Here is a 115,343-nt window from a genome sequence, read left to right as displayed (position 1 = left end):
TATTCAAATTTAGTTACTTTTCCTGTTATATCTAATTCTTTTATTTTATTGCCATTTTTATCATATTCATATGATATTAAAGTTCTTCCACTAGCTGTTTTATTTTCTATTCTACCCATTATATCATATGTATAATTATATTGCATTCCGTTAGATATAGCATTTTCTAAATATCCTTCTTTAGAATATTTATAAATTTCTTGTACGCTATTATCTTTTGTTTTTCTATACAGTAAGTTTGAATACATATTATATCCATACTGTATTACATTTCCATTTCTATCAATTTTTTCATTCAACCTATCTTCAAGGTCATAAAAATATTGTTCTTTCTCTCCATTTGGGTCAATTATAGCTTTTATTTTCCCTGAAATATTATATATATATTGTGTTATTTTATTTTCTCCATCTGTAGAGCTTGTTATATTTCCTATATAATCATATGTATATTTTTCATTACTTCCATCTGGTTTTTCTATTTGAGTTATTTTTCCCCATTTATCCAACACATACTTGGTATGATTTTTTTCTCCATCTAATATTCCTATAATATTTCCTCTTGCGTCATATTCAAACCTCTGTCTTAATTCACCTTTTGACCTTATTATAGTTTTATTACCTATCAAATCATACTCAAAGCTTATAGTATTTTCTTCTCCGTCTATTTGATTTAATAATCTTCCTTCTGTATCGTAACTATTTGTTTGTACTACTTGTCCATTTGGTGCAATTATAGTTATTAATTGTCCTTGTGGATTATAATTATATTGATACCCTAAACCATTATCATCTTCTTTATTATATTGTTCAGGCTTTATCTCTTTTGATAATAATCCATTAACATTATAATATTTTCTTGATATACTTCCATCTTTTTCTATTCTTCGTATTTCTCTATTTAATAAATCATACTCAATAATAGTCTCTCTACCATTATTGTCTATAATTCCAATAAGATTGCTAGCTTTATCATATTTAAATTTAGTAATATTATTTATGCCACCTTTTTCAATATGTCTTTCACTTATTAATCTATCTATATTGTCATATTCTCTTATTATTTCATATCCATTAGGTGTTTTTATTCTTGTTATATTGCCATTTTTGTCATATTCATATTTTGTTATAGAATCATCAACTTCTTTATCTCCAAGCCTTTTTACTTCTATAAGTCTACCAGATTTATCATAATTATATACTATTTCTTGCCACATAGTATTATTTATTTTTCTTCTTTCTGTGGCTATTTTGTTAAATGCATTATAGCTATATTCTTGTACTGCTCCTGTACAATCACTTACTTTTATTCTTCTATTATCTTTATCATAATCAAAACTTATTGTATGAATTTCTCCAACATAACTATCTTTAGTTTGATATTCTACATATCTATTTTCTTTTACAATATTTCCAGATAAATCATAATCATATGTTGTTAATCTATATTCATATTTTGTTACTGGTTCTCTTTTTTCTATTAGCCAATTTGTATTGTTGTATTTATATAAAATACCTACTTTTTCTTCATCTGTACTTCCTGTTTTATACCCATACGAATTTATTTCTTTTATAATATTTCCAGATAAATCATATACATATCTTTTTAATATATTATGTCTTGGGTCGCTAATTTGTATTAACCTATTCATACAATCATATTCATATGTATATCCTACACCATCATCTATCTCTTTGTCATATTGCTCTGGTGATATTCTTTTTATAATATTTCCATTAGCATCATATTTTATCCTTTCTATTGCTTCATCTGGATATATTACTTTTACCTTGTTGTTATATTCATCATATTCATATGATATTCCTAAACCATCATTTATTTCTTTATCATACGTATTAGGGTTTATTTCTTTTAATATATTACCCTCATAATCTCTAGGTGTTACATATATATTACCCTCTTCATCTTCTATTTTTAACACTTTATGAAATGGGTCATATTCATATTTTTTCCCTATTCCTTTTTCTATGTTATTAGGTAATATTATTTTTTTTAGGTTAAACATTTGGTCATATTCATATTTTCTTATATTATTAAGTTGGTCTATTTCTTTTGTCATTATATTCATTGAGTCATACTCAAATGTTATTATCCCATATTTATTCTCTGCTGTTTGGCGTCTTCCACCTTTATCATAAGTATATTTATATACATTTTCTTCACTTGTTATATATTTTGTAGGTTTATTAAACTGACCTTCATTAAAGTTATATTCAAATGTTTTTTCTCTTCCTTCAGAGTCTATTTCTTTTATAATTCTTCCATATTTATCATATTTATATAAAACTATTTGTTCTCTTTCATCATCTATTTTAGCTATACTTTTTATTAAATTACCTTTTTCATCATATTCATATTTACTTTCTTTTCCAGCATTATCAAATTCTTTAATTAAATTATTTTTTTCATCATATTCATAATATATACTTAATCCATTAGCTAAATGTCCTTCTAGCCTTAAACAATTTTTATTATATACATATCTTGTTTCATTTCCTAATCTATCTTTTACATATATAAGATTTTCCCATATGTCATATTTTTTTTCTTCATATGTTTCATCTTGATATAATATTTTTGTTACTACATTATCTTTATTATATATGTATTTTGTTTCTCTATTCATTTTTGGTAATAAATATGTATTTACCCTATTTTCATCATCATATATTACTTGATATTCCTGCTCTGTTGATAATCTTTGATATATTATCCTATTTTTATTATCGTATTTATTATTTACAAAAGCTATACCTTCAGCGTTTATTACACTTTCTATTACCCCTTGTTTATTATATATATATCTTTCTATACCACCATTTGGTATTTCCACACTTATTAAATAATCCCCGTCATATTCATATTTTATTTGACGATTCATATTATCTATTATCTTTATTATTTTTCCATCTTTTATTTTAAACTCCAAATATTGCCCACTTGGAAAATTTATTTTTTTTAATATATTTTCTTCATATTCATACTCTCTTTTATTACCATTTTTATCTATAACATATAATAATAATCCATTTTCTTTATAAATTAAAGTTTGTTTTGTTATATTATTATATAATGAATATCTATTTTCTATTTTCTTTAAACTTAATGTTTTATCATCATTTCTAATATTTTTTATCTCTTCTTCAATTATATCAAATATTTCTATTTTATTATCAAATGTTTTTATTTTTATTTTAGTTTGATTTTCATTTATTAATAAACTACTAAAAATACTTAAATGCCAACCTTTTCCTACTTGAGACACTTCATCATCTATAGATTCATAAAATCTTTCTATAGCAACTTCTTCTAATATATCATTTATAACTAAATCACATTGCTCTATTAAAAAACTACCTGTTACTATATTAAATGGGTCACCTATTTTTTCTGTATTTTTACAACTAATTTTATTATTTATTTCAACCTTAGTAAAATTTTGATTAAAATCTTTATTAATTTCTTTTTTCTCATCTTTAATTTCAACTATTTTATCTACTTTTTTAGGTATTAAAATATTTATATTTTCTTCTTGTTTTTCTTTTTTTATTTTATGTTTATTTAAATTACTATTGTAATTTTTAATATATTCTTCATCTAATTTTTTAATGTTATCTTCATCAAAAGCAACCCAAGTTAGCTTGTCAAGTTTTTGTTTTAAAACTAATTTAAATTTATTTTCTCTTAAATCAGTTTTATACTCTTTTACTTCCATAAAATAAAATTTATTTCGCCTTATTAAATTTCCTTTATGTACAACATCTATTACTATATTTCTATAATAACTAAATATATTTTCTTCTTTTTCTATAGACCATTTTAAAAGATTTTGTTCTCTTTCAAAATTATCTTCACTAGTCATTTCAGTAAGTCGTCCAGTAATTTCAATTATATTACTTTCATTTTTTTGATTTATACTATTTATTTTAGGAATACTAAGTTTATATTTTACTTTCTCTATATATTTATTTGATATATTTAATTCTTCATTATCTCCATTATATTTTAAGGTAATTATACAATCCATTTTTATCCCTCCTATCTTTAGTTTATTAATTTAATAATAAACTATTAGTTTGCTAAATTTTCTAAAATATTAAAAAATGTAGGAAATGAAATGTCAACACATTTATAGTTATTTAAAAAAATTGGTTCGCTACATATTAAAGATGCTATTGCTAAACACATAGCTATTCTATGGTCATTATAACTTTCACATTCATTTGCATAAAATATTTTATTTCCCTCTATAACCATACCGTCATCTGTTTCTAATATATTAGCACCTATTTTATTAAGCTCTGTAGATATAGTTTTTATCCTATTACTTTCTTTAAACTTTAATTCTTGTGCATCTTTAACTATACTAACACCATCTGCTAAAGATGCTACTAATGCAAATAAAGGTATTTCATCTATCATTTTAGGTATAATATCTCCATAAATATTACACCCTTTTAATTTTGATGATTTTACTTCTATATCACAAACTTTTTCTCCATTTACATATCTAATATTTAAAAACTTAATATTAGCTCCCATTTTTAATAAAATTTCTAAAAAACCTGTTCTAGTTGGATTTATTCCTACATTTTCTATTATAATATGTGAATTTTTTGTAATTAATGCCCCTACAATAATAAAACACGCTGAAGATATATCTCCACATATATTTATATTTTGGGGATTTAATTTATTAATAGGATTAATAATAATATTATTTTTATTAATCGTAATATCTGCCCCAAAATTTTTTAACATTATTTCACTATGATTTCTTGATTTACCTTTTTCTTTAATAATTGTTTTATTACTACTGTAAAGACTAGCAAGCAATATTGCTGATTTAACTTGAGCACTATCTATTGGCATACTATATATGATACCTTTTAATCTTGTTCCTTTTATATTTAAAGGAGCAAATCCATTATCACTGTCTATATTAGCCCCCATTAAAGAAAGTGGCTCTATTATTCTTTGCATAGGTCTTTTTAAAATAGAGTTATCCCCTGTTATACTACAAGAAAAATTTTGGGCAGATAATATACCAGATATAAGGCGTATAGTTGTCCCACTGTTACCAACATAAAGAGTATTTTTAGGTTTTTTTAAACCATGTAAACCATTTCCATAAACACTTATTATGTCATTATTTTCTATAATTTTTATTCCTAACTCTTTAAAACAATTTATTGTAGATATACAATCTTCACCTTTTAAAAATCCTTTAATATTTGTAATACCTTCTGCTAATGCACCAATCATAATAGCACGATGAGATATGGACTTGTCTCCTAAAACTTTTACTTTACCCTTTAAATTTTTATTATATAGTAATTTTTTTTTCATTTTTATTCCTTTAAATTAAAAACTTTTTACTCTATTATATATTATAGGTTTTTCACAACCAAATGTTATTTTATCATCTTTTTTAAATATTTCACTTACATATAAAATATCTTTTTCTATTCTTTCTTTTAAAATAAATGTAGTTGTTGATGTAAATTTACTTATGCTTTCTCCCTCAAATCCATCATTTATAAATTTATATGTCATAGGTTCAAATTTTTCAGATATTTTAAATTCATTATAATCCATAACTAAATTTTGATTATCATTTCTAAAATCCTCTTTAGATATATCTTTTGGTAACTCATAAGAAGTTAAAACAATATTACCATATTCATCTTCTGTAAACAAAAACAAATGTGGTAAAATATTTTTAAAATTATTTTGCTCATAATAACTTTCTTCTATAATAAAGTATCCTTTAAAATTTTCTGGTAAATTTTTAATTTTATTGTTACAAATATTATTTATATGTTTAGCCTTTGGATGAATAAACTTTCCTTCCTTTTCTTCTCGTTGTATTTGTATATCATTATTAAACTCACCACATAAATAATTTATAAATAAATCTAAGTTGTTCATAATATAAACCTCATTTCATAAAATATTAATTTAATTTGAATTTACTTTAGTAAATTATAACATATACTTAGATGCTTGGTCTAGATTTTTTCTTGTTTCAAAATTTTGTTGACTTTTTGAAACTAATTTTTTTATTTTAGATAATATTTATATTAAAAATTATAAAAAAAGAAAAGAGCTTTTTAGGCTCTTTATAAATAAAAGTAATAAATTTATGTTTTTATATTAATACTAATAGTTGTTTAAAACATACTCTCTTTTGGTATAATAAAAATACAAATAACATATATTAATGATATAGGAGGTATATACCCACATAAAATAAGAAAAATTACTCTAATAAAATTAGAATCTATATTATATAATTTTCCCAATCCTCCACATACACCAGCTAATTTTCTATCATACATACTTCTTGTAATTTTCTTCATCTTTTCTTTATCCTTTCTAATTTTCAATATCTATAATATTACTATCTATAGGAATTATAGACGACATTATAAAATATGCTAACGTAGGATAAAAAAATCCATCAGTTATTAAAAATATAATAAATATTATTCTTATTATTACTGGGTCTATTCCTAAATATATTCCTAATCCACTACAAACCCCATTTAATACTCTTTCATTACTTCTATATAGCTTTTTCATGTAATCACTCCCATATATATTTATATTAATATATACGGTAAAACATAATTTTTGTTTATTGATATCTTAAATTACATAAGCCTTTTTTAGCAAAACTAAAACTATCATCTCCACAAATAATAATATGATCTAAAACTTTTATATCTATATGTAATAAAGCATTAGTTATTTTCATAGTAACTTCAACATCTGCGCTAGAAGGTTTTTTATTACCATTTGGGTGATTATGTCCTATTATTACAAAAGATGAATTATGTAAAAGTGCATCTCCTACAACTTTTTCCATATAAATAGGAGAATTAGTTGTTACTCCTTCACTTATTTTTACAATCTTTTTAAGCCTTTTATTTAAATCTAAACATAACATATAAAAACTCTCAAAAGGTTTACCTATTAATATTGATTCAAAATAACTATGTGCTATATTAAAAGAATTAATACAAGGTCTTTCATTGTCTAAAGCACTACTTAAAAATTTTCTACATACATATGGTATCATAGATATTAAAACAGCTGTTGTTTCAGATACTTTGCATCTTTTTATAATATCTTCTGGTTTAGCATTCATCAAAGTATATAAACTTCCATATTCATTTAATAATTTATGTGCAAGTTCATTAGTATCTCTTCTTGGTACAGAATAAAATAATAAAAGCTCTAATACTTGATGTTGTTCAAAACTATCTAAGTTTCCATCTTTAATAAATCTAGCTCTAACTCTTTTTCTATGGTTTGCATGTAAATTTTTTGTCATAAAAATACTCCTAATTTTATTAGTTTTTAAATTTACTTAATTCTTGTAAAAGATATTCATTTAAAACTTTTATATAAGTACCTTTAACTCCTAAAGAACGAGTCTCTATAATTCTTGCACTTTCAAACTTTCTAAGTGCATTAACTATCACTGACCTTGTTATACCTTTTCTATCTGCTATTTTACTTGCAACTACTAAACCTTCATTACCTTCTATTTCATCAAATATACTTAAGGTCGCTTCTAATTCAGAATAAGATAAAGTCGCAATACAAGTTTTTATATTTTGTTTTTTAGCTTGTTTTTCATTTGTTTCAATACTTTTATAGTTCCAAACTAATATGCTTAAAACAGATACTATATATTCACACAAAATATCTATATCTTTAGAAAAACAATTATTTTTTCTATATATAATTATAGTAGCCAATCTTTCCTTATACATATACATAGGTAAAAATATTCCATATATATTATTTAATTCATTTCTATCAAATTTTGTTGTATAAAGATTATCTAATGTTACATTTATTTTAGGATTATTTATACTTTCTAATTGTTTTATTACCTGATTTTCTAAAATCTTTTCTCCAGATAATTCATTTTTAAATGCAAAAGATTCAAATTTAGTATTTATTTCATATAATATATTACCTTCTATATCTAACAATAATATGTCTGAATCTAATATCTTAGAAATTTCATTAATAAAATTAACTAAAACTTTTTCTTTTTTGGATACATTCTGTAATATAAAACTTAAACTTTTTATACTTTCTTTTAAATCTATCCTCAATTTAATAACTCCTTTACTCTTCTTTAGTTATATAATAACCGCACTCATTATTGCTACAACAAATAATTTTATTTTTTGTTCCTTTTTCAATTAAAAAACTATTACATTTAGGGCATTTTTCACCAGTTGGTTTGTTCCACGATATAAATTCACATTCTGGGTTATTTTCACAACCATAAAATTTTCTACCTTTTTTTGTTTTCTTTATTAAAACTGCTCCTCCACAGCTAGGGCAATTAACACCTGCTTCTTCAAAAAATGGTTTTGTATTGCTACATTCTGGAAAATTTGGGCAAGCCAAAAATTTACCATATTTACCATATTTTATAACCATATTAGAACCACATTTTTCACATAAAATATCTGTTTTTTCATCTTCTATTTCTATATTTTCTATTTTTTCATAAGCCTCTTCTATCATTTTTTCAAATGGAGGATAAAAGTCTCTTAATACCTGTTTCCATTCTATATTACCTTCTTCTATTTCATCTAGCTTACTTTCCATCTTTGCTGTAAAATCTACGTTTATAATATTATCAAAATTATTTTTTATAATATTATTTACTATCTCGCCTAACTCTGTAGTATAAAAAACTTTTTGTTCTTTTGTAACATAGTTTCTAGCGGTTATTGTAGATATTGTAGGAGCATAAGTACTAGGTCTTCCTACACCTATTTCTTCTAATGTTTTTATTAAGGTTGCCTCTGTGTATCTTGCTGGTGGTTGAGTAAAATGTTGTAAAGGTATTATATCTTGTTTTTCTAGCTCTTGGTTTAGGTTAATTTCTGGTATTAAAACTTCTTCTTCTTTTTCGTTTGTTTTTTCTTCATTTTTTCTATATACTTTCAAATAACCTTCAAACTCTAATGTAGAACCAGTTATTCTAAATTCATAATCATTAGCTTTTATTTTTATATTTTTTGTTATATAAACTGCCGATGACATTTGACTAGATAAAAATCTTTCCCATATAAGCTTATATATTTTATATTGCTCTGTTGTTAAAGATTCTTTTATACTTTCAGGCGTTCTATTAACATATGTTGGTCTTATTGCTTCGTGTGCATCTTGAGCCTTTCCTCTAGACTTATATATTCTACGTTCACTTGCAAAAAACTCTTTTCCATAGCTATCTTCAACAAATTCTTTAGCTTGTAAATAAGCTTCGTCCGATATTCTTACAGAATCTGTACGAATATATGATACTAAACCAACTGTTCCTTCATTTTTAATACTAATACCTTCATATAACTGTTGTGCTATAAGCATTGTTTTAGATGATGCATATCCAAAAATTTTAGAAGCTTCTTGTTGTAATGTACTTGTTGTAAAAGGTGGTAAAGGATTTTTATTTCTCTTTCCTTCTTTTATTTCACTAATAATAAATTTACTATCTCCTATATTGTTTAATATTTCATCTGTTTGCTCTTTAGATGTAATTTCTATTTTTTTACCATTTTTACCATAAAATTTAGCTTTTAATACCTTATTTTTGCTAAATTTTAAATTTGCATCTATTGTCCAATATTCATCTGGTATAAAATTTTCTATTTCCTCATCTCTATCACATATTAGTTTAAGTGCAACAGACTGTACTCTACCAGCACTAAGCCCTTTTTTTATTTTTTTCCATAATAAAGGGCTTATTTTATATCCTACTATTCTATCTAATGCACGTCTTGCCTGTTGTGCATCAACTAGATTCATATCTATTTCTCTAGCTTCTTTTATAGATTTTTGAACAGCATTTTTTGTTATTTCATTAAAAGTTATTCTATAAACTTTTTTATCACTATTTTCATTTAATTTTAATGCATATAAAAGGTGCCAACTTATTGCTTCACCTTCTCTATCTGGGTCAGTTGCTAAATATATTTTATTAGCAGATTTTACTTCTTTTCTAAGCTTAGCTAAAAGCTCTCCTTTACCTCTTATTGTAATATATTTAGGTTCAAAGTCACTTTCTATATTTATACCCATTTCACTTTTAGGCAAATCTCTAACGTGTCCCATAGATGCTTCTATTTTATAATTACTTCCTAAAAATTTCTTTAATGTCTTGGCCTTTGCAGGTGATTCTACAATAACCAAATTTTTTTTAACCGCCATATAATACAAATCCTCCTAAATTAGTTTATAAAGCTTTAATATATTTTTGTCCAGCAAGTTTCTGTATATATCCTTTAAGCTCTAGCATTGTTAAAATGTATTGAACAGTTTTAATGTCTGTATTAGAATTTAAAATTATTTCGTCTATTGTAATAGGACTATCTTTTATACAAGCATATACTATTTTTTCCTCTGGTGCAAGTAAATTTTTTATATTTTCAGATTTTTCTGTATTATTATTTTTATTTTCTATTTTTTCATCATAAAAATCAATTTCTTTTGAATATTTATATATTATTCCTAAATTAGACAATATATCATCTATATTAGTAACTGGAAAAGCACACTCTTTAATAAGGTTATTTGTACCTTCACTCATAGGATTATTTATATTTCCTGGTATAGCAAAAATATCTCTACCCTGTTCTAATGCTTGACCTACTGTTATTAATGTACCACTTTTTTTAGCAGATTCCACAACTAATACACCATCACTAATTCCACTTATTATTCTATTTCTCATAGGAAAATTAGCTGGATATGGTGGTGTTTTAATAGGAAATTCACTTATAATACAACCATTGTTTATAATCTCTTCTCTAAGTGATATATTTGATGGTGGATAAACTATATCTAAGCCACAGCCAAGCACTGCTACTGTTTTTCCTTTTCCATCTATTGCTCCTTTATGTGCCATAGAATCTATCCCCATAGCCATACCACTAACAACTACTACATTATTTTCGCCTAATTCTTTGCCAAATTTATATGCATTCATAGCTCCATATTGAGTGCATTTTCTAGCGCCTATAACACCAACTTTGTTATATAAATCTTTAGGCATATTACCTATTATATATAAACCTAAAGGAGCATCTATTATGTTTTTTAAAAGTTGTGGATATTCTTTGCTTTCTTGAGTTATAAATCTTATATTATGTTTGTATAATTCATCAACGTATTGCTCTATTAATATTTCATTTTTAACCTCTAATATATTATTTATATTTATTCTATGTTTATTACAAAATATTTTTATTTCAGAAATGTCTGCATAAAAAAAATCTCTTGCTGTTTTAAAATATTTTAGTATATCCCATTTTTTTCTTATACTTATACCTTCTATTCTAGCAAGCCACATTATAAAATTTTCTTCTAACATAGTAAACCTCATTAAAACATAAATTTTCTATCTAAATTTCTAAGTTGAACAGCTTCTGCTATATGTGATACAGCAATATTTTCACTTTCTTCTAAATCTGCAATAGTTCTTGATATTTTTAATATTTTATGATAAGCTCTAGCGCTTAATTGTAATTTATCAAATATACCTTTTAATATTTCTTTCTCATCACTACCTAGCTTACAATATTTTTCTATTAAACTTGCAGTTAATTGTGAATTAAAATATATATTATCATTTTTATATCTTTTAATTTGTATTTTTTGTGCATTAGCAACTCTTTCTTTAATATCTTTTGAAGACTCATTATTGTTATTTAAACTTAGCTCTTTATAGTCAACAGATGATGCTTCTACTTGTATATCTATCCTATCTAAAAGAGGTCCACTTATTTTATTTAAATATTTTGATATAGTATTTTGTGAACAAGTACATTTGTCTGAATATCCATAAAACCCACAAGGACAAGGATTCATAGCTGCCACTAGCATTATATTAGCTGGAAATGTCATTGTACCATTTACTCTAGATATAGTAACTTGTCTATCTTCTAATGGTTGTCTTAATTCTTCTAATACATTTCTGCTAAACTCAGGCAATTCATCTAAAAATAATACTCCATTATGAGATAGACTTACCTCACCTGGTTTTGGTACACGCCCTCCACCTACCATAGCCGAATTAGATATTGTATGATGAGGTGCCCTAAATGGTCTTTTAGTAACAAGTGAGTTTTTATTTTGTAAAATTCCTGATACACTATATATTTTAGTTATTTCAATACTTTCTTCAAAAGATATATCTGGTAGTATACTAGGTATCCTTTTTGCCATCATAGTCTTTCCAGAGCCTGGTGGACCTATCATAATAATATTATGCATACCAGATGCTGCTATCTCTAAAGCTCTTTTTACATTTTCTTGACCTTTTACATCTAAAAAATCAAAATCACTATTAAGTGTATCATTTTTTAATAAATTGTCAATATTAATATTTATAGGATTTATTTTATTATTACCATTTAAATGTTGTATTAGTTCAGTTAAATTTTTTATGCCTATTATTTCGACACCAGATACAAGCCCTGCCTCCTCTATGTTGTCATAAGGTACTATATATTTTTTTATTCCAGATTGTTTTCCTGTATATACCATAGGTAATATACCATTTACATGGTTTACGGTTCCATCTAAAGATAGTTCACCTATAATCATAGTATCTTTAAATGTTTCTTCTTTAATTACACCTATGCAAGACAATATACCAACTGCTATTGGCAAGTCAAAAGAAGGTCCCTCTTTTCTTATATTAGCTGGAGCTAAATTTACAGTTATTCTTTTTACAGGCATAATTATATTAGAATTTTTTATAGCTGTTCTAACTCTATCTTTAGATTCTTTAACAGCTGAATCTGGTAGCCCCACTATATCAAATGCTGGTAAGCCTTGGCTTATATCTACTTCTACAACTATTTTAAATCCATCTATACCTATTAATGTAGAAGATATAACTTTTGAAAGCATATTATTCCCCCTTTATTTCATTTGTATATATATTAACAATATTTTTAATTTTTTTCAAATATTTTTTTATTTTTGCTTGATTATTTTTATAATAAAGTATATAATTTTTTTTATCGAAATTAATTATTAAGGAGGCTTTTATTTTGATTTACATTCAATATTTAGTCCTTGCAACTCTTGTTGTAGTTTTATCTATCTTTTTATCAAAATATGTAGATGCACTAGATAAAAAAACAAATCTTTCTGGGGCATTTATAGGTGGTGTTTTACTAGCTGCTGTTACATCATTACCCGAATTTATAACAAGCTTAACTGCCATATTTGCTTTAAATCAACCTAGCCTTGTTCAAGGGAATGTATTTGGAAGTAATATATTTAATCTTACAATACTAGGTGCTTGTATATTATTATTTTCCAAAAAGTTTAAAGATGCATATTTATCAAAAAGTCATATGTTAACAAGTATATTTACTATAATTATCTTTATTATTTGTTTTATAGGTATGAAATATAATTATAGCTTAAATATAGGTTTTTTAAATGTTAGTTATGCTTCTATTCTTATACTTATTTTATATATAATAAACATAACTAAAATGAATGATTCATCATCTGAAAATAGTGAAGATAATGAAGATAATCTAGATTTAAGTATAAAACAAATAATTTTTAGATTTATAATTTGTTCTATATTATTAGTAATATTTAGTATGATGCTAACAGAAGTTACAGATAAATTAAATACAAAACTTGGACTCGGAGTAACAGTTGGTGGAGCTATATTTTTAGGTATTGCTACATCTTTACCAGAGCTTACATCTTCTTTTAATCTTGTAAGACTTGGTAATTTTAATGCTTCATTTGGAAATGTAATAGGTAGTAATCTATTTAACTTTACAATATTAGCTATTGGAGATATATTCTATTCTAAAGGTAATATTTTTTCTCCAGACAAGCAAGCAGACAACCTTATTATATGGGGAATAATAGCCACATTTATAGTTATTGGTACATTATATACAAAGAAAAGTCAAAAGTCTTCTATGTTCTTAGGTATATTAATTATTTCTTGTTATATAGCTAGTATCCTTTTTTCTTTATAAAATTAAAGTAATATATATTTAAAAGTTTTAATACTCTTTATTGATAATTATTGTTTTATAATTTTTAATAAAGGGTATTTTTTATTTTTAATATTTAAAAATAAATTTTTTTAATACTAAAAATAAACACCTAGTTATATAATAACTAAGTGCTTATTTTTAATAATTCTAAACAATATAATCTATCGTTGTACCACTTGGAGCTGGAGCCATTTCCATAATTTTCATAATATTAGCTTCACTTTGTTCCATAGCATCTTTTAACAAAGATAAGGAAACCCCTTCTTTAGCATTATTCATACTTATTGCCGTAGAAGCCGAGGCAATACTTTCTATCATACTCATATAAAAATCCCCCTAATATTAATTTACCTTAGTATTTATATCCTCTGGATATTTTTCTCCTAAATATGTAACAGAATTTATGATATAATTTTTAGAATCATAATTAATACTTACGTCTTTTAAAATTGTTTCTGCATTACCTTGTAATAAGTTTGCTGTTTTTATAGCATTTTTTATATCAGATTCTGTAGACAATGGTGTATTTTTCATAACAGCATCTGCTACAACCTGCATACTAGCTATATATACTGCTCTAGCTGTAGCTTTGTTAGATGTTTTTCTAGCGGAATTAACATAACCAATTGTATTAGGGGCTACTATAGCAATAAGTGTAACTATTATAGTCATAACTACTATAATTTCAACTAAAGTAAAGCCTTTTTTTTCTTTAAGTTTATTTTTAATTGTAGCAAACATTTTTTTCCTCCAAAAAATCTTTTACATATACATAATATTATAAAATCTTTTTATAATTGTCAAGTATTATTATTTTTAAATGCTATTTCTTCAAATTCTTCTAATGGTATAGGTTTACAAAAATAATATCCTTGTATATTATTACAACCTATTTCTTTTAAATATTCTACTTCTTCTTTATTTTCTACACCTTCTGCCACTATATCTAAATTAAGTTCTTTAGCTAACATAACAATAGATTTTATTATAGCAGCACCTTTTTTAGATTTTTCAAATTTTTTAAAAAATCCACAATCTATTTTTAAGACATCAACTGGAAGTTTTTGTAACATATTTAAACATGAATAACCTGTACCAAAATCATCCATAGATATAGTAAGATTTTCATTTTTTAAATCTTGAATAGTTTTAATAATTTGTTCTGGTTCTTCAGCTATTAAACTTTCTGTTATTTCTAATTCTATAAGCTTTGGATTTATATTATATTGATTTATTATTTTCATTATATCTTCTTTAAGGTTTTTTCTTCTAAAGTTTAATTTAGATATATTTACAGATATAGGTATATTTTCTCTTCCTATTTTTTCATTGATTTTTAAAAATTTACATACTTCCTCTAAAATATACATATCTAGTTTCATAATAAATCCATTTTTTTCAAAAATATTTATAAATTTATATGGTAACATTAATCCTTTTTGTGGGTGTTGCCATCTTACTAAAGCTTCTGCACCAACTATGTTAGAATTATATATATTATATTTAGGTTGTAAATATAATTTAAAATTTTTATTATTAAGTGCATCTTCCATATCATTTTCTATCTGCTTTTCATTTAACATATTAATTTTTAATATATCATCATAAAAAGTAATATTTTTAGTCTTATCTTTTTTAGATATTTTGTGGGCATAGCTTACACGCTTTAAAATTTCATCTATATCTATTACTTTATCTTTATCGTAAATCCTATATATACCATAAGATAATACTATTTTTATATTTAAAATATTTTCATTTAAATCATTATTTATATTATATAATAATTTTAATATTTCATTATCATCTGATGCCTCACAACAGAAATAATATACATCTGAATAAGAATGAAAGCATATACCTTTGCCAAAAATATGTTTATTTATAATATGGTTTATTTTTAACAATATATTATTTCCTTCATCAAATCCATACATTTCATTAATTAATTTAAAATCATTAATATCTAACATTACTAGCATATATGTTTTTGAATTATTGTTTATTAATTGTTTAACTTTAAATTTAAATATATCTTGTTTTGATTGAAAAGAAAATTTATTAGCATTAAAATCTAATTCTGTATCATAACCTAAAGTTATTTTTATTTTATTGCTATCTTCAAGTGATTTTGTTGCCATAGCCGAAAATATTTCTACATTTTTAGCTTTTATATATTCATAATAAGCTTTTTTAGCTTGATACATATATTCATCTGCTAAGTTAGTTAGTGTATTAATTTCTATATTTTTATCTTCCCATAAATATCCAATTGAAATACTGTATTCCATCAAATCTAAAAAGTGTCTATTTATAGAATTTATTTTTTGAAAAAAAGTATCTTTTGATATATTTTCAGATATTATAACAAATTCATCTCCACCTACTCTATAAATATCTTCTTTTCTAAAATATCTCTTTAAAGCTTCACTAACTTCTTTTATTGCTTTATCTCCAAATTCATGCCCTTGTGTATCATTTATTATTTTTAATCCATTAATATCTATAAATGCAACTCCAATAAACTTTAAATTTGTATATTTTATATTTTCTATATAATTTAAATATTTATTTTTATTATTAAGGCCTGTAGCTTCATCATGAAAACTCATAAATGTCAATTTTTTAGACATTTGTCTTCTATTAAACTCATTTACTATAAAATATACTAAAGATTTTAACAATAAAACTTCTGATTTATGAATTTCTATATTTTCAATACATAAAAATCCTATTGGTTTATTTAAAAAATTCATTATGCATATAAATACATTATTAATTTTTTTAATTTTTAAATCTTCATATTTCTCTGGCCAAATTTTCTTTATAAAGTTTATATCTTCTATAAATAATAACTCTTTATCTACTACTATTTTAGACCATTTATATATATCTTCTTTATTATTAATTTCATAGTACATACTGTTTTCATATTTTATTCTATTCCATTCGTAACAGTAAACTTTATTTTCACTATTAGTTAAATACTCATTTATATAACATTTATCTGCATTATAGTATAAACCTATTATTTCTAATATTTCATACATAATTTTAAATAATTCATCTTCTTTAGACAGTAAAGAAACACTATTTATCAAAACATCTTTCATATCTAAAGGTTTTTGGTATTTATGAAGTTCTAAATCTTTTAATTCATTGCATATACATAATACAGCTTTTTTATGATTATATATAGAATGTGTTTTATTTATGCTAAAATTATTACCTTCATAACTAATAAACTTAGGTTCTTCAGTTATATCTCTAGATAATACTTGTCTATTATTAAAAAAAGAACAATTTAATATATCTTTTTTTAATGGTATATTATTATTTATTTTTAATATATTTTTTGCAGTATTATTTAAAAATAAAATATCTAATGTATTATAATCATATATGTATATAAGTTCATTTAAAATATTAAATAAACTTATATGCAACTTATCTATTATCATTATTATCCTCCATAAATTTTTTTATATATTTTATTGAAAATTTAATATAAATGCTGGTGGATTAGACTCTAAACTTAACATTTTAGATAAGGCAGTTTTAAAATTATCAACTTCATATATATCTAAATTCCCCTCTTTATTTTTATATAATAAAATTTTTAGATTAGATTTAAATTCTAAATATATAAAATTACCAGCACCACAAGAATAAGTTACCTCTTCATTGTTATCTATTTTACCCTCATTTTTTAATGTTGATATAATATAATCTTGATTAGATGATATATTATTATAGCTACTTATTTCATATAAAGGTAATAACCCTAGTTCAAAATCTGTATAAGCATAGTTTATAAAAATTTTACTATCTAAAGTTTCTAAATCTTCAACTATTATTTTATATTTACCTTCATTATTTTTTTCTAATGCATATTGTTTAATATATGCAGGATTGTCCTTATTTGACACTACTACTATAGCATACTTATCATCACAAGCAATATGTTTAATATTCCCATCTTTTAATAATTCATCTTTTTCAACAACTGCATTCATTATTTCAATATAATCTTTATCTTCTTTTTGTGGTGTTTTGATATCTCCGTGCATCCAAGAATGTTGTGTTACAAATTCTTTATAATCTTTTTCTGATATAACACCACCTTTATCAAATTTAGATGAAATATACATACCATTTTCTACTGGTAAAGCACTATATACTGTTAATATTTCAGGGTCTTCATCTAATATTTTATCCCCTAAATATGGTTTTAAACTTTTTGGTTTTACAAAGTGAATACTAACATTTTTTATCTCTTCTGGTATACTATAATTTAAACTTTGTTCTATATCTTCTAATGTAACTTCTGAATAGTTGTTTTTTACAAGATAACTATATGATGACAAAAATTTATTTTGGTCCCAAGTTGTAATATAATATTCATCTAATTTTTCATTAAATTCATTTAAGCTTTTTAAAGTTTTATTATTTATAGGCATATCATTACTATTTTTTGATAACTTGTTTAAAAAGTATAGCAAAAAAACACAAGTAATTATAATAATAAAACTTGATATAATTATAATATTTTTTTTATTTTTCATTTTTATACTCTCCTTCTTTATCTTTTATAATGTTTTTTATTTCATTTAACTCTTTATTATGATACTCTAAAATACTATTTACTTTTTCAACCAATTGTTTATTGTCTTCTGTATATTCAAAACTAATTTCCCAAGTTGGATTGTATTCATCTTCACACTCTATTATTTCATATCCTAAGTTTTTAAATATATCCATATCATAATAATCATAGATAGCATTATATTCCCAATCTAATACATCTATATCTGTTGTTAATTTTATATTTAAAAAAATTTTATTATCCTCATTTTCTAGAGCATAAATATTTAATATAAACTGTTCATATTTTTCTATGCTAAGTGTTTGTAACTCTTTTTCAAATAGACCAGTTTTTTTGTTTTTCTGCATAATGACTATTACCGTGTCCATTTTTTTCTCCTTTATAATTATAACTTTTTGCTTATACATATTATAATACTAAATTAAAAAAAAGTATATAGTTTTAATAGAATCTTTTTTATTTTATTATAATTTTTCTTTAATATTAGCGATTTTTTTGATATAATTATTATTATAAATTTATTTTATACTAAAAAACACTAATTATTCAAATTTTTATTATTATGAGGTTATTATGAATTTTATTATTTTTAAAATAGGTTTTTCAAAATATTATAGTGGTATTGAAAATACTTCTGTAAACATATATGACAAATTTTATCAAGAAAAAAAATCAAATAATCCTGAAATATATAATTTTCAAGATTATAATGATTATTGTTATGGATATGCTTCCTTAAAATCTGGAGTTGTTAATCTGTCTAATATAAAATTTAAAAATGATGAGTCAATTCTTTTAAAAAATGCTTTAATTTTATGGGTTTATGAAGAAAATAATAAATATTATTTAGTTGGTTGGTATAAAAATGCAACTGTTTATAATTTTTTACAAAAAAAATTAAGCTATCCTTCTGTAGGTAGAGATTTATACTATAATGTTAAAGCTAAAGCTAAAGACTGCTATTTATTGCCTGTTTTTGAAAGGTCATTTAACGTACATATAACTTTTCAAGAAGATACTAATTTTTATTTAGGTAATAGTGATGATAAAATTTATAATGATATATGTAAATTTATCAATAACTATAATAATGGATTTGCAAATGTAATTGTAAAAAATAACATAAATAGCATAATAGAAAATGCTCCAGAAAACCCAAAAACATTATATAAACGTGGTTTAATTTACTTATATAATGAATCTAACTTTTTAGAAGCACTTAAATATTTTAATACTTCACTACTATTTAAAAATATGTTAGATAAAAATCAATTAACAGATATATATTATTCTAAAGCCATATGTTTGCAATTTTTAAATAGTTTTGATGAGTCTTTAATATATTTTAAGAAAGTTTTAAATAATATTGATTATGATTTAAATATTTTAAAAAATATGATTTACTTATCTATATATACAAAAAAATATAAAGAAGCTATTGTATATTGTGATAAAATACTAAATAAAGAAGAAAAGACAGAAAATAGTCAAATATTTTTAGATGAAATATGTTCTTTAAAGGTAGATTGTTATATATATTTAAATGACTTTAATAATGCAAATAAAGTTTTAAATGATATATTAAATACTACCTCTTCTAAAGAACTTTATAGTCATTGTAAAATGTTGCTAAAACAATTAAATAATAATTAAATTTTTATATACTAGAAAAATATAATTGCGTTAAATTTTTAATATTTTTGTTTAATATAACGTATATTATATTTTTCTATTCTATTATAAAAATATTATTTTCATCATGTTCTAAAGTAAACTTTGTATTAGATAAAATACCACACATAAACTCATCAACAAGGCTATAATATATATCAATATCAATACCTATTATATCCCAATATTTTTTATGCACGCAAATGTTCTTTTCCCATTTAACACTACTATTACTTTTATTTATAATAACTTTAGCTCTATCGCAAGGCATTCCATCTAATAAATTATCTTCAATAGCCTTAAACACAACACTTGCATCATTTTTATCACCATTTATATCAATATTACTACCAAAAGAGTAAAATATATTTTTTATTTTTTCTAAGTTATTTTTATCTTGCTCTAATGAGTATTTAACTACATAAGCTAATTTATTCTCTACAAGGTCAACTTTTTCTTGTAACCAACCGTGTATATTTTGTGTATCTATCATATTTTCTAATGGTTTATCTTCTAAACAACCAAATTTTTCATCTAAAATAATATTTAAATCACTAATTTTTAATTCTTCTAAAATATTATTTATAATTTTATTTTGTAAACTAATTTTATTATACAACCAATAATGTATTGGTCCTAAAAATAAACTCATAATCTAATCTCCTTTATAAAAACTTTTTACAAGCTAAAAGCCCTACTATTGTTTTAGAATCTATTATTTCACCTGTATATATCATATCAATTGCTTTTTCTATAGGCATTTTTTTTACATTTATAAACTCATCTTCATCAAAATTAAATTTACCTTGCTCTAGTTGTCTAGCTAAAAATATGTGTATTTTTTCTGTACAAAAGCCTACTGCTGGATACATAGTGGTAATATGTGTAACATCTTTAGCTATAAGAGAAGTTTCTTCTTCTAGCTCTCTAATAGCACATTTTTTGGGGTCTTCTCCTTCTTCTAACATACCTGCTGGTATTTCTAAAATCATGCTAAGAGCTGGATGTCTATATTGTTCTACTAATATAACATTACCATTTTCATCTATTGGAACAATAGCCGCTGCATCTCCTCTTAAAACTACTTCTCTTTTTGCACTATTACCATTTGGTAAACATATTGTATCTACTTTAACATCTATTATCTTTCCATTAAATGCTGTTTTACTATCTATAATATCATAAGCTTTAAAATCTTCCATAAGTATTCTCCTTTACTAATAATAACTTTTTATTTATACTAATTACCCTTAATAAAATTAAGGGTAATTAGTATAAATCTAAAATTCTGCATTTTTAGCAGTACGAGGGAATGGTATAACATCTCTTATATTAGACATACCTGTAATATACATAACACATCTTTCAAATCCAAGACCAAATCCAGCATGTTTTGTTCCACCAAATTTTCTAAGCTCTAAATACCACCAGTAGTCTTCTTCTTTAAGCCCCATTTCTTCAATTCTTTTTGTAAGTACATCTATACGTTCTTCTCTTTGGCTACCGCCTATAAGTTCACCAACACCAGGTACTAATAAGTCCATAGCAGAAACTGTTTTGTTATCATCATTTAATCTCATATAAAAAGCTTTTATATCTTTTGGATAGTCTGTAACAAAAACAGGTTTTTTAAACACTTTATCTGTTAAATATCTTTCATGTTCAGTTTGTAAATCAATACCCCATTCAACAGGATATTCAAAATCTACATCTGCTTTTTTAAGAATTTCAATAGCCTCTGTATAAGTAATTTTACCAAAATCATTTTTAACAATATTTTCTAATCTTTCAATAAGAGTTTTATCCACAAAATCATTAAAGAATTTAATTTCTTCTGGTGCATTTTCTAAAACATAATTAATAATATATTTAAGCAAATCTTCTGCAAGCTCCATATCGTCATTTAAATTAGCAAAAGCAATTTCTGGTTCTATCATCCAAAATTCTGCTGCATGTCTTGGTGTATTAGAATTTTCTGCTCTAAATGTAGGACCAAATGTATATACATTTTTAAAAGCCATAGCATAAGCTTCTGCCGATAATTGTCCACTAACTGTAAGATTAGCCTCTTTACCAAAAAAGTCTTTACTATAATCTATATTGCCTTCTTCTGTTTTTGGTATGTTTTCCATATCAAAAGTAGTAACTTTAAACATTTCACCTGCACCTTCACAGTCACTTCCAGTTATAAGTGGTGTATGCACATAAACAAAGTTTCTTTCGTTAAAAAACTTGTGTATAGAGTAAGCTATTAAAGAACGTACTCTAAATACAGCTGAAAAAGTATTTGTCCTAGGTCTTAAATGAGCTATAGTTCTTAAATATTCAAAAGTGTGTCTTTTCTTTTGTAAAGGATAATCTGAAGGAGCTTCGCCTTCTATTTCAATATTAATAGCTTTTATTTCAAAAGGTTGTTTATTTTCTGGTGTTTCTATAAGATTACCTTTAACAATAAGGCTACTGCCAACACCCAATTTTTCTATTTTATCAAAATTTTCTAATTTGTCATCAAAAACTACTTGAACGCCTTTAAAAAAACTACCATCATTTATTTCTATAAATCCAAAAGTTTTTGAACTTCTAATAGTTTTTACCCAACCACAAATAGTTATTTCACTTTGAGTATATTTTGAAGTTTCTTTAAAAAGTTGTTTGATTTCAGTGTACAAAAAATCATCTCCATTTCTATTTATATAATTTTTAAAAATAAAATTACTATGATACATTATAACCTATTTTTTAATATTTTGCATTATTTTTTTTATTTTTTATAAAATTTACCTTTTTAAAATATTATTTTTGTGTTATAATCATATAAATAAATAAATTTTATTTATTTTAGGAGGTAATTTAGTATGGCTAAAAAACATTATAGAGCTTTTAAAAAACAATTAGAATTAACTTCACCTAAAGGTACTTTTATAACTAACAATCAAAAATCAAAATTAATGATGTTAAGTGCTATTTTTGTTGGCTTAATGTTCATAAAAGGGTTATTTCTTGGCTATATATTAGGTAGAAGAGATTAATCAATACCGAATAATACCACCTATTTGTTAGGTGGTTTTTACTATATAATAAAATATTTATATTATTTGTATGTAATTTTTAATAAACTTTATTAAAAATTTTTATTATTACAATTAAGGTATGACTTAATTTATGAAATTAAAATTTATAAACGGGTTTTTGTTTTAAATTTTAATTTTGATAAATTTTAATAATACCTGTTTTTGAATACTTTCGTATTCAAAAAATTGATTATACTATAAAAAGACAAAGCCATAAATTTTTAATATGACTTTATCTTCAGCAAGAAGTTATTAATATAAATCTAGTAAAAATATATTAATTTTTAATAAATTTATTATATAATAACCATAATATATATTTTATAATAAGCTTATACTAAAATTTATTATAAAATTTTATCTTAATTATATTTAGCTATAAAAACTATTATTTAGTATAGTTTTTACCTGCCATTTGTCTTTCTTGTGCTTCTATCATTTTTTTAACCATATATCCACCAACATATCCATTTTGAGCAGATGTTAAATCTCCATTATATCCTTGTTTTAAAGGTACACCTATTTCATTTGCAACTTCATATTTAAATTGCTCTAAAGCGGCTCTTGCCTCTGGAACATTAATTTTATTTGAAGATTTGTTTGTTGACATAAATTTTTCCTCCTGAAAATATTTTTATTTTTTAGCAATTCATATGCTACAATATATATGTTAAACAAAATATCAAAAAATAATCTGGTAATTTATGTTTTTTATTATTTATTTTAAAGCTTTATTACTGTAAAACTTATGATAAAAGACAATAAAATATTTAAGCTTAATATAAGCTTAAATATTTTATATATGCTTTACTATTTATTTAATAATTCTAAATTAAAAACAACATCTTCATATTTTTCTAATTTTTTTAATATTAATCTTTGTCCATTTTTACTACTACTATCTTTACTTAAATATAAATCCTGATTTTTATAATTTCTTATTACATATCCATCTTTATATGGATATATATACCAATAATGCTCTGGTTTAAATTGATTATGTGTAATAAATACTTGATTTAACCCATTAAAATCATTCCAAGCTAAAACTTTAGAATCATTTTCATAAGATTTTATTTGATAAGCTTGTTCATTTTCGTCATACTTAATTTCCCATTTTTGATTTTCTCCACCATTATAAGTCCAAAATGTAAAATAGTCTTCTGTTAATAAATTACGGTCTAAAACAGCATTTTCTGAATTTTTTAAACTAATAAAATAGTTTCCATTTTCTATTTTTTTAATATTTAAATTTATAATAGCTTGAATCAATCTCTCTCCTGGAAAATCTGCTGCTACAATACCAGTATAAGTTAAATTTTCCTTTTTAATTAAATCTGCAAATAAAGTGTTAGTTCCTTCAAATGAAATGGTAGCAAGCGCTCCAACTCGATTAAAACGTGGAAAATCTGGATAATGACCATTAAATGCTGGTGTTGTTAAACCTGTTGATAAATGTGGTGAATTTGTCTGTGGTCTAGCATGTCCACTAGCAACAAAATAAGGAAATACTCCTCCAGATGCACTTAAATAATTAATACTTAATGTTGAATTTGAATTATTATTAATATCTAAAGCAAATTTTTTAATTTTTTCCGATTTTGAATATAATTCCCAATTTGTATTTAAGTGATATACATCTTGTACAGAAATATCTCTATAATTAATTCCGTAATAATTTAATGATAATACATCACTTAAAATAACTACTTTTCCTCTTACCTCATCTAAAGTAGGATTTTCTGTATCTCTATCTTCTTTTTTCCAAAATAAATTATTATATTTACTATAATACTTACTAAATATTTGAAGCATTTTTTCATCACTTGAACTACTTTGTTCTTGTTTAATACGCATAAATACACTCTCAGATGGATATTCATTTAAAAATTTATGTAATTCATCTAATACATAATCAAAACTAAATCCCAAATATACTGGTCCATGATGTAATACAAAATTGTTATTTCCATTATCTTTTACGCGTATATCTATATATCGTATACCACTTTCTAGTTGTTGTCTTAAATTCATTGTTTGTGTTCTTGTATTATCAATAGCAGATAAATCACTACGATAAGCCATACTGTCATGTGTTCCTGGAATAGACAGTTCACTAATTTTCATATTCCCATCAACATATTTCATCCAATCAGAATTATTTTTTGTAATATAAGTTTCATGCCAATATGCAGTGTCATAATGTGCCATAGCCATTTGTGGCATAGAAAAAATCATAATTCCTATAAATAATGTTAAAAATATTCTTCTCATAAATTTCTCCTACCTCTTTATATTTTTATTATTTATAAATTTAATTTACATATAAATTTTAAATAATTAGTTATTTTAGCATAAAATAAAATTTTTGATATAATAATATATTTTATTAATTTTAATACTAAAATTTTAAATATATTAGATAGGTATATTAAAATTTATATAACTATACGTTACCAGCATATTAAATAAATTATATTAATATTCTTATATAATTTTTATTAAAGTAAAAATATTTATAAGAAATTATTAATATTATAAATTTATATGTTGTTTATAATATATTGATAAAAAATATTTAATATATCTAGTCTTAAATATAATAACTATATTTAACATTTTATACACTGAAAATATTTAAAATATAATTTTTATTATCAAAAATTTTAATGACAAAATAAACTTTATTTCCAAAATATGTAAATTAATTTTATAATATCATTTATTTTATATAAATGTCAATAAAAATATTTATTTGTAAATAATTATATCTTAAATATTATTTGTTTTATTTTAAAGATAAATTTTGATTATAATCCATTATTTCTAAATCCTCTCTTGTATATTTAAAAACTAAATTTCCTTCTGGTAAAACTTTAAACTTTCCTTCTATTAAAAATGTAACTGTTTGGATATCTTCAAACTGAAAACACGTATGTAATATTTGTCTTATAAGATTTATTTCATAATGATTACCACCATAATTTTGAAAATTATTATTAAAATTTATAAATAAATCTTTATTTATTATTTTTACATTTAAAACTTTTGCTCCTTTTGGTATATAATTCATATTATCTTGACTATTATAAAAATATGTTTCTAATATTAGTTTTATTTTATATTCGTCCATAAATCCTCCTAATATGATATATTCTTCAAATGTTAATTTTTCTTCAAACGTATTTTCTAAATAATAAATTTTATAAAGCTCTTGTCCATTTACTACTATACTACTATTTAAAATATATGATATTAAAAAAAATATATAACAACTCTTTTTCATATAAATCACCTCATATTTATTGTATTTTATTAGATATATCTATTCAATATATTTTAAATACAAAATTATTGGTAAAATATATAATATAGTTTATAAATTTACATTTTAAAAAAAATTTAACTTAATTTTGACTTATGAATATAAAATAAAATTAAGTTTAATTTATAAAATTTTATAATAAAAAAAGATTGTATACTATTTAATTTTTATCACTATAAATACTATACAATCTTTTAATCTTATTTATTTATATAGGTTGTTTATCAAAATTGGTAATAAATTTTTTAAATTTATAAATATAACTAAACTATAATTTAATTTATAAGTATCTAAGTATTTTATTTATATATTTATTATAAAAATATATATACAATTTATGACTTTTTAGTAGTAATTTTTTAGTTTTTCTAATTTCTTTAGGTATAACTATTCTACCCAAGTCATCAACTTTTCTTCTAATACCTATATTCATTACTATTATTACTTATTAATAAAATTGCACAATAAAAAAAGTTGTATATTTTATTTAATAATATCTAAAAAATAATTATCACTAAATAAAACATACAACTTTTTCAAATATATACAAATATGTATGCGAAAGGATTCGAACCCTCGACCTTCTGATCCGTAGTCAGACGCTCTATCCAACTGAGCTACGCATACATAAAATATGCCCGAGACCGGAATCGAACCGGTACGGGATTTAACTCCCGCAGGATTTTAAGTCCTGTGCGTCTGCCAGTTCCGCCACTCGGGCACATACAGTGCCTATTATAGACATTGGGTGGTGGAGGATTCGAACCTCCGAAAGATTAACTAACAGATTTACAGTCTGCCCCCTTTGGCCACTCGGGAAACCACCCATATAATAATATAATTAAACACTCAAAACTAAATAATCAATGAATTAGCTTCCCTTTTTCCTTAGAAAGGAGGTGATCCAGCCGCACCTTCCGATACGGCTACCTTGTTACGACTTCACCCCAGTCACTGGCTTCACCTTCGACTGCTCCTCCCTTGCGGTTAGGTCACAGGCTTCGGGCGCTTCCAACTCCCATGGTGTGACGGGCGGTGTGTACAAGACCCGGGAACGTATTCACCGCGACATTCTGATTCGCGATTACTAGCGATTCCAACTTCATGTAGTCGAGTTGCAGACTACAATCCGAACTGGGACTGCTTTTTTGTGCTTTGCTCCATATCACTATCTTGCTTCACTTTGTTACAGCCATTGTAGCACGTGTGTAGCCCTAAACATAAGGGGCATGATGATTTGACGTCATCCCCACCTTCCTCCGTGTTATCCACGGCAGTCTCCCTAGAGTGCCCATCCGAATTGCTGGCTACTAAGAATAGGGGTTGCGCTCGTTGCGGGACTTAACCCAACATCTCACGACACGAGCTGACGACAACCATGCACCACCTGTCACCGATGTTCCGAAGAAAGTCTGCATTACACAGATTGTCATCGGGATGTCAAGTTTAGGTAAGGTTCTTCGCGTTGCTTCGAATTAAACCACATGCTCCACCGCTTGTGCGGGTCCCCGTCAATTCCTTTGAGTTTCAACCTTGCGGTCGTACTCCCCAGGTGGAGTGCTTATTGCGTTTGCTGCGGCACCGAGAATCTCTTCCCAACACCTAGCACTCATCGTTTACGGCGTGGACTACCAGGGTATCTAATCCTGTTCGCTCCCCACGCTTTCGTGACTCAGCGTCAGTTTCAGTCCAGTAAGCCGCCTTCGCCACCGGTGTTCTTCCTAATATCTACGCATTTCACCGCTACACTAGGAATTCCGCTTACCTCTCCTGTACTCTAGTTACACAGTTTCTTATGCAGCCCTGAGGTTGAGCCCCAGAATTTCACATATGACTTGCATAACCGCCTACTCACCCTTTACACCCAGTAAATCCGGATAACGCTTGCACCATACGTATTACCGCGGCTGCTGGCACGTATTTAGCCGGTGCTTCTTATTCAGGTACCGTCATTTATTTCTTCCCTGTCGATAGAAGTTTACATACCGAAATACTTCTTCCTTCACGCGGCGTTGCTGCATCAGGGTTCCCCCCATTGTGCAATATTCCCCACTGCTGCCTCCCGTAGGAGTTTGGACCGTGTCTCAGTTCCAATGTGGCCGATCACCCTCTCAGGTCGGCTACTGATCGTCGCCTTGGTAGGCCTTTACCCCACCAACTAGCTAATCATACGCGGGCCCCTCCTATACCACCTCAGTTTTTCCAACTTGTAGATGCCTACTTGTTGGCTTATCAGGTATTAGCATCAATTTCTCAATGTTATCCCTGTGTATAGGGCAGGTTACCCACGCGTTACTCACCCGTCCGCCGCTAAGTTTTATAAAAGCAAGCTCCCATAAAACTCCGCTCGACTTGCATGTGTTAGGCACGCCGCCAGCGTTCATCCTGAGCCAGGATCAAACTCTCATTTTAATTCCTTAAACTTTAAGTTTAATTCGCTCAGATTACTCTGACTTTTTCCTCTTTTTTAGTGTTTTTTCTCACTTGAATTTTTCGGGTTGTCTAATTCACTTTTTGATTATTTAGTTTTCAATGTTCAATATTTTATAATATCTTTAACTAATCTCATTTTTTATAAATTTTATTAGTTACTTGTTCTATTATAACATTTTTTTCATTTTTGTCAAGCTTTTTTTATTTTTTCTTGACTTTTTTATCTTTTTTGTTTTTTTGTCGTTTTGCGACTTTATAAGTTTATCACTTATCTTTCACATTGTCAAGAACTTTTTTCATTTTTTTACATTTTTACTTTTTCTTAACAAATTAACTTATACGACTTGATTATATTAACATATTATACAAATATTGTCAACACTTTTTATTCATTAATTTTCTATTTTATATAAAATATATAATAATTAATTTGTATTTATAAAAAAAGATAATACTTTATATTACAATAATTTTATTTAATATCTTCTCCCCTTTTTATGTCCTAATATTCAGTACACAAGAATATAGAAACAACACTAAATACCTATTCTTATTTATATCCTAACAAGCAAAAAGAGGTGTCAGAAAAGCTAAATAATTTATTTTAATATCTATACGCTATATTATATGTATAAGGGTAAGTTAACTATAAAAGATAGTTAACCCCAAATGGTTTATTTTTTATTTAGCCACTCTGGTTGCAACATGGTGGTTAGTTTTTCTTACTTTTTTATATATGTAAGAAGTGTTAAGAGGAACATTCCACCTATAAATAATAATTCTAAAGTATCTTTTATATTCATATTAACACCCCCTTTACTCTAGTTTAATAAAGTTAAAGTAAAGGGGCTAACTCTATTTTAAAAATTAAACATACCCCTTATGCAATTACCCTAAAAACATTATACAAATTAATATATAAAAATTCAAATAAATATTTTTAGTACCAAATTAGTATCATTAAATAAAAAATATCCCCTATATACCTTGATATATAGGGGTTTCTAGTTAATTGGTTTCTATTCCCACTCAATAGTTGCTGGTGGCTTGCTAGTTATATCATATACTACTCTATTAACATTAGGTACTTCATTTACCATTCTAACACTAATTTTTTCCAATACATCATAAGGAATTCTAGCCCAATCTGCACTCATAGCATCAAGGCTTGTAACACCTCTTAAGGCGATAGTATAGCTATAAGTTCTTTCATCACCCATAACACCAACGCTTCTAATACCTGTTAATACTGTAAAATATTGCCAAATTTCTCTATCAAGACCTGCTTTTGCTATCTCATCTCTAAATACAAAGTCTGTTTGTCTAAGTATATCAAGTTTTTCTTTAGTAATATCTCCTATTATTCTTATAGCAAGACCTGGTCCTGGGAATGGTTGTCTATGCACAAGAAAATCTGGAATACCAATAGCAGTACCAACTGCTCTAACTTCATCTTTAAATAAATCTCTAAGAGGTTCTATAATCTCTTTAAAGTCTACAACATCTGGTAGCCCTCCTACATTATGATGGCTTTTTATAACAGCTGACGTTTTAGTTCCACTTTCAATAACATCTGGATAAATAGTTCCTTGTACAAGAAAATCTACAGAGCCTATTTTTTTAGCTTCTTCTTCAAAAACTCTAATAAATTCTTCACCTATTATCTTTCTTTTAGTTTCTGGGTCTGATATACCAGCAAGTTTATCTAAAAATCTGTCTTCAGCATTAACACGTATAAGGTTCATATCAAATTGTTCTTTAAAAACAGACATAACCTCATCACCCTCGTTAAGACGCATAAGGCCGTGGTCAACAAAAACACAAGTAAGATTTTTACCAATAGCTTTATGTACTAAAACTGCTGCAACAGATGAATCTACACCACCAGATAATGCACATAAAACTTTTTTATCCCCTATTTTTTCTTTTAATTTTTTTATCATTTCATTTGCAATTTCTGTCATTACCCAATCTCCAGAACATTTACAAATTTTATATAAGAAATTTTTAATAATATCATTACCAAATTCTGTATGTACAACTTCTGGGTGGAATTGTACCCCATAAAGATTTTTTTCTTTATTAAATATACTTGCTGTTGGGCAAGTATCTGTTGTAGCTATAACTTCAAATCCTTTAGGTACTTCTGTAATATAGTAAGTATGACTCATCCAACATACACTATTTTTATTTATCCCTTCAAATAATTGATTTGTATTATTTACTGTTAGTTCTGCTTTTCCATATTCTTTTTTATCTGCTTTACCAACTTGTCCACCTGTTAAATATCCCATAAGCTGACAACCATAACATATGCCAAAAACAGGTACACCTATTTCAAATATCTCTTTATCTACAATAGGTGCATCTTCTTCTGTTACAACGCTAGGACCTCCAGTAAATATAATTCCTTTAGGATTTTTCGCCTTAATTTCTTCTACAGGTGTATCATATGGTAACACCTCACAATAAACATTTAAATCTCTAACTCTCCTAGCTATAAGTTGGTTGTATTGACCACCAAAGTCTAAAACAATTATAAGCTCGTGCTTCATAAAATTTCCTCCAAAAATTATTCTTTATCTTCTATATCATTTCCTATATTTTCTTCTATATCATCTTTTTTAAAAAATGATGATATATTAAATTTAGAAACAACTCCAGGTACCATATCAATAAGTTTGTTAACACTATTTTGATTTTTAACATCTACAAGTTGTACAGAGCCATTTTGAACAACAAGCATAGCCGAAGGAGATATTTTTGCCCCCAAGCCACCGCCTGAATTTTCATTATTTTTTTCTTTTCTTTCATAAGAGCCAGCTCCAACTCCAACAGAAATATCTACTAAAGGAACAATTATTACATCACCTATATTGATAGGTTCTCCAACAACTGTTTTAGAAGATATAAATCCTTCCATTTTACTAAATAAAACTTCTAAACTACTATTAAGATTTGACATAATCATTCTCCTTTACTAAAAATAATTTTTCTTATAGGTTTTTTACTAATAAATATAATTATAGGTAATAATATTTTAATTAAAGCTGTCTTACATTTTATTTCTACATCGGCTAAAAATACTTCTTTTTCAAAATCTGGCATAATACTTATATTTTTAATATATTTTTTTGGTAAAAAAGGTATTATAGAACTTATTATACCACAAGTATTTCCAGTTTTAAAGGGTTCATATAAACCATAATCAATATTTATTTTTATTATTTTAAATTTTATAGCTTTTATAAGCCTTTTAAGTAATAAATAAACTATATTTATTACTTCTTTTTTATTTGGATATAATAATATATTTTTAAATTTTAAAAATTTTTTATTTTTATTATGTTGTTTTTTTGTATTTTCTTCTTGTTTTAAATTTTTATTATTAACTTTTTCATTTATATCTTTATTTTTTTCAGTCTTTTTATAAATATTTTTATTTATTTCTTCTTCTTTATCAACTGAACAAATATAAACTTCTTCTTTTTCATTATTATCTATATCTTTATTTTTCTTAAATTTTTGTAAATTTATACCCAAAATTTTAAAACAATTTATATTTTTATTATTGTCCAAAATATAGGTAAATAATCCAAAAATGTAGCTTACTTTAATAAAATAACTTATTTCTTCATTTTTTTTAAATATAACTTTAAGTTTTATATTAGAAAAAATAATTATAAAAAAGATAATTAATATTAAAGCTAAAATTATACCTATTATTTTTAATAAACCTAATAAAATAGCTAAAATTTTCATATAATCACCAATAATATTATTTGTTTTTTATAAATTTTTGTTTTATATGATTTATGTCTTTTATATTATCTTGAAAAATATCTTTTATCAATATAAATGCTTGATTTTTACCATACGCCATACCTATTACAGTATAATCTTTATTTTTATATCTATCTTTAAAAGCCTCTGTTAAAGAAAATATTTCAAATGTATGATTAATATTTTTAGATATACATACTAAATACAAGTCAAATATATTAATATTATTTTTAATTTTTTCAATTATTTCATCTTTGTTAGATATATTTTTATATAAATATAGGTTTTTATAAAATTTTAGATTCATTATATCACCTAAGCTAAAAGATTTGGTTCTTCTTGTTCATCTGTTTTATTTCTTGTCATAAGAGTAATAACTGCATCTCTAGTATTTTTATTATTATATAATACTTCATTAATCTCTGTTGTTATAGGCATATCAACATTGTATTTTTTAGATAAATCATAAGCTGCTTTCGCTGTATTTACACCTTCTACAACCATTTTTATTTCATCTAATGTTTCTTCTAATGTTTTGCCTTGTCCTAAAAGCATACCTGCTCGTCTATTTCTACTATGCATACTTGTACAAGTAACTATTAAATCTCCTATACCTGTAAGCCCTGAAAAAGTTTCTCTTTTCGCTCCCATAGCCATTCCAAGTCTTGCTATTTCAGTCATACCCCTTGTCATAAGAGCAGATTTTGTATTATCTCCAAAGCCACAACCATCAGATGCTCCTGCCGCTAAAGCTATAAGATTTTTTAAAGCCCCACCTAGCTCTACTCCTATTATATCCATATTAGTATATACTCTAAACGTAACACTCATAAAAACATCTTGTACTTTTTTAGCTACTTCTATATCATAAGCCGATGCAACACAAGCCGTAGCCATATCTTTTCCTACCTCTTCTGCGTGGCTAGGACCAGATAAAACTGCAACTTTACTATTAGGTATAACCTCTTGTATAACTTGAGATAATCTAAATAATGTTCCTTCTTCTAATCCTTTAGCTACATTTACAATTATTCTACCATCATTAAATGTATTTTTAAATCTTTCGCTTATTTCTCTAACAGCTTTAGAAGGAACTGCTAAAATAATCATTTCCATATCTTTTAAGTCTTCATCAATATTTGTAACTTTTAGATTATCTGATAACTTAACTCCGGGTAAAAATTTTTTATTTTCTCTATCATTATTTAAAGCTTCTACTTCATCTTTATTAAAGCCCCAAATAGTAACATTATGACCATTTTTATCAAGTAAATAAGCAAGGGCTGTTCCCCAGCTACCTGCTCCAACAACACCTATATTCATAAAATTTCCTCCCTTCAAATTATACATATAAATTATAATAATATTATACCTAATTATTATTTTTAAAAGAAAATTTTCTTTCTTCTCCTTTAATAAGCCTTTTTATATTTTCTCTATGTTGATAATAACATAAAATCATAACCATTGCCATAATAATTATTTCTTCAATAGGCATTTTTACAATTATCATAAGTATGAAAAAAACAAAAGTCATAACTAAAGATGCTAAAGATATATATTTTGATATATAAGCAACTAGAAATCCAATAACATAAGTTATTATAGCAATAGTTGGATTTACAAAAAGTAAAAATCCTAAAGTAGTAGCAACGCCTTTCCCCCCTTTAAATTTTAAATAAAAAGGAAAATCGTGCCCTATAATAGCTCCAAATCCGGCATAAACACCATATAACACAGAGCCACCACTTAAAAATAGGTTTCCACTAAAAATAAAGTTACAAAGATTAAAAGCAATAAGTCCTTTTAATATGTCAAAAATAAATACAAATATACCAGCTTTCGCTCCAAGCACTCTAGTAACATTTGTCATACCTGCATTACCACTGCCATGCTCTCTTATATCTATTTTACCAACTATTTTACCTACAATAAAAGCAGACTGTATACAACCTATAAAATAACCAATAATAAAGCTTAAAACTCTTTCCATTTTATTTAGTTCCTTTCAGACTTATTTCTAGCTATAAAATGTATAGGTGTTCCACTAAATCCAAATGCTTCTCTCAATTGATTTTCTATATATCTTTTATATGAAAAATGTAAAAGCTCTGTATCATTTACAAATAATATAAATGTAGGAGGCTTTACAGAAACTTGTGTTATATAATATATTTTTAAAAGACGTCCTTTTTCTGCTGGTGGTTGATTAAGTGCCATAGCCTCTATTAAAACATCATTTAACATACCTGTTGATATACGCCTTGTACTATTTTGGCTACAATAATTTATAGTTTCAAAAAGTTTATGAACTCTTTGCCCTGTTAATGCAGATATAAACATTTTAGGTGCATAAGACATATACTTAAATTCTTTATCTATTTCTTTTATAAAATTATTCATAGTTTTATTATCTTTTTCTATCAAATCCCACTTATTAACAACAATTATTGTAGGTTTACCTGCTTCGTGGGCAATACCAGCTATTTTGGTATCTTGGTCTGTTATACCTTCTGTTGCATTTATCATAAGTATGCATACATCTGCTCTTTCAACTGCCGCCACTGCTCTTATTATACTATATTTTTCTATACTTTCTTTAATCTTGCTTTGTCTTCTCATACCAGCAGTATCAATAAATACATACTTTTGTCCATCTTTTTCATAAGGTGTATCTATTGCATCTCTTGTTGTACCTGCAATATCACTAACAATAACTCTTTCTTCTCCAAGTATTCTATTTACTAATGATGATTTACCTACATTAGGCTTACCTATAATAGCAACTTTTATAGTATCATCTTCTTCATCATATTCTATATCTTTAGGAAAATTTTTAACTACTTCATCTAAAAGGTCACCAAGCCCTATAGCTTGTCCTGCAGATACACCAAAAGGCTCTCCTATTCCAAGTTGATAAAACTCATAAATATCCATACCATATTTTCTTAAATCGTCCATTTTGTTTACTGCCAAAACAACTGGTTTATTTGCTTTTCTTAAAATATTAGCTACTTGCATATCTGCATCTGTTACACCAGTTTTTATATCTACAACAAATAATATAACATCTGCTGTTTCAATAGCAATTTGTGCTTGTGTATACATTTGTTTTAAAATAATATCATCACTTTCTGGCTCAAGCCCACCTGTGTCTATTAATGTAAATTTATGATTAAGCCATTCTGCCTCAGCATATATTCTATCTCTTGTTACACCTGGTGTATCTTCTACAATAGATATTCTTTCTTCAGCTATCCTATTAAATAAAGTAGATTTACCTACATTAGGTCTCCCAACTACTGCAACTATTGGTTTTGCCATTTTTTTATCCTCCTATAAATTGTTTTATAAAATCTGCCCCATTATCTTTGGACAAGCAAACTTTTATATTAAGTTCTCTTTCTATATCTGTTATGTCCATATCATCTAGCAAAACTGTATCATCTGCTCTTACACAATTTTCTGGTAAAAATAATATATCTCCAAGCTCTTTATCTTTTAACTGATTTACTATATCACCACCTGTTAAAAGCCCCGATACTGTTATTGTTTTTCCAAAAAAGTCATTTCTTATTTCATACACATTAATTTTAGTATTACTAAATTTTTCACATATTTTATCACATAATTTTTTTATAAGAGGATAAGCCAATTTAGCTGTTGCTACAGAATAAACTCGTTTAATGTTATCCCCTTTTAATGTATTAAAATATTCAAAAAATTCCTCTTCCATTAATGTTATCATACCCACACCATTTTCTAATTGTGGGTATCCTTCATAATAATCTCCATTAGGTAGATTTATATCGGCCTTTAAATAAAATTCATCTGATAAAAATACAAACTTTGTTCCATATTTTTTCTGTAATTTTTCTTGCCAAGCCTCTACTTGTTTTATAATATTTAAGCTATCTTCTTTAGAAAAGCTCTCTATTTGTGGTAAATTATCTCTATATTTTGTTACACCTAATGGAACAATAGCCATACTACACCCTAAATGTACATATTTGCTTAAATCTTCTATACTTTTATCTAATATATGTTTATCATTTACATCTTTACATAAAACTATTTGAAAATTCATCTTTATATTAGCATTTGCTAATTTTTCTATTTGATGCATAATTTTAACAGAATTTGGGTTTTTTAACATAAACTTTCTAATTTCTGTGTCTGTTGCGTGCACCGATATATTTATAGGTGATAGATGATAAAAAATAATACGGTCTAAATCTTCATCTTTCATATTAGTAAGAGTTATATAATTACCTTGTAAAAAAGATAACCTAGAATCATCATCTTTAAAATATATTGTTTTTCTCATACCCTTAGGGTTTTGGTCAATAAAGCAAAATATACATTTATTAGAACAACTTTTAGCTTTATCCATAAGCCCACTTTCAAAAACTATACCCAAGTCTTCAAAATCATCTTTTTCTATTTCTAATTCCCATTCTTCATTATTGGGCTTTCTTATAACAACATTTATATATTCATCTTGTATAAGGTATCTATAATCTAAAACATCTTTTATATATGTATCATTTATACTAACAAGTATATCTCCTGGTTCTATCCCCATTTCTTCTGCTATACTATCTTTTTCTACCTTTATTATAATATTTTGATTTTTTCCAATTTTTTCTGGTTCTCTTTCGTTCAATTCACAACATCAAAACTATTTGTTTTGACTACTCCTTTCTACTTTTTTGATTAATCATTAGGTTTTGTATCTTTTATCCATTTTATTAACATAATAACTGAGTTTATAAAATATACTATCCACATTAAAAGAGTAGCAACATCACTTTGATTTTGTATAAAGGTATCAACCCACATATATATAGATACAGCATTTATAATAATCCATAATACCCATTGCTCCATTAAACGTTTAACTGTAAAAATCATAGCTAAAATACTTAAACAAGTTGAAATACTGTCTATATAAGGTAATCTTCCTCCCAATTTAGATAATATAAACCCATAAATTATTATTATAATACTTGTTATAGATAAATATATAAAATTTTCTTTTATTGTCAATCTTTCTTTTTCTACTTCATAATTTTTGGCACTAATTTTCTTTTTCCACATAACCCAACCTATAAATTGCATAGGCACGTAATAAAAAGCATTTAACATAGCATCTCCATAAAATTTAGATGAAAATGCAATAAACGCATATAAAGATGTATTTATAAGTCCAAATATGTATGATGACATTTTACCTTTACCAACTAAAACAACACATAATATACCTGTTATAGAAGATATTATACCTATTACATTTTCTTTCCAGTAGATAGATAAAGCTAATATAATTGATACGGATATAACTAACCAAATAACCTCACTTTTTTTCCATCCTAAAAGTTCATTTTTTATAAATTCTCTCATCTTATATATACTCCTCAAAGTTTATTTATTGAAAACTAATTATACCGGCAAGGCTTCCTCTTTCATTTCCCATAGCTCTATGAGAAAAAAATATATCTTTATTACACATAGTACAAAGTTTGCTAATTTCTATATTTTTTTCTAAAACTCCACTATTTATTATAGTTTGTTTAATTATTTTTTGTAAATCTATTTTATATTTATTTTTGCAATTTTCATCGTCAAAAATATATTTATTTGAAAATGATAAATTTTGTCTAAATTCATTTACAACTTCTTCTCCTACTTGAAAACAACATTTTTCTATAGAAGGTCCTATACCAATTATTAAATCTTTTGGATTAGAGCCATATTCTTTAACCATTTTATTCACTGTTTTAGCGCCTATCTCTTTAACTGTTCCACGCCAACCGCTATGAGCAATACCTATAGCTTTATTTACATTATCTACTATAAATATAGGAACACAATCGGCATAAAATGTTACTAAAACAATATCTTTTTCATTTGTTATAAGTGCATCATATCCTTTTATATCACTCTCCTTTAAAAGCCCTTTTCCAATGTCATCTTTAGTAACTTTATATACTTTATCACTATGAACTTGATTCGAAAAAACAGTATTTTTATAATCAAGACCTATTGCACTACATATTATTTCATAATTTTTTATAACATTTTCTTTTTTATCATCTCTAAAATGAAGATTCATACTTTCATAAAATCCAGTAGATACTCCACCAAATTTAGTTGAAAAACAGTGTTTAACTTCCTTTATATTTCCTATGTTTTCAAATGTATAATATTTTAAATCACCTTTTTTATTTAATAACATAAAACACCTCAATAAAAAGCACTTTCTATATGTATAATATTATCCCCTATAATCTCTATTACGTCAAAGCAAAAATCTACGTTGGTTAAATTATTTTCAGTTATATAACAAAGAGCAGTTGCTTTTATTTTTTCTTGTTTTTTTCTAGAAACTGCTTCTCTAGGATAGCCTTTGTCAATATTTTTTCTATATTTGACCTCTACAAAAAATATATATGTGTCTTTCTTTGCTATAATATCTATTTCTCCAAACTTTTTTTGATAATTAGTGGCTATAATAGAATAACCTTTATTTAATAAAAAATCAATAGCCTTTTTTTCTGCAACTTTTCCTTTTTGTCTATTATTTTCCATTTTTCATATATTCCTGTCTTTTATCTAAGTTGCTTACAAATAATAAAACTTGGGCTACAACCTCATAAAGATGTGGAGGAATATTAAGCCCTGAGTCTATTTTATCAAGTTCTTCTACTAATTCTTTATTTTCATATATAGTAACATTAGAATCTCTAGCATTTTCTAATATTTTTTCTGCTACGTATCCTTGACCTTTTGCAACAACCTTAGGTGCTATCATTTGAGAATTATATTTTATAGCAACAGCTTTTTTATCTTTTATTGGCTTATTATTATTCATAAAATCATTCCTTATAATATTATATATAATTTTTTATAAAACTATTTCTATGTATAGGGCAAGGTCCATATTTTTTTAATGCCTCTATATGTTCTTTTGTTCCATACCCCTTATTTTCATTAAATTTATATTGTGGATAAAGAAGGTGCATTTTATTCATATATTCATCTCTTGTAACTTTGGCTATAATGCTAGCCGATGCAACAGATATACTTTTTTCATCTGCTTTTGTCATAGAAATATAAGGTATGTCTGTGTCGATATGGATAGAATCTAAAATAAGATAATCTGGCTTATTTTTTAAATCTTCTATGTTTTTAATCATAGACTTTTTGGTAGCTTCTAAAATATTTATATCATCTATAACATGGTTATCCTCCATATTTATAGCTATATCTAATGCATTTTCTTTTATTTTAATAAAAAGCTCTTCTCTTTTTTTCTCACTTAATTTTTTAGAATCATTTATCCCCAAAACTTGAAAATCTTTTGGTAAAATAACACAAGCTGTTACAACTGGTCCTGCAAAAGGCCCACGACCAACTTCATCTATACCAGCTATTAATGTTTTTCCTTGAAAATATGCTTCATTTTCATATCTTTTCATATTTTCTATTCTCAATAATTCTTGTTTATATTTAATAAACTTATTATTATAAGATTCTATTATATTTTTTACACCTTTTCTTTCATCTTGTATATATTTTTCAATTAATTCATTAATATTATTTATAGGTTGGTTTAAAAATTCTTGTTTAATCTCTTGTATACTTTTACTCATATTTTTATCCTTTTAAGTATAGTTTTTTCCTATTATACAATAAAAACTATCTATATTCAATATATTTATATTTTATAATTATTATAAAAGGCAATCAGTTCTTTAACTAATCGCCTTATTATAAATAATAATTTTATTCAAAGCAACTATCAAATAAATTTTCTATCTCTTTGGCTTTATTTGATATAGCCATTATAACATATAAATCTTTAGTTTTTAATATGTGTTTTTCTATTTTAGACATTTCCATTTCATTATGTTTCCAAGAATCTGAAACACTAATTATCTCTGTAGACAATGCTCTTTCTATATTTTCAACTGTATCTTTAGATGAAGCTTTAGCAATAATTATTTTATCACTTTTGTCTTCATCTTTTGTATAATAAACTACTCCACTTTCAATATCATTCGGTGATATTCCATATCTCTCAGCAACACTTTGTTGTTTCAAGTCTTCTTCTACAGAATTTTCAAATGTTATTTTTTTATTTATTACACTTAAAATATATTCACTTGATAAATTAGGTAATTCATTTTTAGAACAACCTATTAATAAAAAACAAAAAATAAATAGTAATATTTTTTTCATAAAACACCTCATATAAATTTTTAATTTTATATATTATTTGTTTTTTAAAAAAATATATACTAATATCTAATAAATACAGTTAAAAAAGGCTATACTGTGGAAAACTTTTACAAAGTTCTATAAAATATTGTATTTCTTCATTTAAAAATTTATTTTTATGATATAAAAGGCATAAATCTCTAGATAAATTTTCCATTCCTTCCACTTCTATAGCTTTAAGCTCATTTCTTTCTATCTCGTCTTTAACAGCCATAATAGACAAAACTGAAAAACCTTGCCCTTTTTTTAATGAATTTTTTATAGTTTCTACACTTGTGCAATTCCATTTACAATCTACTTTAATATTATTTTGGTTTAAAAACTTTTGAAATTGACTTCTTTCTTTGCTCCCATCTTCTCTAGCTATCATTGACTTATTATTTAAGTCTTTTAAAGAAATTTTTTCTTTTAATGCAAGTTCGTGGTTTAATCCACAAACTACTACCAGTCTATCTTTTAAAAATGGAATTTTTACAATATCTGTATTATATGTTTCTCCTTCAACTATTCCTATATCTATATCATTATTTATAATTTTTTCCTCTATTATTTTAGTATTGTCTACAGTTATCTTTATATCTATATCCTTATATTTTTTCTCAAATTTTTCCATTATTGTAGGTAAAATATATGTACCAAATGTTAAACTACTACCTATTCTAATATACATGTTATTGTGATTATTTTTAAACTCTTTTTCCATATTATCAAAGGTACTAACAATATATCTAGAATACTTTAATAAATTTTCTCCATCTTTTGTTAAATATAACCTTTGTGATAATCTTTCAAAAATTCTTATATTATAATATTCTTCTATTTCTCTGATAGCTTGACTAACAGAAGGCTGAGATATAAATAACTTTTTTGCTGCATTACTCATTGTTTTGTAATCTACAACAGAAATAAATATTTTTAAATGTCTTATTGTCATTTTATAATCACTCCTCAATTTTGCCTGTATAGATTATAACTAATTTGATATACATATGTCAATACTTATAACTTTTAAAGGATATATTGTTTATTTATCATTAATTATGTAAAAAATTATATAATCTAATCTTATTAATATATTTTAATAGTTTTTTATAATAGTTAGAGTATAGCTTAATAGATAAAAGTTATAAAGTATTAGCTAAATACACTCAACACCAATTAGAATACTAATTAATATAATTACTATAATATTTGTTATACAAATTTTTAATATTACTAAATATAAAATAAAAAGGTTATACACTATTTATAATTAATTACTTTTTACTTATTATAAATAGTGTATAACCTTTAATTTTTTATAATATTATAAATTTTTTATTCAACTGTAACAGATTTAGCTAAATTTCTAGGCATATCCACATCACAACCACGTTTAACTGCGATATAATAAGATATCAACTGCATAGGTATAATAGCTACAGATGAAATAAATTCTTCTTTTATTTTAGGTATAAAAATTATATCATCTGCTATATCATCTAAGTTTTCATACCCCTCTTTTGCAATAAGAATTACTTTTGCTCCACGTGCTTTAACTTCTTTTAAATTAGATATAGTTTTAGGAATAAGCTCATCTTGTGTTAAAACTCCAAAAACAACTGTATCTTTTTCTATTAATGCAATACTACCGTGTTTTAATTCTCCTGCCGCATATGCTTCACTATGAATATAAGATATTTCTTTTAATTTTAATGAAAATTCTAAAGACATGCAGTAGTCTAACCCTCTACCAATAATAAATGCATTATCTACATTATAATATTTGTTTGCAATTTCTTTAACTTTTTCTTCTAAGTTTAATACTTGTTCTATATAATTATCTAAATTTTTCAAACTTTCAATATATTCTTTAAAACTATCATTACTTATAGTTTTTCTAATATGTGCAAATTTAATACAAATCATATATAATATACTTAATTGAGTAGAATACCCTTTAGTTGTTGCTACTGCTATTTCTGGACCTGCTAATGTATATAAAACTTCATCACTTTCTCTAGCTATTGAGCTACCAACAACATTAACAATAGATATAACTTTAACTCCATTTTCTTTAGCCAATCTAAGTGCTGCTAATGTATCTGCAGTTTCTCCAGACTGACTTATAATAATACATATATCATTTTTATTTAAAATAGGATTTTTATATCTAAACTCAGATGCTATGTCTAATTCTACTGGTATACGACACATATTTTCAATAATATATTTTCCTACCATACCAGCGTGCCAAGCACTTCCACAAGCAACTATATGAATTTTATTTATATTATTAATTTGTTCATTAGTAAAAGAAAAATTTTCAAAAAATACATCATCTTGTAAAATTTTACTGCTAATACATTTTTTTATACAAGCTGGTTGCTCAAAAATTTCTTTTAGCATAAAATAATCATATCCATTTTTTTCTGCCAAAGATATATCCCAATTAACTTCAAAAGTTTCTTTTTTTACTATATTTTTTTCTAAATCAAAAATAGTAACGCTATCTTTTTTTATAATAGCCATTTCCATATCATCTAAAAAATAATATTTTTTAGTATTTTCTAATATAGCTGGTACATCAGATGCTATAAAATTCTCATTTTCACCAACTCCGATAATAAGCGGACTATCTTTTCTAGCAACAACAAATGAATCTTTATGGTCTTCACAAATTACACATATTGCATAAGACCCCTTTATATCTTTTAAAACTTTAGATAATGTATTTATCATATCTCCATCATAATAACTATGATATAAATGTACTATAACTTCTGTATCTGTTTCTGAAATAAAATTATAGCCTTTTTTTTGTAACATTTCTTTAAGTTCTAAATAATTTTCTATAATTCCATTATGAACAATAGCAATTTTTTTATCATTAGAAAAATGAGGATGAGAGTTAACTTCATTTGGTTCACCGTGAGTAGCCCATCTAGTGTGACCAATTCCAATATTTCCAGATATATTGCTTAAATTTAGTTTTTCTTCAAGGTTAGCTATTTTACCTTTTGTTTTAACTATGTTTATATCTTGGTCTAATACTGCTATACCCGAAGAATCATACCCTCTATATTCTAACTTTTTTAATCCTTTTAATAATATATTTTTTGTATCTTTATTTCCTATATATCCAACTATTCCGCACATAAATTTATTCTCCTTACAATCAATTTTAAAGTATAAACTAAAAAGAAAATAAATAAGTAATTGGATAAATTCTCTATTAAGTTACTTCCAAAAACTTATTTATTAACTTGATAGAGATTTTTTATTGGCATAACTACTTTTATTTTGTGTAAAAAGTTTCCTTTTTATTTTGTTAAAAGTCTACGTTCCTCTATGCCATAGGACGAGAAGCATCCGCCGAATGATCGATAAACTTCTTCCTCGTCAGCTAAAAATAGCTCAGGCGCTTTTATTTATTAACAACTATCCTCCTTTATATAATTATATGACGTTAAAATTATAACATAACAATATATTTTTTTCAATAATAAAATTTAACAATTTAAGGCTCTTTGCTAAAATTTATAATGTTTTAAACCTCAAAACTTTAACAAAGAACCTTTTTATTAAATAATAAACTATAAAGCCCTTATATTATATAGACATAATATCTTTATTTTTTAATTCAATAGCTTTGTCTATTTCACCAACATATTTATCTGTTAATTTTTGAATTTTATCTTCTAAAGATTTTAATTCATCTTCTGTAATTTCACTATTTTTTTGCATTTTTTTAACTGTATCTATAGCATCTCTTCTAATATTTCTTATAGCAACTTTAGAATCTTCGCCTTTTTTCTTTACATCTTTAGTTAACTCTTTTCTTCTTTCTTCTGTAAGCTCAGGAAAAACAAGACGAATAACTTTACCATCATTAGAAGGATTTATACCTAAATCTGAAGTATTAATAGCTTTTTCTATATCCTTTAATGTAGATATATCATAAGGAGCTATTTGTATAAGTCTAGCCTCTGGTGTAGATATATTACCAACTTGGTTAATTGGCATTTCCATACCATAAGCTTCTACTTTTATTCTATCTAAAACGTGTGGATTAGCTCTTCCAGCTCTAATAGTACTTAATTCACTTTCAAGGCTAGAAACTGATTTTTGCATTTTTTCTTCAAAAATTTTTATATCCGACATATATTTTACCTCCAAATTTTATTATACTGTTACAATAGTACCTATTTTTTCTCCTAAACTAGCTCTAATCAAACTATTTTTTTCCAATAATCCAAAAATAATAACTGGTATTTTATTTTCATAGCATAAGTTAGCTGCTGCAATATCTATAACTTGTAAATTTTTTTCTACTATGTCTTTACAAGGTATCTGTTCAAATTTTTTAGCATCACTATAAATTGCTGGGTCTTTATCGTATACACCATCTATACTTTTAGCAAATAATATAGCATCTGCTTCAAGCTCACAAGCTCTAAGTGCTGTTATTGTATCTGTAGAAAAAAATGGGTGTCCTATACCACCAGCAAAAATTAATACTTTTTTTTCTTTTAAGTATTTTAAAGCTGATTGTTTATTAAATTGTTCTGTAATAGACCCTACCATAAATGGTGTCATAACGATTGATTCAATATTATTTTGTTTAAAACTATCTGATAAATATATCCCATTCATAATTGTTGCCATCATACCTATTTGGTCTGCCTTTGTCCTATCCATAGACTTATTAGCACTTCTACCACGCCAAAAGTTACCACCACCAACAACAATACAAACTTCCAACCCTTTTTCAATAATATCTTTTATTTGTAAAATTAAACCATTTATAATATCATTATCAAATGCCTTATCTGTATCCCCTGCTAATGCTTCTCCACTAAGTTTTAGTATAACTCTTTTATACATAAATTTTACCTTTCTTAAGTGTATATTTATAAAATTATAAATGTATAGTAATGTGTTAAAAAAATTCCTTAACAAAAGGCTAAGGAATTTTTTTAACATATATATTAACCTTGCATAGCTTTGCTAACTTCTTCTGCAAAGTTTTCTTCTTTTTTCTCAATACCATCACCAGTTTCATAACGCACAAAACTTTTAACAGTAACTGATGCACCAATTTCTTTAGCAACTTTTTCTACATATTTAGCAACAGTTTCTTTTTCTTCTGCTTTAACATATTCTTGCTCAAGAAGACATTTTTCTTTTAAAGTTTTGTCAAGTCTACCTTTGATAGTATTTTCAATAACTTTTTCTGGCTTATCTGCAAATTTAGGGTCATTTTTAATTTGCTCTGATAAAATTCTTGTTTCTTTCTCGATAAAATCTGAAGGTACAGCTTCTTTATTTAAAAATTCTGGGTTCATAGCTGCAATTTGCATAGCAACATTTTTACCAGCTTCTACTAATCTTTCATCTCTAGATTCTGTTTCAAATTCAACTAAAACAGCTACTTTACCACCAGCATGTATATAAGATACTAAAAAGCTATTTCCATTATTTACAACTTTTTCAAAACGTCTTATAGTAAGGTTTTCTCCAATTGTAGCAATGTTTTGAGTTAAAATAGAAGATACTGTTTCATTGCTATCTTCATTCCATTTTTCTTCTAATAATGCTTCAACAGTAGTAGCATTTGAAGATATGATTTGTGTAGCAACAGATTTTACAAAATTTTGGAAAACTTCATTTTTAGCAACAAAGTCTGTCTCACTATTTACTTCTAATAAAACACCTACTTTATTATCATCTGTAATGTGAGCAAAGCTAACACCTTCAGCAGCAATACGTCCTGCTTTTTTAGCAGCAGTAGCAAGACCTTTTTCTCTTAAAACTTCAATAGCTTTTTCAATATTACCATCAGTTTCCACTAATGCCTCTTTACAAGTGCTCATACCTGCACCAGTTATTTCTCTAAGTTCTTTAATCATAGCAGCAGTAACAGCCATTTTAATTACCTCCATAAGTTATATTATTTACTTTAAAAAAGCCTAGCCCAAGAGGGCTTAGGCATAATTTTATTTTAATATTTATATTTATTTAAATTATTCTGCAACTTCTTCAGTAGCTTCAGTCATAATTTCACCTTGTCTAGCTTCGATAACAGCATCTGCTATTCTACCAGCAATAAGCTTAACAGCTCTAATAGCATCATCATTACCTGGTATTACGTGGTCTATTTCTTCTGGGTCACAGTTAGTATCAACAATACCAACAGTAGTAATGTTTAAGTTATGCGCTTCTTGAACAGCTATTCTTTCTTTACGAGGGTCAACAATGAAAATAACCTCTGGTATTTTTTTCATTTCTTTAATACCACCAATATTTTTATCAAGCTTTTCTTTTTCGTGCATAAGTTTAGCAACTTCTTTTTTAGGTAATAAATCCATTGTACCATCTTCAATCATTGCTTCAAGGTCTTTTAATCTTTGTATTCTAGTTTTGATAGTTTCAAAGTTAGTAAGCATACCACCTAACCATCTTTCGTTTACGTAGTACATACCACATCTAATAGCTTCTTCTTTAATAGAATCTTGAGCTTGTTTTTTTGTACCAACAAATAAAACTTCTCCACCTTCTTTAGCAATGTCAAAAACTGCTTGATAAGCATCTTCTACTTTTTTAACAGTTTTTTGTAAATCTATGATATAAATACCATTTCTTTCAGCAAAAATATATTCTGCCATTTTAGGGTTCCAACGTCTAGTTTGATGTCCAAAATGAACCCCAGCTTCTAATAATTGTTTCATTGAAATTACGCCCATTTTAATTTCCTCCTATGGTTATTCCTCCATAAGCCTTGTTTAAGACTTAAAAAGCACCCCTTAAACTAAATAGCTTATGTGTGTTATATTTTTCCTTGTGATTATATCATAACATTTAACATATTGCAAGTACTTTTTTATTTTTTATAATTACTATTAAAAATATACTTAATTAAATATATTTTTATTATATATAATATTTTTCATTTAATTAAAATATAAAAACAAAAAAGTTGTATACTATTTTTAGTAATATTTTTTATATCACTAAAACAGTATACAACTAAATTAAATAACTCTTATATTTATTTAATTTAATTAATAATAACTAAATTTTATTTTATTACATCATACCCATTGGATTTCCGCCTGGCATCATTGGTTCTTCTTTTGTTATATCTGCAACAACAGCTTCTGTTGTTAAAACAGTAGAGGCAACACTATTAGCATTTAATAATGCACTTTTTGTAACTTTAGCAGGATCTAATATACCTGCATCTATCATATTTACAAATTCACCTGTTAAAGCATTAAATCCATAATTAGCTCCTTTTCCTTTAACTTGGCTAACTATAACAGAGCCTTCAAGTCCTGCATTATTTACTATTTGACGAAGAGGTGCTTCTAAAGCTTTAAGTATAATATTTGCTCCTGTTTTTTCATCTCCTGTAAGTTCTTCTACAATTTTAGATACTTCTGGTATACAGTGGATATAAGCAGAACCACCACCACTTATAATACCTTCTTCAACTGCTGCACGAGTAGCTGCTAAAGCATCTTCCATTCTTAATTTTTTCTCTTTAAGTTCCATTTCTGTTGCTGCTCCAACTTTTATAACAGCAACACCACCTGCAAGTTTAGCAAGTCTTTCTTGTAATTTTTCTTTGTCAAATTCTGATGTAGTAGCTTCTATTTGCTCTTTAAGTTGATTTACTCTGCTAGTTATTAAGTTTTTATCTCCAGCACCATCAACTATTATAGTATTTTCTTTGTCTACTTTAACTGTTTTAGCACGTCCAAGCATATCCATTGTTGTTTCTTTTAAATCAAGTCCTAATTCGTCTGATATAACAGTACCACCTGTTAAAATAGCTATATCTTCAAGCATAGATTTTCTTCTATCTCCAAATCCTGGTGCTTTAACAGCAACACAATTAAATGTACCTCTTAATTTATTAACAATAAGAGTAGTTAAAGCTTCGCCTTCTATGTCTTCTGCTATAATTAAAAGTCTTGCTCCTGTTTGAACAATCTCTTCTAATATTGGTAAAATATCTTGAATGTTAGATATTTTTTTATCTGTTATTAAAATATATGGGTCTTCTAGCTCTGCCACCATTTTATCCATATCTGTTGCCATATATGCAGATAAATATCCTCTATCAAATTGCATACCTTCTACAAGGTCAAGCTCTGTATGCATAGTTTTACTTTCTTCTACTGTGATAACACCATCGTTAGACACTTTTTCCATAGCATCTGCAATCATAGCTCCTACTTCTTCGTCTGCTGCAGATATAGATGCAACTTTTGCAATATGGTTTTTGCCATCTACTTTTTGGCTCATTTCTTTTATTATTTCAACTGCTTTTTCAGTAGCTTTAGACATACCTTTTCTTAAAATAATTGGGTTTGCACCAGCTGCTATGTTTTTAAGTCCTTCTTGTATCATAGCTTGAGCTAAAACAGTAGCTGTTGTAGTACCATCACCTGCTACATCATTTGTTTTTGTAGCAACTTCTTTTACAAGTTGAGCTCCCATATTTTCAAAAACATCTTCAAGCTCTATTTCTTTAGCTATAGTAACACCGTCATTTGTAATTAAAGGTGTGCCAAATTTTTTATCTAAAACTACATTTCTACCTTTAGGTCCTAAAGTAACTTTTACTGTATCTGCAAGTTTATTAACACCTGCTTCTAAAGCTTTTCTAGCATCAACACCATATTTAATATCTTTTGCCATCTTAAAATATCCTCCTAAAAAACTATATTTTTATAATCTGTTATAAATTATTCAACAACTGCTAATATATCACTTTCTTTAACTATAATATATTCTTCTCCGTCAACTTTAACTTCTGTTCCAGAATATTTAGAATAAAGAACTTTATCTCCAACTTTAACTTGCATAGGTACAATTTTACCATCAACAGTAGCTCCAGGTCCAACAGCTAATATTTCTGCTTCTTGAGGTTTTTCTTTAGCACCTGCTGTTAAAATAATACCACCTTTTGTTTTTTCTTCCGCCTCTAAATGTTTTAAAACAACTCTATCTGATAATGGTTTAATATTCATTTTTTTACCTCCAAAACATTATTTATGTATTAGCATATTTATATGTATATTTATATATAATTTATGCTTAATACCTCTATATTAAATTAAATTATTAGCACTACTATTTATGGAGTGCTAACTATAACTATATACTAATTTAATATATAATTTTATGCAATATCCATATTTAACTAAATTAACTTGTTTATAATATTATATATAATATAATCTTTTATTTTCTTTATTTATCTTTTATTTTCTTTATTTTTTGCCTGTTCCTATTTTTTCACTTCTAGCATAATAAAATAAATATTGTTGAGCATATCCTGCCAAATCTCCCCATTTTTCTTTAGCAAAATTATGTATTTTTTGTATTGATGTGTCTTTTTCATCAAAATAAAAATATTCCATAACACGTTTTACCCAAACATCTGTTGGAAAAACATCATTCTTTTTTAATGAAAATAATAAAACACAGTCTGCAACTTTTGTTCCAACACCTTTTATTTTTAAAAGTTCATTTTTAGCATCTTGAGAAGGTATATTATATAATTCTTCTAATTTTACTACACCATTTTCTATATTTTGTATTGCATCTAATATGTATTTATCTCTAAATCCTGTTTTACATAGCTTTAGCTCTTCTGGTGTTGCTTTTTTTAATTGTTCTATTGTTGGAAAGATATAATAATCGCCTTCTTTTTCTCCATATTTTTCAGATATATTTTTTATAACTTGCTTTATCATAGGTATACGGTTATTTTGAGATATTATAAAAGATATAAGACATTCAAAAGAGTCTTGATTTAAAATTCTTATACCATCTGCATATTCTATTGCTTTTTTTACAATCTCATCATTTTCTAATTGTTTTTTTATTTTGTTATAGTCTGTTTGTAAATCAAAATAATTTATCCATATTTTTTCAAAATCGTCTTTTGTACAAGGATAAAATTCTACCTTATTATCAATTTGTCGAATATTTAAAACTTTTCTGTTTGCAATTATTGTATAATGCATATTTTCTATTTTTTCAAATCTAAAACATTGTCCACATTCTAATATTTCTTCTATATTAAAACTTTCAAAATCTGTCATTATTATTTTACCATTTTCTTCAATATACTTCATATTTTCCTCCTTAAAAATTTAAAATAAATATTAAATAAATTCTTATAAGATTTACCTCATAAGAATTTTAATAAAAATATATTTTATACTGACATTGAATTTCCATATTCTATCCCTTTATCTGTAAGAGATAACTTAACTTTATCTTCTGACATAAATTTTACAATAACTAATCCGTTATCCTCTAAATATTTTATTGCTTCTGTATATTTTTTCATCATTAAACAAGATTTAGATTCAAATCTATATGTATAAACATCTCCACCACATAAATAAGATTGATATGCTCTTTCAAAAATAGTTGTTGTTAATTTATTCATATTTTACTCCTTATCTTTAAATAATACAAACTCTATATTTGACATTTTTATAAGTTTATCACTAAGCTCATCTGGATATTTGTCTATAGAAACAATACGTTTTATACCTGCATTTATTATTTGTTTCAAACACATAGAACAAGGACTATGCGTTATATAAATAGTGCCTCCTTTACAAGATACACCATTAGACGCACATTGTGTTATAGCATTATTTTCTGCATGTAAAGACATACACTCTTCATAATTTTTACCACTAGGTATATTTTTATCATTTCTAATACATTTATTAATTTCAAAACAATCTAAAATACCTTTAGGAGCACCATTATATCCAGTAGATATAATGCTATTATCTTTTACTATAACAGCTCCCACCTGCCTTCTAAAGCAAGAAGCCCTTTTAGCAACAACTTTAGCTATTTCTATAAAATATGTATCCCAGTCTATTCTTTGCAAAGATATCACTCCTTTAATCTTTGACTTAAAACTTCATAAAAAATAATAGCAGAAGATATAGACGCATTCATAGATTCTACATTGCCAACCATAGGTATTTTTATAAGCTTATTAGCCTTATTTTTATATTCTTCTAATACACCATTTGCTTCATTACCAATTAATATAGCTACTGACTTTTTAAAATCTATATTGTAAGGTGCTTCTCCTCCTTCTAAATATGTACAAACTATATCTACATTATTATTTTGCAAATATTCTATTAAAATAGATACATTTTCATTTTCAATAATAGGAATATGAAAAATAGACCCCATAGTAGCTCTTATAACTTTGTCATTATATAAATTTACACACCCTTTAGATAAAAATATAGCATCAACACCAAGTGCCTCTGCTGTTCTTACAATAGTTCCCATATTACCAGGGTCACATATTCTATCTAAAATAACAAAAAAGCTATTATCTTTTATTTTTATATTTTTTAGGTCATTTTTAGGTATATGACAAATAGCCATTATACCTTGTGGATTTATAGTATCACTAATTTTCTTAAATATATTATCCGATACTACTATATTTTCTGAGTTTTTATATTTTTCCATATTTAATATTTGATTATAAAATTTTTCAGAAAAAATATAACTTTCTATCTTTATATTAGAAGGTATTTCATCTATAATACGTTCCCCTTCTATATAAAATTTTCCTGTTTTTTCTCTTTCCTTTTTTTGTTTTAATTTTATTATATCTTTAATTATTTTATTTTTCTCGCTTGTAATCAATTTTTTCACCTAAATATTAATTATTTATTTTTTGAATAACATCATTTCTACCTACTACTACTAATATGTCTTCTTTTTGTATTATCTCATTTGGTAAAGGTGATACTATTATGTCATTATGTCTTTTTATAGCTACTATATTTAATCCATATTTAGCACGAATATTACTATCTAAAATAGACTTACCTATCCAATTTTTATGTGGTTCTATTTCTACAATTGCAAATTTATCGGATAAATTTATATAATCTATAATGTTTGTTGTTATAAGTGTATTCGCTATTCTAACGCCCATATCTCTTTCTGGAAATACAACTCTATCTGCCCCTACTTTTTCTAATATAGATTTTTGTATCTCATTTTTAGCTTTAGCTATAACAAAATTAGCTCCTAACTCTTTAGCCATCATAGTAGCCAATATGCTTCCTTCCATATCTTCACCAATAGCAACTACTACTACATCAAAATTATTTATTCCAAATTGGTCTAAAACGTGAACATCTGTAACATCTGCTTGTATAGCATGACAACCATATTTTGACATTTCATTTACTATTTCTATATCTTTATCACAACATAAAACGTCACAATTATTTTCTATTAAAGTTTTTACTAAACTTTGTCCAAATCTTCCTAAACCAAGAACTGCAAATTGTCTATTTCTTCCCATTTTATCCTCCAAATATTATCCTACAATTATTTTTTCTTCTGGATAATGTATAACATTTTTTTTGTTAGGTTTTCTAAATGATAATGCTAATATTATTGTTATAGGTCCAAGCCTTCCTATAAACATACAAAGTATTATTACAATCTTACCTATAAATGATAAACTAGACGTAACACCTGTAGATAAACCAACTGTTCCTAAAGCTGAAACTACTTCATATAAAATATCTATAAATTCAAATTTAGTGCCTATGCCTTTTTCTGTTATAGTCAAAATTATTGTAGCAATAAAAATAAGTGTCATCATCATCATAATAATTGATAATGCTTTTTGCATTGTAGATATACTTATAGTCTTTTTAAATGCTGTTATACAGTCTTTACCTTTTATAACAGATATAACTGCTAATACCATAACACCTATAGTTACTGTTTTTATACCTCCAGCTGTTCCTCCAGGAGAACCACCTATTGCCATTAATATTATAGCCAAAAATTTTGAACCGTAGTTTAAATCTACTTGTCCTATTGCATCAAATCCTGCTGTTCTTAATGTAACAGATTGAAATGTTGATGCTAATATTTTTTCATCAATTCTTATATTTAATAACGTTTTAGGGTTGTTATATTCTATAACAAATGTTAAAATAGCTCCTAATATAATTAATATAACTGTCATAGTAATAGTTATTTTAGAATGAACAGACATTACAAATAATTCTACACTCTTCTTTTTTAACTTTGCTATTTTATATTTAATCCATTTTCCAATATCTAATAAAACAGTAAACCCTAAACCACCTAATATAATTAATAACATTATAGTTATATTTATAACATAATCTGTCTTATAAGGAACTAAGCTGTTATCGCCTAATATATCAAATCCAGCATTACAAAAAGCTGATATAGAATGAAATATTCCTTTAAAAATACCTTTTATAAAGCCATATTCTGGTATAAACTTAATAGATAATATTAAAGCTCCAATACCCTCTATTAAAAACGTTACTTTTATAATCTTTTTTAAAAACATTACCATACCTTTAAAAGTTGATAAATTAAAAGATTCTTGTATTAATATTCTTCCTCTTAACGTTATTTTTTTACCAAGCACAACTAATATTATAGTAAATAAGCTCATAAAACCTAAACCGCCTATTTGTATAAGTATTAAAATTACTATTTTTCCAAATAAAGTCCAATAATTAAAAGTATTTACAACTACAAGCCCTGTAACACAAACAGCAGATGTTGCTGTAAACATAGCATCAATAAAACTAATACTCTCCCCATTTTTACTTGCTATTGGTAAACTTAATAACATTGCACCTATAATCATTACAATAAAAAAACTAAAAACAATAATATGTGATGGACCAAATCGAAAAAAACCTTTTAATTTAAAATTCACTATTATCTCTCCTTTTCTATAGCAATTTTATTATAACATATTTGTAATATAAGGCAATATTTTTTTATATAATTTATTATTTTTTCCAAAAAACTATTTTTAAATAAAAATAGTTTAAATTAATATAATTATTAATTATTTTCTTAAAATTTTACAACAAAAAAAGGATTTAATAGATTAATATCTATTAAATCCTTAAAATAAATTATTTTCTTAAACCTAATTCTGCAATTAACTCACGATATTTAACTATATCTTTATTTTTAATATAATTTAAAAGACCTTTTCTTTGACCAACCATTTTTAAAAGCCCACGTCTAGAATGATGGTCTTTTTTATGAGTTCTTAAATGATCTGTTAAGTGGTTAATTCTAGCTGTTAATAAAGCTACTTGAACCTCTGGAGACCCAGTATCTTCTGGATTTCTACCAAACTTTGCTACTATTTCTTTTTTGTTAAATTCCATTTTAAATTCCTCCATAAAATAAATAAACTCCTAATGCTAAGAAAAGGTTGGAGTATCCATTTTCTGAACATAGGTTATCACAAACATATTATCATAAAAATTTATCTTTTGCAAGTATTTATTTTTAAATTGTATCTATATTATATGTATAGTATATATTAATTAATTTATCTAATCTAATGCTAGTTTTTAATATTCTTTCTTTGTTATCATTATTTTCTATTTGTTTATTTAATATATATCGAACATCTTCTATTTTTTGTATTATACCACTTTTTATTTTACTCACTCCTTTTCAATAAAATATCCATATCACTATAGTTTTTACTCTTTTTCAAATTTATGATAAGGTATATTGTAAATACTATAACTAATATACCAGATAGAACTTGAGAAACTGGAATATTAGTATTCCATATCATAAGAGAATCTGTTCTCATACCCTCTATCCAAAATCTACCCATACCATATCCTATAAAATATATAGCCATAAGCTGACCATCAAACTTTTTACGTTTTCTAAATATAAGTAAAACTATTAAAACTCCTATATTCCATAAAGATTCATATAAAAATGTTGGGTGGACTTGTATATATTCAGCACCATTTATATTTATAACTTTGTCTAACACATCTTTAGGTATGCTAGATACTTGTTCTTTTAAATATCTCATAGCAAATAATGAATCTGTATATCCACCAAAGGCCTCTCTATTTACAAAATTTCCCCATCTACCCATTATTTGACCTATTATAGTCATAAAAGAAAATGTATCTGCCACCTTAAAAAAGTTTTGCTTTTTTACTTTACATAAAACTATACCAGATAAAATACCCCCTATAATTCCTCCATATATAGCTATGCCACCATTTCTTATAGAAAATATTTCATTTAAATGGTCTTTATAGTAATCCCAAGAAAATATTACATAATATAACCTTGCAAATAAAATAATTATAATTGATGATATTATAACAGCATCTGTATAAAAATCTATATCTTGTGCTGTTCTTTTAGCTTCTTTTAATGTAACAGTAAGCCCTAAAACAACACCACAAGCTATAATAATACCATACCAGTATACATCTATACCAAAAATAGTAAATGCAACTCTATCTAGCTTATCAATTTTTATTCCTAAGTTTACAAACCATATTTCTGGCGTCAAAATAATCCCCCCTAATTTTTATTTTAGTTTATAACACTTAAATATGCATCTTTTTCAAAATATTCTAAAGATTGTTGTATATTTTCTAATGTTACACTTTCTAATGATTTATAATAACTTTTTATATTAAACCCATTAGAAAAGTAATCTGCCTCCATAGATACAATATTGTCTATAATGTTAAACCTTCTTACAAAATTTCCTATATGTTTGTTTTTTATTCTATTAAAATCTTCATTAAAAATGCCATTATTTTTAACTTTATTTATTTCTTCATTTATATACTTTACAATTTCTTTAGGATCTTTAGAAATACCAGAAAATATATATGATGCATTTTCATCAAAATTATTAAAGTCAAACCCAAAGGTATCATCTATTATACCTCTACTGTATAACTTTTCATAAAATAATGAACTTTTTCCAAAAATAATATCTAAAAATAATTTGTTAGCTACTATTTTATCAAATATTGTACCATTTTTTTGAAAATTTTTAAAGCCTATATTGAAAATTTTTTGATTTATTCCCATTTTCTTTTCTACATAGTTTGACATATTTTTATATTTTTGTTCATATTTTTGTATAACTCCTGTCTTTTTTTCATTTATATTTAAATTTTTTAATATGCTATTTTCTATTTTTATTTTATCATCTAAATCTCCACAACATATTATTATACAATTATCTTTTGTATAAAAACTATTATAACATTTATAAATCATATCTGAATTTATATTTTTTATATCTTCTACACTTCCTGCTATATCATTTGTTATAGTATTATTTTTATCATACATTATTTTCATAAGGTTGAAAAAAACTCTCCAATATGGGTCATCATCATACATTTTTATTTCTTGTTCTATTATGGGCTTTTCCTTTTCTACATTTTCATCTGTAAAATGTGGTTTACTAACAAGATTTAATAATTCATTAAAATTTTCATAAAAATTGTCAACACAATTAAAGTAATATGTTGTTGATAAAAAGTTAGTATATGCATTTACATTTGCTCCTAACTTATTAAATCTATCAAAAACATTATAATCTTTTTTTTCAAACATTTTATGTTCTAAAAAATGTGCTATGCCAGCTGGTAAATTTATATTTTCTCCATCAATTTTTATATTATTATGCATAGACCCATATTTAAAACAAATCATAGCTTGTTTTTCTACAAAATGTTTCTTAGGTATAAATGCTAAAGTTGTTCCATTTATATTTTCATATATAATATTATCTATCAATTTTCATCACCTTTCATAAAATAACAAGTATCTAGCCATATATTTTTAAAAGACTTTTGTATGTCCTCTTTTTTTACAGATTTTATACTATCTAATATTTCATCTATATTCATTTTCACATTAGCTAAATAATTAGTATAATAATAATCTATTGTAGAAGTATTATAATCTACTATAGACTTATATTTTTTACAAAGACTGCTTATTGCAACCTGTATATGATTGTCATCAAAATTTCCATTTACAACATTTTCTACATTTTCTTTTATGTTGTTTATAGCTTTTTCATAATTATCAAAATCTACTCCACTTTGTATAAATACTATTCCTTTAAACATTAATATAAAAGAGTTAATGTAATAGCAAAGACCTTCTTTTTCTCTAACATTATTAAAAAGCATAGACCCAGAGCCTCCGCCTAAAATTTCATTTCCTACTAAAAGTCCTATAAAATCTTTGCTACTAGCCTCTACATTTGTTCTAAATGCCATACATAGCTTACCTTGTGTTATATTAAATTTTTCTATTACATTTTTTTCTTTTATTTTATCTTTATATACAAAATCAAAATTTATATTTTTACAATTTCTTTCTTCTATATTAAAATGTTTTTTTACAAGATTATTTACATCTCTTTCTTGTATATTTCCAATAACTACTATATCCATATTAGAAGTTTTTAAAATATCTTTATAATGCATATAAAGGTTTTTATTATCAATTTTATTATTTTCAATATCTTCTATATATCCATCTGCTAAAATGCCAAATTTTTCATCTTTACACATAATTTCTAAACATCTGTCTTTAGCAAGTTCTTTTTTATCATTTTGTCTAGAGTATATTGTATCTATAACTAATTGTTTAGATTTTTCAAAATATTCTTTTTTAAATCCTTCATTTTCTACTAAGGGGTTTAATATTATTTCTTTTAAAAATAAAAATGCCTCTTCTAAAGACACTTTATCTTCTGAAAATTCTATCAACACTTCAATTATTTGATTATCACCTTTTTTTAATATATCGCTATGAATATATGCTCCATACATTTCTTCTATTTTTATATTTATATCTCTTATAGTTTTATATTTTTCACATCCCATAGTTAAAATTTTAGATAAAATAGAATTATAAGTTACATATTTTCTATCTAAGCTTTGTCTTAAAAGAAAAGCAATACATATAGTTTTAAATTTATCAGTATTTATAACTTTTACATTTATACCATTATCTATCATTTTTATCTCCTACATATATTTACGCATATTTTTTAAAGCACTTTTTTCTAATCTACTAACTTGTGCTTGGCTAATATTTATTTCTTCAGCCACTTCCATTTGAGTTTTACCCTCAAAAAATCTAAGTTTTATAATATATTTTTCTCTTTCATTAAGTTTTTTCATAGCTTCATTAAGACTAATATTTTCTACCCATTGGTTATCATTGTTTTTATCATCTTTAACTTGGTCCATAACAAAAATAGAATCACTTCCATCATTATATACTGGTTCAAACAAAGATATAGGCTCTTGGATAGCATCTAAAGCTACTATAATGTCTTCTTTATCTATGTTAAGTTCCTTAGCTATTTCTTCTATGGTAGGCTCTTTACAATTTTTATTAATAAGCATTTCTTTTGTTTGTAAAGATTTATAAGCTATATCTCTTAAAGACCTACTAACTCTTATAGAATTATAATCTCTAAGGTATCTTCTAACTTCACCTATAATCATAGGAACTGCATATGTGCTAAGTTTAACACCTTGATTTACATCAAAATTATTTATAGCTTTTATAAGCCCTATTACACCAACTTGAAATATATCATCTATATTTTCTCCACGATTAGAAAACTTTTTTATAACACTTAAAACAAGCCTTAAGTTACTATATATAAATTCCTCTTTTGCTTTTTCATCTCCAGCTTGAACACGCTTAAACAATTCTTCTTTTTCTTCATTTTTTAATATAGGCAATTTACTTGTATTAACTCCACATATTTCAACCTTATATCCTGACATAAAAAATACCTCCGAAAAATTCCTTATATAAAGATATTTTCCAAAGGTATTAAAATTATACATTTTTTACTTTCTAATTATTTACAGTTAATCTTAAATAATTTTTATTTACTTGAAGGGCTACTTAAATATGGTTTTTCAAAAGTATATAAAGAAGTTGCAAAGTTTATTTTGTTTTGTTCTATTTGTTTTTCTACATTTAATATACCAAGCTCTGCTTGTTTAACTTGATTTAAAGTTGCATTACCACTAATATAATTTGCCGCCACTTTGTTATATTCATCAATTGATTTTTCTAAATCTCTTTTTAAAGTTTTGTCTGTATCTCTCATTTTTATTAAATTATCATAACTACTTCTTAACTGGTTTTCCATATTTGTTTTAGCATCTTCTAATTTTCTTTGAGCTGTTTTTATATCATTATCCGCTTTAATTTTATCTTCTTCAGATAATGTGTGACTATAATTTTTTCTTATTTCTTCTAATCTTTCTAAATTCTTTTTAAGTAACTGGATAGATATATCTCCTTCTTTAGCTCTTTTTGTGTATGTTTCAATATCTATTTTATCTATTTCATTAAAATCGTCTTTTAATTTTATGTCTACATTTATGTCATAATCTTGACCTAATATATTATTTAATACTTGTTGTTGCGTTTTTAAAGAACTTTTTAATGCTTCTAAATTTAATTTATTATTTTTTTGTGTATCTTTAGCTTGTTTTAATTTATTTTCAGAAATCATACCATATTTATATTTTAATTCTAAAGCTTCAATATTTTTTTCATTTGCTTCAATGTTTTTTTCTAAGCTAGCTATGTTAAGTTTAGTTGTTTTTATATTAGCCGCAGCACTAATAACGCTTAATTCTATACTGTCTTCAATTATTTTTTGATTAATATCTTTGTCTTGTACTTGTGCATCTAAACTATTTATATTTCTTAAAATACTTTCTATTGCTGGGTCATAATAATTTTGTCCTACAATTTTCTCGTTTAAATCAAAAGATACCTTTTTACTATATTCGATAGCATCATTTAAATTTTTTATATTAGAATTTTTACTTTGTGCTGTTTTAACAGCTTCTTCTTGAGATAATGTTTTAGTGTTATCTTTTGTATATAAATCATCTAAATATATGTATCCTTTTTTTCCAGTATTTATTGCTATTTTTTGTTTTTCACTGTCCCATTCCACTTTCATATCAAAAGCTTCACATACAAATCTTAGTGGTACATAAGTGGCTCCATCTATTATTTCAACAGAAACAGGCAAATCTAAATATTTATCATTTAATTTTGCTTTATTAGTATCTACATTTATAATTAATGTTTTATCATCTTTTTTTGCAGTTATTTCTCTTTTTACATCATTCCAATCTACTTTTGCATCTAACATTTCAAATAAATCTCTAAAAGCTACTAATGTATGTCCATCTTTATTTATAACATTAGACTTTATTGGTTGTAACATATTGTCTATATTTACAGAGACATTCTTTTTTGTATATGCATACACACTATTAGATAAAAACATTGTTGATAATGTTGTACAAATTATAAATTTTTTTATGTTCTTTTTCATTTTTCTAATCCTCCTAAGTCTACTAACATACTATACGAAAAATAATATTAATTGTTTATTCTTTTATTAAAATAATATCTTTTATATTTTTTATATGGTTTGTAACTATTGAGTTTTTTGTAATAATACAAATCATATCTTTGCCATTAAATCCTACAAATTCTCCTTCATATACCTTTTTTTTAGAAGTTATTACTCTTATTATCATACCTCTTTTATATATATTCCCTCTAAAAGCTATTGCTTCTTTATGAAAAACTATATAAAAATCCTTAATCATAGAACTAAAAACTTTTATAGGATATTCATAATCACCAAATAATTTTTTAAAAAATAAAAATACTTTTAAAAAAATTAATATAATAAAAGATAATATTATACAAAAAATAATTTCTCTAAATGTTAAAAATTCTATGGTTTCCATAAAATAACACCAACTTTCATAACAAAATTATTATATTTAATTATAACATAAAATAATATGTTTATAAATATCTAAAAATAAATATATTTTTTTATATAATTTTATAACCTTTATACTAAAAAAACTACCTTTATTTTATAATAAATTTTTATCTAAAAATACCATTTACAAAATAAAATTATTATTATATAATGTGTTTAAAAAATATGAAACCGATTTCATAAGGAGAGTGAATAAAATGAATTACAATAATACTGCTAAAGAAATTTTCGATAAAATTGGTGGTAAAGATAACTTAATATCTGCTGCCCATTGTGCAACTAGGCTTAGATTAGTTGTATCAGATAACGAAAAAATAGATAAGTCATCTATCGAAAATATTGACGGTGTTAAAGGTGCTTTTTTAGCCTCTGGACAATTACAAATAATTTTAGGTACTGGTGTTGTAAATAAAGTTTATGAAGAATTTATTAAAATTGCTGGTATAGAAGAAACTTCCAAAGAAGAAATAAAAAATATTTCTGCTCAAAAACAAAATATATTTAAAAGAGGTATAAAAACTATTGGTGATATTTTTGTACCTATAATACCTGCTATTGTGGCTAGTGGTTTTTTAATGGGCTTAATTGAAGCTCTTAACTTTATGGTTAATAATAACTTTTTAAATATAGATACATCTAGCTCTATGTATGTATTTGCCAAATTATTTAGTAATACAGCTTATGTATTTTTACCAATATTAATAGCTTTTAGTGCTGGTAAAGTTTTTGGAGCTAATCAATATTTAGCAGCTGTTATAGGTATGTTAATGATCCATCCAGACCTACAAAATGCGTGGACTGTTGCATCTGAAGGTGTTTTAAATACTCAATCTGTATTTTTTGGTCTTTATGAAATAGACATGATAGGTTACCAAGGACACGTTATACCTGTTATTATTGCAGTTTGGATTTTAAGTGTAATAGAAAAAAAATTACACAAAATAATACCACCTATGTTTGATTTATTTGTTACACCTCTTGTTAGTGTATTTATAACAGGATATCTTACATTAGCTATTGTTGGACCTGTTTTTGTTTGGATTGAAAATAGTATTATAACTGGTATACAATTTCTTTTAACTTTACCATTTGGTATAGGTAGCTTTTTAATGGGTGGTGCTTATGCTACTACTGTTGTATCTGGTATACATCATATGTACACAGTTATAGACTTAGGTCAAATAGATAAATTTGGCTATACTTATTGGTTACCTCTTGCATCTGCTGCAAATGTTGCACAAGGTGGTGCTGCTCTTGCTGTTGCGTTAAAAACTAAAAACAAAAAATTAAAATCTATGGCTTTACCTTCTTCTCTTAGTGCTTTTATGGGTATTACAGAACCTGCTATATTTGGTGTTAATCTTAGATATGTAAAACCATTTATCGCCGCATCTATTGGTGCTGCTTGTGGTGCTTTATATGCCTCTATTGTAGGGCTTGGTGCTACTGGAACTGGTGTAACAGGTATATTTGGTATTTTATTACACCTTCATAGTCCTTTAAATTATATTATTACTATGGCTATTTCTATTTCTGTATCATTTGTACTAACTTGGATATTAGGAATAAAAGAAGATTAATTATATAGGGAGTAATTTATGAATTCATTAACAAAACATTTAAAAAAATCTATTGAAATAATAGAAGAAAATAAATTCAATAACGATTTATGGAGATTAAACTTTCATTTAATGCCACCTATAGGTTGGCTTAATGACCCTAATGGCCTTTGTTATTTTAAAGGTGATTATCATATATTTTTTCAATATTCACCTTTTAATCCTAATGGAGAATTAAAATTTTGGGGACATTATAAAAGTAAAGATTTAATAAATTGGGAATACTTAGGTGTCCCCCTTTTACCAGACCAACCTTTCGACTGTCACGGTGTTTATTCTGGCTCTGCTTTAATTGAAAATGATACAATGTATCTCTATTATACTGGTAACGTTAAATATGAGGATGAAGATTATGATTATATAAATAATGGTAGAGGTTCAAATACTATTTTAGCTATTAGTGATGGTAATAAAATTATTAATAAAAAATGTTTACTTACTAATGATGATTACCCTAAAAATTTAACTTGCCACATTAGAGACCCTAAGGTTTGGAAAGAAAATGATGTTTATTATATGGTTTTAGGTGCTAGAACTAAAGAAGACAAAGGAATAATTTTACTTTACAAATCTTTAGATAAAATAAATTGGAGTTTTTTAAATACTATTGAAAGTAAAAATATTTTTGGATATATGTGGGAATGTCCTGATTTATTTATTTTAGATAATAAAACAATAGTTATGATTTCGCCTCAAGGTGTTAAAGAAGATGGGTATAAATATCAAAATATATATCAATCTGGATATTATATTTTAACTGGTGATTATAAAACATCTAATTATAGTTTAAATGAATTTACAGAAATAGATAGAGGGTTTGATTTCTATGCCCCTCAAACATTTTTAGATAATAAAAATAGAAGAATTTTAATTGGTTGGTTAGGTTTACCAGATATAGACCCATATTACACTAATAAAACTATTGAAAATGGTTGGCAACACGCTTTAACTATACCTCGAGTTTTAAACATAATAGATAATAAAATATATCAACAACCTATTGAGGAATTAAAAACACTTCGAAAAGAAAAATTAAATATACAAAATAACCAAAAATATAATATAGTATGTTGTTTTGAACTTTTAATAGAAAATATTTTAAAAAATATAACAATTGTATTGGCAGATGATACTATTATCCAATTTAAAAATAATTTGTTCACATTAAAATTTAATAACAATGACTTAGGTTGTGGAAGAACTAGCAGAAGTGTAGAAATTAATAGTTGTAACAAAATTCAAATATTTGTAGATTATTCTTCCATAGAAATTTTTATTAATGATGGTGAAGAAGTTTTCTCTACAAGATTTTATCCAAAAGAAAATAATATTAACTTAGAAATAAATGGTAATAACACTGAAAACACTTTATATACTTTAAATAGTTTTTCAACAAAGTAGATGTTGACACATAATTACTTAATTGATAATATTAAATAAATAAAATATTTTAAAGAGGTTTTAAATGAGTAAAGTTACTATACAAGATATAGCAAATATGTGTCAAGTATCTAAAAGTAGTGTTTCACGATATTTAAATGGTGGATATGTTAGTAAAGAAAATAAAGAAAAAATTAAAGAAGCAATAGAAAAAACTGGTTTTAAATCAAATTTCTTTGCTAAAAGATTAAAATCTAAAAATAGCAATCTAATAGGTGCTGTTATCCCTAGGATAGACTCTATAACTGTTGGCAAAGTTTTAAATGGTATAAATAATACTTGTGTAGAAAATAATTATACTATTTTAATGCAATCTTCAAATCTTGATTTAAAAAAAGAAATTGATTGTATAACCTCTTTGTATAATCAAGGTGTTGATGGTATTATAGTTTACACTTTAGGAATAACTAATGACCATATAAAAATATATAATAACATAAAAATACCTATAATTTTTCTAAATCAAAAAAATGAAAATGTAAATTATATTTGTATTGATGATTACAAAGCTGGATATATAATGGCAGAATATTTTTATAAAAATAACCACAAAAATATAGTTTTTCTAGGTGTTAATGAAAAAGATAAATCTGTAGGTATAGAAAGAAAAAAAGGCTTTTATGATTTTTATAAAAAAAATGTATCTAACTACACTATAAATTTTGTAGAAACAGATTTTTCTTTTAAAAAAGCCTATAATAAAGGAAATGATGTTTTAAAGTTTAACCCTACAGGTGTTATATGTGCAACAGATAATATTTGCTTGGGCTTTATGCTTTATCTTAATGAACAAGGTATAAAAATACCAGATGAAATATCTGTTGCTGGTTTTGGTGGTTATGAAGTAAGCTCTGTAATAAAGCCTTCTATTACAACAATAGAGTTTAACTACGAACTATTAGGTAAAATAGCAACAAAAAATATTCTAAATTTAATAAGTAACAATAGTAATGATGAAAAAGTTGATATAGATTTAAAACTTATTTTAGGAGAATCTATAAAAAACATAGGAGATAATTATGAATAAAGTTTATTGTATAGGTGAAATTTTAATAGATATGGTTTCTACTGACAGAGTAGGTCTTAAAAATGCTAAATCCTTTGAAAAAAAAGCTGGCGGTGCACCTGCAAATGTAGCTTGTGCTGTTGCTAAAATGGGAAAAGAAGCAGAGTTTATGGGACAAATAGGTAATGATTTTTTTGGTGAATACTTATATAGTATATTAGAAAAATATAATATAAAAACTAATCTTTGTTATAAAGAAGGCAATACTACTTTAGCATTTGTTGCATTAGATAAAGACGGAGAAAGAGATTTCTCTTTTATGCGTGGCTGTGACAAAGATTATTGCTATAAAAAAATAGATTTTTCTTGCATAGACAATAAAGATATTTTACATTTTGGAAGTGCAACTGGCTTATTAGACGGAAATTTAAAAGAAACTTATATAAAGCTTTTTGAATATGCTAAAGAAAAAAATATATTTATATCCTTTGATCCTAATTATAGAGAAAATCTTATAAAAAATAATATGCTAGATAAATTTATAGAAGATTGTAAATTTTTTATAAAAAATAGTGATTTTATAAAGATGAGTGATGAAGAAATAAAACTTATAGCTAAAAAAGATGACTTAGAAAGTTGTATAAATTATATTCATTCTTTAGGTGGGAAAATTATAGCTATAACTTTAGGTAAAAATGGTACATTATTATCTTTTAATAATAATATAGATACTATCCCTAGTATAAAAATAAATCAAATAGACTCTACTGGTGCTGGCGATGCTTTTGTAGGCAGTATGTTAGCTTTAATATTAGATATTATTAATCAAGATAAATACCCTACATTTGAACAATTAAAAGATATATGTTTATTTTCTAATAAAGTTGGAGCTATAACTTGTACAAACTATGGAGCTATGGATTCTATACCTACTAAAGAACAAGTATTATCTATTTAATAAATAAAAAAATTACTATAAATATTTATAACTTACTTTTATAATATATAATTATTATACTTATTATTTTCTTAAAATAACTAAAAATAGACAATAGACTGTATGTAACAGTCTATTGTCTATTTTTTATATTTTGTTATCTATGTTAAAGGAGGATAAATAACAAAAGTTGTACACTTTTAAATTTTAAGTGTATAAATTGCTTATTTAGCTATAAATAATTGTGTCCAATAATTTGATGTATTACCAACACCAATATGTGTAAATGATTTACTAAGAATATTTCTTCTATGTCCTTCCGAATTCATCCAAGCATCTACCACTTGTTGTGCAGTTCTTTGTCCTTTAGCAATATTTTCTCCAGCAGTCTTATATGTAATGTTAAATTGTTTTAACATATCAAAAGGTGAACCATATGTTGGTGAAGTATGCGAGAAATATCCTTTTTTCTTCATATCTTCAGATTTTAATCTTGCCACCTTAGATAACTGTGTATCCATTTTTAATGGTGCTAAACCTGCTTTTTGTCTTTCTATATTAACAAGTCTAACTACCTCTTGTTCTACATTAGATACAGAGCTATTTAAATTATTGTCATCTTCAACTGATTGGTTAGGTTTTTCTGGTAAAGGTTTGTTATTTGTGTTATTATTTGTATTGTTGTTTGGTTTATTTGGCTTACAATTTAAATTGTTGTTTGAATTATTTTGATTATCATTTACATTATTGTTTGGTTTGCTTTGGCTATTATTTTGATTATAGCTTATCGGCTTTCCATTAATGGTTAAAAAGTTTAATGTTTGGTTATTTGGGCTATAACTAGCTCCAAATACACTTGCTGTCGAAAATAATGTTAAAGCAAAAGTTGTAGTAATAAATTTTTTCATAATAATTATTCCTTTCAATATATAATTAGTGTTAGTATGTCTTATTTAATATCCTAATTGCTTTATTCATTATTTTTTTACTTTATATGTAGTATTTATTATCTTATATGTTATTCAACATTTTATATAGTATTTTTGTTGTTTTCTTTATCTACATTTATGATACTATAATAAACACTATTTGTAAATAATTAATTATTGGCAATAATGTTATATTTTAAATTAATTTATAATTATATACATATTTAAAAAATAAATCCAAGTTATAAAAAATATAAAAATCATACTAAAAATAAACTATTTTAAACTAATTTTTTTCATTTTTATACAAAGTATAAAAATTCTAATCACAAAATGGGGGTTTGACTTAGATTATATAAAAACATACATTTATAGTGGATTTAGCGCCTTTATAAAGAAATCAACCTTTTTTCGTACAGTATCTAAAAAAATAATCTTGTTATTTTTTGAAAGAGTGTATACTTTATGTATAACATAAATTTATATTTATAACTATTTAATTTATATTTTTTAAATACTATACTATATACAAAATAATACAAATAATATCAAAATTATTGTAAAATTTAACATTATATAAAACATACTTAAAATAATAAATATAAATAAAGATAAATAGTTTATAATAATTATACTAAAATATAGTATACATATAACAAAATTAATAAAATAAGTTTTAATAAAAAATGCTTGACTTAAATTTATACACAATATATAATTATGAAATATTAAATTTTCAGCGGAGAGGAGAAAAAATATGGAAGATAACAAAAAATATGGACTTTTTACCGCAATAACAATGATAATGGGTATAGTTATAGGCTCTGGAATATTTTTTAAAGCAGATGATGTTTTAACTTATACTAATGGAAATGTACTTTTAGGTATATTTATATTTTGTATAGCTGCAATATCTATAATATTTGGTAGTCTTTCTATATCTCAATTAGCAACTAGAACAGATAATCCAGGCGGTATTATATCTTATGCTGAAGAGTTTATAAATAAAGAAACTGCATCTGCATTTGGTTGGTTTCAAACATTTTTATATTTACCATCTTTAATAGCTGTTGTATGTTGGGTTGCTGGTATATATATATGTCAATTATTTAATATAAAAGATAGTTTTTTAAATCCTTATACTATTGGTATTATAATTATGGTTTTAATTTACCTTATGAATACTTTATCCGCTAAAATTGGTGGTTATTTTCAAAATATATCTATGATTATAAAATTAATCCCTTTAATTTTATTTGCTATATTAGGTATGATAAAGGGTGAACCTCAAAATGTCTTAAGCTCTGATTTTGAAAGTATAAAAACTGCCGGTGTAAGTTTAGGTATATTATCTGCTTTTGGACCTATTGCATTTGCATTTGATGGTTGGATAGTTTCTACATCTATATCTCACGAAATAAGAAATAGTAAAAGAAATTTACCAATAGCACTTATAATATCTCCTATATTAGTATTATTAATATATATATTATATTTTGTAGGTATTAGTGTTTTTGTAGGAACTGAAAATGTTCTTATATTAGGAAATGATAGTGTTAATAAAATGGCTAGTATATTGTTTGGTGAAACAGGTTCTAAAATAATTGTAATTTTTGTAATTATTTCTGTTTTAGGTACTATAAATGGTCTTACATTAGGGCTAATAAGAATGCCTTATTCTTTAGCTATTAGAAATATGGTACCTTTTAGCAAACCTTTATCAAAACAAAATGAAAAACTTCATAATATGCCTTTAAATTCTGCTATTTTTTCATTTATTATTAGCTTAATTTGGTATGCTATACACTATATAACTCAAATTAATAATATGCCTGGAGATGTATCTGAAATAATCGTTTGTATTAGCTATATAAATTATTCTATATTATATTGTGTTATTATAAAGTTAGCTATAAAAGGTGAAATTAAAAATAAATTTATGGGTTATTTTGTTCCTATAATGGCTATTATAGGCTCATTAATAATTTTAACAGGTGGCTTTAACAATCCTTTATTTATTTATTATCTTATTCTTTGCCTAGTAACTATGCTTATAGGTTATTTTTATTTAAAAAAATCTAAATAATTTTATTAAATAAATTTACATTTATTACCTAGAATTAGTTTTTATTATTTGAACATAATAATATTACAAAGCTAATAATTAATATAGCAAAAAGAAAAAGTTATATAAATTAATAGCTTTGTAGACAGTATAGTAAAATGACAAAATTATGAGGTGATTTATTATGGCAAGTAATAAAAAAGCAATTCCAGAAGCAAGAGCAGCCCTTGATGCATTTAAATACGAGGTTGCAAATGAAATAGGAGTGCCTTTAAAAAAAGGCTATAATGGAGATTTAACTTCATATCAAAACGGTTCTGTTGGTGGCTATATGGTTAAAAAAATGATTGAAGCTCAAGAAAGACATATGGCAGGACAAAAAAATAGCTAATAGCTAAAGTTAAAAAGAGTATTGCTTATTTCAATAAGTGGTACTCTTTTTTATGTTCTTATAAATATTTATATTATCTAATCTCATTTTATATAATCTATTAATAAAATTATACAAACATACGATATATAAAATTTTTTATTAAATACAAAAGAGCTAAACTTTATAAATTATAAAATTTAGCTCTAAAATAATATTATAAAATTTTACTTAGATACAGCCTTTTTAGAAAACATTTTAACTTTTAAGATAGATTTACATAGTTGTACAGATACTTCCACAACAGCACAATATTTATCAACCCAACTTAAAATATAACTTTCTTTATATTTAGGAAAAGCTTCCGATAAAGGCCACATATGATTTTTTATTGCATCTTTTTCAATTTCATTAAGCTCTACTAACATTTCTGCATTTTTTAAAGCTTCTTTTGGATGATGAAAAGCGTGATGTTGTTCTGTTTCTACTTGACGCCAATCATATAAATATAAATCGTGTAAAATACCTGCTCTAGCAACTGATTTATAATCTAGTCCTCTTTTTTTAGCCCATAAAAAACTATAATAAGCAACATTTAAGCTATGTTGTAACCTACTAGTGTTACAATGTTGTACAAAATTATCTAATTGTTTTATTTCATCTAAGTGTATTATATCTTTAACACATTCCATAAATTCTTGTGCTAATTCATCTTCATTATTAGTTAATCTTCTTTTAGACCAGATAGCTTTCATTAAAAAATACCCACTTCCTTTTTAAAAAATATATTACCTACTTATATACTAGATATTATAACATATTTAATTTAAAAATAGCAATATATTTTTATAGTAATTTATACCAAATTTTTATCATATTATATAATAGAATTTGTTTTACTTTTAAGGAGGTTTATTTTTGAAAAATATAAACATTACACAAACTTTAAAAGCCAAAAATATAGATAAAAATATTAAAACATTAGAAAATGATAATACAAATATTGGATATTTAAAATTTGGAGTTTTTGACATAACAATAGCAAAACCATTAGAGGGGGTACAAATTGTTATAAGCAATGATAAAGAAAATTTAATGACTGTTTTTACAGATGAATCTGGTCAAACCCCTACTATCTCTTTAGAAACTCCACCAATAGAATATTCCTTAGAACCAGATAGCCCAACTCCATATAGTATATATAATGCTTTAATATCGGCAGATGGGTATGAAACAGAAAAAATTGAAGGTATACAAATATATTCAAATAACGAATCTATACAAAATATATATATGAAACCTTTAAATTTAGCTAATAAACCTGTAGAAACAATTATTATACCACCACCTACTATTTATGGTGACTATCCTTCAAAAATACCTGAAGCAGAAGAGAAAGATTTACCAAAAGAATCTGGCTTTGTTGTTTTAGATAAAGTTGTTATACCAGAATTTGTAGTAGTACACGATGGTGATCCAAATGATAATACTGCCCCTAACTATTGGGTACCTTATAAAGATTATATTAAAAATGTTGCATCAAGTGAAATTTTTTCAACTTGGCCAGATGCTGCTATAAGGGCAAATATTTTAGCTATAAATTCTTTTACATTAAATAGAGTATATACAGAATGGTATAGGTCTAGAGGTAAAAATTTTACAATAACAAACTCTACAAGGTTTGACCAATTTTTTGTATATGGAAGAAATATTTTTGAAGAAATAAGTATAATTGTAGATGAAATGTTTACAACATATGTAAAAAGGCCAAACCAAAGGCAACCACTTTTAACTCAATATTGTGATGGTAAGCGTGTTAGTTGTCCTAATTGGCTTAGTCAATGGGGGTCTAAATATCTCGCTGAGGAAGGTTATAGCACAATACAGATATTAAGATATTATTATGGTAATGATATATTCTTAGATAATGCAGAAAAAGTTAGTGGTGTTCCTTCTTCTTATCCAGGATATCCTTTAGAGCTTGGATATAGTGGTGAAGATGTTAGAACTATACAAAATCAATTAAACTCTATATCAAATAACTACCCTGCTATTAATAAACTTAGAGCAGATGGTATTTTTGGAGACCAAACAAGAACGGCCGTTTTAACTTTCCAACAAATATTTAATATGCCTCAATCTGGTATAGTAGATTTTTCTACTTGGTATGAAATATCAAAAGTTTTTGTAGCTGTAGAACGAATAGCCGAGTTATAAAATAAATTTTAGCCTTTTATTAAATAAAACAATTTAATAAAAGGCTAAAATTGAAGACAAAATATTTTAGAGTAATTTTTTATATGTTTTTAATACTATCTTCTATAATATTTAATGTCTTATCTATAATATTTTTATTATGCTCATTACATATAAACATAGCTTCAAACTGAGATGGTGCTATATATACACCTCTATCAATCATTTGTTTAAAATATTTTGCATATTTTTTTGTGTCTGATTTTTTAGCCGATTCATAATCAAATACTCTTTCTTTTGTAAAAAATATATTGCCCAAAGACCCTACATAATTTACGATACAATCCATGTTATTTCTATCTATAATGCTTTTAATATTTTCAAATAAATATTTACTCATACTATTTATATTTTCATAAATATTTTTATTTTCTTTTAATATTTTAAGTTGAGTTAAACCAGCCGTCATAGCTATAGGATTACCACTTAGTGTTCCTGCTTGATAAACTGGCCCGCTAGGAGCTATCATATCCATTATTTCTTTTTTACCACCATAAGCTCCAACAGGCATACCCGCTCCTATTATTTTTCCATATGTTACTAAATCTGGTATTATATTAAAATATTCTGTTGCTCCACCAAAACCAAGCCTAAATCCTGTTATAACTTCATCAAATATTAAAACACTTTTATATGTATCGCATAATTCTCTTACACCTTTTAAAAACTTATCATTAGGCAAAACAACACCCATATTAGCCGATATTGGCTCTAATATAACACAAGCTATATTATTATGTTGTTTTTTAAACACTTCTTCTAAAATATCTAAATTATTATAAGGTATACTTATTGTATCTATTGCACAGTTTTTTGTAACACCACTACTATCTGGCGTTCCTTCTGTCATAAGCCCAGACCCTGCTTGTATTAACATAGAATCACTATGTCCATGATAACAACCATCAAATTTTATTACTTTTTCTTTTCCAGTGTATCCTCTAGCGAGCCTTATAGCACTCATAACGGCTTCTGTTCCCGAATTAACCATTCTAATTTTTTCTATATGCTTAATATTTTCACAGATAAATTGTGCTATTTCTACTTCTAGTTTTGTAGCCGCTCCATAACTAAGACCCTTTTCACAAGCTTTTATAACATTTTTTCTTATTTCATCATTGTTATGTCCTAATATTAACGGCCCCCACGAACAAACATAATCTATATATTCTTTTTCATTTATATCATATAAATAAGCCTTATCTGCCCTATCTATAAAAATTGGCTCTAATCCTACAGATTTAAAAGCTCTAACAGGGCTATTTACACCTCCTGGTATATATTTATTTGCTATATCAAAAATATTCATACTATATCCTTCCTTCATCTATAAATTTTGAAAGCTCTTTAGCAAAATATGTTATTAAAATATCTGTACCGGCTCTATACATACTAGTTGTTGTTTCTATAATTAGCTTTTCTTCATCTATTATACCTTTTTCACCTGCCATTTTTATCATAGAATATTCCCCACTAACACTATAAGCACAAACTGGCAAATTAATATTATTTTTTATATCTCTTATAATATCTAAATAACTAAGGGCTGGTTTAACCATTATTATATCTGCGCCCTCTTCTATATCATAAAAAGCTTCTTTTAATGCTTCTTTTCTATTTCTATAATCCATTTGATATGTTTTTCTATCTCCAAAACTTGGAGCAGAATCTGCCGCTTCTCTAAAAGGACCATAAAAAGCAGATGCATATTTTACTGCATAACTTATAATAGGTGTATTTATAAAGCCTTTTTCATCTAAAGCTCTTCTTATTTCTTTTATTCTTCCATCCATCATATCAGAAGGTGCAACTATATCTGCACCAGCCTCAACATGACTTGTAGCTATTTTACCTAATATTTTTATAGTTTCATCATTATCTACAATGTTATTTTTATCTAATATACCGCAATGTCCGTGTGTTGTATATTCACACATACATACATCTGTTATACACGTCATATCTTTAAAATTTTTCTTTATTTCTTTTAAAGATTTTTGTATAATTCCATTATCTTTATATGCTTCTGTTCCTAAAAAATCTTTTTTTTCTGGTATGCCAAATAATATAATATTTTTTATACCTAATTTTAAAAGATTTTCTATTTCAAAATTTATCTTATCTACACTATACCTATATTGGTTGGGCATAGATTTTATTTCTTCTTTTATATTATTCCCTTCTTGAACAAATATAGGATATATTAAAGAAGATTTGTTTATTTTAGTTTCACATACCATATCTCTTATGTTTTCTGTTAATCTAAGCCTTCTAGCTCTATTCATTTTTAAATCTCCTTTTTAGCTAATTCTATTACTTTTTCTAATAAGCTATCAAGCGTTGGTTGGTTAGACACATATGTTTTAAAGTTATACTTTTTAGCCTCTTCTTCCGTCTGTTTACCTATACATATTGCTTTAATTTTTGTATAATCTAAGTTAAAATCTGCAACAGAATTAACAAATCCTATTACTGTTGATGCACTAGTAAATGTTACTATATCATCATAATTAAATTCAAAGTTAACAAATTTGGCTTTTTCATATTTAGTTTCATATATTCCTAAATCTTTTACTATTATATTTTTGCTATTTAATACATTTAAAATATCTACATTACCTTCTTTTGCTCTAGCTATAAGTATTTTATCGTTATCATTTACATATTTTAATAATTCATATCCTAAGTCTTTTCCAGAATAATTTTGAGGCATAATATCAATAAATAAGCCTTTTTCTTCTACTGCTTTTTTTGTAGCCTTACCTACAACTGCTATTTTTTTATTAAACAAACACCTTATATCTTTTTTATATAATTTCATATTATAAAAAAATTGCTCCACACCTTTAGGACTTGTAAAAACTATATAATTATAATCTAGGCTATTAAAAGTTTCTTCTATATCTTTATTTTGTATAGGTACTGTTTTTATAGTAGGCAAATCTATAACTTCTGCTCCATTATTTCTAAGCATATCACAAAATGTAAAATTTATATCTTTAGGCCTTGTAACTAAAACTCTTGTTTTTGATAATGGTAATCTATTTTTCCAATCAAATTTTTCAGATAGACTACAAACTTTTCCTACTATTATTATAGCTGGTGTTTTGGCTTTTTCTTTTATAGATTTTTCATAAATCGTACTAAGAGTTGCTTTTATATTTCTTTGGTTTGCAGTAGTTCCTTTTTCTAAAATACATACTGGCATATTTTTATCCATACCAGCATCTATAAGTCCATCACATATTATTTTTAGAGATGATACCCCCATTAAAAAAACAAGTGTTCCATTTAATTTTACAAGAGATTTAAAATCTATATTAGAGCTATTGTCTTTTGTATGTCCTGTTATGATATGTAGTGAACTTACAAAATCTCTATGGGTAACGGGTATTCCATTATAAGCTGGCACGGATATTGCAGAAGTTATTCCATTTACTACTTCAAAGTCTATATCATTTTCTACCAAAAGCTCTAGCTCTTCTCCTCCTCTGCCAAATAAAAATGGGTCTCCACCTTTTAATCTTACAACCTGTTTTCCTTCCAAAGCATATTTTAATAATAACTTATTTATTTCTTCTTGTGGCATAGTGTGATTATTAGAGCATTTTCCTACATCTATAGTTAACGCATTATCATTAGCAAGGCTTATTATACTATGAGATACTAACCTATCATAAAGTATAACATCTGCTTTTTCTATAATTTTTTTGCCTTTTATTGTTAACAATTCAAAATCTGAAGGACCAGCTCCTACAAGCCAAACTTTTCCTTTTTTCATTTTATTATCTCCTTAAATTTTCGAGCTAAATTTATACCTATCTTTTCATATTCTTCTACATTCCCTGTTATTTCTTCTTTTATGTAGTTATTTTCATCTGCATAAAACCCTTTTAATATAATTTTATCATTTTCTATATTTGCAAAAGCAGATATAGGTAAGCTACAACCACCGTTTAACTCTCTAACAAAAGCACGTTCACATTTTGCCTCATATTCTGTATTTTTATCATTTAAAACTTTTAAATATGAATAATCTTGTCCTTTTTTACCTTGTATAGCTATTATACCTTGACAACAAGCAGGTAATATTTCATCAACATTAAATATTTTACATATTCTATCTTCAAGCCCTAACCTTTTTATACCTGCATAAGCTAAAATAAGTGCCGAATATTCACCATTGTCTAATTTTTCAAGCCTTGTTAAAATATTTCCACGCACTGGCTTAAAGCTATATCCTTTATATATTTTTTCTAACTGGAAAATACGTCTTTTACTACTTGTGCCTATTGGCTTTTTAATATCTAGGGTATCAACACCTTTAGGTAATATTAAAACATCTGTTGGTTTTTCTCTTTTTAAATATGCTACAATAGGTAAATTTTCATCTATATCCATAGGCATATCTTTTAAACTATGTACAGAAATATCTGTTTTATATGAAATTAAAGCCCTGTCTAATTCTTTTATAAATAAGCCTTTTCCTCCTATTTTATCTAAAGTTTTATCTAAAATAATGTCCCCTGTTGTTTTCATAGTTATAAGCTCTATATCTATATTTTCATATTTTTCTTTTAACTGTCGTATAACTATGTTAGATTGTTCTACGGCTAGCTTGCTTTCTCTACTTCCTATTCTTACTTTCAAACTAATTACTCCTTTTTAAGTTAAAAAACTTTTTATCCTACTTACTATATTTTTTACTAAACTATGATTTTTACCATTTCCACAAATCCCAATAGTATAGTCTTCTTTATATATAACCCCTGGAAAGAAAAAATCACATTTATCTTTATCGCTAGCTACATTTACTATTATATTATTTTCTTTACAGTCTAAATATATTTTATTATTTACACTTTTATCATTTGTAATAGCTAAAACTATAAAAGAATTTTCTATATATTTTATATCATAACTATCTTTTATAATAATTAAATTTTCATAATCTATTTTATAAAATTCTTCTAATATATTTGGTGCTACAATAGTTATTTTACAACCTGAATTTATTAATGACATAACACGTCTTAAAGCTATTTTGCCTGCCCCAAATATAACTATATTTTTATTTTGTAAATTAACAAAAAGTGGGAAGTATGAAAAATTGTTATCCATTATATATCCTCGTTTAAATAGTTTTTTTCTAATATATTTATAATGTTTTTAAAATCTTTTGTATCCATATTGTCTCTTAAGCAAAATATTAATTTCTCTACCGATTTTTTTGATGCTTTTTCAACAATATTTTTAGTGTTATCATCTACTAATTTATTAATACGAAAAATTGTATCATCTGATACTTTTTGACTTATATCAAAAACAATATTTATCAAATCTTTATTAAAATACCATTTATAAAAATTTTCTATATATTCATTTAAAATAACTTTTGCTTTTTGTACATTTTTATCAATATCTTGTATTTCACTTTCTTCTATTTCAAAATCATCTATATTAAATCCAATAGTACCTTTAATATTAAATATTCTTTCATCAATATCTCTAGGTACAGCTAAGTCTATAAATACTACTTTTTCTTTTAATTTTACTTTAGATACTTCTTCATATGGCAACATATATCGATTAGTAGAAGTTGTTGATACAACTATATCAAAATTTGGCAAAGCCTCAACTCTGTCCAAAAAATTTATTATTTCTACACCAACAGGAATAATTACATCTCCCTTATGATGTTGCCTAAGAGTCATTGTAACGTTAGCTCCATTTTTTATAAATGTTTCACTAGCTAGCCTTCCCATTTCTCCATTACCTATTACTAAGCAATTTTTATTTTTTATATCTATATTAATATTTTCTAATCTTTTTATAGCACTGTCTATAATTGAAAATGAACCTTTTCTAAATTTTACTTGTGTTTTAATTTTTTTACTAGCCGTTATAGCATTTCTAAATAAAATATTTAAAGTAGTATCTAAAAAATTAATATCTCGTGATAGTTCTACAGCATTTTTTACTTGGGTAATAATTTGTTCTTCCCCTAGTATTTTAGATTTAAGCCCTGATGTAACCATAAAAAGATGCTCTACTGCCTCTTTATCTTCTCTATAAACAAAATATTTTTTATACTCATATATGTCTATATTCTTAAATTTGCATAAAATATCGTCTATATTATTTTTTAAAGTATTTTTGTAGCTTATCCATATTTCTGTCCTATTACAAGTAGATATTAAAACACCACCTAAAATATTATTATCTTTTTTTAATATTTCCAAAAAATCAACTGCTCTTGTTTTACTAAAAGCTACTTTTTCTCTATATTCTAGTGGTGCTTTAGTATGGTCTATACCTATCATTTTTATATTCATATAAGTACCTCTTAATTTTGATTTTCTTCTATTTTTTCTTTTATCTTTTGCCACAACTCTTCGTCTTTAATAGATTTTAAATTATTATATTTTTCCTTTTTATTTAATATTTCAAAATTGCAAATTTCTTTATAATTACAATTTTCACAACCTGTATCTTTTTTATATTTATAAGGATATACCTTTATATTACCTGTTACTATATCATTACCAATTTCTTTAGTTACTATATTAGATAATAACAATAAATCTTTAAATTCTCCCATAGATATAGTCTCGCTAGATGATACATTTTTAATTTTTTTGCTATCTTCATTTTTATTAAATCCTTTTATAACATTTTCATCTTTAGCAACAATACCTTTTAAATCAAATTTGCTTTTAAACTTTTCTTCACTTTCATTATCTTCTAATAAATCTTCCTTAACTTGAAAATAAAAAGCACCTGCTGGTAATATGTCTTTATTTAGCATACTTTCTTCTATTTTTATAAATGTATCTAAATACATTAATATTTGTAATTGTAAACCATAATAAACTTTATCAACACTAAGCTTTTTATTTGAAGATTTATAATCTAATATTTTTATATACTCTTTATCTTCAATAAAAAGTTTATCAACACGGTCTATTTTACCTTTTAATATCATTTCATAATTATTTTTTAGCCCTATTTTTATACTATTATAAATATTACTATTTTTATTTATATTATCAAAATTTATTTCAAAATATTGTGGTATAAATAATCCTTCTTTTATTTGATTTATAATAGCATTAGCAGATATCCCTACTATTTTTTTTATTCTACTAAGATAATATTTATATTTAGCAGAAGCCTCAAACATACTTGTCAAATCTTCATCTTTACAAATATTATCTACAATAGTATCAATTAATAGATATACTTCTTGTTCTGTAACACTTTCAATATTAACATTATCTTTTAAAATTTTATTAGAAAATTCTTCTAATATAATATGGTATATATTACCAAGTTTTAAATAGTCTAAAATATTAGTATCTCTTTCTTTTATATTAAGTATATACTTTAAAAAATAAGAAAAAGGACACTTTTTAAACTCTTCTAATTTTGATACACTAGAAAAAATTGTATTATTTTCATAAACTTTATCTAAAAGTTCTTTATTTATATAATCATCTGTATTAGTTTCTATTTTTAATAAACCATCTTTTATATGTTCTATTTTTTCTAAAAAATTATTATCATTTAAAAACCACGTAAATATATCTTTTACATTATCATCTAAATTATTTGTATAATTAAAACTTTTAAAAACATTATCAAATATTACCTCTGGACAAGATATTAAATCAATATTATTATCTTCTATATCTTCTTTTAAATTTGGAAAAATACCTTTAATTTTTTCAATTATTATAGAAGGCTTTTTAGTAGCTCCTTCTAACGTACTAAGAGAATATGTTAAATATAGCTTATTTTTAGGCTTTAGAATTAAAGAATATATATTTAGCATATCTGTTGACATGCTAGATATAGTAGTAGCTCTCATTTCCACCCCTTTAGATAAAAGATATACTTTTTCATTATCGGATATAAAAGGAGATTCATCTTTATATTGGGGTATATTTCCTTCATTTATACCCATAGCTATTAAAATTTTATTATCTGTTATTTTTGTTCTATTAAAATCCCCTATCAAAACTTGGTCTTGAGTTGGTGGTATTATACTTATTGTTTGTTTTTCAAAGGCAGACTTTAATATTTTGCTATATTCATCTATTGTCATTTTTTCTTCGCCTAATATATCAACAAATTTTTGTAATATTTCACATATACCATTAAAAACTTGCATATGCTCATCTACAATACCTACATTTTTTATAATACCTTTACTAAATAATTCTTTATCTCTTTCCATTATAGCAATAATAGCTTCTTCTATATTTATATCAACCATAAAATCTAATATTGTTCTGCTTATTTGTAATGATGTATATTTTTTATTCTTTTTTAAATCTAATTTATGTAAGCTTTTTAAAATATTTTGTCTAATATTATTTATTCTATCATAGGTATAAATGCTATTTTCATAAAATCCGTATTTAAATTCTTTTTTCCATTTATCCCCTTTTATACCATATTTTATTACGTAATTTTCTATTATATCAATATCTTCTTTAGTTATATCGTAAGTTTCTAATATGTCTAATATACCTGTTCTTAAATATCTAAATATACTTTCATACTGAAAATTATATATAATAATATCTAATGCAGACATTATTAATTCTACCAAACAATGATTTATTATTTTCTTTTTATCATCTAAAAAGTAAGGTATTTTATACTTATTAAAAATCATTTTTATATTTTTTTGATAAGATAAATCACCCAAAACTACTGCTATATCTTTAAAGTTATATCCTTTACTTTTTACTAAATCTAAAATTATACTACATACCTTTTCTGTTTCTGTATATTTATTTTTACAACAACATATATTTATATTTTCCACATTATTTTCAAATTTTTTATTATTATATTTCAAAAAGTTTTCTTCTAAAAAATATAATTCTTCATTATCTTTGTGTCTTTTATTTTCGTTTAAATATATAGTTTTTTCAACTTTTACACCTAACTTATTTACTACTTTATCATTTATTCTATTTATAGTGCTTTTAATATAAAAATAATAATCAAAAGGATTTATATTGCTAAAATATGTTTCATTTGTGTTTAATGTAAAATAAATATTTATTTGTTCACACTTTTCAAACAATTTATATATAATATTTATTTCTTGGTTATTTAAAGATTCAAACCCATAAATAAAAACTTGAGTATCTTTTGTTATAAGATTAGATTTATCTATTTTTTCTGCTAAAATATCTAATATTCCTTCATCTGTTATATATTCATTTTTTATAAAATCTTTATATAGAGTGTATATTTCTTTTAAATCATTAAGTTTTAAAGCTAAATTTTCATTTGTTTCTATATCTATATTTTTTATTATATAATCTAAATTTTCTATATCAACACCAAATTCAAAAAATTCTTTTATAATATCGCCTATTTTTTCTAATAACCCTATGTTAGAATAAGATTTTTCAGAAAAATATTTAAGTTTTTCATCTTTACCTAATTTATATAATATTTTTCTTAAAACCATAGCTTGTCCTATATCTTCTAATGGCTTTTTATTTGATAATCCAAGCTCAGAAAAAACACGATAAGCAAGTCTTTTAAAATTTAAAACATATGTATTAAATAAAACTTTTGTTTTAGATTTATCTATAACTTTTTTCGGCTTGTAAAGTAAACTGTTCTGGAACAAGGAGTATAGATGGTAAATATTTTTCTTCTTGTCTTATTAATATTTCATTAATACAATGCTCTAGCTTTCCGCTACCAGCTTTGCCAAAAATATATTTAAGTTTCATATTTTCACCCTATTCATTTTTATATTAATTATTATTATTTTAACATATTTTTTCAATTATTGTAATAAAAATATAAATATATTATTTTTTAAGGAGGTATTTTTTTGAGTACAAAAATAGTTGTTGTAAAACTTAGAGATGTAATAAAAAAAGCTTTATTAACTATTGTAGGTATTATTATTTTAGGCGTTATTATCTATTTTTTCATTCCTAAAGATAATAGCACGGCATACAACCCTGGTACATATTCTTCTGAAATAATTCTACATAGTAATCCTGTGTCTGTTGAGGTTACTGTATCAAAAAATGAAATTTTAGATATTAATCTTGTTAATATGGGTGAAACACAGGAAGTTTTTTACCCTTTGTTTGAACGTTCTATTGATGATATATCTGCTCAAATAATAGAAAATCAAAGCACAGATATAGTAAGCTCTGTAGATACATCTATGACTACTAATATATTAGTTAAAGCAATTGACCAAGCATTAGAACAAGCTAAAAAATAAAAAAACTACTGCTAAAATATTTAGTCTACAGTCTGATAACATTTTACCCCCAATTATAATTAAATAATTGGGGGTAATTTAAATATTAAATTTTATATAAAAAATAAAAAATTATCTTTTATTTTTTATATGTCTTATAGCATTTTTATATTCGGATTTACTTCCAAACATTTTCTTAATCTTTTCTTTTTCTATTTCTTTAAAATTAAGGTTTATATATTTACTTTCTTCTTTTAATTTTAAATAATTATTATATCTTTTATAGCATAAAGTTCCATTTTCTAGTGCCTCTCTTATTGCACATTTAGGTTCATTAGTATGTGTACAATCAGAAAATTTACATAATTTTTCTAATTCAGATATATCTAAAAAAGTTTTATCAATATTTTCAGAATCTACAGACAATTCTCTCATACCTGGTGTATCTATAACAATACTTCCATTTTTTAATGTAAACATTTCTCTTCTTGTAGTAGTATGTCGCCCTTTATCATCATTTCTAATACCATTAGTTTCTAATTTAACTTCTCCTAATAAATTATTAATTAATGTAGATTTACCTACACCAGAAGACCCTACAAAGCACCCTGTAATACCACATTTTAAATAATTAAAAATATCTTTTATACATGATTTATCTAGATTAGATACTACTAGAATATCTATACCTATTGCAATATTTTCTACTTCAAATACTTTACTTTCTATATCATCACATAAGTCTGACTTTGTTAATATAACAACTGGCGTCGCTCCACTTTCATAACATACTGTAATATACCTTTCAAGCCTTCTTAAATTAAAATCATTATTTAAAGCCATACAGACAAATATATAATCTATATTAGATGCTAATATTTCATTTTGCCCGTTATTAATATCTTTCCTTTTAAATACTGTTTTTCTTTCAAATATTTTTTCGATTATAGCATTTCCTTTAGTGTCATTATCTCTATCTAATAAAACATAATCTCCAACTACTGGATAATCTTCTTTACTATAACTATTATAAATAAATTTTCCAGATACTTTTGCAAGTATTTCATTATCATTAACTATAACTTTATATATATCTCTATACTGAGCGGATATTCTTCCTAAAATTTCTTGTCCTTTTAGCTCTTTTTTAATTATTTCTAAATATGATTGCATTTATTTTCCTCCAAATTTGGACTTATAATATATAATATTTAAATATTATTGTAGCAAATAAATAAATTTATATCAATATTCTATAATTATTTCACTATATTATAAATTTTTATATTTACACCTTATTTTAACTAATTTATAATTAAAATATAAAATATTTATAGAGGTGATTATTAATGTTTAAATTACAACCAAGTTTTAAGGATTATCTTTGGGGTGGTACAAAGTTAAAAACAATGTATGACAAAAATTGTGATTTGGATAAAGTGGCAGAAAGCTGGGAGCTTTCTACACATAAAGATGGTCTTACAATAATTGGCAGTGGAGAATATAAAGGTCAAACTCTTCTTTCTTATATAGAAACATATAGAAAAAAAGTATTAGGTAATAAATGTCCTTTAGATAAAGATATACCTATTTTAATCAAATTTATTGATGCAAAAGATGCCTTGTCAATACAAGTACATCCTGATAATGATTATGCTTTAAAAAATGAAAATGACTTTGGTAAAACTGAAATGTGGTATATTATAGAAGCCGAGCCTGATGCTAAGCTAATTTATGGATTTAAAAATAATATTAGTAAAGAAGAATTTAAAAAGGCAATAGAAGAAAATACTTTAGAAAACTTAGTTAATGAAGTAAATGTAAAAGCTGGTGATGTTTTTTTCATTACTCCAGGCACAATGCACGCTATTGGTAAGGGAATAGTTATTGCAGAAATACAACAACGCTCTAATGTAACTTATAGAATATATGATTTTGGACGTATTGGAGCAGACGGCAAAGCTAGAGAGCTTCATATTGATAAAGCACTAGATGTAACTAAATTAGAAAGTGTTGAAAATCCAAAAAAACAATACACTTTAAATGAATTTGATGGCTATAAAAAAGGTAATCTTTCTACCTGTGAATATTTCAATGTAGATTTATTAGATATTAAAACACAAGTTAATTTAAACTGTGATGAAACCTCTTTCCATTGTATTACTATTTTAGATGGTAATTGTATTATATCTGGAAAAGATAGTTTAAACATAAAAAAAGGTGAATCTATTTTTATCCCTGCAAGCTATGGAAATTATACTATAGCTGGTAAATGTAAAGCTATATTATCTACTTTATAATAACATAAAAAAGGTATAAAAATATAATTTATTATATCTTTTATACCTTTTTATTTTTTGTTTAGTCCATATCTTTAACGTCTGTTAGTATCCTAAGTTTTTCTATTCTATTTTTTTCTATTTCTTCAATGATAAATTTAACATTACCACTTTTTATAGTATCACCTTTATCTGGAAACTTACCTAAAGTTTCTATGACAAAACCTCCTATAGAATCAAAATCTTCAGATTTAAAATCTGTACCAAGCATATCATTTACATCTTCTATTTTTGTAGCCCCTTCAACAATATACTCATCTTCTTTTATAATCTTTATTTCTTCATCGTGTTCATCATATTCATCTGCAAGGTCTCCTACTATTTCTTCAAGCATATCTTCTAATGTAACTATGCCTGAGGTTCCACCATATTCGTCTAAAATTATAGCCATTGCTATTCTATTTATACGCATCTCGGCAAAAAGTTCTTTTAAACATTTAGATTCATAAGTAAAAAATGGTTCTCTCATATAATCTTTTATGCTAAACTCTTTAGACTTGTCTATAAATAACAAATCTTTTAAAGATATAATCCCTACTATATTATCTATAGATTCTTCATAAACTGGCATTCTTGAACAAGTTTCTTCTTTAAATAATGTTGTAAGTTCTTCATATGTAGCCTCTACATTAATAGCTATAATATCTGTTCTAGGTACCATTACATCTTGAGCATCACTATTTGCAAAATAAACAACATTATTAATCATTTCTCTTTCGTCTATTTCCAAAACTCCCTCTTCGTGGCTAACATTAACCATTGTTAAAAGCTCCGATTCTGTAATAGTTGGTGTTTTATCTTCCTCTTTAACACCTAAAATTCTTAATAAAGCACCTGTAATAATATTTAACACAAATATTATTGGTGTAAACACTACCATACAACCTTTAATAATTTTTATAACTAAAAGAGAAATTTTTTCAGCATTTTTTGTTGCAAAAGTTTTTGGTGTAATCTCCCCAAATATAAGAATTATAATAGTAAGAAGCCCTGTTGCTATCCCAACACCTTTACTCCCCCATTTGTCTATTGCAAGAGATGTAGCAAGAGATGAAGCTCCAATATTAACTAAATTGTTTCCTATTAATATTGCACTTAAAAGCTTACCTGGTTCTTTTAAAACATTTTGTATAAGTTTAGCATTTTTTACATTTTCATCAACCATAGTTCTAAGTCTTATTTTACTAATAGATGTAAGTGCTGTTTCTGACATAGAAAAAAATGATGATAAAACTATTAAAATAATTAAGATTATAATTTGAAAACTGGCAGGATCCAAATAAAATCACACTCCTAAATTTTAGTATAATATTTTTAATAATTTATTATTAAAAAATTATTAACATTATATCATACAATTATTATAATTAAAAGCCTTAAATTAAACTATTTTTAAGATATTTAGCTATTTTTTATCTTTTTATACATACAAAAAATAATTAAATTTTTTAATATATTTTTTGTAAAATGTATATTTTTAAGGCTTTTTATTTATTTTATCCATTATTATTTATTATTTTATATTTTTTATATCTTAAATTTTTAAACATTTTCTTGTATTTTCTTGCGTTTTCTTTAATTATATTAACATAAATTTAATAAATATATATATTGACATTATTTATACATATACTTAAAATGTTATTATAATTATTTTTTAGGAGGTTTATATGTCAAATTTCATTATTTTATCAGATAGTTCTTGTGATTTACCAGAAACTCTAAAACAAGAGTATAATATAAACATAGTACCTTTTTATGTATCTTTTGATAAAGAAAATTATTTAAGAGAAAATATAGATATAAGTATAAATGACTTTTATGAAAAAGTTGTTTCTGAAAAAATAATACCAAAAACTTCTCTTCCTTCTATGGAAGATTATTGTTCACATTTTAAAAAATATTTAGATGATGGCCTTGATATTTTATGTTTTACATTATGTTCAGAGCTTAGCGGGTCTTATCAAAGTGCTGTTAATGCTGCAAATATAATGTTAGAAGACTACCCAGAAAGAAAAATACTAGTAATAGACTCTAAAAAAGCTACTGTAGCACAAGGTTTATTAGTAATAGAAGCTTCAAAAATGCAAAAAGCTGGATATTCTTTACAAGAAACTTATGAAAAAATGGAACAATTAAAACACGAAGGAATAATAATATTTACCATAGATAGCTTAGAACATTTACAAAAAGGCGGTAGAATAGGCAAAGCTTCTGCCCTTGCTGGTAATCTTCTTAACATAAAGCCTATTTTATTATTAAAAGATGGTGTTTTAGAACCTCATTCTAAAGTACGTGGAAGAAAAAAATCTCTTTCAGAAGTGCTTAAAATTTTTGATGAATATATGGATAATAATTTAGATAAATATCAAATAGCAATAGCTCATGCTCATTGTGAAGATGAAGCTATAGAACTAGAAAAATCATTAAATGAAAAATATAATATTAATTTAACTTACCCTATATTTGATATTGGTGTTACTATAGGAGCTCATACTGGTGCTACTGCTATTGGTGTTGGATTTATAAAAAAATATGATGCATAAGGGGAAATTTTATGGAAAAAGACATACTAGAAATATTAGAAAAAAATAGCCGAATTTCTTTTAAAGATATATCAAATATGCTAGGTACAACAGAAGAAAACATTGAAAAAACGGTAAAAAAATTAGAAAATAATAAAACAATATGTGGCTATACAACATTAATAAACTGGGACAAAACAGATAAAGAAGGCGATTATATTACCTCTTTAATAGAAGTTAAAGTAACTCCTCAAAGAGAACAAGGATTTGATAAAATTGCCAAAAGAATATATAGCTTTGACGAAGTTAAATCTCTTTATCTTATGTCTGGTACATTTGATTTATTAATAGTTGTAGAAGGTAAAAATATTAAAGATATATCCTCTTTTGTATCTAGTAAATTAGCTACATTAGACTGTATAATTAGTACATCTACTCATTTTGTATTAAAAAAATATAAAGACCACGGGGTTATAATAGATGAAAACACACCAAATGATGAAAGGATTATTGTAACACCTTGAGTTTAGTATCTAAACGTATACAAGATATACCTTATTCTGGTATTAGAAAATTTTTTGATATAGCAAGTGAAGTTGAAGGAGTTATTTCTCTTGGTGTGGGAGAACCCGATTTTAACACTCCTTGGACTTGTACAGAAAAAGCTATATATACTCTAGAACAAGGCAAAACTACGTATACATCTAATGCTGGTATGATAGAGCTTAGAGAAGAAATTTCTAAATACATGAAAAATACAATAAATGTTAATTATTGTCCTAAAACTCAAGTTTTGGTTACTGTTGGTGCTAGCGAAGGTATAGACCTTGCGCTTAGAGCTGTAATATGCCCAGAAGATGAAGTATTAGTGGTAGAACCTTCATTTGTTTCTTACAAACCTTGTATAACTATGTGTGGAGGTATACCTATTGTTATAAACACTAAATCAGAAAATAACTTTAAGTTAACACCTGAAGATATTTTATCAAAATTATCTAATAAAACAAAAGCTATCATTATGTCTTATCCTAACAATCCTACTGGTGCTATTATGGAAAAAGATGATTTAGAAAAAATAGCTAATATTTTAAAAGATAAAAATATTTTAGTTATTAGTGATGAAATATACTCAGAGCTTACTTATGAAAATAAAAAACATATTTCTATATCTCAATTTGAAGGTATGTATGAAAAAACAGTTGTATTAAATGGATTTTCAAAATCATTTGCTATGACTGGTTGGCGTCTTGGATTTGCCGTTGGTCCTAAAGATATTATATCTGCTATGACAAAAATACATCAATATGTTATAATGTGTGCTCCTACTATGAGCCAATATGCTGGATTAGAAGCTTTAACTTCTTGTATTGATAACGTAAATAAAATGCGTAAAGAATATAATATGAGAAGAAAGTTTATATTAAATGGATTTAGAGAAATGGGCTTAGATTGTTTTGAGGCTTTAGGTGCTTTTTATGTTTTTCCTTGTATAAAATCTACTGGTTTATCTTCTCAAGAATTTTGTGAACGTCTTGTTTATGAACAAAAGGTGGCAGTTGTTCCAGGCACGGCCTTTGGTGAATGTGGCGAAGGTTATATTAGATGCTCTTATGCCTATTCAATAGAAAAAATAAAAGAAGCTCTTTTTAGAATAAAAAATTTCTTAACAACCTTAAAATAATATTTATGTTACTTTAAATATAAGGAGAACTAATATGAAACATCTAATTATAGCCGAAAAACCTTCTGTTGCAAAAGATATTGCAAAAGTTTTAAAATGTAGTAAAAAAGGTGAAGGCTATTTTTATAACGATACTTATATTATATCTTGGGCTATTGGTCATCTTGTTACCCTTTGTGACCCAGAAGAATATGATAAAAGCTTAAAAAAATGGAGTGTAAACACTTTACCTATTATACCTACTAAAATAAAAATTAAAGCTATAAATAACACTAAAAAACAATTAAAAATTTTATCTAATCTTATAAATACAAATAGTGTAGAAAGCCTCATATGTGCAACGGATAGTGGGCGTGAAGGTGAACTTATTTTTAGATATATATATGAAATAACAAAATGTAAAAAGCCTTTTAAAAGATTATGGATATCTAGTATGACTGATGAAGCTATAAAAGAAGGCTTTGAAAATTTAAAAGATGGTAAAGAATATGACAATCTTTATTATTCTGCAAAGTGTAGGTCTGAGGCAGATTGGTTAGTTGGTATAAACGCATCTAGAGCTTTTACTTTAAAATTTAACACCCTACTATCTATTGGTCGTGTTCAGACCCCTACTTTAGCTATATTAGTAGAAAAACATAAAGAAATAGAAAATTTTAAAGTAACTGAATATTTTGAAATAGAGGCTAATTTTAAAACATTAGATGAAACTAATCAAAGTTACAAAGGTATTTGGATAGCTAAGAAAAATGAAACAAAAATATTTGAAAAAAATAAAGCAAATGATATTTTAAAAGATATAAAAGATAAAAAAGGTATTGTAAAAAATATAGAAACTGAAACTAAAAAACAACCACCACCTTTGTTATATGATTTAACAGAGCTACAAAGAGATTGTAACAAAAAGTTTTCTTATTCTGCTAAAAAAACTTTATCTATAGCTCAAGATTTGTATGAAAAAAGAAAATTAATTACATATCCTAGAACAGATAGTAGGTATTTATCTGAAGATATGAAAGCTAAAATTAAACCAATACTTAATAAATTAAATACTTTAAATACATATAAACCTTTTTTAGACTATGTTTTATCTCTTGAAAAACTACCTATAACAAAACGTATAATTGACAATAGCAAAATAACAGACCACCATGCTATTATACCTACATTAACTGTAAATATATCTTCTTTATCGAAAGATGAAAAAAATGTATACGACCTTATAGTAAGACGTTTTATTGCTGTTTTTTATCCTAATTATGTATATAATATAACAAAAATTATAACAGAAATAGAAGAACATTTATTTTTAACTAAAGGTACTACTATATTAGAAGAAGGCTTTACAAAACTTAATGTTGAAAAAGATAAAAAAGATAATGATATTTTACCTAATGTAAAAAAAGGTGTAAATGTTTTTAATGAAAATTCCAAAATATTAAATAAGAAAACTAAGCCACCTAGCCCATATAATGAAGCTACACTACTTTCGGCTATGGAAAATGCTGGACGATTTGTAGATGATGAAAACTTAAAAGAACAATTAAAAGAGTCTGGACTAGGAACCCCTGCTACAAGAGCCTCTATTATAGAACGCTTGTTACAAATGAATTATGTAAAAAGAAAAGGTAAATCTTTAATACCTACAAATAAAGGTATCAAACTAATTGAAATTGTTCCAAAAGAGCTAAAATCTCCAGAAACAACTGGTAAATGGGAAAAAGGGCTTTCTTCTATATCAAAAGGTACTATGCAACCTAAAACATTTATGGATAGTATAAATAGATATGTTCACTTTTTAGTAGACTATTCTAAAAAAGCACAAATAAATATTGTATTTGATAATGAAGATAACAATAAATTTAAACAATCTAATAAATATAAATCTTTAGAAAAATTTGGCGTATGCCCTCAATGTAATAATGATATTTTAGAAAATAGTAAAAGCTTTTATTGTTCTAACTGGAAAAATGGTTGTAAATTTAACATATGGAAAAATAGCTTAGAAAAATATAATATTTTTATACATAAAGAACTTGCTAAAAATATTATAAAAGATAAAAAAATTATAGATATAAAAATTATAGACCCAAAAGATAAAAAAGAAAAATTAGCCGATTTAATATTATTTGATACTGGAAATATAAATATAATAATTAAATAATACTTTTATTAAGGAGTTTTTATGGCAAAAATTAAAACAAAATACATATGTCAAGAATGTGGATATGAAACTGGAAAGTGGCTTGGAAGATGCCCTTCTTGTAATAACTTTTCAACTTTTTCTGAAGAAATTGTTGAAAAAAATACTCCAAAAATTACTAGCCCTTCTGCTACAAATAAAGCTTTATCTTTAGATAATATTGCTCCTATAAATGAAGTTAGAACAAAAACTCAAATAGGAGAACTTGATAGAGTTTTAGGTGGTGGAATTGTTCAAGGTTCTTTAACATTGGTAGGTGGAGACCCTGGCATAGGTAAATCTACCCTACTTTTACAAATATGCCAAGCCGTTGGTGAAGCTAATAAAAAAATATTATATGTATCTGGAGAAGAATCTGCTCAACAAATAAAGCTACGAGCAAGCAGATTAAATATTACAACAAAAAATCTTCTTCTTTTATCTGAAACTAATTTTAATGTAATAGAAAATACTATAAGAGAGCTTTCTCCTGATTTAGTTATAATAGATTCTATACAAACAGTTTTTTTAGATGACCTTTCTTCTGCTCCAGGTAGCGTAACACAAGTTAGAGAATGTACGGCAAAAATAATGCGTATAGGTAAAGGAGAAAATATATCTATATTTATAGTAGGTCACGTTACTAAAGATGGGTCTATTGCTGGTCCTAGAATATTAGAACATATGGTAGATACAGTTTTATACTTTGAAGGTGAAAGACTTGCTAGTTATCGTATATTAAGAGCCGTAAAAAATCGTTTTGGTTCTACAAATGAAATTGGTGTGTTTGAAATGCGTCAAATAGGATTAGTAGAAATAAATAATCCATCTGAATATATGCTTTCTGGACGACCAATAGGTGCTACTGGTTCTTCTGTAACTTGTAGCATAGAAGGAACTAGACCAATACTTGCCGAAGTCCAATCTTTAGTAAGTTATACAACTTTTAATATACCACGAAGAATGGCAACTGGTATGGACTTTAATCGTATGATACTTCTTGTAGCCGTTTTAGAAAAAAAATTAAATCTCCAGTTAGGCTCTTATGATATTTATGTAAATTTAGCCGGAGGAATAAAAATATTAGAACCTGCCTTAGATGCTTCTGTTGCTTGCTCTATTGTATCTAGCTATAAAAATAAGCCTATTGATGCTAAAACATTAATTTTTGGAGAAATAGGACTATCTGGAGAGCTACGTGCTGTATCATTTTGTGAAAAACGTGTTATGGAAGCATTAAAACTAGGCTTTGAAACAGTTGTTATACCAAAAGATAACTTAAAAGAAGTTTCTTCTATAAAAGATATTAAAATTTGTCCTGTTGCTAACATAAATGAACTTTTAAAATTAGTTTTATAATAATAAACTTGATTTTTATTATAAATAATTTATATTGTATAATAAGTAAAAATAGGGTATAATATTTATTATTATATCTAAATTTATTAATTTTAGTATATTTATCTAGACATTTTACAAATTTTAGTGTAAAATATATAAGATTTAAAAGTTTTTAATACAAACATATATACATTTATAATATACCCTATATAATAACTAATTATTATAAATGTATTTTAAGGAGGATAAAAAATGAATTTATACGAAAGTTGGTTTAATAAAGCATATACTAAAGATGGTGGTATAAATAATTTATTTTGGAATGACTTTGTGCCAAAAGAACAAAAAATATATGAATATATATTAAGTGAAAAAGTTGAAAAAATTGAAGGTAGCGTTAAAGAGCTTGCCGAAAAATTTGATATGTCTCCAGAATATTTTACTGGATTTATTGATGGTATAAATGACACACAAGAAGAAAAAATTGTATTACAAGATTTAACAGAAGATAGTCAAATATGTATAAAAATTAATTTTGAAGTTTTATACAGAAAAATGGTAGAATACAAAGCTGACCATCTTTACAACCTTCCTGAATGGAAAAATATATTTACAGAAGAGCAACTAAAAACACTTTTTAGAGGGCAAAGAAGCTCTACTACATTTATTAGAGAACCAAAAATAGAAAGAAATGACCCTTGTCCTTGTGGAAGTGGTAAAAAATATAAAAAATGTTGTGGGGCTAACTAATTTGTCTAATACAATATTTGAAAAAATTGATAATTTAAATCCACTTTTAAATATAGTCGCCTTAAAAAGGGCGGCTAATATTTTAAAAAATGAAGGGTTGGTAGCTTTTCCTACCGAAACGGTTTATGGACTTGGTGCAAATGCTTTAAATGAAAATGCTATAAAAAATATATATAGCTAAAGGGCGTCCGTCGGATAACCCCCTTATTGTTCATATAGCAAATAAAGATGATATTTACCCTCTTATAAATGATGTGCCTAAAGTTGCTCTTCTTTTAATGGATAAATTTTGGCCAGGCGCCTTAACAATTGTCTTAAAAAAAAGCTCTCTAATACCAAATATAACTTCTGGCGGCTTAGATACTGTTGCTATAAGAATGCCTGATAATAAAATTGCATTAGCCTTAATAAAAGAATGTGGCTTTCCTTTAGCTGCTCCTAGTGCAAATACTTCTACAAAACCAAGCCCTACTAATGCAAATCATGTTTATAAAGATTTAAACGGAAAAATAGATATGATTATAGACGGTGGAAATTGTGATTTTGGTATAGAATCTACTGTAGTAGAAGTTTTAGATAATAAAGTTACTATTTTAAGACCTGGTAATATAACAAAAGAAATGTTAGAAAGTGTTGTTGAAAATGTATCTATTGATAAAGCTATTTTAACTAATAATTCTAATATGATAGCAAAAGCCCCTGGTATGAAATATAAACATTATGCACCTTTAGGAGATGTTTTTATAATTGATGGCAATATTGATAATATAATTTCTCATATATTAAAATATTTAAAAACAGATAAGGAAAATAATTTAAAATCTATTGTTATTGCATCAAATGAAACTATAAATAATTATTCATCTTTTACTGCTTTAAATGTTGGTAGTAGGAAAGATTTAGATGAAATTGCTAAAAATATTTTTAATATTTTAAGAGAATGCGATAACCTTAATGTAGAAAAAATATATATAGAATCTTTTGCCGAAAAAGGTGTTGGACTTGCAATTATGAATAGGTTAAAAAAAGCTGCTGGTTATAAAATAATAAATGTATAAGGTTGATTTTTATGAAAAATATAATATTTGTTTGTACTGGTAATACTTGTCGTAGTCCTATGGCAGAAGCAATAGCTAAATCTTTATGTAAAAATATAAATATAAATATTACCTCTAGAGGAATTTTTGTATATAATAGTTTATCTATTAATGAAAATGCTAAACAAGTTTTAAATAATAATAATATTAATATATCTGAACATTTTTCTACTCCCCTTAGTTTATCTGAGTTTGAAAATGCCGATTTAATATTAACAATGGAAAAACAACATAAAAATCTTTTACTTAAAAATAATAATGTGAATAAATCTAAAGTTTATACATTGTATGAATATACATTAAATAGTGATATGGATATAAAAGACCCTTTTGGTTGTGATATTGATACATATAATAAATGTTTTGATGAACTTTATAATCTTATATCAAAAATAAACTTTGATAATATACAGGAGGAAAATATGATAGGTATAGGCTCAGACCACGGTGGTTTTCACTTAAAACAAGAAGTTATAAAATATCTAAAAGAAAATAATATACCTTTTAAAGATTATGGAACAAACTCTACAGATTCGGTAGATTACCCTATTTATGCAAAAAATGTTGCAAATGATGTAGCAAATGGTACTTTAAATAAAGGTATATTAATATGTGGAACGGGTATTGGGGTATCTATGGCTGCCAACAAAGTTAAAGGTATTCGTACGGCTCTTTGCCACGACGTTTTTTCTGCTAAAGCTACAAGAGAACATAATGATGCAAATATATTAACTATGGGTGAACGTGTTATAGGTGTTGGTTTAGCTTTAGAGATAGTAAAAACTTTCTTAGAGACACCTTTTTCTAATGACGAAAGACATATAAGAAGAATTAATATGATAGAAGAATAGGAGTGATTTTTTTGAGTAAATTATACATAGTAGAACACCCTGTTGTTCAAAGTAAAGTTACTATGCTTAGAGATGTAAAAACAGGTAATAAAGAATTTAGAGAGCTTGTTTCCGAGATAGCTAGTTTTATTTGCTATGAAGCAACAAAAGATTTAGAAACAACAGAAATAGAAGTAGAATCTGTACTTTGTAAAACAAAAGGTCATGTTTTAAATAGAAAAGTTGGTATTGTACCTATATTAAGAGCTGGTCTTGGTATGGTTGATGGTATATTAAATTTAATACCTAATGCTAATATAGGTCATATTGGTCTTTATAGAGACCCTGAAACTCTTTTACCAGTAGAGTACTACTGTAAATTACCTTCATCTGACCCTGCTAATACAGATATATTGCTTGTTGACCCTATGCTTGCTACTGGTGGTACTGCCATAGCTGCTATGCAATTTATTAAAGAACGTGGATTTAAAAATATCAAATTTTTATGTTTAATAGCTTCACCAGAAGGTGTAAAAAAAGTAAACGAAGCTCATCCAGATGTAGATATTTATACTGCGTCTTTAGACGACCATTTAAATTCTCACGGCTATATTATACCAGGTCTTGGTGATGCTGGAGATAGAATTTTTGGAACAAAATAAAATTACATTTTAATATAAAAAATTATTTTAAAAGGTTCTATCTATCTAAAAGAACTTTATCCTACAAGGAGGTTTTTATTTGGATCATAATTGGTTACTATATTGGGCTGGTTTTTTAATAGCATTTGTTGTATCAATGCTTATGACACCTTTTGCTAAAAAAATTGCATTTAAAATAAAAGCTATTGATTATCCAAAATCTAGAGGCTTAAATAAAGAACCTATGCCAAGGATAGGTGGACTAGCTATATTTTTAGGTTTTTTAGCATCTATTATCATATTATCTTTTTTTGTTGAAGATTTTCATACAAAACAATTTATTGGATTTTTAACTGGTGGTGTATTAATAGTAATTCTTGGTATATTTGACGATATTTATGAACTTTCACCAAAAATTAAATTTATTGTACAATTATTAGTAGCTTTTATTGTAGTGTCTACAGGAACAAGAATAGATGTTATGTCTTGGCCTTTTTGGCAATATTTACGTCCTTTTAATGCTATAATAACAATGGTATGGATATTAGGCCTTGTAAATGCTGTAAATCTTATAGATGGTGTTGATGGTCTTGCTGCTGGTGTATCTTCTATAGCTTCATTATGCCTTATGGTACTTTGTTTAATATCTGGTAGCAATTTAGCCGTTATTTTAACAGCAATATTAGCAGGCTCTTGCTTAGGCTTTTTACCAAGAAACTTTAGCCCGGCTGAAATTTATATGGGTGATACTGGCTCAACATTTTTAGGATATGTATTAGCCGTAACGTCTTGTATAGGTGTATATAAAAGCTACGCTGTTCTATCTATCGTTATATCTACATTAGCAGTAGCTTTACCTATTTTAGATACACTTTTTGCTATGATAAGACGTGCTATAAATAGAAAACCTTTAATGAGTGCAGATAGAGGTCATCTTCATCATAGACTTATAGATAGTGGTTATTCTCACAAGCAAGCTGTTATTATTCTTTATGGGCTTAGCTTATTTAGTGCTATTATTGCCATACTTATAGCTATACAAGACTATAAAGCAACTATTGTTGTTTTTATAGCATTTTGTATGCTTATGCTTATGATGTATGTTTATAAAAGTCGCACTCAATAAAAATACAAAAGGCTGAAAATTAAATTTTCAGCCTTTTGTATTTTTATTTTAAAATATTTTCTATCATATCCATAACATTTTTCATCAAACTATCAAGTTTAATATTAGCTTCACTTTCTGTTGATTCTTCTACTCCAAAATATATTTTTATTTTTGGTTCTGTACCAGATGGTCTAACACAAAACCAAGATTTATCACTTAATGTAAAATATAAAACATTAGATTTTGGTAAATCTGTATCTAATACAGTATTATTGGGTAAATTTTTTATTTTTCCAACTTTATAATCTCTTACTTCTATTAAATCTTTTCCATTTACTGCCTTTGGTGTAGATTCTCTTAGATATGTCATTATTTTTTCCATATCTTTAATACCATCAATACCTTTTAATGTAATAGATTTTATATCTTCTTTGAAATAACCATATTTTTTATAAATTTCTTGTAAACCTTCGTATAATGTTAAACCTTTATTTTTATAAAATCCTGCTAGTTCACATATAAGCATAGTGGCAACAACAGCATCTTTATCTCTAGCATATGTACCAGCTAAACAACCGTAGCTTTCTTCAAATCCAAAAATATATTCATTACGTCCTGTTTGTTCAAATTGTTTAATTTTTTCACCAATAAACTTAAACCCTGTTAATACATTAAAATAGTCCACATTATAATTTTTTGCTATCTTTTCAGTCATATTAGAAGATACAACTGTTGATATTATAGCACCTTTACTAGATAATGTGCCCTTTTGTTGCTTTTGACTTAAAATATAGTCTGTCAATAATACTCCCATCATATTTCCAGATAAGATAATATATTCACCTTTATTATTTTTTACAACTGCCCCTACTCTATCTGCATCAGGGTCTGTACCTACAATTATATCTGCATCTATTTCTTCTGCTAATTTTAAGGCTAATTTAAATGCATTAGGGTCTTCTGGATTAGGATAATCTACTGTGCTAAATTTACAATCTGGTAATTCTTGTTCTTTGACTATATTAACATTTTTAAATCCTGCTTTTTCTAATATACGTCTTACTGGCTTATTTCCCGTTCCGTGTATAGGTGTATATACTATTTTTAAATCACTAAAGGTCTTTATCATATCTTTATTTATTAATTGATTTAACACATTTTCGTCGTATTTTTCATCTATTTCTTTACCTATGATATTAAATAAATTTTGTTTTATAGCTTCTTCTTTATCTAATTTTTTTATAGCCTTAAAATCTTTTACATTATTAACATAACCTATTATTTCTACATCTTTTGGAAAAGGTACTTGCCCTCCATCTTCTCCATATATTTTATATCCGTTGTATTCTGGAGGATTATGACTTGCTGTAATAACAACACCTGCTATACAACCTAATTCTCTTATGGCAAAAGATACCATAGGAGTTGGCCTTAATTCATCAAATAAATATGTTTTTATACCATTGCCATTTAAAACAAGTGCCGTTATTTCTGCAAATTCTTTGCTCATAAATCTAGAATCGTAACCTATAGCAACACCTTTTTCTTTTTTATATTCTTTTTGATTTAATATATAATCTGCAAGCCCTTGTGTTGCTTTACTAACTGTATATATATTAATACGGTTAATACCAGCCCCTATAATACCTCTTAATCCACCTGTGCCAAAATCTAAGTCTTTATAAAACCTTTCTTCTATTTCTTTTTCATTATCTTTTATACTTAACAATTCTTTTTTAGTTTCACTATCAAAGTATTCATCATTTATCCAATTTTCATATACACTTTTATAATTCATATTTTACCTCCATAAAATACATATAATCTATATATTTTTATTATATATGTAATATACAAATTATACAAGTTATTATTTTATATAAATTTTATTTTTTTAAATATAAATCTATAATTTTTTCTGCCAAATATTTTCTTTGATTAGCTTCATTAATAATATTTATTAAAAATACTATTAAATCTATACTTATATCTTTATTTTCTTGCATATTTTCTAAAAAATTTTCTATATTTTTATAAAATTCTTCATTAGATTTTTCTTTATATATTAAAAATTGTTTATATATTTCTTCTATATTTTCTTGGCTATCTTTTAATATTAAACCAATATCTGTTATAGACATTATAGATTTTAAATGATAAATTAATATTAATGATATTAATTGTTTTTTATTATACTTTTTTTTAACTGGTGATAACAATATTTTATCTTTTGCATAGTTATTTATCATTGTTTTAGTAATTATTTTTTGGTCTTTATCTCTTTTATATTTTTCAAGATTATATTCTAAAAAAGTTGTTACTTGGTCTATATATAAATCTATATTAGGGATTTTATCTAGATCTATGTCTTCTATGTCTAAATATTCTTTCAAAATATTTAATATTTCATCATTTTTCATATTCAATACCTCCATAATTAACTATATTAACATATAAGTATTGTTATATCAAATATTTTGTATAAATTCTTTAAATATAGTTTACTTTATTCCTAATTTAGATAAATAATCTAATGTATTTTTATATTTATTACTTATACCTAAATTATAATAATTTCTTTCTAAACCATAATTCCAACTATTTACATTTATATTTAAGTTAAAAATAATATCTTCTGGCAAAATAAAAATACCACTTTCTTCAATATCCTTTTTTAATACCTTTATTAAATATTTTTTATCTATATTATTAAATTCTTCTAAATTATAAATGTTAAAATTTTTATTATATAATTTGAAGTTAATATCATTATTTGCTATATCCTTATATAAAATATTAGCAAATTCTTTAATATATTTTTTATTATTTAAAATATTTTTTAATATATTTGTAGCTTCATAATCTGAATAACTAAAATTAATATTTCTGCATAATATTTTACCATTTCTTAATTTGTATGTAATATTAAAATTATAAGTATCTTCTACTTTATTATTATTATTATTATTATTATTTTTTTTATTAATAAATATTTTGTGTAAATCATTTATATTTTTTATAATATCTTCATCTTGTATATTATTTAATTCATTATTTAATACATTATTAGCATTTATCATAATAGATACATTAGATATCTTTTCTATATCTGGAACATAATCTTCTCTTTTAAATATATCAAATTTATATGAAAAAATTATAACTAAACATATAATAGCACAACATATTATACTATACCAATTTTTAAATATTGCTCTAAAATCAAAATCATATATAATCTCTACTATGCAATGTAAAATAATACAACCCATTACAATACCTAAATATAATAATAAGCTATTTTCAGATATTAAATAGAAAAGCATCCCTGTTAATATAGATCCAACACATACTATAAAATATTTTATTATAGTTTTAGCATATTTAAAGGCTATACAAGTATTAGATTTTTCACTTTTTCTAGCTTTAAATAATATTAAGCTTATAATAATTATTACTAATGTTATTATAATATACGTAATAAATATATCTATTTTTCCAAAATTTATATTATACATAGATGTATGATTTATACTGTCTATTAAACTAAAATAACATAGTACTGGATTATATTTAACTGTATACTCAAATAAATAACTTAAATCTATTAAATTTTTAAAAACTATTTGAGATAAACCATCTACAACAACTACTACTATAGAAAATATATTTATTAATATAAATGTAAGCATTAATGATGCTATTGTACTTCCACATATAATACTAGAAAATACTGTAATAGAATATATAGTAATAAAAAATAGTATGTCAAAAGATATAAATTTTAAAACATATCTAAATTGTAATAAATTTTCCCCTAAAATTATTTTTAAAATTCCATATAACACAATATTGGATATTATGATTATAGGCACTACTATTACAATACCTAGTAAATATTTTATAAAAAATAAACTATTTCTTGATATAGGTAAAGAATGATAGAAATCTACCTGTTTTCTATTATGTAAATATGAAAATATAGATATAGCTAAAATTATTGCTAATAAAATAATTATCATTTTATTTAGCATATACTCTCCGATTAAATAATCATTTAATGTTAATAATTTTTCCATAAATCGTTCATTATCTACATTTTTTATAGTTAAATAATTAGAAAAATTTAATAAAGGTACTACTATTTTAACAAAAATAAACATCATGATGGTCAAAGCACTAGCCCATATATAATTTTTATATTCTTGTTTAAATACTTTAAAATTAGATGATAAGTGATTTGATATCATATCCTTTTTCCTCCGTTTCTACTATAAATATTTCCTCTAAAGATAATGGTAACATTTCAAAAAATATTGGTTGTAAACTTTCTAAATATTTATTTACATATTCTTTATTACCTCTTATAGTAATTACATTTAAAGATCCTCTAGTTTCTGTTTTAATTATATCCAATTTCTCAAATATTTCAGTTGTAATAGTTTCTTTAAAAACAATTTGAACTTTATGTATATCTAATTTTAACTCTTCTAAATCTTTTGATAATATCATACCTCCCCTGTGCAAAAGTCCTATGTTGTCACATATATCTTCTAATTCTCTAAGGTTATGAGATGCTATAACAGGTGTTAGGTTTCTTTCATCTATATCTTGTGCAAAAAGGCTTTTTACTGCTTGCCTAACAACTGGATCTAACCCATCAAATGTTTCATCACAAAAAAGATAATCCGTTTTTGAACATAAACCACATATAACCGATATTTGTTTTTTCATTCCCTTTGAAAATGTTTTTATTTTTCTATTTCTATCAAGACTAAAATCTTTCATAAGTTTTTTATATCTTTCAATATCAAAGTTTTCATATATTGTTTGATAATAATTTTTCATATCTTCTGGAGTAGCATTATTAAAGAAAAATTGTTCATCAGATATATAAAAAAACTTATTTTTTACTCCTATATTATCAAATATTTCTTCATTATCTATTTTTATATTTCCACTATCTGGTTTTAATATTCCAGATGCCATTCTTAAAAATGTAGATTTACCAGCACCGTTTGTACCAATAAGCCCAAAAACACTTCCATTTTTTATTGTTGCAGATACATTATCAACAGCTATTATATTGTCAAATTTTTTTGTTACATTTACTGCCTCTATCATATATACTCTCCTTTCATTTAAGCCAACTTAAAATAAGCTCATCTGTTGCTCCTATATCTCTAGCTTCTTCTATAAGCCTTTTTATATCATCTCTTATAAATTCAAGCTTATTTTTTATACAGTCTATACAATTTGGTGATATAAAGCTACCTCTGCCTTTTATTGAATAAGTTATGCCTTTACTTTCTAGCAAACTATATGCTCGTTGTATAGTATTAGGATTTATAGAAAGCTCCATAGCTAACTGTCTAACGCTTGGTAGCTGTTCATCTGGCTTTAAAACACCTTTTATAGCCAATTTCTCTATACTTTCTGTTAATTGTTCATAAATAGGTTTAGGATTTCTAAAATCTATATTAAACATAATTTACCTCCTTTCATAATAAGTGTATTAGTTGTATTGATACACTTATTATAGTTCATGCAAATTTTTTTGTCAATAATTATTTTAAAGTTAATTAATGTAAACATAAAAAAGTTGTACACTATTTAATTAATAGTGTACAACTTATAAATTTTTATTTTATGCTACTTTTTTAACTTTTTTATTAACAATTTTTGTGTTATTATTTTCTCTTATATTATTATGCTTATTTTTTTCATCAACTAAATCGTTAACAGTAATAGATTTACTATTATATTTTGCTAATTTTATTTTTCCAGAATTAATTTGTTCTTTAGCTTTTTCATGAAGCTCTTTATCCCAGTTAATACCTGTTATTTTCCAGTTATTATCTACCTTATTTGTTATTTTACCTTTTTTTACATTTTGGATATAATCTCCTATAAGCTCACGAACTCCGCCTATATCTCCTCTAACGTCTATTTGTAATAATTTAGGCTTGTCCCCATCTTTAAAAATAACATCTGATAAAATATGACTATTAGCTCTATAATTATTTAATGCAACTTTAAATACATCTGTATCTTTAACTGGTGTTCCATCTGCTTTAGTAAGATTTTCTATTCTATTACCAACTTCTTTTGATATATTAATTTCATAGTTTATACCAGTAAACATATCATACCAATACCCTCTGCTATCTGGTTTAAAAGATATAGTTAAATCTCCGTCTTTATATTGGTTAAAATAAGATGCATTCCATTCCATATATTGTTTAAGTTGTTTACCTGTCATCTCAACTACATATAATGTATTAGGGTATTTATATATTAAAGAAGTATCACTTTTTTTAATATCTCCTTGTTTCATATTAGCATTAGTGCTAAGTAAAGCTGCGGCAGATATATCTGCTCCAGAATAATATAATTGTACTTCATTAATAAAATCTATAAGAGCCGTATCTTGTATATATGCTTGAGCGATACCTTTAATTTCATTTTTAGGTACAAGGTCTCCACATTCAAGTTTACCTATTATAGTGTTTGCATCTTTTTTAGCTTTTTGGTCATATCTTTCTAAAACTTTTAAAACCTCTTTATCTGGTTCATATTTTGAAACATCAATAAGTTTTGATTTTCTATCTATAATTTTATATTTACCATTTGTATCTTTTTTTAGAGTGATATCAATTTGAGCAATAGTTTCTCCAGCATTTTTATTTTCAACTATTAAAATATCATTTAATAATTTACCTTTTACTGCCTTATGCTCATGTGCTGCTATAATAACATCTATATCTTTAGAACTTTTAGCTATGTCATCTACACCAGAATTTTTAACATTATATTCATTACTTTCGCCCATATGGTTTACAGAAACTATAATATCTACTTTACCTTTAAGTTCTTCTACAGCTTTATTTATTTCTTCTAATGGGTCTGTAACTTTATATCCTATAAGCTTTTCAGCATCCCATCTTGTAATATTAGGTGTAACCATACCTATTATACCAATTTTAATACCATTTTTTTCTATTATAGTATAATCATCTGCTAAAGCTGTTTCATCTGGTCTATAAACATTACCTGTTAAAATTTTAGCCTTAGATGTTTTCATTACTTTTTCTAAAAAATCCATTCCATAGTTAAATTCGTGATTACCTAAAGTCCATATGTCATATCCAATAGCATTCATTCCTGCTATTGTAGGTACAATCTCTTCATCTAAAAATAACTCAGAATAATTTCCTTGTATAGTATCTCCAGCATCAATAACAATAGTATTTTCTGTTTTTAATTCTTTAATAACAGTCGCTATTTGAGCTAAGCTACCATGTTTACTCTCCATATTTGTAGCATATTCATAAGGATAAAATTTGTTATGAATATCACTAGTTGCTAAAAGTCGTATCGTTATTTCATCATCTTTTATAGTATTTGCAAATACATTAAAAGTTAATGAACTAACAAGTACAGTAATTACTGTTAAAATTGATAAAAATTTTTTAAGCATAATATCTCTCCTTTTATAAAAAATATTTACACCTAAATAATACCATTTTTTCCAAATATTATCAATAGTAATAAATGTTTATTTTTAAAAAATAGTAAAAATTTTATATCAAAAAATATTATTAAATAATTGTATGTGAAAATAATATTTTTTATATAGTTTATTCAAATTTTATATTTTTAAAAGGCTATAGATAAAGTCATATAGCCTCAAAATAAACATCTATAAAATTAACTACATAAATAATGTAAGTTGGTTTGTATCTGGCATACCTTGTAAAACACCATTTTGCTTTAATATTTCAACAACAGTTTTACTTATTTTAGTACGTTCAACAAGATTTTCAACCGTATCAAATAGTCCATTTTCTCTAGCTTCTACTATATTTTGCGTAGCTTGCTCTCCAAGCCCTTGAACGCAACATAAAGGAGGCAACAATCCCTCTTCTGTAACATCAAATTTAAACCCTTTAGACTTATATAAATCCATTTTTGTAAATTTTAATCCTCTTTTATACATTTCTCTAACAAGCTCTAAAACAACTAATTTTGTTTTTTCTTTTGTTGTAGCTCCTTTTCCTAATGCTTGTATCTCTTTTATAGCTAATTGTACTTTGTCTAATCCAAAGCACATTAAATCATAGTCGAAATCTTCTACTTTAACAGAAAATAAGCTAGCATAAAATGCATAAGGATAGTTTATTTTAAAATATCCCATTCTAAAAGCATTTGTAACATATGCTACTGCGTGCCCTTTAGGAAACATATATTTTATTCTTTTACAAGACTCTATATACCAATCTGGTACATTTTTTTCTATCATAGCTTGTTCAAATTCTGGTGTTAAACCTTTACCTTTTCTAACAGATTCCATTATAGTAAAAGCTAATTTATTTTCTACTCCTTTTAAAATAAGATAAACCATAATATCATCTCTTGTTGGTATAACCTCTTTAAGAGTAGCTACATTGTTTTTTATAAGCTCCTGAGCATTGTTAAACCAAACATCTGTACCGTGAGAAAGTCCAGATATTTTAACAAGGTCTGAAAAACTATTAGGCTTTGTATCCATAAGCATTTGTATAACAAAAGGTGTACCAAATTCTGGCAAACCTAAAGACCCTGTATCACATTCTATATCTTCAACACTTACCCCTAAAGCATTAGGAGAAGTAAATAAGGACATAGTTGTTTTATCATCCATAGGTGTGTTAAGCGGGTCAAACCCTGTAAAGTCTTTTAACATACGTAAAATTGTTGGCACGTCGTGTCCTAATAAATCTAGTTTTAATATACGCCCACTTATAGAATGATAATCGAAATGAGTAGTTATAACATTAGATGTTGGGTCATCTGCCGGTCTTTGTACTGGGCAAAAATCATATATACTTTTTGTATTAGGTACAACCATAAGCCCACCTGGGTGTTGTCCTGTTGTTCTTTTTATACCAACGCACCCTTCTACAAGTCTATTTATCTCTGCACCACTTATTTTCATATTTCTTTCATCTGCATATTTTTTTACATAACCGTATGCAGTCTTGTCTGCCAATGTACCTATAGTTCCTGCTTTAAACACATATCCTGTGCCAAAAAGCTCTTCTGTATATTGATGGGCTTGTGCTTGAAATTCTCCTGAAAAGTTTAAATCTATATCTGGTTCTTTGTCTCCTTCAAAGCCTAAAAATGTTTCAAAAGGTATGTCGTGTCCATCTTTTGATAGCATAGTTCCACATACTGGGCATACTTTGTCTGGCAAATCCCAGCCAGAATTACCTGCATAAGCTAAAACTTCTTCAGAATCAAAATCTGAATATTTACAATTTTTGCAAAAATAATGTGGCGATAAAGGATTAACCTCTGTTATACCTGCCATTGTAGCGGCAAAAGATGAACCAACAGACCCCCTAGACCCAACAATGTATCCATTATCATTTGAATTCCAAACTATTTTTTGAGCTATTATATATAACACAGCAAATCCATTTTTTATGATAGAGTTTAACTCCCTTTCTAGCCTATCTCTCACTATTTTGGGTAAGTCTTCTCCATATATACTTTTTGCTTTTTTCATTGTTATATCTGTTAGCTCTTTATCTGAGCCTTCTATTTCTGGTGGGAATGTACCATCTGGTATAGGCAATATATGTTCTATCATATCTGCTATAATGTTTGTATTTTTTACTACTACTTCATAGGCTAAATCTTTCCCTAAATATTCAAATTCTTCAAGCATTTCTTCAGTTGTTCTAAAATATAAAGGTGGTTGATTATCACAATCTTTAAATCCTTTAGAAGCCATTATTATTTTTCTGAAATAATCGTCATCTTTATCTAAAAAATGTACATCACAAGTAGCAACTACTAATTTATTATATTTTTTACCATAGTCTATAATTTTTTTATTTATATTTTGTAAATCTTCTACACTGTTAATGTTAGATACTTTTTCATTTTCTATTAAAAACTCATTATTTCCTATTGGTTGTATCTCAAAATAATCATAAAAATTTGCTAACTTTTCTATTTCATCTTCGTCTGCATTGTTTAACACTGCTTGATAAAACTCTCCATTTTCACAAGCTGTACCTATAATAAGACCTTCTCTAAGTTTTAAAAATTCACTTTTTGGTATTCTTGGGTCTCTAAAAAAATATTCTAAGTTAGATTTAGATATTAGTTCATATAAATTTCTAAGTCCTTTTTGATTTTTTACAAGTATTATAGCATGATTAGGTCTTAGTTTTTTTACATCTATATTTGTTCTTGCTAATTCATTTACACCATCAAGATTATTTATGTTATACTCCTTTTTTAATATTTCAGTAAATTTTATAAATATATTTGCTGTAGCTTCTGCATCATCTACCGCTCTATGATGATTTTCTAAAGAAATATCTAACTTTTTAGCAATTACATTAAGTGTATGTTTAGCCATATCTGGAAAAATAGTCCTTGATAACCCAACTGTGTCTAAAACAGTATTTTTTACTATTTTTCCATTTCGTTCTGCCCATTTTTTTATAAATCCCATATCAAATTTAGCATTGTGTGCAACTAAAACACTATTACCAAAAAACTCAAAAAACTTAGGTAACATTTCACTTTCTTCTGGAGCCTCTACAAGCATATCATCTGTTATATTAGTTAGATTTACTATCTCTTTACTTAAATTTTCGTGAGGGTTTATAAAAGTAGAAAATCTATCTATTATTTGTCCATTTTTCACCTTAACAGCACCTATTTCTATTATTTTATTATACTCTCTATTAAGCCCTGTTGTTTCTAAGTCAAAAATAACATATTCATCTAATAAGCTTTGATTTTTACTATGCTCTACAACATTTGATAAATCATCTACTAAATATGCTTCAACTCCATATAACACTTTTATATTAAGCTTTTTTGCTATATCCATAGCATCTGGAAAGGCTTGTACAACTCCGTGGTCTGTTATAGCAACTGCTTTATGCCCCCATTCACTTGCTCTTTTTATTATATCTTTTACAGATGTTACTCCGTCCATTTTGCTCATTTGAGTATGTAAATGTAACTCTACCCTTTTTACAGGACTATTGTCCATTTTAGGTTCTGGTGGATTTGATTTACAAATTTCCATAGGTGATAATATAAGCTCTTTCATATATTCATCATATCTTATTTCACCTTTTACTACAACAAAGTTACCTTTTTTTACAATATCACTATAATCTTCTTTAAAATCTTCTGGTTCTGTAAAAAATTTAAAACTAATAGAATCTGTCATATCTGTTATGTCTACTTTTACAATATATTTGCCTTTTTTAGTTTCAGTTATATCTAAACCAAATATTTTACCTTTTATAGTTATTATTTCTCCGTCTATTACAGAATTTTTTATTTCTTTTACTTCTTCTTCTATTGTGTCTTTTATTTTTAATGATAACCTTTTTACTCTCCTAAATTTATTTATATCTGGATATTTATCTTGTTGTGATACTTGATGTGTGTTTTGTGTATTAGTGTTTTCTAATGCCTTAGCTATAAGCTCTTTTAATTCATCATTTTTTTCTTTAGCGCTATTAATATTTGTATTTACATCTATAAACTTTACAAAAACATTAATATCAAATCTATCTTTTATTACTTCCTCTATAATAGTATCTATCTTTTTAGCCTTAAAAATAAATGCTCCTCTTTTATAAAGGTTTATATTTAAAATATTTTCTTCTATATTAAATGTAGCCTCTTTAAATATAGGAAAACAAATAGGACTTTTTACTTTTATAACTTTTACTATATTATCCCAAATTTTTTCTACTTTTTGTTGTAATGTTAAATCATCTAAATTATATTTTAAATATATATTTACTTCTTTTAAAAATTTAAAATTTTCAAATATATCTTCTTCAAAGTCTTTTAAGCAGTTTTCATTTACTACTTTATCACTTTGTAAAAATATTTCAGCTAATGCCCTACTACTGTTAATTTTTATATTAGAAACAATAGTATTTTTAAGAACAGTCTTTACATTAGCAGATAATTTTATTTTAGAAAAAACATTAGAAAATTTTTTATCTTCCAAATAAAATCACTCCAAATTATAACTTTATAACTCATTTATAAGCTTTAAAAGTTCTGGTATAAGCATATCTTCTGGAACTTTTTTTAATATTTCTCCCTTTTTAAAGATAAGCCCATATCCTTTTCCACCTGCTATACCTATGTCTGCTTCTTTAGCCTCTCCTGGACCATTAACTGCACAGCCCATAACAGCAACTTTTAAATTTTTATTTATTTTTTTACATTCTTCTTCAACTTTGTTAGCAATAGATATTAAATCAACTTCTGTTCTACCACAAGTAGGGCAAGATATAAACTCTATACCAAATTTTCTAAGCCCCAAAGATTTTAAAATCTCTTTAGCCGTTTTTATCTCTTCAATTGGATTACCTGTTAAAGATACTCTTATAGTATCTCCTATACCCATACTTAAAATAGAGCCTATACCTACTGCTGATTTTATAGACCCACTCCATACAGTTCCTGCTTCTGTTATTCCTAAATGTAATGGATAATCTATTTCATTAGATAATATAGAGTAAGTTTCCATACTAAATGGAACACTAGATGCTTTTATAGATACTACTATATTATTATAATCATATTTTTCTATTATTCTTACGTGTCTTAAAGCACTTTCAACAAGTCCCTTTGGTGTAACTTCTCCATATTTTTGTAATATATCTTTTTCTAATGACCCAGAATTTACCCCTATTCTAATAGGAATATTTCTTTCTTGTGCCTTAGTTATAACTGCTTTTATTCTTTCTTCATTACCTATATTACCTGGATTTATTCTTATTTTATCAATACCATTTTCTATGGCTTGTAAAGCTAACCTATAATCAAAATGAATATCTGCAACTAAAGGTATTTTTATATTTTTTTTAATTTCTTTAATAGCTTCACAAGCCTCCATATCTGGAATAGCAATTCTTATTATTTCACAGCCTTCTTCTGACAAGCTTTTTATTTGTTCTATTGTAGCCTTCGCATCTCTAGTGTCTGTATTACACATAGATTGTATAGCAATAGGATTATTACCACCTATTTTTATATTACCAATAGATATTTCTCTTGTTTTTTTTCTTTGTATAAAATTTATCAAAAAATCACTTCCTTTTAATCTGTAAATTGTTGTCAAAAAGGCTGATTTTATATAAAAATCAACCTTTTTATATTAAAATTAAAATAAATTTATAACATCTTTAAAAGCTATTAATATACCAAATCCCATTAAAATAACAAATCCTATAAAATGAACCATACCCTCTTTTTCTGGAGATATAGGTTTACCTCTTATAGCTTCTATTGTTAAAAATACTATTCTTCCTCCATCAAGTGCTGGTATTGGTAAAAGATTAAATACTCCAATATTAGCACTAAGAAGAGCCATTATATTAAGCATAGTAAGTATAGTAGCACTAACACTAACTTTCATAGCCGTTTCATAATGTTTATCAATAACTGGTGTTATACCTATAGGTCCTGTTAATTCTTTTAAAGCAATTTGACCTGAGAATAAATCAAACACACCAATTATTGTAACTTTTATAGTAAATATCATATTATTATATCCATCACGAATAGTACCAAAAAAAGTATTTTTTTCTATACCTTCAATATCTTTGGCTAAAAGTCCATTTTTTAAAACTGGTGATATACCTATTAAATATCTGTTGTTATTTTTATCAAATTCTGGTTTTATATTAAATTTTATTTTTTGTCCATCTCTTTTAACTATTAATTCTAAACTTTTATTTTGCTCTTCTTTAAGCCTTGAGATTTGAAAAGTTAAATCTTCAAAATTTCTTATTTTTTTGCCGTCTAATTTATATATTACATCTTTTGGTTGTATTCCTGCTTCTTGAGCTGGAGACCCCTCTGTTACTTCTCTAACAGTAGTTGTAGCAGTGCCACTAAAAAATGTAATACCAATAAATATAGCAAATGCCAAAACAAAGTTCATAAATGCACCAGCAAAAATTATAGCAAATTTTTTAGGCATAGTAGCATTAGAAAAACTATCAGGGTCATCACTAGCTGAATCTTCATCTTTCATTTTGCAATATCCACCAAGCGGAAAAAGCCTAACAGAATATAATGTACCATCTTTTTCTTTGCTCCATAGCTTTGTACCCATACCTATTGCAAATTCTTCTACAAATACACCACTTTTTCTAGCAACAATAAAATGTCCCCATTCGTGTACTAATATAATAAATCCAAATATTAAAATTGTTATTATTAAAGACAAATATATTCACCTCATTATAAATTTTTATGTTTAAAATTCATTACACAAAATTATATTTTTTGCATAATCTCTTGAAAGTTTATCTGCTTGTAAAACATCTTCCAAACTATAATCTAGCTTATTTTTATCTTTATAATTTTCCATTGTTTTATAAACAATTTTAGGTATGTCTGTAAATTTAATTTTATCACTTAAAAAATATTCTACTGCTACTTCGTTGCTAGCATTTAATACACAAGGCATAATGCCTCCTATTTTTATTGCATCAAAGGCATATTTTAAACAAGGGAAAAGTTCATAATTAGGCTTTTTAAATGTAAGATTATTATGTTTTAAAAGGTCTAGTTTTTCAAAATTATTTTTTGTTCTATTAGGATATGCTAAGGCATATTGTATAGGTACTTTCATATCTGGTGTTCCCAATTGAGCCATTATAGCACTATCTTTATATTCTATCATAGAATGAATTATACTTTGTGGGTGTATAATAACTTCTATTTTATCTATATCAATATTAAAAAGCCACTTTGCTTCTATAACTTCAAGGCCTTTATTCATAAGTGTTGCCGAATCTATTGTTATTTTTTTACCCATAGACCAGTTAGGATGATTTAAAGCTTCTGCTAATGTTACGTTTTCAAGGTTTGTATGTTCTCTAAAAGGACCACCAGATGCTGTTAATATAATTTTTTCTATATCTTTATGTTTGTTTCCTTGCAAACATTGAAAAATAGCCGAATGTTCACTGTCTATTGGATATATATTTACACCATACTTTTTAGCCTCTTTCATAACTAGCTCACCTGCAGAAACTAATGTTTCTTTATTAGCTAGAGCTATATGTTTTTTTGCTCTTATCCCATATATAGTAGGCAAAAGTCCTATATTACCAACTAATGAATTTAAAACTGTATCTATATTATCTAATGTTGCAAGCTTAATAAGACCTTCTTCGCCTGTTAATACTTGTGTATTTGTATCTTTTATATTTTCTTTTAAAATATTAGCCTTTTCCATATCCATAACACAAACATACATAGGCTTATATTTTCTTATTTGATTTTCTAAAATATCTATATTAGTATTTGTAGATAATCCTATAATATTTATATTTTTTAAATTTTCTACAACTTCTAATGATTGTGTACCAATAGACCCTGTAGAACCTAATATAACTATATTTTTATTCATATATCCTCCAAAATATTAAAGAATAATATTATAAATTTCTATTATTTTAAGAACAATATAACAAATACCAGCTGTAAATATTACACTATCAAATCTGTCTAATATTCCTCCGTGGCCTGGTATAATTTTACCATAATCTTTTATATTAAATCTTCTTTTGGTAGCAGATGCTGTTAAATCTCCAAATTGAGCAAATATAGCACCTATTATACCTAAAAGAACAAAACTAATTATTAATGTATAATTATTGTTGAAAATATGCTCTATTTCTACATTTTTGTTTGCTATAAAAAATCCATATATTCCACAAAATAATGCCGAAAATAAAACACCACCTATTGCACCTTCTATAGTCTTTTTAGGGCTAAGCCCTGGTGTTAATTTATGTTTTCCCATTGTTATCCCTACAAAATATGCTCCAGTATCACAAGCCCACGCACATATAAAAGGTAACCATACAGTATAATTTCCATAATCAAGCTCTCTTATTAAATATACCGTAGAAAACATAAGGGGTATATAACAAAATCCAAAAAATGTTAAAGATACATCAAATATACTTATTTTTTTATAATTAAATACCATAAATATTAAACTTAGTAATAAAAATGTTCCACTTATCAAATCAGATATTTGAAAAAATGGTGTATCCAAAATTAATAAATAAATTAATGCAAAAATAAACCCTAAATAATGTATTGGTATTATTTTTTTACATATTGCTTTATAAAATTCATACATACCTATTATAGATACAAATATAGTACCTATTTTTAAAGGTAACCCCCCATAATATACTAAAGCAAATAATATAGGAAACAAAACTACACTTGATATTATTCTAACTAACATTGCTAACTATTTACCCTACCGCCAAAGCGCCTTTCTCTTTTTTGATAAGCATTTATCGCTTGTTCTAAGTCTTCAAATGTAAAATCTGGCCAAAGCTTATCGCTAAAATAAAATTCGCTATAAGCCGATTGCCATATTAAAAAATTACTTGTTCTAAGCTCTCCGCTAGTTCTTATTATAAGCTCTGGGTCATTATATTCTTTTGTGTCCAAATAAGAAGAAACAAGATTTTCATCTATATTATCTATAGATATATTTTTATTATTTACATCTCTAGCTATATTTTTTATAGCTCTTACTATTTCATCTCTACCACCATAATTTAATGCTATATGTAAATTAAGCCCTTTTACTAGATATTTCTTTTAAATAGGCTAAATCTTTAACATTATATAAAACATACTTAAAATAATAAATATAAATAAAGATAAATAGTTTATAATAATTATACTAAAATATAGTATACATATAACAAAATTAATAAAATAAGTTTTAATAAAAAATGCTTGACTTAAATTTATACACAATATATAATTATGAAATATTAAATTTTCAGCGGAGAGGAGAAAAAATATGGAAGATAACAAAAAATATGGACTTTTTACCGCAATAACAATGATAATGGGTATAGTTATAGGCTCTGGAATATTTTTTAAAGCAGATGATGTTTTAACTTATACTAATGGAAATGTACTTTTAGGTATATTTATATTTTGTATAGCTGCAATATCTATAATATTTGGTAGTCTTTCTATATCTCAATTAGCAACTAGAACAGATAATCCAGGCGGTATTATATCTTATGCTGAAGAGTTTATAAATAAAGAAACTGCATCTGCATTTGGTTGGTTTCAAACATTTTTATATTTACCATCTTTAATAGCTGTTGTATGTTGGGTTGCTGGTATATATATATGTCAATTATTTAATATAAAAGATAGTTTTTTAAATCCTTATACTATTGGTATTATAATTATGGTTTTAATTTACCTTATGAATACTTTATCCGCTAAAATTGGTGGTTATTTTCAAAATATATCTATGATTATAAAATTAATCCCTTTAATTTTATTTGCTATATTAGGTATGATAAAGGGTGAACCTCAAAATGTCTTAAGCTCTGATTTTGAAAGTATAAAAACTGCCGGTGTAAGTTTAGGTATATTATCTGCTTTTGGACCTATTGCATTTGCATTTGATGGTTGGATAGTTTCTACATCTATATCTCACGAAATAAGAAATAGTAAAAGAAATTTACCAATAGCACTTATAATATCTCCTATATTAGTATTATTAATATATATATTATATTTTGTAGGTATTAGTGTTTTTGTAGGAACTGAAAATGTTCTTATATTAGGAAATGATAGTGTTAATAAAATGGCTAGTATATTGTTTGGTGAAACAGGTTCTAAAATAATTGTAATTTTTGTAATTATTTCTGTTTTAGGTACTATAAATGGTCTTACATTAGGGCTAATAAGAATGCCTTATTCTTTAGCTATTAGAAATATGGTACCTTTTAGCAAACCTTTATCAAAACAAAATGAAAAACTTCATAATATGCCTTTAAATTCTGCTATTTTTTCATTTATTATTAGCTTAATTTGGTATGCTATACACTATATAACTCAAATTAATAATATGCCTGGAG

103 protein-coding genes, 3 tRNA genes, 1 rRNA gene and 3 pseudogenes (2 of these 110 cut by a window edge) are annotated in these 115,343 nt (G+C 25.3%); 24 read left to right on the top strand and 86 right to left on the bottom strand.

Annotated features, from left to right (window positions below; all coding sequences use genetic code 11):
* The 10 genes from NBW53_RS03620 to NBW53_RS03575 all read right to left on the bottom strand — a co-directional run.
* Nucleotides 1-4,046, bottom strand: the 5' portion of a protein-coding gene (locus NBW53_RS03620) for an EndoU domain-containing protein (protein WP_250278723.1). Its footprint begins 1,444 nt before the window's first position; the window shows 4,046 of its 5,490 coding nt (coding positions 1-4,046); the start codon lies at nucleotides 4,044-4,046; its stop codon lies off the left edge, out of view.
* Nucleotides 4,047-4,090: 44 nt separating this feature from the next.
* The gene (gene aroA / locus NBW53_RS03615; RefSeq protein WP_250278722.1) at nucleotides 4,091-5,368 is read right to left on the bottom strand and encodes a 3-phosphoshikimate 1-carboxyvinyltransferase; all 1,278 of its coding nucleotides are present in this window, start codon (nucleotides 5,366-5,368) and stop codon (nucleotides 4,091-4,093) included.
* A gap of 15 nt (nucleotides 5,369-5,383) precedes the next feature.
* Nucleotides 5,384-5,950 (bottom strand): hypothetical protein, encoded by a 567-nt coding sequence (locus tag NBW53_RS03610; protein ID WP_250278721.1) that lies wholly within the window; start codon nucleotides 5,948-5,950, stop codon nucleotides 5,384-5,386.
* 242 nt (nucleotides 5,951-6,192) lie between these two features.
* The gene (locus NBW53_RS03605; RefSeq protein WP_250278720.1) at nucleotides 6,193-6,408 is read right to left on the bottom strand and encodes a PspC domain-containing protein; all 216 of its coding nucleotides are present in this window, start codon (nucleotides 6,406-6,408) and stop codon (nucleotides 6,193-6,195) included.
* Nucleotides 6,398-6,604 carry a PspC domain-containing protein gene (locus NBW53_RS03600; protein WP_250278719.1) on the bottom strand — a complete coding sequence of 69 codons (207 nt, stop codon included), beginning with the start codon at nucleotides 6,602-6,604 and terminating at the stop codon, nucleotides 6,398-6,400. Before NBW53_RS03600 ends, NBW53_RS03605 begins: the two co-directional genes overlap by 11 nt.
* Nucleotides 6,605-6,659: 55 nt before the next feature.
* Nucleotides 6,660-7,358 (bottom strand): JAB domain-containing protein, encoded by a 699-nt coding sequence (locus NBW53_RS03595; RefSeq protein WP_250278718.1) that lies wholly within the window; start codon nucleotides 7,356-7,358, stop codon nucleotides 6,660-6,662.
* A gap of 19 nt (nucleotides 7,359-7,377) precedes the next feature.
* Complete coding sequence (locus tag NBW53_RS03590; protein ID WP_250278717.1) at nucleotides 7,378-8,154, bottom strand: GTP-sensing pleiotropic transcriptional regulator CodY; 777 nt, start codon at nucleotides 8,152-8,154, stop codon at nucleotides 7,378-7,380.
* A 13-nt stretch (nucleotides 8,155-8,167) separates the two neighbouring features.
* Entirely contained in the window at nucleotides 8,168-10,264 is a 2,097-nt protein-coding gene (topA, locus tag NBW53_RS03585) for a type I DNA topoisomerase (protein ID WP_250278716.1), read from the bottom strand.
* Between the two features lie 25 nt (nucleotides 10,265-10,289).
* On the bottom strand, nucleotides 10,290-11,426 hold the full coding sequence (gene dprA / locus NBW53_RS03580) for a DNA-processing protein DprA (protein ID WP_250278715.1): 1,137 nt from the start codon (nucleotides 11,424-11,426) through the stop codon (nucleotides 10,290-10,292).
* An 11-nt stretch (nucleotides 11,427-11,437) separates the two neighbouring features.
* Nucleotides 11,438-12,970, bottom strand: a complete 1,533-nt coding sequence (locus NBW53_RS03575; RefSeq protein WP_250278714.1) for a YifB family Mg chelatase-like AAA ATPase — start codon at nucleotides 12,968-12,970, stop codon at nucleotides 11,438-11,440.
* Between the two features lie 143 nt (nucleotides 12,971-13,113).
* Here NBW53_RS03575 and NBW53_RS03570 point away from each other — a divergent pair, with 143 nt between their 5' ends.
* Nucleotides 13,114-14,073, top strand: a complete 960-nt coding sequence (locus NBW53_RS03570; protein WP_250278713.1) for a sodium:calcium antiporter — start codon at nucleotides 13,114-13,116, stop codon at nucleotides 14,071-14,073.
* A gap of 168 nt (nucleotides 14,074-14,241) precedes the next feature.
* Here NBW53_RS03570 and NBW53_RS03565 read toward each other — a convergent pair whose 3' ends face one another.
* From NBW53_RS03565 to NBW53_RS03545, 5 genes are read right to left on the bottom strand one after another with little or no spacing between them, the layout of a single operon-like run.
* Nucleotides 14,242-14,418, bottom strand: a complete 177-nt coding sequence (locus tag NBW53_RS03565) for a putative motility protein (RefSeq protein WP_250278712.1) — start codon at nucleotides 14,416-14,418, stop codon at nucleotides 14,242-14,244.
* 18 nt (nucleotides 14,419-14,436) lie between these two features.
* Nucleotides 14,437-14,835, bottom strand: coding sequence for a type II secretion system protein (locus tag NBW53_RS03560; protein WP_250278711.1), 399 nt, complete (start codon nucleotides 14,833-14,835; stop codon nucleotides 14,437-14,439).
* A gap of 59 nt (nucleotides 14,836-14,894) precedes the next feature.
* A complete protein-coding gene (locus NBW53_RS03555; RefSeq protein ID WP_250278710.1) occupies nucleotides 14,895-17,555 on the bottom strand; it encodes an EAL domain-containing protein in 2,661 nt (886 codons plus the stop codon).
* A 30-nt stretch (nucleotides 17,556-17,585) separates the two neighbouring features.
* Nucleotides 17,586-18,659: a hypothetical protein gene (locus NBW53_RS03550; protein ID WP_250278709.1), complete on the bottom strand. Its 1,074-nt coding sequence runs from the start codon at nucleotides 18,657-18,659 to the stop codon at nucleotides 17,586-17,588.
* The gene (locus tag NBW53_RS03545; RefSeq protein ID WP_250278708.1) at nucleotides 18,649-19,047 is read right to left on the bottom strand and encodes a DUF6762 family protein; all 399 of its coding nucleotides are present in this window, start codon (nucleotides 19,045-19,047) and stop codon (nucleotides 18,649-18,651) included. Before NBW53_RS03545 ends, NBW53_RS03550 begins: the two co-directional genes overlap by 11 nt.
* Nucleotides 19,048-19,273: 226 nt before the next feature.
* On the opposite strand from NBW53_RS03545, the gene NBW53_RS03540 reads away from it, so the two are divergent.
* Entirely contained in the window at nucleotides 19,274-20,353 is a 1,080-nt protein-coding gene (locus NBW53_RS03540) for a tetratricopeptide repeat protein (RefSeq protein WP_250278707.1), read from the top strand.
* Between the two features lie 76 nt (nucleotides 20,354-20,429).
* On the opposite strand, the gene NBW53_RS03535 is transcribed toward NBW53_RS03540, so the two are convergent.
* The 3 genes from NBW53_RS03535 to asnS form a co-directional block, all read right to left on the bottom strand.
* Nucleotides 20,430-21,023, bottom strand: coding sequence for a hypothetical protein (locus NBW53_RS03535; protein WP_250278706.1), 594 nt, complete (start codon nucleotides 21,021-21,023; stop codon nucleotides 20,430-20,432).
* 13 nt (nucleotides 21,024-21,036) lie between these two features.
* Complete coding sequence (locus tag NBW53_RS03530; RefSeq protein WP_250278705.1) at nucleotides 21,037-21,573, bottom strand: NUDIX hydrolase; 537 nt, start codon at nucleotides 21,571-21,573, stop codon at nucleotides 21,037-21,039.
* Between the two features lie 78 nt (nucleotides 21,574-21,651).
* Nucleotides 21,652-23,040, bottom strand: coding sequence for an asparagine--tRNA ligase (gene asnS, locus NBW53_RS03525; protein ID WP_250278704.1), 1,389 nt, complete (start codon nucleotides 23,038-23,040; stop codon nucleotides 21,652-21,654).
* A 186-nt stretch (nucleotides 23,041-23,226) separates the two neighbouring features.
* Between asnS and NBW53_RS03520 the strand changes: the two genes are divergently transcribed.
* Nucleotides 23,227-23,400, top strand: a complete 174-nt coding sequence (locus NBW53_RS03520; protein ID WP_250278703.1) for a hypothetical protein — start codon at nucleotides 23,227-23,229, stop codon at nucleotides 23,398-23,400.
* 430 nt (nucleotides 23,401-23,830) lie between these two features.
* On the opposite strand, the gene NBW53_RS03515 is transcribed toward NBW53_RS03520, so the two are convergent.
* The 44 genes from NBW53_RS03515 to NBW53_RS03305 all read right to left on the bottom strand — a co-directional run bounded on the left by NBW53_RS03515 (nucleotide 23,831) and on the right by NBW53_RS03305 (nucleotide 61,959).
* Nucleotides 23,831-24,052, bottom strand: a complete 222-nt coding sequence (locus NBW53_RS03515; RefSeq protein WP_250278702.1) for an alpha/beta-type small acid-soluble spore protein — start codon at nucleotides 24,050-24,052, stop codon at nucleotides 23,831-23,833.
* A 200-nt stretch (nucleotides 24,053-24,252) separates the two neighbouring features.
* On the bottom strand, nucleotides 24,253-25,716 hold the full coding sequence (locus NBW53_RS03510) for a phosphatidylinositol-specific phospholipase C domain-containing protein (protein ID WP_250278701.1): 1,464 nt from the start codon (nucleotides 25,714-25,716) through the stop codon (nucleotides 24,253-24,255).
* Between the two features lie 514 nt (nucleotides 25,717-26,230).
* Nucleotides 26,231-26,728, bottom strand: a complete 498-nt coding sequence (locus NBW53_RS03505; protein WP_250278700.1) for a GerMN domain-containing protein — start codon at nucleotides 26,726-26,728, stop codon at nucleotides 26,231-26,233.
* 592 nt (nucleotides 26,729-27,320) lie between these two features.
* Nucleotides 27,321-27,394, bottom strand: a tRNA-Arg gene (locus NBW53_RS03500).
* A gap of 8 nt (nucleotides 27,395-27,402) precedes the next feature.
* A tRNA-Leu gene (locus NBW53_RS03495) sits at nucleotides 27,403-27,488 on the bottom strand.
* Between the two features lie 24 nt (nucleotides 27,489-27,512).
* A tRNA-Tyr gene (locus tag NBW53_RS03490) sits at nucleotides 27,513-27,594 on the bottom strand.
* 65 nt (nucleotides 27,595-27,659) lie between these two features.
* Nucleotides 27,660-29,179 (bottom strand): 16S ribosomal RNA (locus NBW53_RS03485).
* Nucleotides 29,180-29,922: 743 nt separating this feature from the next.
* Nucleotides 29,923-30,003: a putative holin-like toxin gene (locus tag NBW53_RS10170; protein ID WP_408647049.1), complete on the bottom strand. Its 81-nt coding sequence runs from the start codon at nucleotides 30,001-30,003 to the stop codon at nucleotides 29,923-29,925.
* A 216-nt stretch (nucleotides 30,004-30,219) separates the two neighbouring features.
* Nucleotides 30,220-31,755 (bottom strand): glutamine-hydrolyzing GMP synthase, encoded by a 1,536-nt coding sequence (gene guaA / locus NBW53_RS03480; RefSeq protein WP_250278699.1) that lies wholly within the window; start codon nucleotides 31,753-31,755, stop codon nucleotides 30,220-30,222.
* Between the two features lie 17 nt (nucleotides 31,756-31,772).
* Nucleotides 31,773-32,165, bottom strand: coding sequence for a GerW family sporulation protein (locus tag NBW53_RS03475; RefSeq protein ID WP_250278698.1), 393 nt, complete (start codon nucleotides 32,163-32,165; stop codon nucleotides 31,773-31,775).
* Nucleotides 32,166-32,167: 2 nt separating this feature from the next.
* Entirely contained in the window at nucleotides 32,168-32,962 is a 795-nt protein-coding gene (locus tag NBW53_RS03470) for a DUF2953 domain-containing protein (protein ID WP_250278697.1), read from the bottom strand.
* A gap of 16 nt (nucleotides 32,963-32,978) precedes the next feature.
* Nucleotides 32,979-33,290, bottom strand: coding sequence for a hypothetical protein (locus tag NBW53_RS03465; protein WP_250278696.1), 312 nt, complete (start codon nucleotides 33,288-33,290; stop codon nucleotides 32,979-32,981).
* A gap of 8 nt (nucleotides 33,291-33,298) precedes the next feature.
* Nucleotides 33,299-34,306, bottom strand: a complete 1,008-nt coding sequence (locus NBW53_RS03460) for an NAD(P)H-dependent glycerol-3-phosphate dehydrogenase (RefSeq protein WP_250278695.1) — start codon at nucleotides 34,304-34,306, stop codon at nucleotides 33,299-33,301.
* A 49-nt stretch (nucleotides 34,307-34,355) separates the two neighbouring features.
* On the bottom strand, nucleotides 34,356-34,976 hold the full coding sequence (gene plsY, locus NBW53_RS03455; RefSeq protein WP_250278694.1) for a glycerol-3-phosphate 1-O-acyltransferase PlsY: 621 nt from the start codon (nucleotides 34,974-34,976) through the stop codon (nucleotides 34,356-34,358).
* A 5-nt stretch (nucleotides 34,977-34,981) separates the two neighbouring features.
* Nucleotides 34,982-36,307: a ribosome biogenesis GTPase Der gene (gene der, locus NBW53_RS03450; RefSeq protein WP_250278693.1), complete on the bottom strand. Its 1,326-nt coding sequence runs from the start codon at nucleotides 36,305-36,307 to the stop codon at nucleotides 34,982-34,984.
* Between the two features lie 4 nt (nucleotides 36,308-36,311).
* Nucleotides 36,312-37,649 (bottom strand): DUF512 domain-containing protein, encoded by a 1,338-nt coding sequence (locus NBW53_RS03445; RefSeq protein WP_250278692.1) that lies wholly within the window; start codon nucleotides 37,647-37,649, stop codon nucleotides 36,312-36,314.
* A gap of 50 nt (nucleotides 37,650-37,699) precedes the next feature.
* Nucleotides 37,700-38,386: a nicotinamide riboside transporter PnuC gene (gene pnuC / locus NBW53_RS03440; RefSeq protein WP_250278691.1), complete on the bottom strand. Its 687-nt coding sequence runs from the start codon at nucleotides 38,384-38,386 to the stop codon at nucleotides 37,700-37,702.
* 25 nt (nucleotides 38,387-38,411) lie between these two features.
* Entirely contained in the window at nucleotides 38,412-39,221 is an 810-nt protein-coding gene (gene pgeF, locus NBW53_RS03435) for a peptidoglycan editing factor PgeF (protein WP_250278690.1), read from the bottom strand.
* An 8-nt stretch (nucleotides 39,222-39,229) separates the two neighbouring features.
* Nucleotides 39,230-39,574, bottom strand: a complete 345-nt coding sequence (locus NBW53_RS03430) for a YraN family protein (protein WP_250278689.1) — start codon at nucleotides 39,572-39,574, stop codon at nucleotides 39,230-39,232.
* A complete protein-coding gene (locus NBW53_RS03425) occupies nucleotides 39,564-39,857 on the bottom strand; it encodes an EscU/YscU/HrcU family type III secretion system export apparatus switch protein (protein WP_250278688.1) in 294 nt (97 codons plus the stop codon). Before NBW53_RS03425 ends, NBW53_RS03430 begins: the two co-directional genes overlap by 11 nt.
* 19 nt (nucleotides 39,858-39,876) lie before the next feature.
* Entirely contained in the window at nucleotides 39,877-40,638 is a 762-nt protein-coding gene (locus NBW53_RS03420) for a ribonuclease HII (protein WP_250278687.1), read from the bottom strand.
* 133 nt (nucleotides 40,639-40,771) lie between these two features.
* Nucleotides 40,772-41,227: a DUF4358 domain-containing protein gene (locus NBW53_RS03415; protein ID WP_250278686.1), complete on the bottom strand. Its 456-nt coding sequence runs from the start codon at nucleotides 41,225-41,227 to the stop codon at nucleotides 40,772-40,774.
* 79 nt (nucleotides 41,228-41,306) lie between these two features.
* Nucleotides 41,307-42,200: a LysR family transcriptional regulator gene (locus tag NBW53_RS03410; RefSeq protein ID WP_250278685.1), complete on the bottom strand. Its 894-nt coding sequence runs from the start codon at nucleotides 42,198-42,200 to the stop codon at nucleotides 41,307-41,309.
* A gap of 383 nt (nucleotides 42,201-42,583) precedes the next feature.
* Nucleotides 42,584-44,404, bottom strand: coding sequence for a glutamine--fructose-6-phosphate transaminase (isomerizing) (gene glmS, locus NBW53_RS03405; RefSeq protein WP_250278684.1), 1,821 nt, complete (start codon nucleotides 44,402-44,404; stop codon nucleotides 42,584-42,586).
* 453 nt (nucleotides 44,405-44,857) lie between these two features.
* Nucleotides 44,858-45,409, bottom strand: a complete 552-nt coding sequence (frr, locus tag NBW53_RS03400; RefSeq protein WP_250278683.1) for a ribosome recycling factor — start codon at nucleotides 45,407-45,409, stop codon at nucleotides 44,858-44,860.
* 21 nt (nucleotides 45,410-45,430) lie between these two features.
* A complete protein-coding gene (gene pyrH / locus NBW53_RS03395) occupies nucleotides 45,431-46,132 on the bottom strand; it encodes a UMP kinase (RefSeq protein WP_250278682.1) in 702 nt (233 codons plus the stop codon).
* Nucleotides 46,133-46,236: 104 nt separating this feature from the next.
* Nucleotides 46,237-47,175 carry a translation elongation factor Ts gene (gene tsf, locus NBW53_RS03390; RefSeq protein WP_250278681.1) on the bottom strand — a complete coding sequence of 313 codons (939 nt, stop codon included), beginning with the start codon at nucleotides 47,173-47,175 and terminating at the stop codon, nucleotides 46,237-46,239.
* Between the two features lie 96 nt (nucleotides 47,176-47,271).
* The gene (gene rpsB / locus NBW53_RS03385) at nucleotides 47,272-47,991 is read right to left on the bottom strand and encodes a 30S ribosomal protein S2 (RefSeq protein ID WP_250278680.1); all 720 of its coding nucleotides are present in this window, start codon (nucleotides 47,989-47,991) and stop codon (nucleotides 47,272-47,274) included.
* A gap of 343 nt (nucleotides 47,992-48,334) precedes the next feature.
* Complete coding sequence (gene groL / locus NBW53_RS03380) at nucleotides 48,335-49,954, bottom strand: chaperonin GroEL (protein ID WP_250278679.1); 1,620 nt, start codon at nucleotides 49,952-49,954, stop codon at nucleotides 48,335-48,337.
* A gap of 47 nt (nucleotides 49,955-50,001) precedes the next feature.
* Nucleotides 50,002-50,286 carry a co-chaperone GroES gene (gene groES, locus NBW53_RS03375; RefSeq protein WP_250278678.1) on the bottom strand — a complete coding sequence of 95 codons (285 nt, stop codon included), beginning with the start codon at nucleotides 50,284-50,286 and terminating at the stop codon, nucleotides 50,002-50,004.
* Between the two features lie 243 nt (nucleotides 50,287-50,529).
* A complete protein-coding gene (locus NBW53_RS03370) occupies nucleotides 50,530-51,399 on the bottom strand; it encodes a DNA-3-methyladenine glycosylase family protein (RefSeq protein ID WP_250278677.1) in 870 nt (289 codons plus the stop codon).
* Between the two features lie 83 nt (nucleotides 51,400-51,482).
* Nucleotides 51,483-51,719, bottom strand: coding sequence for a hypothetical protein (locus NBW53_RS03365; protein ID WP_250278676.1), 237 nt, complete (start codon nucleotides 51,717-51,719; stop codon nucleotides 51,483-51,485).
* Nucleotides 51,720-51,722: 3 nt separating this feature from the next.
* Nucleotides 51,723-52,178, bottom strand: coding sequence for a deoxycytidylate deaminase (locus NBW53_RS03360; RefSeq protein WP_284345829.1), 456 nt, complete (start codon nucleotides 52,176-52,178; stop codon nucleotides 51,723-51,725).
* A 5-nt stretch (nucleotides 52,179-52,183) separates the two neighbouring features.
* Nucleotides 52,184-52,963 carry a TrmH family RNA methyltransferase gene (locus NBW53_RS03355; RefSeq protein ID WP_250278675.1) on the bottom strand — a complete coding sequence of 260 codons (780 nt, stop codon included), beginning with the start codon at nucleotides 52,961-52,963 and terminating at the stop codon, nucleotides 52,184-52,186.
* Between the two features lie 16 nt (nucleotides 52,964-52,979).
* A complete protein-coding gene (locus tag NBW53_RS03350; RefSeq protein WP_250278674.1) occupies nucleotides 52,980-53,633 on the bottom strand; it encodes a potassium channel family protein in 654 nt (217 codons plus the stop codon).
* Nucleotides 53,634-53,648: 15 nt separating this feature from the next.
* Nucleotides 53,649-55,046 (bottom strand): TrkH family potassium uptake protein, encoded by a 1,398-nt coding sequence (locus tag NBW53_RS03345; RefSeq protein ID WP_250278673.1) that lies wholly within the window; start codon nucleotides 55,044-55,046, stop codon nucleotides 53,649-53,651.
* A 205-nt stretch (nucleotides 55,047-55,251) separates the two neighbouring features.
* Entirely contained in the window at nucleotides 55,252-55,512 is a 261-nt protein-coding gene (gene rpsO / locus NBW53_RS03340) for a 30S ribosomal protein S15 (protein WP_250278672.1), read from the bottom strand.
* A gap of 124 nt (nucleotides 55,513-55,636) precedes the next feature.
* Nucleotides 55,637-55,801: a Spo0E family sporulation regulatory protein-aspartic acid phosphatase gene (locus tag NBW53_RS03335; RefSeq protein ID WP_250278671.1), complete on the bottom strand. Its 165-nt coding sequence runs from the start codon at nucleotides 55,799-55,801 to the stop codon at nucleotides 55,637-55,639.
* Nucleotides 55,794-56,681 (bottom strand): prolipoprotein diacylglyceryl transferase, encoded by an 888-nt coding sequence (gene lgt / locus NBW53_RS03330; protein WP_330651632.1) that lies wholly within the window; start codon nucleotides 56,679-56,681, stop codon nucleotides 55,794-55,796. The genes NBW53_RS03335 and lgt overlap by 8 nt, the downstream gene beginning before the upstream one ends.
* 23 nt (nucleotides 56,682-56,704) lie before the next feature.
* Nucleotides 56,705-57,931, bottom strand: coding sequence for an EF-P 5-aminopentanol modification-associated protein YfmH (gene yfmH / locus NBW53_RS03325; RefSeq protein WP_250278670.1), 1,227 nt, complete (start codon nucleotides 57,929-57,931; stop codon nucleotides 56,705-56,707).
* Complete coding sequence (yfmF, locus tag NBW53_RS03320) at nucleotides 57,928-59,169, bottom strand: EF-P 5-aminopentanol modification-associated protein YfmF (protein WP_250278669.1); 1,242 nt, start codon at nucleotides 59,167-59,169, stop codon at nucleotides 57,928-57,930. Before yfmF ends, yfmH begins: the two co-directional genes overlap by 4 nt.
* 9 nt (nucleotides 59,170-59,178) lie before the next feature.
* Entirely contained in the window at nucleotides 59,179-59,952 is a 774-nt protein-coding gene (sigG, locus tag NBW53_RS03315) for an RNA polymerase sporulation sigma factor SigG (protein ID WP_250278668.1), read from the bottom strand.
* Nucleotides 59,953-60,056: 104 nt separating this feature from the next.
* Nucleotides 60,057-61,535 (bottom strand): stalk domain-containing protein, encoded by a 1,479-nt coding sequence (locus NBW53_RS03310; protein WP_250278667.1) that lies wholly within the window; start codon nucleotides 61,533-61,535, stop codon nucleotides 60,057-60,059.
* A 55-nt stretch (nucleotides 61,536-61,590) separates the two neighbouring features.
* A complete protein-coding gene (locus NBW53_RS03305; protein WP_250278666.1) occupies nucleotides 61,591-61,959 on the bottom strand; it encodes a hypothetical protein in 369 nt (122 codons plus the stop codon).
* 238 nt (nucleotides 61,960-62,197) lie between these two features.
* Here NBW53_RS03305 and NBW53_RS03300 point away from each other — a divergent pair.
* From NBW53_RS03300 to NBW53_RS03285, 4 genes and pseudogenes are all read left to right on the top strand, one after another.
* Nucleotides 62,198-63,562 (top strand): annotated as a pseudogene (locus NBW53_RS03300) (PTS transporter subunit EIIC); the annotation flags it as partial.
* 36 nt (nucleotides 63,563-63,598) lie between these two features.
* Complete coding sequence (locus NBW53_RS03295) at nucleotides 63,599-65,020, top strand: glycoside hydrolase family 32 protein (RefSeq protein WP_250278665.1); 1,422 nt, start codon at nucleotides 63,599-63,601, stop codon at nucleotides 65,018-65,020.
* Between the two features lie 64 nt (nucleotides 65,021-65,084).
* On the top strand, nucleotides 65,085-66,086 hold the full coding sequence (locus tag NBW53_RS03290) for a LacI family DNA-binding transcriptional regulator (RefSeq protein ID WP_250278664.1): 1,002 nt from the start codon (nucleotides 65,085-65,087) through the stop codon (nucleotides 66,084-66,086).
* Nucleotides 66,079-67,023, top strand: a complete 945-nt coding sequence (locus tag NBW53_RS03285; RefSeq protein WP_250278663.1) for a carbohydrate kinase family protein — start codon at nucleotides 66,079-66,081, stop codon at nucleotides 67,021-67,023. Before NBW53_RS03290 ends, NBW53_RS03285 begins: the two co-directional genes overlap by 8 nt.
* 203 nt (nucleotides 67,024-67,226) lie before the next feature.
* Here NBW53_RS03285 and NBW53_RS03280 read toward each other — a convergent pair whose 3' ends face one another.
* Nucleotides 67,227-67,910 (bottom strand): CAP domain-containing protein, encoded by a 684-nt coding sequence (locus tag NBW53_RS03280; protein ID WP_250278662.1) that lies wholly within the window; start codon nucleotides 67,908-67,910, stop codon nucleotides 67,227-67,229.
* Nucleotides 67,911-68,688: 778 nt separating this feature from the next.
* Between NBW53_RS03280 and NBW53_RS03275 the strand changes: the two genes are divergently transcribed.
* Nucleotides 68,689-70,017, top strand: a complete 1,329-nt coding sequence (locus NBW53_RS03275; protein ID WP_250278657.1) for an APC family permease — start codon at nucleotides 68,689-68,691, stop codon at nucleotides 70,015-70,017.
* A 163-nt stretch (nucleotides 70,018-70,180) separates the two neighbouring features.
* Nucleotides 70,181-70,387: an alpha/beta-type small acid-soluble spore protein gene (locus NBW53_RS03270; RefSeq protein ID WP_250278656.1), complete on the top strand. Its 207-nt coding sequence runs from the start codon at nucleotides 70,181-70,183 to the stop codon at nucleotides 70,385-70,387.
* 206 nt (nucleotides 70,388-70,593) lie between these two features.
* Here NBW53_RS03270 and NBW53_RS03265 read toward each other — a convergent pair whose 3' ends face one another.
* Nucleotides 70,594-71,121: an HD domain-containing protein gene (locus tag NBW53_RS03265; RefSeq protein WP_250278655.1), complete on the bottom strand. Its 528-nt coding sequence runs from the start codon at nucleotides 71,119-71,121 to the stop codon at nucleotides 70,594-70,596.
* Nucleotides 71,122-71,284: 163 nt separating this feature from the next.
* Between NBW53_RS03265 and NBW53_RS03260 the strand changes: the two genes are divergently transcribed.
* Nucleotides 71,285-72,583, top strand: coding sequence for a peptidoglycan-binding domain-containing protein (locus NBW53_RS03260; RefSeq protein ID WP_250278654.1), 1,299 nt, complete (start codon nucleotides 71,285-71,287; stop codon nucleotides 72,581-72,583).
* 79 nt (nucleotides 72,584-72,662) lie between these two features.
* Here the strand turns inward: NBW53_RS03260 and hemL are convergent, their stop codons facing one another.
* From hemL to NBW53_RS10160, 8 genes and pseudogenes are all read right to left on the bottom strand, one after another.
* Complete coding sequence (gene hemL / locus NBW53_RS03255; protein ID WP_250278653.1) at nucleotides 72,663-73,931, bottom strand: glutamate-1-semialdehyde 2,1-aminomutase; 1,269 nt, start codon at nucleotides 73,929-73,931, stop codon at nucleotides 72,663-72,665.
* A gap of 1 nt (nucleotide 73,932) precedes the next feature.
* On the bottom strand, nucleotides 73,933-74,907 hold the full coding sequence (gene hemB, locus NBW53_RS03250; protein WP_250278661.1) for a porphobilinogen synthase: 975 nt from the start codon (nucleotides 74,905-74,907) through the stop codon (nucleotides 73,933-73,935).
* Between the two features lie 2 nt (nucleotides 74,908-74,909).
* Nucleotides 74,910-76,403 (bottom strand): uroporphyrinogen-III C-methyltransferase, encoded by a 1,494-nt coding sequence (cobA, locus tag NBW53_RS03245; protein WP_250278651.1) that lies wholly within the window; start codon nucleotides 76,401-76,403, stop codon nucleotides 74,910-74,912.
* Complete coding sequence (gene hemC, locus NBW53_RS03240; RefSeq protein ID WP_250278660.1) at nucleotides 76,400-77,272, bottom strand: hydroxymethylbilane synthase; 873 nt, start codon at nucleotides 77,270-77,272, stop codon at nucleotides 76,400-76,402. Before hemC ends, cobA begins: the two co-directional genes overlap by 4 nt.
* Before the next feature lie 15 nt (nucleotides 77,273-77,287).
* Nucleotides 77,288-77,743 (bottom strand): precorrin-2 dehydrogenase/sirohydrochlorin ferrochelatase family protein, encoded by a 456-nt coding sequence (locus NBW53_RS03235; RefSeq protein WP_250278650.1) that lies wholly within the window; start codon nucleotides 77,741-77,743, stop codon nucleotides 77,288-77,290.
* Nucleotides 77,743-78,957: a glutamyl-tRNA reductase gene (gene hemA, locus NBW53_RS03230; protein ID WP_250278649.1), complete on the bottom strand. Its 1,215-nt coding sequence runs from the start codon at nucleotides 78,955-78,957 to the stop codon at nucleotides 77,743-77,745. Before hemA ends, NBW53_RS03235 begins: the two co-directional genes overlap by 1 nt.
* 11 nt (nucleotides 78,958-78,968) lie before the next feature.
* Entirely contained in the window at nucleotides 78,969-80,456 is a 1,488-nt protein-coding gene (locus tag NBW53_RS10165) for a PD-(D/E)XK nuclease family protein (RefSeq protein ID WP_408647048.1), read from the bottom strand.
* Nucleotides 80,457-81,560: 1,104 nt separating this feature from the next.
* Nucleotides 81,561-82,386 (bottom strand): annotated as a pseudogene (locus NBW53_RS10160) (PD-(D/E)XK nuclease family protein); the annotation flags it as partial.
* A gap of 104 nt (nucleotides 82,387-82,490) precedes the next feature.
* On the opposite strand from NBW53_RS10160, the gene NBW53_RS03215 reads away from it, so the two are divergent.
* Nucleotides 82,491-82,895, top strand: a complete 405-nt coding sequence (locus tag NBW53_RS03215; RefSeq protein WP_250278647.1) for an FMN-binding protein — start codon at nucleotides 82,491-82,493, stop codon at nucleotides 82,893-82,895.
* 111 nt (nucleotides 82,896-83,006) lie between these two features.
* Here the strand turns inward: NBW53_RS03215 and rsgA are convergent, their stop codons facing one another.
* A complete protein-coding gene (gene rsgA / locus NBW53_RS03210) occupies nucleotides 83,007-84,047 on the bottom strand; it encodes a ribosome small subunit-dependent GTPase A (protein ID WP_250278646.1) in 1,041 nt (346 codons plus the stop codon).
* Between the two features lie 176 nt (nucleotides 84,048-84,223).
* On the opposite strand from rsgA, the gene NBW53_RS03205 reads away from it, so the two are divergent.
* Nucleotides 84,224-85,174, top strand: coding sequence for a type I phosphomannose isomerase catalytic subunit (locus NBW53_RS03205; RefSeq protein ID WP_250278645.1), 951 nt, complete (start codon nucleotides 84,224-84,226; stop codon nucleotides 85,172-85,174).
* A 61-nt stretch (nucleotides 85,175-85,235) separates the two neighbouring features.
* Here the strand turns inward: NBW53_RS03205 and NBW53_RS03200 are convergent, their stop codons facing one another.
* Nucleotides 85,236-86,492 (bottom strand): HlyC/CorC family transporter, encoded by a 1,257-nt coding sequence (locus tag NBW53_RS03200; RefSeq protein ID WP_250278644.1) that lies wholly within the window; start codon nucleotides 86,490-86,492, stop codon nucleotides 85,236-85,238.
* Between the two features lie 391 nt (nucleotides 86,493-86,883).
* Between NBW53_RS03200 and NBW53_RS03195 the strand changes: the two genes are divergently transcribed.
* The 11 genes and pseudogenes from NBW53_RS03195 to NBW53_RS03150 all read left to right on the top strand — a co-directional run bounded on the left by NBW53_RS03195 (nucleotide 86,884) and on the right by NBW53_RS03150 (nucleotide 97,386).
* Nucleotides 86,884-87,759, top strand: coding sequence for a DegV family protein (locus NBW53_RS03195; RefSeq protein ID WP_250278643.1), 876 nt, complete (start codon nucleotides 86,884-86,886; stop codon nucleotides 87,757-87,759).
* An 11-nt stretch (nucleotides 87,760-87,770) separates the two neighbouring features.
* Nucleotides 87,771-88,262, top strand: a complete 492-nt coding sequence (locus NBW53_RS03190; protein WP_250278642.1) for an Lrp/AsnC family transcriptional regulator — start codon at nucleotides 87,771-87,773, stop codon at nucleotides 88,260-88,262.
* The gene (locus NBW53_RS03185; RefSeq protein ID WP_250278641.1) at nucleotides 88,259-89,419 is read left to right on the top strand and encodes an aminotransferase class I/II-fold pyridoxal phosphate-dependent enzyme; all 1,161 of its coding nucleotides are present in this window, start codon (nucleotides 88,259-88,261) and stop codon (nucleotides 89,417-89,419) included. The genes NBW53_RS03190 and NBW53_RS03185 overlap by 4 nt, the downstream gene beginning before the upstream one ends.
* A gap of 34 nt (nucleotides 89,420-89,453) precedes the next feature.
* Nucleotides 89,454-91,583: a DNA topoisomerase III gene (locus NBW53_RS03180; protein WP_250278640.1), complete on the top strand. Its 2,130-nt coding sequence runs from the start codon at nucleotides 89,454-89,456 to the stop codon at nucleotides 91,581-91,583.
* Between the two features lie 21 nt (nucleotides 91,584-91,604).
* Nucleotides 91,605-92,960 (top strand): DNA repair protein RadA, encoded by a 1,356-nt coding sequence (radA, locus tag NBW53_RS03175; protein WP_250278639.1) that lies wholly within the window; start codon nucleotides 91,605-91,607, stop codon nucleotides 92,958-92,960.
* 234 nt (nucleotides 92,961-93,194) lie between these two features.
* Entirely contained in the window at nucleotides 93,195-93,692 is a 498-nt protein-coding gene (locus tag NBW53_RS03170) for an SEC-C metal-binding domain-containing protein (protein WP_250278638.1), read from the top strand.
* Nucleotides 93,634-94,267: pseudogene (locus NBW53_RS10155) on the top strand (L-threonylcarbamoyladenylate synthase); the annotation flags it as partial. The gene NBW53_RS03170 and the pseudogene NBW53_RS10155, both read left to right, overlap by 59 nt.
* A gap of 45 nt (nucleotides 94,268-94,312) precedes the next feature.
* A complete protein-coding gene (locus NBW53_RS10150; protein WP_408647047.1) occupies nucleotides 94,313-94,750 on the top strand; it encodes a Sua5 family C-terminal domain-containing protein in 438 nt (145 codons plus the stop codon).
* Nucleotides 94,751-94,761: 11 nt separating this feature from the next.
* A complete protein-coding gene (gene rpiB / locus NBW53_RS03160; RefSeq protein WP_250278636.1) occupies nucleotides 94,762-95,640 on the top strand; it encodes a ribose 5-phosphate isomerase B in 879 nt (292 codons plus the stop codon).
* Between the two features lie 11 nt (nucleotides 95,641-95,651).
* Complete coding sequence (gene upp / locus NBW53_RS03155) at nucleotides 95,652-96,281, top strand: uracil phosphoribosyltransferase (RefSeq protein ID WP_250278635.1); 630 nt, start codon at nucleotides 95,652-95,654, stop codon at nucleotides 96,279-96,281.
* A gap of 79 nt (nucleotides 96,282-96,360) precedes the next feature.
* The gene (locus NBW53_RS03150; RefSeq protein WP_250278634.1) at nucleotides 96,361-97,386 is read left to right on the top strand and encodes a glycosyltransferase family 4 protein; all 1,026 of its coding nucleotides are present in this window, start codon (nucleotides 96,361-96,363) and stop codon (nucleotides 97,384-97,386) included.
* 43 nt (nucleotides 97,387-97,429) lie between these two features.
* On the opposite strand, the gene NBW53_RS03145 is transcribed toward NBW53_RS03150, so the two are convergent.
* The 12 genes from NBW53_RS03145 to NBW53_RS03090 form a co-directional block, all read right to left on the bottom strand.
* Nucleotides 97,430-99,166, bottom strand: coding sequence for a phospho-sugar mutase (locus NBW53_RS03145; RefSeq protein WP_250278633.1), 1,737 nt, complete (start codon nucleotides 99,164-99,166; stop codon nucleotides 97,430-97,432).
* 88 nt (nucleotides 99,167-99,254) lie between these two features.
* Nucleotides 99,255-99,788, bottom strand: a complete 534-nt coding sequence (locus NBW53_RS03140) for a DUF1836 domain-containing protein (RefSeq protein ID WP_250278632.1) — start codon at nucleotides 99,786-99,788, stop codon at nucleotides 99,255-99,257.
* An 81-nt stretch (nucleotides 99,789-99,869) separates the two neighbouring features.
* Nucleotides 99,870-101,618: a hypothetical protein gene (locus tag NBW53_RS03135; RefSeq protein ID WP_250278631.1), complete on the bottom strand. Its 1,749-nt coding sequence runs from the start codon at nucleotides 101,616-101,618 to the stop codon at nucleotides 99,870-99,872.
* Nucleotides 101,593-102,492, bottom strand: coding sequence for an ABC transporter ATP-binding protein (locus tag NBW53_RS03130; protein WP_250278630.1), 900 nt, complete (start codon nucleotides 102,490-102,492; stop codon nucleotides 101,593-101,595). Before NBW53_RS03130 ends, NBW53_RS03135 begins: the two co-directional genes overlap by 26 nt.
* Nucleotides 102,493-102,505: 13 nt before the next feature.
* A complete protein-coding gene (locus tag NBW53_RS03125) occupies nucleotides 102,506-102,856 on the bottom strand; it encodes a GntR family transcriptional regulator (RefSeq protein WP_250278629.1) in 351 nt (116 codons plus the stop codon).
* A gap of 159 nt (nucleotides 102,857-103,015) precedes the next feature.
* Complete coding sequence (locus NBW53_RS03120) at nucleotides 103,016-104,848, bottom strand: 5'-nucleotidase C-terminal domain-containing protein (RefSeq protein ID WP_250278628.1); 1,833 nt, start codon at nucleotides 104,846-104,848, stop codon at nucleotides 103,016-103,018.
* A gap of 234 nt (nucleotides 104,849-105,082) precedes the next feature.
* Entirely contained in the window at nucleotides 105,083-109,411 is a 4,329-nt protein-coding gene (locus NBW53_RS03115) for a PolC-type DNA polymerase III (protein ID WP_250278627.1), read from the bottom strand.
* A gap of 24 nt (nucleotides 109,412-109,435) precedes the next feature.
* A complete protein-coding gene (gene ispG / locus NBW53_RS03110; protein ID WP_250278995.1) occupies nucleotides 109,436-110,485 on the bottom strand; it encodes a flavodoxin-dependent (E)-4-hydroxy-3-methylbut-2-enyl-diphosphate synthase in 1,050 nt (349 codons plus the stop codon).
* Nucleotides 110,486-110,575: 90 nt separating this feature from the next.
* Nucleotides 110,576-111,646, bottom strand: a complete 1,071-nt coding sequence (locus NBW53_RS03105) for a M50 family metallopeptidase (RefSeq protein ID WP_250278626.1) — start codon at nucleotides 111,644-111,646, stop codon at nucleotides 110,576-110,578.
* Nucleotides 111,647-111,676: 30 nt separating this feature from the next.
* A complete protein-coding gene (locus NBW53_RS03100) occupies nucleotides 111,677-112,837 on the bottom strand; it encodes a 1-deoxy-D-xylulose-5-phosphate reductoisomerase (RefSeq protein ID WP_250278625.1) in 1,161 nt (386 codons plus the stop codon).
* A gap of 15 nt (nucleotides 112,838-112,852) precedes the next feature.
* A complete protein-coding gene (locus NBW53_RS03095) occupies nucleotides 112,853-113,689 on the bottom strand; it encodes a phosphatidate cytidylyltransferase (protein ID WP_250278624.1) in 837 nt (278 codons plus the stop codon).
* 2 nt (nucleotides 113,690-113,691) lie between these two features.
* On the bottom strand, nucleotides 113,692-113,979 hold the full coding sequence (locus NBW53_RS03090) for an undecaprenyl diphosphate synthase family protein (protein WP_408647046.1): 288 nt from the start codon (nucleotides 113,977-113,979) through the stop codon (nucleotides 113,692-113,694).
* A gap of 283 nt (nucleotides 113,980-114,262) precedes the next feature.
* Between NBW53_RS03090 and NBW53_RS03085 the strand changes: the two genes are divergently transcribed.
* Nucleotides 114,263-115,343, top strand: partial view of an APC family permease gene (locus tag NBW53_RS03085; RefSeq protein ID WP_250278657.1) — the 5' portion only. The gene runs 248 nt beyond the window's last position; the window shows 1,081 of its 1,329 coding nt (coding positions 1-1,081); its start codon is at nucleotides 114,263-114,265; the stop codon falls past the right edge of the window.

This window comes from [Clostridium] colinum (genome assembly GCF_940677205.1).
Lineage (GTDB): Bacteria > Bacillota > Clostridia > Lachnospirales > CAG-274 > Tyzzerella > Tyzzerella colina.
This window is presented reverse-complemented; position numbering and strand designations above follow the sequence as displayed.

What these genes read in the sequence shown, in the direction of transcription:
- NBW53_RS03270 (WP_250278656.1), top strand. Translation starts at nt 70,181, where the DNA reads ATGGCAAGTAATAAAAAAGCAATTCCAGAAGCAAGAGCAGCCCTTGAT.
- NBW53_RS03265 (WP_250278655.1), bottom strand. Translation starts at nt 71,121, where the DNA reads ATGAAAGCTATCTGGTCTAAAAGAAGATTAACTAATAATGAAGATGAA.
- hemB (WP_250278661.1), bottom strand. Translation starts at nt 74,907, where the DNA reads ATGAATAGAGCTAGAAGGCTTAGATTAACAGAAAACATAAGAGATATG.
- NBW53_RS10150 (WP_408647047.1), top strand. Translation starts at nt 94,313, where the DNA reads ATGTTAGAAAGTGTTGTTGAAAATGTATCTATTGATAAAGCTATTTTA.
- NBW53_RS03600 (WP_250278719.1), bottom strand. Translation starts at nt 6,604, where the DNA reads ATGAAAAAGCTATATAGAAGTAATGAAAGAGTATTAAATGGGGTTTGT.
- NBW53_RS03545 (WP_250278708.1), bottom strand. Translation starts at nt 19,047, where the DNA reads ATGCAGAAAAACAAAAAAACTGGTCTATTTGAAAAAGAGTTACAAACA.
- NBW53_RS03285 (WP_250278663.1), top strand. Translation starts at nt 66,079, where the DNA reads ATGAATAAAGTTTATTGTATAGGTGAAATTTTAATAGATATGGTTTCT.
- der (WP_250278693.1), bottom strand. Translation starts at nt 36,307, where the DNA reads ATGGCAAAACCAATAGTTGCAGTAGTTGGGAGACCTAATGTAGGTAAA.
- aroA (WP_250278722.1), bottom strand. Translation starts at nt 5,368, where the DNA reads ATGAAAAAAAAATTACTATATAATAAAAATTTAAAGGGTAAAGTAAAA.
- NBW53_RS03565 (WP_250278712.1), bottom strand. Translation starts at nt 14,418, where the DNA reads ATGAGTATGATAGAAAGTATTGCCTCGGCTTCTACGGCAATAAGTATG.
- rpiB (WP_250278636.1), top strand. Translation starts at nt 94,762, where the DNA reads ATGAAAAATATAATATTTGTTTGTACTGGTAATACTTGTCGTAGTCCT.
- NBW53_RS03310 (WP_250278667.1), bottom strand. Translation starts at nt 61,535, where the DNA reads ATGAAAAAGAACATAAAAAAATTTATAATTTGTACAACATTATCAACA.
- NBW53_RS03560 (WP_250278711.1), bottom strand. Translation starts at nt 14,835, where the DNA reads ATGTTTGCTACAATTAAAAATAAACTTAAAGAAAAAAAAGGCTTTACT.
- cobA (WP_250278651.1), bottom strand. Translation starts at nt 76,403, where the DNA reads ATGAAAAAAGGAAAAGTTTGGCTTGTAGGAGCTGGTCCTTCAGATTTT.
- NBW53_RS03190 (WP_250278642.1), top strand. Translation starts at nt 87,771, where the DNA reads ATGGAAAAAGACATACTAGAAATATTAGAAAAAAATAGCCGAATTTCT.
- NBW53_RS03195 (WP_250278643.1), top strand. Translation starts at nt 86,884, where the DNA reads ATGTCAAATTTCATTATTTTATCAGATAGTTCTTGTGATTTACCAGAA.
- rpsB (WP_250278680.1), bottom strand. Translation starts at nt 47,991, where the DNA reads ATGGGCGTAATTTCAATGAAACAATTATTAGAAGCTGGGGTTCATTTT.
- NBW53_RS10165 (WP_408647048.1), bottom strand. Translation starts at nt 80,456, where the DNA reads ATGCTAAATATATATTCTTTAATTCTAAAGCCTAAAAATAAGCTATAT.
- plsY (WP_250278694.1), bottom strand. Translation starts at nt 34,976, where the DNA reads ATGGAAAGAGTTTTAAGCTTTATTATTGGTTATTTTATAGGTTGTATA.
- NBW53_RS03505 (WP_250278700.1), bottom strand. Translation starts at nt 26,728, where the DNA reads ATGAAAAAGAGTTGTTATATATTTTTTTTAATATCATATATTTTAAAT.
- NBW53_RS10170 (WP_408647049.1), bottom strand. Translation starts at nt 30,003, where the DNA reads ATGAATATAAAAGATACTTTAGAATTATTATTTATAGGTGGAATGTTC.
- NBW53_RS03235 (WP_250278650.1), bottom strand. Translation starts at nt 77,743, where the DNA reads ATGGATAACAATTTTTCATACTTCCCACTTTTTGTTAATTTACAAAAT.
- NBW53_RS03540 (WP_250278707.1), top strand. Translation starts at nt 19,274, where the DNA reads ATGAATTTTATTATTTTTAAAATAGGTTTTTCAAAATATTATAGTGGT.
- hemA (WP_250278649.1), bottom strand. Translation starts at nt 78,957, where the DNA reads ATGAATATAAAAATGATAGGTATAGACCATACTAAAGCACCACTAGAA.
- NBW53_RS03555 (WP_250278710.1), bottom strand. Translation starts at nt 17,555, where the DNA reads ATGATAATAGATAAGTTGCATATAAGTTTATTTAATATTTTAAATGAA.
- NBW53_RS03275 (WP_250278657.1), top strand. Translation starts at nt 68,689, where the DNA reads ATGGAAGATAACAAAAAATATGGACTTTTTACCGCAATAACAATGATA.
- NBW53_RS03535 (WP_250278706.1), bottom strand. Translation starts at nt 21,023, where the DNA reads ATGAGTTTATTTTTAGGACCAATACATTATTGGTTGTATAATAAAATT.
- NBW53_RS03550 (WP_250278709.1), bottom strand. Translation starts at nt 18,659, where the DNA reads ATGAAAAATAAAAAAAATATTATAATTATATCAAGTTTTATTATTATA.
- NBW53_RS03515 (WP_250278702.1), bottom strand. Translation starts at nt 24,052, where the DNA reads ATGTCAACAAACAAATCTTCAAATAAAATTAATGTTCCAGAGGCAAGA.
- pnuC (WP_250278691.1), bottom strand. Translation starts at nt 38,386, where the DNA reads ATGAGAGAATTTATAAAAAATGAACTTTTAGGATGGAAAAAAAGTGAG.
- NBW53_RS03475 (WP_250278698.1), bottom strand. Translation starts at nt 32,165, where the DNA reads ATGTCAAATCTTAATAGTAGTTTAGAAGTTTTATTTAGTAAAATGGAA.
- NBW53_RS03520 (WP_250278703.1), top strand. Translation starts at nt 23,227, where the DNA reads ATGGCTAAAAAACATTATAGAGCTTTTAAAAAACAATTAGAATTAACT.
- NBW53_RS03430 (WP_250278689.1), bottom strand. Translation starts at nt 39,574, where the DNA reads ATGGAAAATAATAGACAAAAAGGAAAAGTTGCAGAAAAAAAGGCTATT.
- NBW53_RS03575 (WP_250278714.1), bottom strand. Translation starts at nt 12,970, where the DNA reads ATGCTTTCAAAAGTTATATCTTCTACATTAATAGGTATAGATGGATTT.
- NBW53_RS03415 (WP_250278686.1), bottom strand. Translation starts at nt 41,227, where the DNA reads ATGAAAAAAATATTACTATTTATTTTTTGTTTTTTATTAATAGGTTGT.
- NBW53_RS03180 (WP_250278640.1), top strand. Translation starts at nt 89,454, where the DNA reads ATGAAACATCTAATTATAGCCGAAAAACCTTCTGTTGCAAAAGATATT.
- NBW53_RS03510 (WP_250278701.1), bottom strand. Translation starts at nt 25,716, where the DNA reads ATGAGAAGAATATTTTTAACATTATTTATAGGAATTATGATTTTTTCT.
- pgeF (WP_250278690.1), bottom strand. Translation starts at nt 39,221, where the DNA reads ATGTTATTAAATAAAAAAGGTGATTTAAAATATTATACATTTGAAAAC.
- NBW53_RS03610 (WP_250278721.1), bottom strand. Translation starts at nt 5,950, where the DNA reads ATGAACAACTTAGATTTATTTATAAATTATTTATGTGGTGAGTTTAAT.
- dprA (WP_250278715.1), bottom strand. Translation starts at nt 11,426, where the DNA reads ATGTTAGAAGAAAATTTTATAATGTGGCTTGCTAGAATAGAAGGTATA.
- sigG (WP_250278668.1), bottom strand. Translation starts at nt 59,952, where the DNA reads ATGTCAGGATATAAGGTTGAAATATGTGGAGTTAATACAAGTAAATTG.
- guaA (WP_250278699.1), bottom strand. Translation starts at nt 31,755, where the DNA reads ATGAAGCACGAGCTTATAATTGTTTTAGACTTTGGTGGTCAATACAAC.
- NBW53_RS03295 (WP_250278665.1), top strand. Translation starts at nt 63,599, where the DNA reads ATGAATTCATTAACAAAACATTTAAAAAAATCTATTGAAATAATAGAA.
- NBW53_RS03095 (WP_250278624.1), bottom strand. Translation starts at nt 113,689, where the DNA reads ATGTTAGTTAGAATAATATCAAGTGTAGTTTTGTTTCCTATATTATTT.
- NBW53_RS03120 (WP_250278628.1), bottom strand. Translation starts at nt 104,848, where the DNA reads ATGCTTAAAAAATTTTTATCAATTTTAACAGTAATTACTGTACTTGTT.
- topA (WP_250278716.1), bottom strand. Translation starts at nt 10,264, where the DNA reads ATGGCGGTTAAAAAAAATTTGGTTATTGTAGAATCACCTGCAAAGGCC.
- NBW53_RS03305 (WP_250278666.1), bottom strand. Translation starts at nt 61,959, where the DNA reads ATGGAAACCATAGAATTTTTAACATTTAGAGAAATTATTTTTTGTATA.
- NBW53_RS03280 (WP_250278662.1), bottom strand. Translation starts at nt 67,910, where the DNA reads ATGAAAAAATTTATTACTACAACTTTTGCTTTAACATTATTTTCGACA.
- rpsO (WP_250278672.1), bottom strand. Translation starts at nt 55,512, where the DNA reads ATGGAATTTAACAAAAAAGAAATAGTAGCAAAGTTTGGTAGAAATCCA.
- NBW53_RS03370 (WP_250278677.1), bottom strand. Translation starts at nt 51,399, where the DNA reads ATGAAGTATATTGAAGAAAATGGTAAAATAATAATGACAGATTTTGAA.
- NBW53_RS03140 (WP_250278632.1), bottom strand. Translation starts at nt 99,788, where the DNA reads ATGAAAAATGATGAAATATTAAATATTTTGAAAGAATATTTAGACATA.
- NBW53_RS03465 (WP_250278696.1), bottom strand. Translation starts at nt 33,290, where the DNA reads ATGAATCTAAAATTTTATAAAAACCTATATTTATATAAAAATATATCT.
- tsf (WP_250278681.1), bottom strand. Translation starts at nt 47,175, where the DNA reads ATGGCTGTTACTGCTGCTATGATTAAAGAACTTAGAGAAATAACTGGT.
- NBW53_RS03365 (WP_250278676.1), bottom strand. Translation starts at nt 51,719, where the DNA reads ATGAATAAATTAACAACAACTATTTTTGAAAGAGCATATCAATCTTAT.
- NBW53_RS03135 (WP_250278631.1), bottom strand. Translation starts at nt 101,618, where the DNA reads ATGATATCAAATCACTTATCATCTAATTTTAAAGTATTTAAACAAGAA.
- NBW53_RS03350 (WP_250278674.1), bottom strand. Translation starts at nt 53,633, where the DNA reads ATGGGAAGAAATAGACAATTTGCAGTTCTTGGTTTAGGAAGATTTGGA.
- NBW53_RS03470 (WP_250278697.1), bottom strand. Translation starts at nt 32,962, where the DNA reads ATGAAAATTTTAGCTATTTTATTAGGTTTATTAAAAATAATAGGTATA.
- yfmF (WP_250278669.1), bottom strand. Translation starts at nt 59,169, where the DNA reads ATGATAGATAATGGTATAAATGTAAAAGTTATAAATACTGATAAATTT.
- NBW53_RS03205 (WP_250278645.1), top strand. Translation starts at nt 84,224, where the DNA reads ATGTTTAAATTACAACCAAGTTTTAAGGATTATCTTTGGGGTGGTACA.
- NBW53_RS03595 (WP_250278718.1), bottom strand. Translation starts at nt 7,358, where the DNA reads ATGACAAAAAATTTACATGCAAACCATAGAAAAAGAGTTAGAGCTAGA.
- NBW53_RS03410 (WP_250278685.1), bottom strand. Translation starts at nt 42,200, where the DNA reads ATGACAATAAGACATTTAAAAATATTTATTTCTGTTGTAGATTACAAA.
- groES (WP_250278678.1), bottom strand. Translation starts at nt 50,286, where the DNA reads ATGAATATTAAACCATTATCAGATAGAGTTGTTTTAAAACATTTAGAG.
- NBW53_RS03100 (WP_250278625.1), bottom strand. Translation starts at nt 112,837, where the DNA reads ATGAATAAAAATATAGTTATATTAGGTTCTACAGGGTCTATTGGTACA.
- NBW53_RS03290 (WP_250278664.1), top strand. Translation starts at nt 65,085, where the DNA reads ATGAGTAAAGTTACTATACAAGATATAGCAAATATGTGTCAAGTATCT.
- radA (WP_250278639.1), top strand. Translation starts at nt 91,605, where the DNA reads ATGGCAAAAATTAAAACAAAATACATATGTCAAGAATGTGGATATGAA.
- hemL (WP_250278653.1), bottom strand. Translation starts at nt 73,931, where the DNA reads ATGAATATTTTTGATATAGCAAATAAATATATACCAGGAGGTGTAAAT.
- NBW53_RS03125 (WP_250278629.1), bottom strand. Translation starts at nt 102,856, where the DNA reads ATGTTTAATATAGATTTTAGAAATCCTAAACCTATTTATGAACAATTA.
- rsgA (WP_250278646.1), bottom strand. Translation starts at nt 84,047, where the DNA reads ATGCAATCATATTTAGAAATAATTAAAAAAGAGCTAAAAGGACAAGAA.
- NBW53_RS03420 (WP_250278687.1), bottom strand. Translation starts at nt 40,638, where the DNA reads ATGAGTAAAAGTATACAAGAGATTAAACAAGAATTTTTAAACCAACCT.
- NBW53_RS03425 (WP_250278688.1), bottom strand. Translation starts at nt 39,857, where the DNA reads ATGAATAATAATAAGCCAATAAAAGATAAAAAAGCTGTTGCTATAAAA.
- NBW53_RS03170 (WP_250278638.1), top strand. Translation starts at nt 93,195, where the DNA reads ATGAATTTATACGAAAGTTGGTTTAATAAAGCATATACTAAAGATGGT.
- frr (WP_250278683.1), bottom strand. Translation starts at nt 45,409, where the DNA reads ATGTCGGATATAAAAATTTTTGAAGAAAAAATGCAAAAATCAGTTTCT.
- NBW53_RS03145 (WP_250278633.1), bottom strand. Translation starts at nt 99,166, where the DNA reads ATGAATTATAAAAGTGTATATGAAAATTGGATAAATGATGAATACTTT.
- NBW53_RS03130 (WP_250278630.1), bottom strand. Translation starts at nt 102,492, where the DNA reads ATGATAGAGGCAGTAAATGTAACAAAAAAATTTGACAATATAATAGCT.
- glmS (WP_250278684.1), bottom strand. Translation starts at nt 44,404, where the DNA reads ATGTGCGGAATAGTTGGATATATAGGAAATAAAGATACAAAAAATATA.
- NBW53_RS03530 (WP_250278705.1), bottom strand. Translation starts at nt 21,573, where the DNA reads ATGGAAGATTTTAAAGCTTATGATATTATAGATAGTAAAACAGCATTT.
- NBW53_RS03460 (WP_250278695.1), bottom strand. Translation starts at nt 34,306, where the DNA reads ATGAATATAGGTGTTGTTGGAGCAGGTAGCTGGGGAACAGCCCTTGCT.
- groL (WP_250278679.1), bottom strand. Translation starts at nt 49,954, where the DNA reads ATGGCAAAAGATATTAAATATGGTGTTGATGCTAGAAAAGCTTTAGAA.
- pyrH (WP_250278682.1), bottom strand. Translation starts at nt 46,132, where the DNA reads ATGTATAAAAGAGTTATACTAAAACTTAGTGGAGAAGCATTAGCAGGG.